77 protein-coding genes, 1 tRNA gene, 2 rRNA genes and 2 pseudogenes are annotated in these 83,694 nt (G+C 72.0%); 35 read left to right on the forward strand and 47 right to left on the reverse strand.

What is annotated here, in order from left to right:
• The 11 genes from LX83_RS35170 to LX83_RS35220 all read right to left on the reverse strand — a co-directional run.
• The coding region (locus LX83_RS35170) for a non-ribosomal peptide synthetase (RefSeq protein ID WP_253779791.1) at nucleotides 1-9,530 on the reverse strand (9,530 nt) is incomplete at its 3' end.
• A gap of 36 nt (nucleotides 9,531-9,566) precedes the next feature.
• A complete protein-coding gene (locus LX83_RS35175) occupies nucleotides 9,567-9,836 on the reverse strand; it encodes an acyl carrier protein (protein ID WP_253779794.1) in 270 nt (89 codons plus the stop codon).
• Entirely contained in the window at nucleotides 9,833-11,539 is a 1,707-nt protein-coding gene (locus tag LX83_RS35180; RefSeq protein WP_253779797.1) for an acyl-CoA dehydrogenase, read from the reverse strand. The genes LX83_RS35175 and LX83_RS35180 overlap by 4 nt, the downstream gene beginning before the upstream one ends.
• Entirely contained in the window at nucleotides 11,536-13,182 is a 1,647-nt protein-coding gene (locus LX83_RS35185; RefSeq protein ID WP_253779800.1) for an acyl-CoA dehydrogenase family protein, read from the reverse strand. The genes LX83_RS35180 and LX83_RS35185 overlap by 4 nt, the downstream gene beginning before the upstream one ends.
• Entirely contained in the window at nucleotides 13,179-14,912 is a 1,734-nt protein-coding gene (locus tag LX83_RS35190; RefSeq protein ID WP_253779802.1) for a fatty acyl-AMP ligase, read from the reverse strand. Before LX83_RS35190 ends, LX83_RS35185 begins: the two co-directional genes overlap by 4 nt.
• Entirely contained in the window at nucleotides 14,909-16,300 is a 1,392-nt protein-coding gene (locus LX83_RS35195) for a methylaspartate mutase (RefSeq protein WP_253779804.1), read from the reverse strand. The genes LX83_RS35190 and LX83_RS35195 overlap by 4 nt, the downstream gene beginning before the upstream one ends.
• Nucleotides 16,293-16,724 carry a cobalamin-dependent protein gene (locus LX83_RS35200; protein ID WP_253779807.1) on the reverse strand — a complete coding sequence of 144 codons (432 nt, stop codon included), beginning with the start codon at nucleotides 16,722-16,724 and terminating at the stop codon, nucleotides 16,293-16,295. The genes LX83_RS35195 and LX83_RS35200 overlap by 8 nt, the downstream gene beginning before the upstream one ends.
• A 48-nt stretch (nucleotides 16,725-16,772) precedes the next feature.
• Nucleotides 16,773-17,717, reverse strand: a complete 945-nt coding sequence (locus tag LX83_RS35205; RefSeq protein ID WP_253779809.1) for a TauD/TfdA family dioxygenase — start codon at nucleotides 17,715-17,717, stop codon at nucleotides 16,773-16,775.
• Nucleotides 17,718-17,744: 27 nt separating this feature from the next.
• On the reverse strand, nucleotides 17,745-18,551 hold the full coding sequence (locus LX83_RS35210) for an alpha/beta fold hydrolase (RefSeq protein WP_253779812.1): 807 nt from the start codon (nucleotides 18,549-18,551) through the stop codon (nucleotides 17,745-17,747).
• A 32-nt stretch (nucleotides 18,552-18,583) separates the two neighbouring features.
• Nucleotides 18,584-18,820 carry an MbtH family protein gene (locus LX83_RS35215; protein WP_253779814.1) on the reverse strand — a complete coding sequence of 79 codons (237 nt, stop codon included), beginning with the start codon at nucleotides 18,818-18,820 and terminating at the stop codon, nucleotides 18,584-18,586.
• A 61-nt stretch (nucleotides 18,821-18,881) separates the two neighbouring features.
• Entirely contained in the window at nucleotides 18,882-19,244 is a 363-nt protein-coding gene (locus LX83_RS35220; RefSeq protein WP_253779819.1) for a nuclear transport factor 2 family protein, read from the reverse strand.
• A gap of 313 nt (nucleotides 19,245-19,557) precedes the next feature.
• Here LX83_RS35220 and LX83_RS35225 point away from each other — a divergent pair, with 313 nt between their 5' ends.
• Both LX83_RS35225 and LX83_RS35230 read left to right on the forward strand, forming a co-directional pair.
• On the forward strand, nucleotides 19,558-20,511 hold the full coding sequence (locus LX83_RS35225; RefSeq protein WP_253779822.1) for an ATP-binding cassette domain-containing protein: 954 nt from the start codon (nucleotides 19,558-19,560) through the stop codon (nucleotides 20,509-20,511).
• Nucleotides 20,508-21,308: an ABC transporter permease gene (locus LX83_RS35230; RefSeq protein WP_253779825.1), complete on the forward strand. Its 801-nt coding sequence runs from the start codon at nucleotides 20,508-20,510 to the stop codon at nucleotides 21,306-21,308. The genes LX83_RS35225 and LX83_RS35230 overlap by 4 nt, the downstream gene beginning before the upstream one ends.
• An 18-nt stretch (nucleotides 21,309-21,326) precedes the next feature.
• Here LX83_RS35230 and LX83_RS35235 read toward each other — a convergent pair whose 3' ends face one another.
• The 3 genes from LX83_RS35235 to LX83_RS35245 all read right to left on the reverse strand — a co-directional run bounded on the left by LX83_RS35235 (nucleotide 21,327) and on the right by LX83_RS35245 (nucleotide 24,325).
• The gene (locus LX83_RS35235) at nucleotides 21,327-22,169 is read right to left on the reverse strand and encodes an ABC transporter permease (protein ID WP_253779828.1); all 843 of its coding nucleotides are present in this window, start codon (nucleotides 22,167-22,169) and stop codon (nucleotides 21,327-21,329) included.
• Nucleotides 22,170-22,197: 28 nt separating this feature from the next.
• Nucleotides 22,198-23,115, reverse strand: coding sequence for an ABC transporter ATP-binding protein (locus LX83_RS35240; protein WP_253779831.1), 918 nt, complete (start codon nucleotides 23,113-23,115; stop codon nucleotides 22,198-22,200).
• Between the two features lie 70 nt (nucleotides 23,116-23,185).
• Nucleotides 23,186-24,325 carry a branched-chain amino acid aminotransferase gene (locus LX83_RS35245; RefSeq protein ID WP_253779832.1) on the reverse strand — a complete coding sequence of 380 codons (1,140 nt, stop codon included), beginning with the start codon at nucleotides 24,323-24,325 and terminating at the stop codon, nucleotides 23,186-23,188.
• A 125-nt stretch (nucleotides 24,326-24,450) separates the two neighbouring features.
• On the opposite strand from LX83_RS35245, the gene LX83_RS35250 reads away from it, so the two are divergent.
• Nucleotides 24,451-25,344 carry an LLM class flavin-dependent oxidoreductase gene (locus LX83_RS35250; protein WP_308204118.1) on the forward strand — a complete coding sequence of 298 codons (894 nt, stop codon included), beginning with the start codon at nucleotides 24,451-24,453 and terminating at the stop codon, nucleotides 25,342-25,344.
• Between the two features lie 181 nt (nucleotides 25,345-25,525).
• Here the strand turns inward: LX83_RS35250 and LX83_RS35255 are convergent, their stop codons facing one another.
• Nucleotides 25,526-25,717, reverse strand: a complete 192-nt coding sequence (locus tag LX83_RS35255; protein WP_253779836.1) for a hypothetical protein — start codon at nucleotides 25,715-25,717, stop codon at nucleotides 25,526-25,528.
• A 723-nt stretch (nucleotides 25,718-26,440) separates the two neighbouring features.
• On the opposite strand from LX83_RS35255, the gene LX83_RS35260 reads away from it, so the two are divergent.
• The 7 genes from LX83_RS35260 to LX83_RS35290 all read left to right on the forward strand — a co-directional run bounded on the left by LX83_RS35260 (nucleotide 26,441) and on the right by LX83_RS35290 (nucleotide 32,126).
• Nucleotides 26,441-27,271 (forward strand): AfsR/SARP family transcriptional regulator, encoded by an 831-nt coding sequence (locus LX83_RS35260; protein WP_253779838.1) that lies wholly within the window; start codon nucleotides 26,441-26,443, stop codon nucleotides 27,269-27,271.
• 234 nt (nucleotides 27,272-27,505) lie between these two features.
• Nucleotides 27,506-27,643, forward strand: a complete 138-nt coding sequence (locus LX83_RS35265) for a lasso RiPP family leader peptide-containing protein (RefSeq protein WP_253779840.1) — start codon at nucleotides 27,506-27,508, stop codon at nucleotides 27,641-27,643.
• Nucleotides 27,644-27,728: 85 nt separating this feature from the next.
• Complete coding sequence (locus LX83_RS35270) at nucleotides 27,729-27,854, forward strand: lasso RiPP family leader peptide-containing protein (RefSeq protein WP_253779842.1); 126 nt, start codon at nucleotides 27,729-27,731, stop codon at nucleotides 27,852-27,854.
• 61 nt (nucleotides 27,855-27,915) lie between these two features.
• Nucleotides 27,916-29,622, forward strand: coding sequence for an asparagine synthase-related protein (locus tag LX83_RS35275; RefSeq protein ID WP_253779845.1), 1,707 nt, complete (start codon nucleotides 27,916-27,918; stop codon nucleotides 29,620-29,622).
• Nucleotides 29,623-29,638: 16 nt separating this feature from the next.
• Nucleotides 29,639-31,471 (forward strand): asparagine synthase-related protein, encoded by a 1,833-nt coding sequence (locus LX83_RS35280; protein ID WP_253779848.1) that lies wholly within the window; start codon nucleotides 29,639-29,641, stop codon nucleotides 31,469-31,471.
• Nucleotides 31,468-31,722 (forward strand): lasso peptide biosynthesis PqqD family chaperone, encoded by a 255-nt coding sequence (locus LX83_RS35285; RefSeq protein ID WP_253779853.1) that lies wholly within the window; start codon nucleotides 31,468-31,470, stop codon nucleotides 31,720-31,722. Before LX83_RS35280 ends, LX83_RS35285 begins: the two co-directional genes overlap by 4 nt.
• Nucleotides 31,719-32,126, forward strand: coding sequence for a lasso peptide biosynthesis B2 protein (locus LX83_RS35290; RefSeq protein ID WP_253779856.1), 408 nt, complete (start codon nucleotides 31,719-31,721; stop codon nucleotides 32,124-32,126). Before LX83_RS35285 ends, LX83_RS35290 begins: the two co-directional genes overlap by 4 nt.
• A 518-nt stretch (nucleotides 32,127-32,644) precedes the next feature.
• Here LX83_RS35290 and LX83_RS35295 read toward each other — a convergent pair.
• The gene (locus tag LX83_RS35295; protein ID WP_253779859.1) at nucleotides 32,645-33,577 is read right to left on the reverse strand and encodes a helix-turn-helix domain-containing protein; all 933 of its coding nucleotides are present in this window, start codon (nucleotides 33,575-33,577) and stop codon (nucleotides 32,645-32,647) included.
• Between the two features lie 132 nt (nucleotides 33,578-33,709).
• Between LX83_RS35295 and LX83_RS35300 the strand changes: the two genes are divergently transcribed.
• The 5 genes from LX83_RS35300 to LX83_RS35320 all read left to right on the forward strand — a co-directional run bounded on the left by LX83_RS35300 (nucleotide 33,710) and on the right by LX83_RS35320 (nucleotide 37,472).
• Nucleotides 33,710-34,087: an MmcQ/YjbR family DNA-binding protein gene (locus tag LX83_RS35300; RefSeq protein WP_253779862.1), complete on the forward strand. Its 378-nt coding sequence runs from the start codon at nucleotides 33,710-33,712 to the stop codon at nucleotides 34,085-34,087.
• Entirely contained in the window at nucleotides 34,084-34,452 is a 369-nt protein-coding gene (locus tag LX83_RS35305; protein ID WP_253779865.1) for an MmcQ/YjbR family DNA-binding protein, read from the forward strand. Before LX83_RS35300 ends, LX83_RS35305 begins: the two co-directional genes overlap by 4 nt.
• Before the next feature lie 176 nt (nucleotides 34,453-34,628).
• Nucleotides 34,629-34,949 carry an RNaseH domain-containing protein gene (locus LX83_RS38215; protein ID WP_308204119.1) on the forward strand — a complete coding sequence of 107 codons (321 nt, stop codon included), beginning with the start codon at nucleotides 34,629-34,631 and terminating at the stop codon, nucleotides 34,947-34,949.
• A 194-nt stretch (nucleotides 34,950-35,143) separates the two neighbouring features.
• The gene (locus tag LX83_RS38605; protein ID WP_253779870.1) at nucleotides 35,144-36,586 is read left to right on the forward strand and encodes an SAVED domain-containing protein; all 1,443 of its coding nucleotides are present in this window, start codon (nucleotides 35,144-35,146) and stop codon (nucleotides 36,584-36,586) included.
• Nucleotides 36,587-36,617: 31 nt separating this feature from the next.
• Nucleotides 36,618-37,472 carry a tyrosine-type recombinase/integrase gene (locus LX83_RS35320; RefSeq protein ID WP_253779872.1) on the forward strand — a complete coding sequence of 285 codons (855 nt, stop codon included), beginning with the start codon at nucleotides 36,618-36,620 and terminating at the stop codon, nucleotides 37,470-37,472.
• Nucleotides 37,473-37,845: 373 nt separating this feature from the next.
• Here LX83_RS35320 and LX83_RS35325 read toward each other — a convergent pair whose 3' ends face one another.
• Entirely contained in the window at nucleotides 37,846-38,829 is a 984-nt protein-coding gene (locus tag LX83_RS35325) for an alpha/beta hydrolase (RefSeq protein ID WP_253779874.1), read from the reverse strand.
• Nucleotides 38,830-38,953: 124 nt separating this feature from the next.
• Nucleotides 38,954-39,877, reverse strand: a complete 924-nt coding sequence (locus LX83_RS35330) for an SDR family oxidoreductase (protein WP_253779876.1) — start codon at nucleotides 39,875-39,877, stop codon at nucleotides 38,954-38,956.
• Between the two features lie 251 nt (nucleotides 39,878-40,128).
• Here LX83_RS35330 and LX83_RS35335 point away from each other — a divergent pair.
• From LX83_RS35335 to LX83_RS35370, 7 genes and pseudogenes are all read left to right on the forward strand, one after another.
• Nucleotides 40,129-40,455, forward strand: a pseudogene (locus LX83_RS35335) (type VI secretion protein); the annotation flags it as partial.
• A gap of 1 nt (nucleotide 40,456) precedes the next feature.
• Nucleotides 40,457-41,092, forward strand: a complete 636-nt coding sequence (locus LX83_RS35340) for a replication-relaxation family protein (RefSeq protein WP_407649744.1) — start codon at nucleotides 40,457-40,459, stop codon at nucleotides 41,090-41,092.
• A complete protein-coding gene (locus LX83_RS38920; protein ID WP_253779878.1) occupies nucleotides 41,089-41,529 on the forward strand; it encodes a lysozyme family protein in 441 nt (146 codons plus the stop codon). The genes LX83_RS35340 and LX83_RS38920 overlap by 4 nt, the downstream gene beginning before the upstream one ends.
• 82 nt (nucleotides 41,530-41,611) lie before the next feature.
• A pseudogene (locus tag LX83_RS38925) lies at nucleotides 41,612-42,049 on the forward strand (C40 family peptidase); the annotation flags it as partial.
• A 168-nt stretch (nucleotides 42,050-42,217) separates the two neighbouring features.
• A complete protein-coding gene (locus LX83_RS35355) occupies nucleotides 42,218-43,339 on the forward strand; it encodes an FAD-dependent oxidoreductase (protein ID WP_253779880.1) in 1,122 nt (373 codons plus the stop codon).
• A 936-nt stretch (nucleotides 43,340-44,275) separates the two neighbouring features.
• The gene (locus LX83_RS35365) at nucleotides 44,276-45,007 is read left to right on the forward strand and encodes a MarR family transcriptional regulator (protein WP_253779882.1); all 732 of its coding nucleotides are present in this window, start codon (nucleotides 44,276-44,278) and stop codon (nucleotides 45,005-45,007) included.
• A 47-nt stretch (nucleotides 45,008-45,054) separates the two neighbouring features.
• On the forward strand, nucleotides 45,055-45,468 hold the full coding sequence (locus tag LX83_RS35370; protein WP_253779884.1) for a hypothetical protein: 414 nt from the start codon (nucleotides 45,055-45,057) through the stop codon (nucleotides 45,466-45,468).
• A 336-nt stretch (nucleotides 45,469-45,804) separates the two neighbouring features.
• Here LX83_RS35370 and LX83_RS35375 read toward each other — a convergent pair whose 3' ends face one another.
• The 3 genes from LX83_RS35375 to LX83_RS35385 all read right to left on the reverse strand — a co-directional run bounded on the left by LX83_RS35375 (nucleotide 45,805) and on the right by LX83_RS35385 (nucleotide 47,003).
• A complete protein-coding gene (locus LX83_RS35375; RefSeq protein WP_253779886.1) occupies nucleotides 45,805-46,344 on the reverse strand; it encodes a hypothetical protein in 540 nt (179 codons plus the stop codon).
• Nucleotides 46,345-46,391: 47 nt separating this feature from the next.
• Nucleotides 46,392-46,562, reverse strand: a complete 171-nt coding sequence (locus LX83_RS35380; protein ID WP_253779889.1) for a hypothetical protein — start codon at nucleotides 46,560-46,562, stop codon at nucleotides 46,392-46,394.
• A 93-nt stretch (nucleotides 46,563-46,655) separates the two neighbouring features.
• Complete coding sequence (locus LX83_RS35385; protein WP_253779891.1) at nucleotides 46,656-47,003, reverse strand: hypothetical protein; 348 nt, start codon at nucleotides 47,001-47,003, stop codon at nucleotides 46,656-46,658.
• Between the two features lie 457 nt (nucleotides 47,004-47,460).
• On the opposite strand from LX83_RS35385, the gene LX83_RS35390 reads away from it, so the two are divergent.
• From LX83_RS35390 to LX83_RS35405, 4 genes are all read left to right on the forward strand, one after another.
• On the forward strand, nucleotides 47,461-47,664 hold the full coding sequence (locus tag LX83_RS35390) for a cold-shock protein (protein WP_253779893.1): 204 nt from the start codon (nucleotides 47,461-47,463) through the stop codon (nucleotides 47,662-47,664).
• A gap of 340 nt (nucleotides 47,665-48,004) precedes the next feature.
• Nucleotides 48,005-48,970, forward strand: a complete 966-nt coding sequence (locus LX83_RS35395) for an acyl-CoA desaturase (RefSeq protein WP_253779970.1) — start codon at nucleotides 48,005-48,007, stop codon at nucleotides 48,968-48,970.
• A gap of 312 nt (nucleotides 48,971-49,282) precedes the next feature.
• Nucleotides 49,283-49,714 carry a hypothetical protein gene (locus LX83_RS35400; protein WP_253779895.1) on the forward strand — a complete coding sequence of 144 codons (432 nt, stop codon included), beginning with the start codon at nucleotides 49,283-49,285 and terminating at the stop codon, nucleotides 49,712-49,714.
• Nucleotides 49,715-50,195: 481 nt separating this feature from the next.
• Complete coding sequence (locus LX83_RS35405; protein WP_253779897.1) at nucleotides 50,196-50,660, forward strand: hypothetical protein; 465 nt, start codon at nucleotides 50,196-50,198, stop codon at nucleotides 50,658-50,660.
• Between the two features lie 183 nt (nucleotides 50,661-50,843).
• Here LX83_RS35405 and LX83_RS35410 read toward each other — a convergent pair whose 3' ends face one another.
• A complete protein-coding gene (locus LX83_RS35410; protein WP_253779899.1) occupies nucleotides 50,844-51,005 on the reverse strand; it encodes a hypothetical protein in 162 nt (53 codons plus the stop codon).
• 3 nt (nucleotides 51,006-51,008) lie between these two features.
• Between LX83_RS35410 and LX83_RS35415 the strand changes: the two genes are divergently transcribed.
• Nucleotides 51,009-51,362, forward strand: a complete 354-nt coding sequence (locus LX83_RS35415) for a site-specific integrase (RefSeq protein WP_253779902.1) — start codon at nucleotides 51,009-51,011, stop codon at nucleotides 51,360-51,362.
• 576 nt (nucleotides 51,363-51,938) lie between these two features.
• Here the strand turns inward: LX83_RS35415 and LX83_RS35420 are convergent.
• From LX83_RS35420 to cmk, 4 genes are all read right to left on the reverse strand, one after another.
• Nucleotides 51,939-52,012: transfer RNA gene (locus LX83_RS35420), tRNA-Pro, on the reverse strand.
• 101 nt (nucleotides 52,013-52,113) lie between these two features.
• Nucleotides 52,114-53,526: a ribosome biogenesis GTPase Der gene (der, locus tag LX83_RS35425; RefSeq protein WP_253779905.1), complete on the reverse strand. Its 1,413-nt coding sequence runs from the start codon at nucleotides 53,524-53,526 to the stop codon at nucleotides 52,114-52,116.
• Nucleotides 53,523-54,245 carry a lysophospholipid acyltransferase family protein gene (locus LX83_RS35430; RefSeq protein WP_253779908.1) on the reverse strand — a complete coding sequence of 241 codons (723 nt, stop codon included), beginning with the start codon at nucleotides 54,243-54,245 and terminating at the stop codon, nucleotides 53,523-53,525. The genes der and LX83_RS35430 overlap by 4 nt, the downstream gene beginning before the upstream one ends.
• A 3-nt stretch (nucleotides 54,246-54,248) precedes the next feature.
• Nucleotides 54,249-54,974: a (d)CMP kinase gene (gene cmk, locus LX83_RS35435; protein WP_253779911.1), complete on the reverse strand. Its 726-nt coding sequence runs from the start codon at nucleotides 54,972-54,974 to the stop codon at nucleotides 54,249-54,251.
• A gap of 225 nt (nucleotides 54,975-55,199) precedes the next feature.
• On the opposite strand from cmk, the gene LX83_RS35440 reads away from it, so the two are divergent.
• Complete coding sequence (locus LX83_RS35440; RefSeq protein ID WP_253779914.1) at nucleotides 55,200-55,682, forward strand: cation:proton antiporter regulatory subunit; 483 nt, start codon at nucleotides 55,200-55,202, stop codon at nucleotides 55,680-55,682.
• 5 nt (nucleotides 55,683-55,687) lie between these two features.
• The gene (locus LX83_RS35445; RefSeq protein ID WP_253779917.1) at nucleotides 55,688-56,869 is read left to right on the forward strand and encodes a cation:proton antiporter; all 1,182 of its coding nucleotides are present in this window, start codon (nucleotides 55,688-55,690) and stop codon (nucleotides 56,867-56,869) included.
• Between the two features lie 79 nt (nucleotides 56,870-56,948).
• Here the strand turns inward: LX83_RS35445 and LX83_RS35450 are convergent, their stop codons facing one another.
• The 7 genes from LX83_RS35450 to xerD all read right to left on the reverse strand — a co-directional run bounded on the left by LX83_RS35450 (nucleotide 56,949) and on the right by xerD (nucleotide 62,402).
• Nucleotides 56,949-57,695: a pseudouridine synthase gene (locus tag LX83_RS35450; RefSeq protein ID WP_253779919.1), complete on the reverse strand. Its 747-nt coding sequence runs from the start codon at nucleotides 57,693-57,695 to the stop codon at nucleotides 56,949-56,951.
• Nucleotides 57,688-58,482, reverse strand: coding sequence for an SMC-Scp complex subunit ScpB (gene scpB / locus LX83_RS35455; protein WP_301329470.1), 795 nt, complete (start codon nucleotides 58,480-58,482; stop codon nucleotides 57,688-57,690). Before scpB ends, LX83_RS35450 begins: the two co-directional genes overlap by 8 nt.
• Nucleotides 58,483-58,484: 2 nt before the next feature.
• On the reverse strand, nucleotides 58,485-59,339 hold the full coding sequence (locus LX83_RS35460) for a segregation and condensation protein A (protein WP_253779975.1): 855 nt from the start codon (nucleotides 59,337-59,339) through the stop codon (nucleotides 58,485-58,487).
• Nucleotides 59,340-59,341: 2 nt separating this feature from the next.
• Complete coding sequence (locus LX83_RS35465) at nucleotides 59,342-59,716, reverse strand: hypothetical protein (RefSeq protein WP_253779921.1); 375 nt, start codon at nucleotides 59,714-59,716, stop codon at nucleotides 59,342-59,344.
• Between the two features lie 58 nt (nucleotides 59,717-59,774).
• On the reverse strand, nucleotides 59,775-60,716 hold the full coding sequence (locus LX83_RS35470) for a ParA family protein (RefSeq protein ID WP_253779923.1): 942 nt from the start codon (nucleotides 60,714-60,716) through the stop codon (nucleotides 59,775-59,777).
• Between the two features lie 103 nt (nucleotides 60,717-60,819).
• Complete coding sequence (locus LX83_RS35475) at nucleotides 60,820-61,134, reverse strand: ArsR/SmtB family transcription factor (protein WP_253779926.1); 315 nt, start codon at nucleotides 61,132-61,134, stop codon at nucleotides 60,820-60,822.
• 260 nt (nucleotides 61,135-61,394) lie between these two features.
• On the reverse strand, nucleotides 61,395-62,402 hold the full coding sequence (xerD, locus tag LX83_RS35480; RefSeq protein ID WP_253779928.1) for a site-specific tyrosine recombinase XerD: 1,008 nt from the start codon (nucleotides 62,400-62,402) through the stop codon (nucleotides 61,395-61,397).
• 186 nt (nucleotides 62,403-62,588) lie between these two features.
• On the opposite strand from xerD, the gene LX83_RS35485 reads away from it, so the two are divergent.
• The gene (locus LX83_RS35485) at nucleotides 62,589-63,116 is read left to right on the forward strand and encodes a DUF1707 domain-containing protein (protein ID WP_253779930.1); all 528 of its coding nucleotides are present in this window, start codon (nucleotides 62,589-62,591) and stop codon (nucleotides 63,114-63,116) included.
• A gap of 19 nt (nucleotides 63,117-63,135) precedes the next feature.
• Here LX83_RS35485 and LX83_RS35490 read toward each other — a convergent pair whose 3' ends face one another.
• The 3 genes from LX83_RS35490 to LX83_RS35500 form a co-directional block, all read right to left on the reverse strand.
• Nucleotides 63,136-64,578, reverse strand: a complete 1,443-nt coding sequence (locus LX83_RS35490; RefSeq protein WP_253779932.1) for an MFS transporter — start codon at nucleotides 64,576-64,578, stop codon at nucleotides 63,136-63,138.
• Between the two features lie 90 nt (nucleotides 64,579-64,668).
• The gene (locus LX83_RS35495; RefSeq protein ID WP_253779978.1) at nucleotides 64,669-65,235 is read right to left on the reverse strand and encodes an NUDIX domain-containing protein; all 567 of its coding nucleotides are present in this window, start codon (nucleotides 65,233-65,235) and stop codon (nucleotides 64,669-64,671) included.
• 92 nt (nucleotides 65,236-65,327) lie between these two features.
• Complete coding sequence (locus tag LX83_RS35500; protein ID WP_301329454.1) at nucleotides 65,328-67,049, reverse strand: CTP synthase; 1,722 nt, start codon at nucleotides 67,047-67,049, stop codon at nucleotides 65,328-65,330.
• Nucleotides 67,050-67,389: 340 nt separating this feature from the next.
• Between LX83_RS35500 and LX83_RS35505 the strand changes: the two genes are divergently transcribed.
• The gene (locus tag LX83_RS35505) at nucleotides 67,390-68,061 is read left to right on the forward strand and encodes a lytic polysaccharide monooxygenase auxiliary activity family 9 protein (RefSeq protein WP_253779939.1); all 672 of its coding nucleotides are present in this window, start codon (nucleotides 67,390-67,392) and stop codon (nucleotides 68,059-68,061) included.
• A gap of 165 nt (nucleotides 68,062-68,226) precedes the next feature.
• Here the strand turns inward: LX83_RS35505 and LX83_RS35510 are convergent, their stop codons facing one another.
• On the reverse strand, nucleotides 68,227-69,177 hold the full coding sequence (locus LX83_RS35510) for a copper transporter (protein WP_253779942.1): 951 nt from the start codon (nucleotides 69,175-69,177) through the stop codon (nucleotides 68,227-68,229).
• Nucleotides 69,174-70,373, reverse strand: a complete 1,200-nt coding sequence (gene steA / locus LX83_RS35515; RefSeq protein WP_253779945.1) for a putative cytokinetic ring protein SteA — start codon at nucleotides 70,371-70,373, stop codon at nucleotides 69,174-69,176. The genes LX83_RS35510 and steA overlap by 4 nt, the downstream gene beginning before the upstream one ends.
• Before the next feature lie 242 nt (nucleotides 70,374-70,615).
• Between steA and LX83_RS35520 the strand changes: the two genes are divergently transcribed.
• The 3 genes from LX83_RS35520 (at nucleotide 70,616) to LX83_RS35530 (ending at nucleotide 73,378) form a co-directional block, all read left to right on the forward strand.
• Entirely contained in the window at nucleotides 70,616-71,230 is a 615-nt protein-coding gene (locus LX83_RS35520) for a DUF1989 domain-containing protein (protein WP_253779948.1), read from the forward strand.
• Between the two features lie 130 nt (nucleotides 71,231-71,360).
• Nucleotides 71,361-72,527, forward strand: coding sequence for an oxidoreductase (locus tag LX83_RS35525; protein ID WP_253779951.1), 1,167 nt, complete (start codon nucleotides 71,361-71,363; stop codon nucleotides 72,525-72,527).
• On the forward strand, nucleotides 72,524-73,378 hold the full coding sequence (locus LX83_RS35530; RefSeq protein WP_253779953.1) for a polysaccharide deacetylase family protein: 855 nt from the start codon (nucleotides 72,524-72,526) through the stop codon (nucleotides 73,376-73,378). Before LX83_RS35525 ends, LX83_RS35530 begins: the two co-directional genes overlap by 4 nt.
• Here LX83_RS35530 and LX83_RS35535 read toward each other — a convergent pair.
• From LX83_RS35535 to LX83_RS35565, 7 genes are all read right to left on the reverse strand, one after another.
• On the reverse strand, nucleotides 73,369-74,910 hold the full coding sequence (locus LX83_RS35535; protein WP_253779954.1) for a PucR family transcriptional regulator: 1,542 nt from the start codon (nucleotides 74,908-74,910) through the stop codon (nucleotides 73,369-73,371). The two genes, LX83_RS35530 and LX83_RS35535, sit on opposite strands and share 10 nt — an antisense overlap.
• Before the next feature lie 85 nt (nucleotides 74,911-74,995).
• Nucleotides 74,996-76,771: a DNA repair protein RecN gene (gene recN, locus LX83_RS35540; RefSeq protein WP_253779956.1), complete on the reverse strand. Its 1,776-nt coding sequence runs from the start codon at nucleotides 76,769-76,771 to the stop codon at nucleotides 74,996-74,998.
• 104 nt (nucleotides 76,772-76,875) lie between these two features.
• Entirely contained in the window at nucleotides 76,876-77,784 is a 909-nt protein-coding gene (locus LX83_RS35545) for an NAD kinase (protein WP_253779958.1), read from the reverse strand.
• Nucleotides 77,781-78,596, reverse strand: a complete 816-nt coding sequence (locus LX83_RS35550) for a TlyA family RNA methyltransferase (protein WP_253779960.1) — start codon at nucleotides 78,594-78,596, stop codon at nucleotides 77,781-77,783. The genes LX83_RS35545 and LX83_RS35550 overlap by 4 nt, the downstream gene beginning before the upstream one ends.
• A gap of 4 nt (nucleotides 78,597-78,600) precedes the next feature.
• Nucleotides 78,601-78,843, reverse strand: coding sequence for a hypothetical protein (locus LX83_RS35555; protein ID WP_407649743.1), 243 nt, complete (start codon nucleotides 78,841-78,843; stop codon nucleotides 78,601-78,603).
• Nucleotides 78,844-79,047: 204 nt separating this feature from the next.
• Nucleotides 79,048-80,142: an HAD-IIA family hydrolase gene (locus tag LX83_RS35560; protein ID WP_253779962.1), complete on the reverse strand. Its 1,095-nt coding sequence runs from the start codon at nucleotides 80,140-80,142 to the stop codon at nucleotides 79,048-79,050.
• Nucleotides 80,139-81,560, reverse strand: coding sequence for a tetratricopeptide repeat protein (locus LX83_RS35565; RefSeq protein ID WP_253779967.1), 1,422 nt, complete (start codon nucleotides 81,558-81,560; stop codon nucleotides 80,139-80,141). Before LX83_RS35565 ends, LX83_RS35560 begins: the two co-directional genes overlap by 4 nt.
• On the opposite strand from LX83_RS35565, the gene LX83_RS35570 reads away from it, so the two are divergent.
• Nucleotides 81,525-83,141: a hypothetical protein gene (locus LX83_RS35570; protein WP_253779984.1), complete on the forward strand. Its 1,617-nt coding sequence runs from the start codon at nucleotides 81,525-81,527 to the stop codon at nucleotides 83,139-83,141. The two genes, LX83_RS35565 and LX83_RS35570, sit on opposite strands and share 36 nt — an antisense overlap.
• A 5-nt stretch (nucleotides 83,142-83,146) precedes the next feature.
• On the opposite strand, the gene rrf is transcribed toward LX83_RS35570, so the two are convergent.
• A 5S ribosomal RNA gene (rrf, locus tag LX83_RS35575) occupies nucleotides 83,147-83,263 on the reverse strand.
• A gap of 134 nt (nucleotides 83,264-83,397) precedes the next feature.
• A 23S ribosomal RNA gene (locus LX83_RS35580) occupies nucleotides 83,398-83,694 on the reverse strand; the annotation flags it as partial.

Here is an 83,694-nt window from a genome sequence, read left to right on the forward strand (position 1 = left end):
CCCTCCAACGGACCAACCAGAACACGCCCACCCGCCACCAACGGCGACCACAACCCCGTCACCGTCAGATCGAACGCGAACGACGTGTGCACCAACGACACACCCGACACCGCCGGATACACCACCCTGGCCCGCTCGACATACGCCCCCAACGACCGATGCTCCACCACCACACCCTTCGGCCTGCCCGTCGAACCCGACGTGTAGACCACATACGCCGTCGACCGCGGATCGATCACCACACCGAGGTCCTCCACCGGCCCGTCGACATCCACCACCGCCACGTCGTCGACCACCAACACCGGCGCGGAATCCGCCAGCAGGAACGCGATCCGCTCAGCCGGATACGCCGGATCCACCGGCACATAACCCGCACCAGCCTTCAACACCCCCAGCATCGCCACGACCAGCTCCACCGAACCCGGCAACACCAACCCGACCAGATCACCCGGACCCACCCCGGACGCCACCAACCACCACGCGAACCGATTCGCCCGCGCGTTCAACTCCCCATACGACAACGACCCCACCGCGAGCGCGTCCGGCTGCCGCACAACCACATCCTCGAACTGCCCCACCACCGACCCACCAACCACCGGCCGAGCAGTGGCGTTCCACGAATCCACCAACCACGAACGCTCCACATCGGACAACAACTCCACCGCAGCCACCCGTACGCCAGGGTCGTCCGCCACCGCCACGAGCACGCGGGTCAGGCGGTCCAGCACCCGCCGCACCTCGTCGGCGGCGAACAGGGCGGGCTGGTAGTCCAGCCGGACGCGCAGCCGCTCGCCGGGAATGGCGGACATGTAGAGCGGGTAGTGCGTCGCGTCGGTGATCTCGACGTCGGTGACCTGGGCGGCACCCAGCGCGTCCAGTCCGTCGGCGGCGTCGAGCGGGTAGTTCTCGAACACCATCTTGGTGTCGAACAACTCCGCGACCCCGACCGCACGGGAGATCTCCGCGAGCCCGAGGTGGTGGTGGTCGACGAGCCGTGCCTGCTCGGCCTGCACCTCCGCCAGCACCTCGGCGAGGGTGGCCGAGGCGGGCACGCGGACGCGCACCGGCACGGTGTTGATGAACAGCCCGACCACGCGCTCGACGCCGGGCAGGTCGGCGGGGCGGCCGGACACCGTGCCGCCGAACACCACGTCCGAGCGGCCGGTCAGCTGGCCGAGCACCATCGCCCACGCCACCTGGAACACGGTGTTGACCGTGACGCCGAGCCTGCGGGCGGACTCCGCGAGCCGGGTGGTGAGGTCGGCGGTCAGTTCGGTGGTGACGCGGCCGGGCAGCTCCGGTACGTGGTCGGTCGCGGACGGCGCCACCAACGTGGGTTCGTCCACCCCGGCGAGCGCGTCACACCACGCGGCGACGCTCGCCGCGCGGTCCTGGCGCGCCAGCCACGCGAGGTGTTCCCGGTATTGCGGGACACGCGGCAGCTCCGCCGCCGGGTCCGCGTAGCAGGTGAACAGTTCACTCGCCAACACCGGCAACGACCAGCCGTCCCACAGGATGTGGTGGTTGGTGAGCACCAGCCGGTGCCGGTCGCCGCCCAACCGGATCAGCACGAACCGCAGCAACGGCGGGCGGTCCATGACGAACCCGGCCGTCCGCTCCGCCTCGATCACCGCGTCCGGTTCCTGCGTGTCCACGACCCGCCACGGCACCTCGACCCGGTCGACCACGACCTGCACTGGTTCGCCGTCGGCCCGCCACCGGAACCCGGTGCGCAGCACGGTGTGCCGATCCACCAGGGTCTGCGCGGCGGCCCGCAGCGCGTCCGCGTCCACCGGCCCGTCCAGGTGCAGCACGAGCTGCGCGGTGTAGACGTCCACGCCCCGGTTGTCCACTGTGGAGTGGAAGAGCAGGCCCTGCTGCAGTGGTGACAGCGGCAGCACGTCCGCCAGACCGTCGACCTCCGCCTCGAAGTGGTCGATCTCGTCCTGGGTCAGCGCCACCAGCGGGAAGTCGGACGGCGTCCGACTTCCGGTGCCCGCGCCCGCGCCCGCGCCCGCCACGATCGCCCGCAGCTCCCCGAACCACAGCTCGGCGAGTTCCCGGACCTCCTCGGCGGAGAGCAGGTCGGCCGCCCACGACCAGGTCGCGGTCAGGTGCGGGCCGTCGTGGCGGTCCTCGGTCACCGCGTTCAGCTCGACCGGGTGGGTGCACAGGTCGGCGGCGCCGCTGACCGCGCGGCTCTCGTCGCTGAGTGCCCACGGCTCGGTGGTGCCGCCGCTGGCGAACCGGCCAAGGTAGTTGAAGGCGAGCTGCGGTGCCGGGCGGGTGGCGAACACCGGTGCGGTGCGCGGGTTGGCGTAGCGCAGCAACCCGTAGCCGACCCCGCCGTCGGGGATGGCGCGCAACTGTTCCTTGACCCGCTTGACCGAGGCGACCACGTCACCGTCGCCCGGGTCGAGCCGCACCGGGTACACGCTGGTGAACCAGCCGACGGTCCGCGACAGCTCGGCGCCGGGCACGAGGTGTTCCACGCGGCCGTGTCCCTCGACGTCCACCAGGACCGAGGACACGCCACGCCACCGGCGGACGGCCCGGCTCAGTGCGGTCAGCAGCACGTCGTCGACACCGGCGTGCAACGCGGCGGGCACCGACGACAGCAGCGGCGCGGTGACCTCGCGCGGCAGGGTCAGTGCGAGCTGGCCGACCGCGGCCGCCACCCCGGTGAACTCACCCGCCACGAGGTCGCGGTCCCCGGCGAGCACGTCCTCCCACAGCGGCAGCTGCGCGGTCGTCCCGGGTGCCGTCGCGGCCGCGGCGAGCCCCTCCGCCCAGGTGCGGTACGAGGTGCCCGTCGGTGCGAGGGCCACGGACCGGCAGGCGTCGCGCAGGTCCGGCAGCAGGATCCGCCACGAGACGCCGTCCACGGCGAGGTGGTGGAGCACCACCAGCAGCCGTCCCGTGCCGCCCGTGTCGAGCCACACCACCCGCAGGAGATCACCGGCGACCGGGTCGAGTTCGTCGGCGGCGATCCGGGCCTGGTCGCGGATCGCGTCGTGCACGGTCCGCTCGTCGGCCACGACCCGGCGCACGCACGCGGCCACGTCGAGCGATCCCGGTGCGGCAACGCGGATCCGCCACCCGTCCCGGCCAGGCACGAGCCGGGCCCGCAGCGCGGCGTGCCGGTCCACCACGGCGGCGAGTCCGGTGACGAGCGCGTCCAGGCCCAGTTCGGGGGGCACGGTCAGCACCACGGCCTGGTGCGCACGGGCGAACTGCTCCGGTGTGCACAGCTCGGCGAACCGGGCCACGACGGGCGGGGCGGGCAGCACACCGACCCCGGTGTCCTCAGTGGACCGCGCGGGCGCGGAAGTGCCGGCGACCGCGGCCAACTCGGCGACCGTCTGCTTCAGCAGGACGTCCCGCGGCGAGATGGCCAAGCCCGCGGCACGGGCCCGGCTGACGAGGCGGATCGCGACGATGCTGTCGCCGCCCAGGTCGAAGAAGCGGTCGTGCACGCCGATCGCGGGCACGCCGAGCACCTCGGCGAACAACCCGCACAGCAGCTCCTCGACCGGTGTCCCCGGTGGGCGCGAGGACACCGTCCACTCCGGTGCGGGCAGCGCCCGGCGGTCGAGTTTTCCGTTGCGGGTCAGGGGAAGCGCGTCGAGCGTCACGAACGCCGACGGCACCATGTACCCGGGCAGGGTGCGCGCCACGTGGTCGCGCACCCGCTCGGCGAGCCCCGCCGCGTCCGTGCCGGCCACCAGGTAGCCGACGAGCCGCTTGCGGCCGTCGTCCTCGTGGACGACCACCGCGCAGTCGGCGACCTCCGGGTGCGCGGCGACCGCGGCCTGCACCTCACCCAGCTCGATGCGGAACCCGCGGATCTTGACCTGCTGGTCCGCGCGCCCGAGGTACTCCAGCGTGCCCTGCGCGTTGCGCCGCGCCACGTCGCCGGACCGGTACATCCGGCTGCCGGGTGGCCCGTACGGGTTGGCGACGAACCTGGTCGCGGTGAGCGCGGGCCGGTTCACGTAGCCTCGGGCCACGCCGCCGCCCGCCACGTACAGCTCGCCCGGCGTGCCCGGTGGGGTCGGCCGCAGCCCGCTGTCCAGCGGGAACGCCTGCTTGTCTGCCACGGGCAGGCCGATCGCCGACGCGGTCAGGCCCGCCGCGGTCGGGCGGTCCAGGGGGAAGAACGTGTCGAAGACGGTGGTCTCGGTGATGCCGTAACCGTTGACCAGCACCGGCGCGTCGTCGGCGTGCCTGGCGTACCAGCCGGCGAGCCTGCCGAAGTCCAGTGCCTCGCCGCCGAACACCACGTACCGCAGCGCGAGCCGGGCGGAGGTCTCGGCGTCCTCCTCGTCGGCACGCATGAGCTGGTAGAACGCCGACGGGGTCTGGCTGAGCACCGTCACGCGCTCGTCAGCCAGCAGCCGCAGGAGGTTCGCGGGCGCCCTGGTGACGTCATCGGGCACCACGACCACGGTGCCTCCGTGCAGCAGCGCACCCCACAGCTCCCAGACGGAGAAGTCGAACGCGTAGGAGTGGAACATCGTCCACACGTCGTCCTCGCCGAAGGAGTACCAGCGCGACACCGACGAGAACAGCCGCACGACCTCGGCGTGCGGCACCAGCACGCCCTTCGGGGTGCCGGTGGACCCGGAGGTGAAGATCGCGTACGCGGCGTTGGCCGGCCGCAGCAGGCGGTCGGGTCTCGTGTCCGGCATGCCGTCGGCGTCCGCGGGTGCGACGCGGGGGTAGGGCAGGCCGGCGTGGTCCTCGTCGGTGACCACCGCGACCGGGTTGACCTCGGCGAGGATGCCCGCGATCCGCTCCTCGGGCAGATCGGGGGCGAGCGGCAGGTAGGCGGCACCGGACTTGAGCACGGCGAGGATCGCGACGACCACGTCGGCCGAGCGCGGCAGCAGCAGCGCGACGAACCGGTCCGGTCCCGCGCCGAGCCCGATCAGCTGGTGCGCGAGGCGGTTCGCCGCGGCGTCGAGGTCGGCGTAGGACAGGCGGGTGCCCTCGCACACCACCGCGTCCGCGTCTGGGCGCCGTGCCGCGGTGGCCTCGAACAGCTCCGGCAGCGTCGCGGCCGAGCGCGGGCGCGCCGTACCGTTCCAGTCGACGAGCAGCCGGTGCCGCTCCTCGTCGTCGAGCAGGTCGACCGCGGTGATCGGGGTGTCCGGTGCGGTGGCGACGGTGGTGAGGAACCTGCGGAACCGCACGGCGATCGACTCGGCGCTCGCGCGGTCGAACACGTCCGTCGCGTACTCGAGCACGGCCGACAGCCCCGCCGGCGTCTCCGTCACCTCCAGCAGGAGGTCGACCTTTGCCGCCTCGGCGCCCACGACCGCCGTGTCGGTGGTCAGGCCGGGCAGGGACAGTTCGGCGCGCTCGTTGTTCTGCAGCGCGAGCAGCACCTGCACCAGCGGTGTGCGGCCGGCGGCGCGGTCCGGGCTGACGGCGTCGACGACCCGGTCGAACGGCACGTCCTGGTGCGCGTACGCCGCGAGGTCGGTTTCCCGCACCCGGGCGAGCAGCTCGGTGAACGCCGGGTTGCCGCCGGTGTCGACGCGCAGCACGAGCGTGTTGACGAAGAACCCGACGAGCTGGTCGAGCGCGTCGTCGGAGCGGCCCGCGATCGCGGTGCCGACGGGGATGTCGGTGCCCGCGCCGAGCCGGGTCAGCAGCGCGGCGAGTGCGGCGTGCAGCACCATGAACACGCTCGTGTCGGTCCGCTCGGCCAGTGCGACCACGGCGGCGTGGGTGTCCGCGTCGACGGTGAACGCGACCCGGTCGCCTCGGCCGACCGGCCCGTCCGGATACGGCCGGTCGGTGGGCAGCTCGATCCGCTCCGGCACGCCGTCGAGCGCGGCCCGCCAGTACGCCAGCTGCCGCGCGCCGGTGCTGTCCGCGTCGTCCTCGGGTCCCAGCAGGTCCCGCTGCCAGAGCGTGTAGTCGCGGTACCGCACGGGAAGCGGCGCGAACCCGGGTGCCCGGCCGGCCGCGCGCGCGGTGTACGCGGCGCCCAGGTCGCGGGCGAGCGGCGCCATCGACCAGCCGTCGGCGGCGATGTGGTGCACGACGAGCAGCAGCACATGCCGGTCGTCGGCCACGCGGAACAGCAGTGCCCGCAGCGGCAGGTCGTGCGCGAGGTCGAACGGGACCGCGGCCGCGTCGGCCAGCACGGTCGGCAGGTCGGTGTCGGTGACGTCCCGCACCGCAACGGTGAACGCGACCTCGTCGGTGGGCAGCACCACCTGGCTGGGCTCGCCGTCGTGCTCGGCGAAGACGGTCCGCAGCGTCTCGTGCCGGTCGACCACGTCCCGCAGCGCGCGCGTCAGCGCGTGCCGGTCGAGGTCGCCGGTCAGGCCGACGGTGACGGAGATGTGGTATGCCGAGCCGTCCTCCCCGTGCAGCCGGTTGAGCAGCCACTGCCGCCGCTGCGCCGAGGACACCGGCATCGGGTCGGGCAGCGCGCCGGTGCCGAGCGCACGCCGTGCCGGTGCGCTCTCGGCGACGGCAGCCGCGATGCCCGCGACGGTCCGCCGGTCGAACACGGTCGCGATCGACAGCTCCACGCCGAGCGCGGCCCGGACGCGGCTGATCAGCCTGGTCGCCGACAGCGAATGTCCGCCAAGGGCGAAGAAGTCGTCGTCCACACCGACCGACGGCAGCCGCAGCACCTCCGCGACCAGTGCGCACAGCACCCGTTCTGGCTCGGTGCGCGGCAGCCGGCCCGTTGCCGTCACGCGCGGCTGCGGCAGTGCCGCTCGGTCGACCTTCCCGTTGGGCGTCAGGGGAATCGCGGTCAGCGGGACCACGACCGAGGGCACCATGACCGCCGGCAGCCGCGCGGCGGCCCACGACCGGACGTCGGCGACTCCGGCGGTGCCGGTGACGTACCCGACGAGCCGGTCACCGCGCACGGCGGCGACCGCGGCACCCACCGCGGGGTGGGCGCGCAGCACCGCCTCCACCTCGCCCAGCTCGACCCGCGTCCCGCGGATCTTCACCTGGTCGTCGGCGCGGCCCGCGTACTCCAGCCGCCCGTCGGCGCGCCAGCGCGCGAGGTCACCGGTGCGGTACATCCTGGTGCCGGCGGCGAAGGGGTGGGCGACGAACCGTTCGGCCGTCAGGGCCGAGCGGCCGAGGTAGCCACGCGCGAGCCCGGCGCCCGCGAGGTACAGCTCCCCCGTCACGCCGACCGGCACCGGGTTCAGCGCGGCGTCGAGGACGAACGCCCTGGTGTTCCACAGTGGACTGCCGATCGGGATGACCGGGTCCTCGGACCACGCGTCCGTGCACAGGCTGTCGCCGCTGGCCTCCGAGGAGCCGTAGAGGTTGGTCAGCCGCGCGGTCGGGAACGTCTCGTGGAACTGCCGGACCAGGCCGACCGGCAGCGCCTCGCCGCTGCTGACCCAGCACCCGCACGAGCGCAGCCGCCCGGTGTCGTCCCGGTCGAGCAGCGCGGACAGCAGGCTCGGCACCACGGTCAGCCGGTTGACGCCGTGCCGTTCCACCAGTGCGACCAGGTGGTCGACGTCGCGGATCGCGTCCGCGACCACCACGGTCGCCCCGTGTGACAGCGGGCCGAGCAGCTCGGTCGTGCCGTCGATGAAGTTGAGCGAACTCTTGGCGAGCACCACCTCGCCGGGCCGGTGCGGCAGCTCCTCCTGGCCCCACAGCAGCCGGTTCACCGCGCCGCCGTGCAGGCCCACCACGCCCTTGGGCACACCGGTGGACCCGGAGGTGTAGACGACGTACGCGGGGTGCGCGGCCTCGATCGGGCCGCCGCGCTCCGCGTCGGTGACGTCGGCGGTGTCCGGGACGAGCGGCTCGTCGACGAACAGCAGCCGCGCGGCGGTCTCGGGCAGCGACGCCGCCGCCGTCGTCAGCACGATGGCGGGCCGGGCGTCCGCGAGCATGAACCGCGTGCGCTCCAGTGGGTAGTCGAGGTCAAGCGGCAGGTACGCCGCACCGGCTTTCAGCACCGCGAGCACGGCGACGACCAGCCGCTCGTCGCGTGGAAGTGCCAGCCCCACGAGGGTTTCGCGCCCGGCGCCCGCCGCGATCAGCTTCCTGGCGAGCGCGTTGGCGGCGAAGTTCACCTCCGCGTAGGTGAGCGTGGTTCCGCCAGCCACGACCGCCCGCGCGCCGGGCGCGGAGCGGACCTGCCGTTCGAACAGCGCGGGCACCGACAGCGCGGGCACGGTCCGGCTGGTGTCGTTCCACGCCACCAGCACGCGGTGCCGCTCGGCGGCAGGCAGCACCGGCAGGCCGCCGACCGGCGCGGCGGGGTCGGCGGTGAGCAACCCCAGGAACGCCACGAACCGCTCCTGGTGCCCGACGAGGTCGGCCGCGGTGTACAGCGCGGAGTTGCCGTGGAGGTTGAGCCGGATGCCGGTGCCCGCGCCCGCGTCGCCGTACACGTTGATCGCGAGGTCGTGCACCGGCCCGGCGGACAGCTGCCGCACGGCCGCCGTCGCCTGGCCGAGCTTCCAGTCCAGCCCGAACGACATCACGTTCACCACCGGACCGGTGGCGGTCTGCCCGGTGTCCCGGTGGACGTCCTCGGCGCGGTGGCGCTGGTGGTTCACCACGTCCCGCAGTCGCGTCGTGGTCTGGGCGACCAGCTCGGCGAAGGTGATGTCCTCGGCGACGGTCAGCCGCAGCGGCAACTGGTTCGCCAGCACGGCCGGCGTGGCGAGTGCCGCCGCGGTCATCCGCGCGGCCATCGGCACCCCGAGGACCAGTTCGCGCTGTCCCGTCATCCGGTGCAGGTAGGCCGCGACCGCTGCGATCACCACCGCCGACCACCGGGTGCCCAGTTCCCGTGCGACCGCGTGCACCCCGGCGCGCTGTGCCGGGGTCAGGTCCACGGCGGTGTGCGCGGTCGTCGCCGACGGCGGAGCGGCACGGCCGGTGAGCCTGGCCGGCGCCACCGGCTCGGCGCACGTCCGTGCCCAGTGCGCGCGGTCCCGCTCCGCACGCGGCGACCGCGGGTAGGCGTCGGCCTCCTCGACGAGCGTCGCCAGCGGTGCGAACCGGGTGGCGGGCGGCGTGGCACCGACGGTGAACGCCGAGTACAGCTCCGCGATCCGCCGCAGGTACAGCAGCTGCCCGAACCCGTCGAGCACGATGTGGTGGTAGCGCAGGTAGAACTCCCACGACTCCGGGCCGGTCCGCAGCAGCGCGTGGGTGAACAGCGGGCCGTCGCCGAGCCGGACCGGGGTGGCCAGGTCGGCCGCCATCCACTCGCCGGCGGCGGCCTCGGGGTCCGGCGCGCACGTGAGGTCCACGCCGTGGAACGGGACGTCCCCGGTCCACGGCACCTGCCACAACCCCTCGTCGTCCTGTGCCAGCACGACACGCAGCGCCTCGGCCTCACCGGCCGCGTGCCGGACCGCACGCTCAAGCAGCCCCGGGTCGAGCGGGCCGTCGATCGTCAGCCGGACCGCGCAGTTGTAGTGCGGGCTGTCCGGCGCGATCGCCTGGCCGTACCAGATCCCGTGCTGGCTCGGCAGCGCACGCAACCGGCCGCTGTTCGCGTCAGGCACTGTCTCTCCTCTTCGGACGGACGAGGGGTGCGGTGGTCAGCGGGCCGTGTTCAGCTCGCCGACCAGGAACGCGCTCAGCGCGTCGATGGTGGGGTGGTCCCACAGCACGGTGGGTTCGAGCACCAGGCCGAGGTGGTCCTCGATATCGGTGCACACGGTGAACGCGGCGACCGAGTCCAGCCCGTACTCGCCGAACGGGACGTCCGACGCGATGCTCTCCTTCGGCGCGTCGACGTACTCGGCGACGCGTTCGGTCAGCCAGGCGCCGATCGACTCGACCGTGGGGGTGGAAATGTCGGCGGTCATGCGCTCTTCTCCTTCGTCGTGCCGGTCGCGAACGGCCTGTTCGCGATGCCGAAACCGCGGTTGTCCGCCAACCGCTGGGAAAGCTCGTCGAACAGCCGCGCCTCGACCGGCTCCGGCAGCAGCGGCACGGGACCGCCCGGCTGCCGCGACAGGCGGGTGAGCGCGGCGGAGAGCCACGCGGGGTCGCCGAGGAACGCGTCCGTCCGGTTGTGCCGCCACAGCTGCAGGCACGCGGTCGCCGTCAGGACCGTCACGTAGGCCTCGACCAGGTCGTAGGACCGGTTCGGCGCGGTCATCGCGAGGTCTCGTGGTGCGAGGCCGGCGCACCGGGCGGCCAGGTCGCGCAGCCGTGCGGCGAACGGCCCGGCGAGCGCACGCACCTGCGGGTCGGCGCCCTCGGCCGCGGCCAGGAGCGACGACGCGAGCGGGTCGCGACCGCCCGCGCTCAGCGCGAGCGCGTCGAACGACAGCGGCGGCAGGTCGGCGCCGAGGTCGAACAACACGGCGGGCGCCCCATCCCCCGAAAGCCACGCGCGGCGAGCGAGCGCGGGCAGCTGCGGCAGGATCGTGGACTGGCAGACCGGCCGTCCGATGTGGCCGAAGCCGACCGGTTTCACGTCGCGCACCAGCTTCTGGAAGATCCCGTGCGCGCCGTCGCGCAGGTAGAACCGCGCGCCCATCACGACGGACAGCTGGTGCACCGCGTCGAGGACGAGCTTGGCGACGCCGTACTTGACGGCTGGCGCGTACACGCTCGTCTGCCCGGGCAGCACGTGCAGCGCGCGGGTGGCGACGGTCGCGAACGCCTCGGCCGTCAGCAGGTCCGCGAACGCACCGGTGAGCACGGATCGCAGGTGCGGGATGTCGACCGCGCGGCGGCCGTAGAGCGTGCGGTTCGCGGTGTGCCGCAGGGTGACGCGCAGGCCGGTGTCGAGCAGCCCGGTCGACATCGCCACCAGCGTGGTGCGGGTGATCTGCAGGGCGCGCATCGCGGTCTCCAGCGCGCCGCCCTCCGCGCCGAGCACCGCGTCCCGGCCGATCCGGGCGCCGTCCACGACGAGCCCGCCGAGTTGCACGCCACGCATGCCCACCGTGCGGAACCGAGGCAGGTAGGAGAGCGCGTCGCCGGGCAGCTCCGCCTTGTCCAGCAGGACGAGTGAGTGGCTGCGGCTGCCCGGCCGGTCGCCGGTGCGCGCGAACACGACGACGGCGTCGGCGCGCTGGACGTTGGTGATCACCTCCTTGCGGCCGCGCAGGACGAGGTGGTCACCGTCGGGGGTGGCCGCGAAGTCGGCACCGGCCATGTCGTTGCCGTGGGCCAGCTCGTGGAACGCGCACGCCACCTTCCTGCCGGACAGCAACAGGTCCGCGACGCGGCCGCGCTGCGCGGAACCGCCCGCGGTCCACACGTTGACCCCGGCGATGAGCGAGCTGGCGCCGTAGCCGAGCCCGAGGCAGGGGTCGCGCCGGTACACCGAGCGCATCAGCTCGACGAGGTGGTCGAGCCGGGTGAGCCTGCCGCCGTCGGCCGACGGCACGAACTCGGCGCCCAGCCCGAACTCGTCCAGTGCCCGCTCCCCCGCCGCGAACATCTCACCGCGTTCGTCCGCGGCCAGGATCTCGGCGAACGACAACGGGTTCGCCGGGTCGAACGGGTCCCCGAGCCGTCGCTCCAGGTCCGCCACCCGCGCCGCGCCGGTCATGCTCGACCTCCGTCCAGCAGCGACACCGCGCCGTGCGCGAGCACGGCGGCCGCCACGTCCTCGTACGCGTCGTCAGCGCCGTCGACCGGCACCCCGAGCCGGGTCAGGGCGAGCGTGAGGCAGGCGCGCAGCCAGCAGCCGCGTTCCCACCGCGACGCGGGGTTGGCCACCCACACGTGCACCGCGGCCGCGGCCGCGAACAGCAGCTCGTACCGCTCGGCGAGCCGGAACGCGGCCGTCGGCACGGCACGGGCGACGGGCCGGTGGCGAGCCAGTTCGGCGTGCACCGCGCCCGACTCCCGCAGCAGCGCGTCGGCGAGGTCCGCGAACTCGGCGGGCAGCTCGGCGAGCGCCGAGGACAGCCCGGAGACGATCGCGTTGCCCGTGCGGGACACCAGCACGAGGCGCGCGGTGTCCAATGTGGGCAGTGGCTCGGCAAGGCACACCGTGGTGGTCACGTCGAGCGCGTTCCGCCGCGCGAGCCGGGGGAACTGCGTGATGAGCGAGGCGCGGTTGACGAGCGTGCTGCCGTCGAACAGCCCCACGATCCGGTGGTCGCGCTCGAGCTTCGCGAACTCGCCGTGGCGGTAGTCGGCGGTGAGGAACCCGCGCGTGCCCATCAGCTCGGCCAGCTGCTCGATCGACTGCTCGACCGCGGTCGGCACGAATGCCTTCACCAGTGCGGACGTCACGCTCAGCTCGTCGGGCAGCGTGTGGGCGGAGCGGGCCGCGACGACGGCGGCCGCCTCCGCGAGGAGCACACCCGTGGCGGCCTCGCCCAGCACGCGCCGCATCCTCGGCACGTCGGACAGCCTGCGGCGTCCCAGCACCCGCTCCCGCAGGAACTCCGCAGCGATCGCCACCGCGTGGTCGCCCGCGCCCAGCGACAGCACCGTGCACGTGGTGCGGGTCAGCTGCAGCGCCTTGAGGGTGATCTCGATCCCGGCGCCCTCGTCGCCGACCAGCACGGCAGCCGCACCGGTGAACTCGACACCGCTGATGTCCGCGCCGCGGATGCCGTGCGTGCGCAGCTTCGGCGTGCGGCGCACGGTGCCGGGGCGCGGATCCCTCAGGTCGGCGAGGAACACGCTGAAGCCGCGTGGTCCGCCGCCGGGTTCGGTGCGGGCGAGGACGCACATGAGGTCCGCCCGGGTGGCGTTGTTGATCAGCCACTTGGCACCGTCGAGCACCCAGCCGTCGCCGTGCCTGGTCGCGGTGACCGCACCGGCCATCAGGTCGCTGCCGTGGTCGCGTTCGGTGAGGCCCCACGACACGATCCCGCCCGAGCGCACGGCCGACGCCAGCGCGGCGGCCTGGTCGGCCGACCCCGCGACCCACACGGACACCGAACCGAGGAACGTCTTGCCGTGCGCGATGGCCACGGTCAGGTCGCGCCGGGCCGTCGCCCGCATCACCGCCATCACGTCCGGCAGTTCCGCGAGCGCACCGCCGAAGCGGGCCGGGACGTACCAGTCCGGCAGGCCTGCCGCGTCCAGTTCGGCGCACGCGGCGGCGGGGAACTCCTCCGCCTCGTCGAGCCGTGCCAGCTCGGCGGGGTCGAACGGGCCACCCGGCCCGGACCGTCCGCTCAGGACGGCGGCAACGGTGTGCGCGGCGAGCCGCGCTGGCGCGCCCGCGGTCATGCCCGGCCCTCGCCGTCGACGTGCACGGCCTCCAGCTCGCCGCCGAGGTAGAGCCTGCGCATGAGCAGCCGCTGGATCTTGCCGCTGGTCGTGCGGCGGACACCGCCGGGGCGCAGCAGCACAACGCCCGCGGCACGCACGCCGAACTCCCGCGCGACGGTCTGCCTCATCGCACCGGCGAGGCCGGCGAGGTACTCGCGTTCGTGGCGGCCGCGGACCTCGTGCGTGACGACCAGCGCCTCACCGTCGTGGCCCGCCGGCACGGTGAACACCGCGCCAACGCCGTGTTCGAGGTCGCGGTGGCGGGCACGCAGCTCGCTCTCCACGTCCTGCGGGTAGAGGTTGCGGCCACGGATCACGAGGACCTCCTTGATGCGGCCGGTGACGTACAACTCCCCGTCGTGCAGCAGCGCGAGGTCGCCGGTGCGCAGGAACGGGCCCTCGCCGTCGGCGGTCACCGCACCGAACCCGGCGGCGCTCGCGGCCTGGTCACCCCAGTAGCCGGCCGCGACGCTGGCGCCGCGCAGCCAGAGTTCACCGATGTGCCCTTCGGGCAGGGCCACCCGGGTGGCCGGGTCCACGATGCGCGCGGTGCAGTCGTGCACGGTGCCGCAGGACACGAGTGTCCGACTTGGACGGTCACCGCGCACCGGTGCGAACCGGTGGTGTTCGAGTTCCTCGGCGTCCACGTCGAGCGTCACCGGCGGGCGGCCGGGTGTGCCGGACACGAACAGCGTGGCCTCGGCCATGCCGAAGCACGGCATCATGGTCTCCGGCCGGAAGCCGTACCGGGCGAACCGTTCGGTGAACGCGGCGAGCACGGACGCCTTCACCGGCTCCGACCCGTTCACCGCGAGCCGCCACCGCGACAGGTCCAGCCCGTCGACCTGCGCGTCGGTGACCCGCCTGCAGCACAGCTCGAACGCGAAATCCGGTGCGGCGGACACGGTGAGGCCGTACCGGTCGATCAACCGCAGCCACAGGTGCGGGCGCTTGAGGAACGCGCCGGGGCTCATCAGCACCGACGTCGCGCCGAAGAACAGCGGCGGCAGCAGGTGCCCCATCAGCCCCATGTCGTGGTAGTTCGGGATCCAGCCGCCGATCCGGCTGTTCTCGTCGAACCCGAACACCCGCGCCACGCCGCTCGCGTTGGACAGCAGGTTGCCGTGGGTGATCACGACGCCCTTCGGGTCAGCGGTCGAGCCGGACGTGTACTGCAGCACGGCAACGCTGTCGCGGTCGCTGTCCGGTGCGCGCCACGCGTCGACGTCGGCGTCGACCGGGGTCACGCCGATCACGGCCGAGGGCGCGTGCTCGGCCGCCCACGCCCGCACGGCTGCCTCGGCGGCGGCTTCGGTCAGCACGACCGCCGTGCTGGCGTTGTCGGCGATGCGGCGCAGCCGCTGCCGCTCGTGGGGGCGCGGACCGGGCACGGGTGCGGGGACCGCGATCATCCCGGCGTGCAGGCAGCCGAGGAGCGCGGTGATGAAGTCGAGTCCCGCCGGGAACAGCAGCAGGACGCGGGAGCCGAGGGGTGCCCTAGCGGACAGCCAGACCGCGATCCGCCGCGCCCGCTCGTCCAGTTCGGCGTGGGTGAGCCAGGCCGCGCCGTCCTCGGTGTCCGGATCGGACACCATGACGACGGCGCGGGAGTCGGCGCGGTGCACGGCCCGGTCGCGCATCAGCGTGCACACGTCCGGCGCTTCGTCGATGGTCATCGGTTCGGTCATCGCTGGCTCACTTCCGGTGTCCTGACGGGGATCGCGTCGGCGAAGTGGTTGATGTCCGCCACCACGCCGGTGACGTCGGTGACATCACCGCGGCCCGCCCGGTCGGCGAGCAGCTCGCGGTTGCGCCGGAGCGTCGATGCGGAGAACGGCAGGCCGCCCGGCGACAGGTAGCGGATGGCGCCGCCAGGGTCGCGGGCCGGCAGCACGGCGGCGCGGGCGTTCCTGCTCGCGCTGAACGGCACGTCGAGCGCGCCGGACGCGAACGCGGCGCACACGGCCGCGACCCGGTCCCGCGCCGCGAGCAGCGGTTCGACCAGCTCGGCGACCTCGGTGAGGATCCAGGCCGTCTCCTCGGCGATCCTGGCCTCGTCGAGGCGGATGAAGTCCAGCAGCGGCGAGGTCGCGACCGCCGAGGTGATCAGGCCGAGCGCGTTGGCCTCGGCCGACGGGATGCCCCACGCCTCGTCCCTGGTCTTGGTGATGACCTTGGTGGCACCGCCGAGCCTGCCGGTGAGCGCGCCGTGGAAGACCAGCGCGTCGGCCGCGGCCCGGTCCCTCGGGAAGACACCCATGAACACGTGCAGCACCGGGAACACCTCGGTGTCCTGCGGCAGGTACCGCTCGCAAAGCAGCGTGATGGCGCGCAACGCGGCGACGTCCTGGTGGATCTCGCCGCCCTGCGGGTAGGCGATCGACACGCTCCGCACGCCCTGCTCGGTGGCGAGCACGGCCTCCAGCAGCGTGCACGCGAGGCTCACCGACGGCGGCACGAGCACCGCGGTGAGCGTGCCGAACAGCTCCCGTTCGAGCACCACGCCCTCGGCGGCGAGCGCGGCGGTGACCGCGTCCACCCGCTGCCACGCCGACAACGACTCGGCGAGCGGGACGTCCTTTGAGTACGGCAGGTTGTAGCCGATCCCGCCGCCCTCGAACGAGCTGATGCCGGCGGCCAGCGCGGACGCGAACAGCTCGCGGGCGTCCGGCGAGCCGTGCCGCACCTCCAGGGGCACCCGCACCGACTCGGTCAGCTCGCGGCCGCGGGCCCAGCCGTGCGCCACGAGCGGGTAACCGTTGAGCCGGCCGGGATCGGTCCTCAGCTCGCGTGCCGCGGTGACGAAGTGGCCGAGCCGCGTGTGCGAGTCGATGGTGACCGACAGCATGCCGGGCGCGGCGGCGGTGTCCAGGTGGCGCAGCAACGCCAGCATCTCCTCGTGCCCGCCGACTCCGCAGCGGGGCTGCAGGACCGGCCTGCCGGTGGCCCGCGCGGATCGCAGTACGTCGATCGCGGTGGGTCTGCCGGAGTCGCGCAGGTAGGCCACGACCTCGCGCCACGACGGCAGGCTCGCGCCCACCCGCGGCGCGAGCCGCAGCAGGGTGTCGTCAGGCACGGACTACCTCGTCCGGCACCTGCGCGCCGTCGGGCGGCGCCAGCAGCAGCGGCGCCAGCTCGGTGAGGTCGTCGAGCACGTGGTCGACCCCCAGTGCGAGCAGCTGCCGCTTGGCTTCCGGCCGGTCGGCCGGGTCGATCGTGAGGTTGCCGCCCACCACGACGGGGCACGGCAGCCGCCCGGCCCCGCGCAGCGCGGGCAGGTCACGCAGGTCCGCCACCGCGTGCCCGTTGACACTGCCGATCACCACCGCGCGGGCCTGCGGGTGTGCGGCCACCGCGTCGGCGAAGTCGGCGAGCGGTGTGCACACCCCGAGGTTCACCACCGCGAAGCCGAGTTCGCGCAGCTGGAACTCGATCAGCCGGTTGGCCACCGCGTGCGCATCGCTCTCCGCGACACCGAGCACGACTACTCGATCGTCCACATGGGACATCCCCGATCCCCCCAACTCGTCCGTGTCCGTGCGGTCGACTCAGTCGGACATCGCCACCAGCACGCGGCGGGGCCCGGTGAACGGGCGCCGTCCGTGCCCGACCAGCACGTTGTCGATCAGCATCAGGTCGCCCTCGTGCCAGTCCACGTCCACCGCGGCCGCAAGACCGCGGTCGCGGACCTGGACGGCGTAGGCGTCCGGGATCGGCGTGCCGTCGGCGAACGCGACCGACTGCGGCAGTTCCTCCGGCGGCAGGATCTCGGCCAACTCCCGGGCGGTCTCGTCGCCGAGCGCCGCCGGGTGCCACTGGTCGGACTGGTTGAACCAGACCTCGTCGCCGGTCACCGGGTGCCGGATCGTGGACGGCCGCACCGCCTCGACACGCAGCCCGTCGTCGTCCTTCCACTCCCACTCGCAGCCCGCGCCGGCGAGGAACGCCTCGACCTCGGCGCGGCTGTCGGTCTCGAAGGTCTCCTGCCAGCTCTTGCCGAGGCCGTAGCCCGCGTGCAGGTTCTGGCGGTACCGCACCCCGCCCGCGAACGCGGCACGCACCTCCTCGTCGAGCGCCGCGAGCCAGCGCACCCCGTCGACCACGGGCGTCGCGCCGCCGGTCGCCGGTGCCACCGCGCAGAAGAACAGCAGCCGCGTCGGCCACTGGGCGGCGTAGGAGAGTTCGTTGTGCATGGAGATCGTGAGTTCCTGCGGGTACTCGGTCGAGGTGTAGACGTTGTCGCCGACCTTGGTGCGCGGCGAGTTGCCGTGCACGTACGCCAGCCGGTTCGGCAGCAGCCGGTCCATCACCGGCTCCAGCGTGTCCGCGGTGACGCCGAACCCGCGGAAGACGATGGCCTTGTTCGCCACGAGCAGCGCGTCGATCTCGGCGGTGGCCGAGCCGAGGTGCTGTGCGAGCGCGGCGGCGCCCGGTGCCACACCGAGGTCGGTCGGTGTGAGTTCCAACGGCTGCCACGTGAGCGTGTCGGTCACGGGATTCCCCCTCGTCGCACCGGTCGGTCAGGCCGCGGTGCGGAAGAATTCAACGATGATCTTGTTGACCGCCACCGGGTCCTCGAGGTAGCCGTAGTGCCCGCACCCGGGCACCACGTCGAACCGCGCGCCCGGGATGGCGTCGGCCACCTCGCGTGCGAGGTGTGGCGGTGCGTTGAGGTCGTGCTCGAAGGCGATCACCTGGCACGGCACCTCGATGCTGCGGTAGGCGGCGAGCCGGTTGTCCGACAGGCTGAGTTCCAGCTGGGCCCGCACACCGGGACCGGTGATCGGGCTCAGCTCGAACAGGTCGAGCCAGTCCGTCATGGCGGCGTCGTCGTTGAGCGTCCTCGACGACAGGTTCTGCACGGCCCGGTAGATCGCGTCGTAGACCGGCGGCACGACGGCCCCGGAGTCGTGCAGCGCGATCTCCGCGCGGGCGACCGCGGTGCGGAAGACGTCCGCGCGTCCCCGCGTCGCCATCAGCACCGCCTGGCGGACCAGGCTGGGCCGCGCCAGTGCCAGCTCCTGCACCACGAACGCGCCGAGCGAGGTGCCGACCAGCCGGCACGGCCCGAGCCCGAGGTGCTCGACGAGCGCGGCGATGTCGGCCGCCATGTCGTCGACGGTGAAGCCCTCGGCGCACTCGTCCGACGGCGGGATGCCCCGGTTGTCGACGGTGATCACGCGGTACCCGGCCGCGATGAACGCGGGCACCTGGTGCAGGTGCCACACGCGTCCACCGCTGCCGGTGCCCATCACCATCACCACCGGGTCGCCGGCGCCGACGTCCTCGTAGTTCAGCCGGATTCCGTTCACCGTGACGATCGGCATGGCTTTCCCGTCCGTGGCAGGGGTTTCTGCGGTCAGTTCGCGGTGGCGCGGGCGGCCGCGTCGGCCTCCATGGCGCGCACCAGGCTCTTCGGCCGCATGTCGGTCCAGTTGGTGTTGATGTAGTCGAGGCACGACTGCCGGTCGGTCTCCGGCAGCGCCACCGTCCAGCCCGCGGGGACCTCGACGAAGGAGGGCCACAGCGAGTACTGGCCCTCCTCGTTGACCAGCGCGAGGTAGCGGCCGTCAGGGTCCTCGAAGGGGTTGGTCATCCTGCACACTCCTCATCGGTTCTTCACGGGTGCCGGGCTCACCGGCGTGGGAAGGCCCCGCTCAGACGAGCGGGCTGAAGAAGAAGGTGTCCCGGCGGACGAAGCGGCCGTCCGCGCCGAGCACGAAGAAGTCGGCGAACCGCAGCGACACGTCCGTGCCGTCCTTGAGCACGCCGACGAAGTCACCGTGCACCGCGATCCGATCGCCCTCGGCGACCAGCGTGCGCACCGTGTGCCTGCCGTCGGCGATCACGCGTTCGCCGGAATAGAAATCCCGCAATGCTGCCCGCCCCACCAGCGGCTGATATCCAGGACGCTCGTACACCGCGTCCTCGGCGAACAGTCCGAGCAATCCGGAATGGTTGCCCTCGTCGACCAGTCGGTAATATCTGTGGACATTTTCCTTGGCGCTCGCCAAGTCCATCACATTTTTCTCCCCCAGTGCGCTCCGCCCACCGGAAGCGAAGCTACTCGCGCCCCGAGTGGAGCGTCAACCCCACCTTCACGGAAGACAAAAGCCCCGCTCAGCCCCTGTGTCGGCACCAACCCCTACCCGGTTTGGGCCGAGTGGAACATCTCCATGTAATGGTTACCAGCACAACCCCCTACAACGGTGTTGACGCCCCGCCCGGCCACTCCTACGGTGGCGACGTGTTCGCCCGCACCCGGGGCGCGTATTGATTCAGGCGAGCGATTTCCTGATTCCACGAAAAAGGTGACACGAATGAGTGTGCCGCGTGACTGATCCGATCATCGAGACACACGATCTGACCCGCGTGTTCGACGGTGTGCGGGCCCTGGACCGGGTCAGCCTGAGCGTGCCGAGGGGCACCGTGCTGGGGCTGCTCGGGCACAACGGGGCGGGCAAGACCACGCTCGTCAACATCCTGGCCACCCTGCTGCCGCCCACCTCGGGCACGGCGCGGGTCGCGGGGCTGGACGTGGTCGCGCGGAGCCGTGACGTCCGCGCCCGCATCGGGCTCACCGGGCAGTTCGCCGCCGTCGAGGAGCAACTGTCCGGAATGGACAATCTGGTGCTGGTCGCGAAGCTGCTCGGCGCGCGGTCGGCGCAGGCCCGCAGGCGCGCGGACGAGCTGCTCGAACGGTTCGAGCTGACCTCGGCCGCGCACCGCAGGGTGCGCACGTACTCCGGTGGCATGCGGCGCAGGCTCGACCTCGCGGTGAGCCTGGTCGGCAGGCCGGACGTGATCTTCCTCGACGAGCCGTCGACCGGCCTCGACCCGGCCAGCCGGATCGAACTGTGGCGGATCGTCGCCGAACTCGTCACCGAGGGCGCGACCGTGTTGCTGACCACGCAGTACCTCGAGGAGGCCGACCGGCTGGCGGACACGATCACCGTGCTGGCCGGTGGTTCGGTGGTGGCCACGGGCACCTCCGCGGAGCTGAAGTCCGTTGTGGGCAAGCGATCGGTGCACCTGACCCTGACGACCGCCGCCGACGTCGACGCGGCCGCGGCCGGGCTGCGCGGGTTGGGCATGCAGGTGCACACCGACGCCGCCCGCGCGACCGTGAGCACACCGGTCGACGCGGCGAGCGACCTGGCCGTGGTCATGCGGTTCCTCGACGAGGCCCGCATCGAGTTCAAGGAGCTGGACCTGACCGAGCCGACGCTGGACGACGTGTACCTGAGCCTGACCGCCGACCGGGCGAAGGCGGAGGTGCGCGGGTGAACGCCGAGACGTGGCGCGGTTGCGGCGCCCCGCGTCAGATCGCGGTGCTGACCGTGTGGTGCCTGCGGACGCTGGTCTCCGACCGGCGGGTCGTCGTGTTCTCGGTGCTCCAGCCGCTGATCATGCTGGTGCTGTTCACGCAGGTGTTCGGCGCGGTCGCGAACCCGGCCAACTTCCCGCCCGGAGTGTCCTATGTGGACTACCTACTGCCCGCGGTACTGGTGACCACCGGCATCGGTCCCGCGGTCGCCGCCGGTGCTTCGCTGGTCAGGGAGATGGACCGGGGCGCGCTGACCAGGTTCCGCGCGATGCCGCTGGGGCTGCACTGGGTGCTGCTGGCGCGGAGCCTGTCGGACATGAGCAGGGTCGGCGTGCAGTCGGTGGTGCTGCTGGCCAGCGGCGCGCTGCTCTTCGGCTTCACCGCGCACGGCGGCGTGCTCGGTTCGGTGGCCGCGTTGCTCGTGGCGCTGCTGGTCATCTGGACGCTGATGTGGATCTTCATCGCGTTCGCGGCCTGGCTGCGCAGCCCGGAGATCATGCAGAGCATCGGGTTCGTGCTGGTGTTCCCGCTGATGTTCGCCTCGAGCGCGTTCGTCCCGGTGGCGAACCTGCCCGGCTGGCTGCAGGTGGTGGCCACCGTGAACCCGATGACCTACGCGGTCAACGCCGCCCGCCACCTGTCGATGGGCGAACCGGTCGGCACCTCGGTCCTGCTGGCCATCACCACGAGCGTCGGCCTGCTGGCCGTGGCCGGTTTCCTCGCCGCACGCGGCTTCCGCCGCCCCCTGACCCGCTAGGCCCCGGCCCCGCGGGTGCTAGGCGTCCCGCCTGCGCAGCACGGTGTTGCCGAGCAGCAACGCCGCCACCGCCCACGCGGCGAGAATGCCCAGGCCGGCGAGCCGCCCGTACGGCGGCAGCGAACGGGTCAGCGGGTTGACGATGTCCGGACCGAGCATCCCGGACAGCCCGGCCACCCCCGGCAGCGCGTCGATCAGACCGGGAACGCCGACCATGCTCGCGATGAGCGGCGAGATCAGCAGCAGCAACACCATCACCGTCAACGTGCCCGCGACGCTGCGCAGCGCAACGCCGACGCCGACGGCCATGCCGCCGAGCAGCGCGAGGTAACAGCCGATCGACAACGCCGTCACGATCGCCGAGCCGAGGGTCAGCGGCGGCCCGTACGGGCTGAGCAGCATCCCGGCGAGCGCGATCGACACGCCGCCGAGCAGGGCGCCGAGCACCAGCAGCATCGGGGCCAGCGCCGTGACCTTGGCCAGCAACATCCTGGTGCGCACCGGGATCCACTGCAGCGTCGCGCGGATGCTGCCATTGGCGTACTCGCCCGCGATGAACATGGTCGCGAGCGCGATCACCGTGAACTGGGCGACGTAGAACACCGCGTCCACGGCGATCTGCGGTGCGCCGCCCGCGCCCGCGCTGTCCGCCTCCGCGATGCCGTTCGCGATCTGCACGTGCGCGCCGTACCCGCTGAACGCGGCCAGCGGCAGGGTGAGCACGATCGTCAGCACGAGGCACCACCAGCTCGACCGGACCGACCACAGCTTGGTCCACTCGGCCAGGACGGCGCCGGGAAAGCCTCCGCCCGTCCTGTTCGGCACTGTGCTCGCGCGGGACGTCGAGGTCTCGCCGGTCATGAAAACCTGCTCCGTTCGATCGCGGCGTTCACCTGGCGGCGACGCCGTACTCCACCGCGTTCTCGGTCAGTTCGAGGTAGGCCTCCTCAAGCGACCGGCTGGTCGCGCTCAGCCCGTGCAGGCGCGCCCCGATCTCGTGGGCGAGGTCGCCGACCCGCTGCACCGCGATCCCGGCGACGACCAGCTCGTCGTGCCCGCCGCGCAGCACGGTGCCGCCAGCGGCGACGACCCTGGCGGCGAGTTCGGCGACGTCGGCCGGTTCGGGGAGCCGGACGTGCACGGTCTCCCCCGTGGTGTCGCGGATGAACTCGGCGACCGGCGCGTCGGCGAGCAGCCTGCCCCTGCCGATGATCACCAGCCGGTGCGCGGTCAGCTGCATCTCGCTCATGAGGTGGCTGGAGACCAGCACCGTGCGGCCCTCGTCGGCCAGTGACCGCATCAGCCCGCGGATCCAGCGCACGCCGTCGAGGTCGAGCCCGTTGACCGGCTCGTCGAACAACAGCACGGGCGGATCGCCGAGCAGGGCGCCCGCGATGCCGAGGCGTTGCGCCATGCCGAGTGAGAACGTGCCGACCCGCTTGCCCGCGACGTCGGTGAGGCCGACCGCCGCCAGCACCTCGTCGACCCGCCGGGCCGGGATGCCGTTGGACCGGGCCATGGCCAGCAAGTGCTTGGCCGCGGTCCGGCCCGGGTGCACGGCCTTGGCGTCGAGCAGGGCACCGACCTCGCGCAGCGGGTGCGGCAGCGCCGGGTACGGGCGGCCGTTGACGTGCGCGGTGCCCGAGGTGGGCCGGTCGAGGCCGACGATCATGCGCAACGTGGTCGACTTGCCCGCGCCGTTGGGGCCGAGGAAACCGGTCACCCGGCCGGCCGGGATGTCCACCGTGAGGTCGTCGACCGCGACCTTGTCACCGAATTTCTTCGTCAGCGCGCGAAGCGCGATCATCGGTTCTCCGTAGCTCCTGGTTCCGGTCCGGCCACCCGCACACCGTAGTGACGGCGTGCCGGGGCGCGCCTCACCCGAACGTCAGGAACCCGCCCTTACTTTCGTCAGGTGCGGCGTTGACGAGCCAGCCGTGCCTGTCGGGGACCAGGCCGCGCTGGACGTCGGTCAGCGCGGTCCGCATCCGCGCGGACACCGGTCCGGCCGTGCCGTCACCGACCGTCCACTCGCGACCTTCGGCGACCACGCGGCCGATCGGGGTGACGGCGGCCGCGGTGCCGCAGGCGAACGCCTCGGCGAACGCCCCGGTCTCGGTCAGCCGCTGCCAGTCGTCGAGCGCCACCGGCCGCTCCTCGACGCGGAACCCCTCGTCCCGCGCCAGCGTCAGCAGGGACCGCCGCGTCACGCCGGGCAGCAGCGTCCCGGTCAGCGGCGGCGTGACGAGCGTGGTCTCCTCGCCCTGGACGTGCACCCAGAAGATGTTCATGCCGCCCATCTCCTCGACCCAGCGGTGCTCAGCGGCGTCGAGCCAGACGACCTGCTGGCAGCCGTGTTCGGCGGCCTCCTGCTGGGCGAGGAACGCGGGGGCGTAGTTGCCCGCGCACTTGGCCCCGCCGGTCCCGCCGGGCGCGGCGCGGCTGTAGCGGGTGCTCGCCCAGACCGACACCGGCGGGCTGTCGGCTCCGAAGAAGTTCTCGGTGACCATGGCGAGCAGCAGGAACCGGTACTCGCGGCCGGGTGCGAGCGCCAGCACCGGATCGGTGGCGAACATGATCGGTCGCAGGTAGAGGCTGCGCGCCGGTTCGAACGGCACCCACCGCTCGTCGGCGCGGACCAGCGCACGGGCCGCGGCGACGAAGGTGTCCACGGGCAGTTCCGGCATCGCGAGCCGCCGCGCCGAGTCGGCGAAGCGGGCGCCGTGGTCGTGCGGCCGGAACAGCACGGCGTGGCCGTCGGCGTGGCGGAACGCCTTCATGCCCTCGAAGACGACCTGGCCGTAGTGGAGCCCGACCATCGCGGGGTCCACGGACAGCGGGCCGTAGGGCACGACCTCGGCGTCGTGCCAGCCGCGGTCAACCGTCCACCGCAACGACACCATGTGCTCGGTCAACACCCGCCCGAAGGCAGGCCGCGCGCAACGGGTGCGCAGTTCGTCGTCGGTGATCCGGTCACCGGCGGGCAGCGTCCGGTCGGCTATCGCAAGCTCGGTCACAATGCCCCCAAGAGGTCGGAAAGTGACGCTATGCGGGCACTTTCTGCAGGTCAACCCCTACGAAACCCCACCATTGACCACTACGGATAGCCTCGATCCGAGGCAGGAGAACACTTGGGGGGAACGTGCGGGTCGGAGTCGTCGTACTGCCGGAGACCGGCTGGGCGGAGGGGGCGCGGCGGTGGCGTGCGGTGGAGGATCTGGGCTTCGACTCGGCGTGGACCTACGACCACGTTTCGTGGCGCGCCCTGCGTGACAAGGCCTGGTACTCGACGTTCCCGACGCTGACCGCGGCGGCCTGCCACACCAGCCGCATCCGGCTCGGCACCCTGGTCACCTCACCGAACTTCCGCCACCCGGTGCTGACCGCGAAGGACGCGATCGCCGTCGACGACATCTCCGACGGCCGCTTCACACTGGGCGTCGGGTCCGGCTCGACCGGCGCCGGCGACGCCACGGTCCTCGGTGGTCCCGACCTGAGCCCTCGGCAGCGCGCTGACCGCTTCGCCGAGTTCACCGGCCTGCTCGACGCCTTGCTCAGCAACGACGTCACCGACCACGAGGGCGTTTACTTCTCCGCGTCGGACGCCAGGATGCTCCCCGGCTGCGTCCAGCGCCCACGCCTGCCACTGGCGATCGCGGCCGCGGGCCGCCGCGGCTTCGACCTCGTGGCCCGGTACGGCAACGCGTGGGTGACGCAGGGCCCGGCGGACTGGTCGCGGGTCAGCTCCAACGCCGAGTGCGCGAAGCTCATCGCCGAGCACGGCGCCCGCCTGGCGAGGGCGTGCGAACGCGTCGGCCGCGACCCGGCGCAGCTGTCCCGGATCTTCATGCCGACTCCAGTGAGCTGCCCGAACCCGGTGACGTCGGTGACCGCGTTCCGGGAACTGGCCGAACGGGTCGCGGAAGCGGGCATCACCGAACTCGTCGTCCACTGGCCCCGCGCGGACGGCGTGTACGCGGCACCCGCGGACATCCTGGAACGCATCAGCGCGCAGGCACTGCCAGCGCTGCGCTGACCCGGGATCGGCTCCCGCCTGGCCCGCCGCCCCGAGCGACTCCCGGCTCAGCAGCCGGCGTCCGTCCACCGCGCCGGCACCGAGGAAGAACCGCAACAGGGTCACCATGTCGCACGCACTGGAAAACGCGTAGTCGGACGGGTAGAACGCCGTGTTGTCGCCGCCGTCGCGGGCTTTGGCGTCACGGCGGGGCCGGCCTGCTCGACCACCCCAGCGTCCCGCACCACCAGCCCACCGCCACCGGCACCTGCTGCAGCGCGGCCAGGCCGTGCCGACGTCGTCCGATCGGCGGCACGGCGGGAACCGCGGGCACCACCGCCCGCCACACCGCCCAGAAGTCCACATGAGACAGTCGGATGGTTGCAGCGGTCACACCGTTGCCGCCGCCGCCACTCCGGAAACCGTGCACGCATCGTCATGCGATGGGCACGGATCGTCAAGGACGGCTGGATCCAGATCTGCGACGATCATGGTGTCAGCGAACTTCGGCGTCAGGTGAGCCTTTCACATAAACGTGGGAACGAGCTGCACAGCTGGACGCAGTCCGACCCACGATGGACCACTGCTCTCGAAGAACCGCCATCGGACCAGAACTGGTTGGCGTGGAACGCGGCCGATGCCCTGCCCGACCAGGTCGTCGCAGGGCGGTTCGGGAGCAAGACGGGGGGCAGGGCGATGACGATTCTCCCCTGTGCGCGACGTCCGACCGCCGATCTCAGATCGACGCGGGCCGGGGACCTCCCGCCAGCCGGACCGCACCACCAGCGGTGGCCCAGCCCGGGCCGGTGTTCCCGGCACCAGCTGAGACCGCACCGAACGAGGCTGTCTCCACTGCCTTCACCACCGCGGCCGGCCCCACTCATCCCTCGGCCGCTCCCGCGCCGTGTGCCGCGACACCGCCTGCCCTTCGCAACCGCTCGCCGCGCCAGACCGACGGAGCCGCACGCGCGGGCGTAGCCGCTCCAGGCCGGTGGCCGCACCGCCCCACGGGCCCGGCGTCCTGCTGCCCACCTGGCTCATCACGCACCTGCTGTCCCGGCCGGGGACAGTTGACCTCGCAGCGCCAACACAAGGGATCGCTCTTATGGAATTTCGCTTGTTGGGACCGCTCGAAGTGCACTGCACCGGAACGGTGTTGGACATCGGCGGCCCGCGCCAACGTGCCGTGCTGGCCGCGTTGCTGTTACGCCCCAACGCCCTGGCGACAACGGATTACCTCTGTGACGCCGTGTGGAGCCGGCTTCCCGCGTCGCCCGCCACCAACCTGCGGACCTACATCGCCGGCCTGCGCAGGCGGTTGCGAGAAGCGGACGGCAGACACAGCAGACTGCGCACTCAGCCTGGCGGATACCTGCTGGAGGTCCGGACTGGCGAACTCGACACCCAGGTCTTCGAGCAACTGCTCGCCGAGGCGGGCACGGCGCTGCGCGCCGGAGCGCCGGCCACCGCGCTGGGCCGCTTGGACCAGGGGCTGCGCCTGTGGCGAACGGAGAACGCCACAAGCGTCACCGGAGGCTCGGTGCTGCAGGCCGAGCTGACCCGGCTCGACGAGCTGAGACTGTGGGCGGTCGAAAGCCGCTGCGACGCGTTGCTGGCACTGGGCCGGCACGACGAAGCCAGCGTGGAACTGCGCAGGCTGGTCAGCCACTACCCGCTGCGCGAGGAACTGTGGGCCAGGCTGATGACCGCGCTGGTCCACTGTGGCCGCCGGGCTGACGCCCTCGATGCCTTCATGCAGGCCAGGAAGAGACTGGTGGAGGAGTTGGGCATCGAGCCGGGCCCGCAGTTGGAACGCCTCCGGCAGAAGGTGTTGGCGGCTGGGCACACCGGCCCGGCCGCGAGCGGGGACCAGCAGGGCGAGCGGGACTGGGCAGGTGCTGGCAGCAGGATGCACCGCCCATCGATTCGTCTGGGACTGACGACCTGACCGCGCACCGAGAGGCTTCGCCCCCACCCGGACTTCCGGTGTTCGACGACAGCGAGCGAGAACCACAGGACCGGGCACGACCGCCGGCCGGTGCCCCGGACAGTTGTTCGGCACGCACGGGCACAACGCTGCGGCGCCGACCCCCTGGGCACGGCCTGGGCACGCTCTGGGCACCGCATTGGGCACAGTGAATCCCGTCAACGATCCCGGAACGGCGAGAAGGAGGTGAGTTGAATGATCGAGCAGACGGAGCAGACCGCGGCGGCTTACGAGGTGCCGGCGCTGGTCGAGATCGGCGACTTCGCCGACCTGACTCGGATCACCGACAAGGGCGGCTACGTCGACCTGCTGGGCGGTTGGTTCGACTTCTGATCGGCTGGGCCGGCGTGGCATGTGCCCACGCCGGCCCAACCGGTGTGGCCAGAGCGATCTGACCGATCGAGGGGAGGCGAACCACATGCAGCCGGAAACCGCGTGCTACGAGCCACCGGCGCTGGTCGAGGTCGGCGACTTCGCCCAGTTGACCCAAGACTCCGACAAGGGCAACTACGTCGACGGCTTGTTCTACTGGTTCGGGTTCTGATCGATCACGTCGGCGGCGGCCGAGTTCTCAGCCGCCGCCGACACTTCCCACGAGGGCTGGCATGAGATTCACCGTTCTTCCCGATCACCCCGCAGCCGCCCGCTCCCTGCCGGACCCGTCCCAGTCGGAGCCGCTGCGCGTGCTGCGCCATCACTCCGGCCGCCCCTGGATCGTCGGCCAGTGGTCCGACAGCGACATCCTCGCCGTGACAGCGGGGAGGAACAGCGCCGTCTTCCTGGGCGTGACCGGGGCCGCGGACGCAGCCGGCACCGGCGACGCGCTGGGGCGCCTGCTCGGCGACGCGCGGACCACGAGTGACCTGGACCGGATCGCCCGATCGCTGCCCGGCTGCTTCCACTTCGCCGCCTCCCTCGACGGTCTGGTGCGTGTCCAGGGCAGCCTGGCCACGGCGTGCCAGGTCTTCTACGGCCAGGTGCACGGGGTGACCGTCGCGGCGGACCGGCCGCAGACCGTGGCCGCGCTGGCCGGCGCCAGCGTCGACGAGGAGGCACTGGCGCTGCGTCTGCTCTCGCCCTACGGGCCGCCGTGGCCGCTGGCGGACGAATGCCTGTGGCGGGGAGTCACCTCGCTGTCCGTGGGCCACTACCTGGAGCTGGCACCGGACGTGCCGGCCCGCACTCGGCGGTGGTGGTCGCCGCCGGAACCGGAGTTGTCCCCGGAGGACGGCGCGATCCGCCTGCGGGAGGCACTGTCCGAGGCCGTCGACACCCGCTTGCAGCACGGGATCACGGTGAGCGCGGACCTTTCCGGCGGCATGGACTCGACCAGCCTGTGCTACCTCGCGGGACGCGACGGCGCGCCGCTGATCACTGTCCACTACGCACCGCTTGGTGGCGCCAACGACGACAGCGCCTGGGCCGAGCGATGCGGCCGGGACCTGCCGAACGGCCGACACCTGGTGGTTCCCCCCGAGTCGGCGGACGAGTGGTACCTGGACTCGCGGGAACTGGCGGAGGCCGACATCGAGGGGCCCTACCCGTTCGACCGCAGCAGGCCAACCGTGGCACACCTCGCCCGCCTCGCCGCCCACGCCGGCTCCTCCCGGCACCTGGTGGGCATCGGGGCCGACGAGCTGTTTGCGCTCACCCGGCGGCCAGCACGCGCTGAGGTGACCTACGCGGGCTGGCTCGCGTCCAGTGCTGACCGGCTCTCGATCCCCTGGGCGTGGACCGACCCGATCAGCTGGGAGGTGGCGCCGAAGCTGCCGCCGTGGGCGAGTTCGGACGCCGTGCGGACCGTACGCCGACTGCTGCGCGCGGCGGCGGCGACCGTCCAGCCGCTGGCGGAGAATCCGTCGCGCCACGAACTCATCCGGCTGAGCCTGATGAACGGGGCCATCGTCCGGCGGATGTCCCGCGTGGGGCAACGCGTCGGCGTGTCGTTCCACGCCCCCTACCTGGACGACCGGGTGCTCGACAGCGTCCTGGCCACCCGAACACCCGAGGCCGTGCCCGCCGGGCCGGCCAAGCCGCTGCTCGCCGCGGCGCTGCGCGGCAGCACACCGGATGACCTGCTCGCTCGGTCGACCAAGGGGCCATCCACACACGAAGGACACGCCGCCCGTCGACGCTGGACCGAGCTGGCCGAGCTGTGCGACGACTCCCGCCTGGCGCGGATGGGCATTGTGGACGCCTCGGTTCTCCGCGCCGCACTGCGCGAAGAGCCCGACCGCGCTCGCCCGCCCATGCCCCGAGACCCGACGCGCGCCTGCGAGCTGTGGCTGCGCGCCCTGCCCATGAACGTCTGACATCGGAGGGATTCCCATGCCTTTTCTGGTGTTGCCGGATCACCCGGCCGGCCCGGCCATCGTCCGGCAGCTGTCGGACGCCGCGAACCTGACCGTGTTGCCACACGCGTCGGGGCGACCCTGGGTCGTCGGGCGGTGGCCGGCAGACACCGCGGTGCGGGCCAGCGTGGGCCGCAACAGCGTGGTGGTCCTCGGTCGCACCACTGTGGACACCACGGCGCTGACCGCCAGGCTCCGGGACGTGCGCGGTGTCGCCGACCTGGACTCGCTGGCGACTGGCCTGGCCGGGACCTTCCACCTGATCGCCTCGATCGACGGCGAGGTGCGGTTCCAGGGCAGTCTGTCCACCGCCCGGCACGTCTACCACACTCTCGTGGACGGCGTGGCGGTCGCCGCGGACGAGCCGCAGAGCCTGGCCGCGCTGAGCGGAGCCGGCGTCGACGAGGAGGTGGTCGTGCTGCGGCTGATGTCGCTCTGGCCGCCCGCGCCGCTGGCCGACCGGTGCGCGTGGCGCGGCGTGCGATCCCCTGCCGCAGGCTTCCACCTGGTCCTCCGTCCAGATGGGACCGTCCACAACAGACGTTGGTGGACGGTCCCAGAACCGGAGGTCCCGCTGTCCGAAGCGGCTTCGGTGGTGCGGGACGCGCTCGTCGCGGGCGTGCTGGCCCGGCAGAGCGGAGACGGCGGGCTGAGCGCCGACCTGTCCGGGGGGATGGACTCGACCAGCCTGTGCTTTGTCGCGGCCCGCCACGGGGTCCCGCACTTCACCTTCCGGTTTCAACCGCTGGACCCCGCCAACGATGACGACCGGTGGGCCGGCGAGTGCGAGGCCCGGCTGCCCGACAACGAGCACATCGTCGTCGCGCACGACGACGGCCCGGACTGGTACGCCGAGTCACCGGCCGCTGCCGCGTGCCGTGAGGGCCCGATGCCCTTCTACCGCAACCGGGCCATGCTCGAGTACGTCGCGAAGCTGGTCGCCGCTCGGGGCTCCACCACGCACATGCAGGGCCTCAACGGCGACGAGCTGTTCCGCGCGAGCGCGATGTGCCTGCACGCGCTCGCCCGTGCCCAGCCGCTGGCCGCCCTCGGCCGTGTCCGCGCCACCAGGGCGATGCGACGTTGGACCATCGCGGGCACCGCGCGCTTCCTGTTGTCGAATCCCAGTTATGGCGAGTGGCTGGCGACCTGTGCCGACCGGTTGACGGTGCCGTGGCCGAAGGGCGTCGCGGAGTTCGAATGGGAGATCGCGCCGAAGATGCCCCCCTGGGCGAGCCGGGATGCCGTCGAACTGGCCCGCGACCTGCTCAGGACGACCGCGGCCGGGCACCCGCGACCGATGTCGCCACTGGCCGTGCAACACGCGATGGTGCGAATCACCCGGGTCAACGGCGAGGCGACTCGGCACATGTCGGTGATCGGGGCAGCGCACGGCGTGTCGTTCGAGTCCCCGTACCTGGACGACCGGGTGTTGACGGCCGCCCTCTCGGTCCGGCTGGCGGACCGCATCACGACCGGCCGGTACAAGCCGGTCCTCGCGGCCGCCATGCGCGGCATCGCACCCGACAACTTCCTCAACAGACAGACCAAGGGCGACTTCAGTGCCGAGCTGTACCGAGGACTGAATCGGCAGCGGCCACGGCTGCTGGAGTTGTGCGAGGACTCGCGCCTGGCCCGGATGGGCCTGATCAACGCTGAGGCGCTGCGCGAACTGCTGTTCGGGCTGCACACCGACAGCAGGCCGCTGATGCCGCTCGAAGCGACCCTCGGCTGCGAGTCCTGGCTCCGCCTGGTTGACGACCAGAGCGGCAAGCCCAGCGGCGCTCACGAAAGGAGCCTGACGCGATGATCTCCCTCGCCGAGCACGTGAAGGTGATCGACACCGGTGATGGGGCGGTACTGCTCGATGAGCGGGCCAGCCGCTACTGGCAGATCAACGGAACCGGCGCGGCCATCCTCGACCGCCTGCTCGCCGGCGACGACCCGGAGTCAGCGGCGGACGCGCTGCGGCAGCGTTTCCCGGACGCCGGCGAACGGATCGGCACCGACATCCGCAACCTGCTCGACGCCCTGCGCGCGGCGAAACTGGTGACGCCGTGAGCGGGCGGGTGACCAACGAGGTCGGCCCCGCCGCCGTGTGGTACCTCCGCCCGGTCGCCTGGTGCGTGGTGGGCGTGGCGCGGCTGCTGGCCAGGCTGCCGGCCAGGCGCCTGAGGCGCGCGATGGAACTGGCCCGGCGAGGCGCCAGGCCGGCGACGGTGCGGGAGGCGGTGCGCGCCAGGGACACCGTGGTGGCCTCCAGTGTCCGGTGCAGTGGGCAGTGGTGCTTGCAGCGATCCATCGCGACCGCGCTGCTCTGCCGGTTGCGGGGCAGTTGGCCGACCTGGCGCACCGGGGTGCGAACCCGGCCCTTCGAGGCGCACGCCTGGGTGGAGGTGGATGGCATCCCGGTCGGTGAGGACCCCGACAACATCAGGTGGTACCGCGTCGTCATGACGGTGTGAGGCGGGTGCTTCGGGGCGCCCCGGGCAACCAGTGCTACTTCGCCCAGCCCTACCTCCGCCGCCAGAGACGTCCGCATCCCGGCCGTGGGCAGCCGCGTCCGCGGCGGCACGTCTGCGGCATCCCCACGGCCTCCTTGGTCGGCCACCAGCGACGCCAACGGGCCCCGTCGTGCCCAGCAACACCCCCCAACCTCGGTGAACCCCGCAGAACGGCCCTGAGCGGCCAGCAACGGCCGTCAGCCGACCACAAACTGAGAAACCCCTGCACATACCACGTTCGTTGCCGATGGTTCAGCGCAGTTCACGCTGGGCCCGGCACATTCCCCGCGCCCATTTCGCTCCTGCTCCTGTGATCACACCGATAGCCTCGGCACACCCCGCTCAGGTTGCTCCCACAGCAAAGCGACCGGAAATTCTGCGCGCATCCACCCTGGCCCGCGCCGAACACCGCGCCGCCGCGCTGACGGCGCCTACGCCCAGTACGTGACCGTCCCCGCGGCGCCGACGACGTCCCACGCTCACGGACCGGTCGTGTCCTCTCCGGCCGCGAACGCGCCCGGGGTGCTGCCGGTGCGGTCGCGGAAGAAGCGGCCGAAGTTCGCGGGATCGGAGAAGCCGAGATGAGCGGCCACACTCCGGGCCTCCCACCGGGCACCCCCCAGCAAGCGCCGGGCTTCGAGCAGGCGCCGCTCGTCAATGAGTTCACGCACCCCCTTGCCGGTGGCGTCCCGAGCGGCGCGGCTGAGAGTGCGGACCGAGCAACCGAGCAACTCTGCGTAGTCCACTGCCCGGTGCAGTTCACGGAAGTGCAACTCCAGGGCGTCCGCGAACCGACCGTAGGTGTCACCACGGCTCCCGCCGGCGGTCGCCGCGCCCGTGCGAGCGATGCCGGGGGCGTTGGCAAGGCGCAGCAGCAGCGATTCGAGCAGGCTGCGCCGCAGGGCGTGGTGGACATCAAGGGGGCGGCGTCCGAGCGCCCGGTGTTCGTCGAGGAGCTGGAGTGCCGTCTGTTCGAGCCAGGCGGCGTCGTCGGCGTGCGGGCTCAGCACGGCGGGGGACTCGTGCGCGGTGAGCGGGGCCAGCAGGCGGGCGGTGCCGGGTGTCAGAACGTGCGGTTCGAACAGGATGAACGGGCCCCGGGCGGTGCCGGGCGGATGCCAGCACTGGGTGTGTCCTGGTCGCACCCACAGCCACTGGCCGGGGACGACGGTCCGCGTGAGGTGGTCGACGTCGTGCCGCAGCTCGCCCTCGGTGACCCCGATGAGGTAGTGGAAGGTGGCGCGGCCCGGGCGGGGCGGGTTCCACGGCCAGTCGTCGTGCTCGGCGAAGAAGTCCTCCACAGTGCTCACCTCCAGCCCGTAGGGCGTGCCGACCGGGGGCTGGAAACCGTACAAGGGGACCTCGGCCGGTCCGGCCTGGCCGCCCTCGGCTGGATGTCGTTTGTCGACCATTATGTGTCCGCAGCCTACCGCCCGTTTTCAGCGGTTCCGGGCGAGGATGAACTGCGCCGCCGCGACCGCGGGCGCACACTCAGGGGTCTTCAGCGCCGCAGCCACCACCACCTCAGGGAGGACAACGCCCCCATGTCCCTGCACAGGACCGCCGCAGACTGCGCGCAGGAGCTTCCCGGAGCCCAGCTGGGGCACCCCTTCGGGGACGACTGGGAGGTCTTCAAGGTGCGAGGAAAGGTGTTCATGCTGATGACCGAGGTCCCCGGGCGTCCCGTCGTGATCCTCAAGGCGGACCCCGGCGAGGCCCTCGCCCTGCGGGCACACAACAGCCACATCACCCCCGGCTACCACATGAACAAGAAGCACTGGATCACGCTGGAGGACGGGGACGGCGTGGACGAGTCACTCGTCCGAGAACTCGTCACCGAGTCCTACCGGCTCGTCGTCGCTCACCTGCCCAAGGCCGAGCAGCCCGTCGACCCGCACACCTACCCGCGGGCATCCCGGTGAGCACGGCCGGCGACCGGCTCCAGGACACCGCCCGCAAGGCGGCCCTCGCCCTGCCCGACGTCAGCCACGGACGCCCCTTCACCCCCCAACTCGACGTGTACAAGGTCGCGGGCAAGGTGTTCCTCGTCGTCACCGACGACCCGGACGAGCAGATCATCACCGTCAAGTGCGAACCCGAACACGCCCGTGCCCACACGCACGCCCACGCCTCGATCACACCGGGCCGCTACTTCGACAAACGCCACTGGATCACGCTCGGGCCGGGACCCGGCATCACCGAGCGGCTGATCACCGACGTGGTCGAGGACTCCTACGACCTGGCCGTCGAACGGTTGCCGCGCCGCGATCGCCCCGGCCGCCGATGAGCACCCCAGGCGCAGGGTCGCCGCGAGGGCGAGTTCGTGTGTGCGGATCCAGGCGTCCCAGTCCTTGGTGAGGAAGAAATAGCCGCGCAGCGCGGGTACGCCAACCGCCAGCGTCGGACGTCCAAGCGCAAGTCCGCGAGCTGGATCAGACCGGTGAAGACATCCCGCGCCAGTTCGTGGGCAGCGGGCAGCACAGCCGGGCAGGTCTCGACTTCGGGCGGTGGTCTGCGGACGCGAAGACGGGCAGGCACACGTGGTATGCCCACACCAGCACCGAGATCGTGGTCGTCGGCGCTGACTCGGACCCGCAGCGCTACGCCGTCGCGGCGGCGCGGCTGTGCGACCACGCGGTGTCCTGGGACGGACGGACCAGCTACCCCGCGCCGGTTCACCTGGCGGCGTTGATGGACCGCAACCACCCCGAGTACCGGCGGACCGTCGACTGGGACGACGAAACGGAGTACGAGGAAACCGCCGAGACAGCACCCGAGCAGTAGCGGCAGGCGACCGCGCCGCCGTCGCGACAGATCCCACGCGAGGAGGCGAAACACCTTGTCACCTCGGTGGCGCATTCCGGTGTTGCGCACCGGATGGCAATGGCGGATGCGCGCCGACAATCTCGTCGGAGCACGTGACCGAGAAGTCGCGACCCCAGTACCATCGCTGCGCGAAAGCACTAGGGTGCTTCTCCGTGTCCAACAACCAGATGCCCAGTGCCAGCGGCGTCAGGATCGCCGGCGACGATTACCAGTGGCTCCACGCGTGGCGTATGTGCATGGAGGTCCTGCACGAAGACATCACCAGGAATACCACCAACCCGGCGATCGCGGTCGGCGTCGAGGAGGCGGGGGTTGGGAATGGCGACGACGTGGTCCTTTACCGGCTACGGCCTCCGAACGCGTACATGCAGGTGAAGTACGCCGTCGACAACCGGACGGCAGTAAACATCGCCTACCTCGACGAGCAGGGCATCCTCCGCAAGATGGTCGCAACACACGGTGAGTTGACCGCCGACGGCACGCCTGTGGAAATGCGGCTTGTCACCAACCGCACCATCGATCCTAACGATGTGCTGCTGCGAGACCGCGACGGACGCGACGGCAGGCTGCTACCGCGTGCGGCACAGGGCGGCGCCCAGTCAGACCGGGGCAAGGCGCGGTCTGACTGGGCGGCGAAAGCCGGAACCAACGAGGACGCCCTGATGGCCTTTCTCGAACAGTTTCACCTGGACGTTTCCTACGATCTTGATCGACTCCGCAAGGACGTCAGCCTGCTCATGACAGCGAACGGTCTCCGCTCCGACGGAGTAGCGGTCAAACTCGGTGCGGACTGGATATCCCAGCAAGTCATCGCAGGTCACCGTCGGCTCAGCAGTAAGGACATCAAGGAGGTGGTCGCTGCCTTGAACCTGCAGGCCGGATCGCCGTGGACGACCGTTTCCGTCGCGACCATCAGGCGCGACCAGGTTGCCCACGAGGCGGCGGTCGCTGTTGACTGGGTTGACCGCATAGGCGGTGAGACGGATTGGACGCGCGTTGCGCCCAATCCGCCTGCCACCTGGGCCGATCTCGCTGCCGATGTCCGAGCCATTCCCAGCCAACTGGGCGGCAACAAGCGCATTCTCGTCAGCGGACACATGAGGCAGGCCACCGGGTTCCTGATCGGATCCGAACTGCGCCGGGTGCTGGGCTACGAGGTTGGGATCCACCAGGGCGACCAACTCTGGACCAGCGAAGAGCGGACGAACCACTACGCGCTCACGGTCACAGAAACCGCGTTGCAAGCCGGTTCTGACACCGCGCTCATCGTCAACGTTGCCGCTGATGCCGCCAAGGACGCCATCGAGTGGATCAGGAAAACTGGCATACCGGTCGACAAGATCGTCACAGCTACACCAGAGACCGGTGCAGAACCGAAATCGGTTCCCACTCCGAGCGCCGCGAACAGCCTCGCCGTCGCCATCCGGCAACTCGCTCGGCGATACCCGCGCACAGGACACCTGCACCTCTTCTTGATCGGCCCACTCGGCCTCGCGGTCCTTCTCGGGCACCACTGGAACCGAGTTACCACTACGCAGGTCTACGAACACCTCGGCGGTGCCGAATACGTTCACGCCTTTACCGTTGACGCGTGAGGACTCATTTCTGAACCAAACTGGTGTCGCCTTGCTCCAACGGTTGATCCAGATCACCAGCCAGCTGGTCGCGGCACCCAACAGCATCGTGCCCCGCCTGCTGTCGCGATGTGGGATCATCGACCGCAACCCCGCCCGGGTGACCGGGTGGCAACGCGAGCACCAGCTCGCCGAGGACGAGAAGGACGACCCGCGCTCGCCGGCCCTGCCGGACTGGGACACCCTCATCCGGCTCGCGGACGCGCTGGTGGACCGCTCGGCCGACAAGTACCGCGGCTGGGGCGACGTCGTCGTCTTCGCCGCCTGCACCGCCGCCCGCATCGGCGAGGTCTCCGGCGTCCGGGTCAAGGACATCGACCGGTCGACCTGGACCTGGGAGATCTGCCGACAGACGACCACCGGGCCGGGCGGGCTGATCGACAAGGGCACCAAGGGCAAACGGCGCCGCACCGTGCCGCTCATCGTCGAGGTGCGCGACCTGGTCGCCGAACGCCTCGACCGGCTGGGCCGCCACCCGGACGCCCGGCTGTTCACCGGGCCCCGCGGCGGGCGCATCGCCACGGCGGTGCTGCGGGACGCCACGCACTGGGACGACGTGGTCGCCGCCCTCGGCCTGGAGTACCTGCGCCGGCACGACCTCCGCCACACCGGGTTGACCTGGATGGCCGTCGCCGGAGTACCCGTGCACGTGCTGCGCGAGATCGCCGGACACGGGTCGCTGACCACCACCCAGCGCTACCTGCACCCCGACCGGCAAGCCATCGAGCAGGCCGGCGACGCGCTCAGCGCACACCTCACCGTCAAGGGATCCACAAGCGGTCCACGGCCGCGTGCGGTGCAGATCATCACGGCGAAGACCGTCCTGACCTGCGAATGGCCCCGCTGACCTGGTCTTTTACCCTAGTCAACGGGGCCACTCTGAGACACTACGACCATGGCGTCGCCAGGGTGACGTCACTGTCTGAATCTGTCGATGTCCCTACGCCAGCTGTCCCCTGTTCTCGGCAGCCCTGGCGCGAACCGCTTCGAAGAACTCGTCACCAACCTGTTCCGTCGAGTCCTCGTCATCGTCTGCATCGAATTCGGCGGTCTCGCGCGGCAGCCGTGGGCTCCACGTCCCGAAAAAGCCGAGGTGAGCCCAACGGTTGCGCACGTAGCAACGCATCAGCCGCCGCCACCTGCACGGGAGAGGCATCAGCACGCCCGTGTGGCGGCCTGCCGGCCGTCACCGCGCGGCCGGACCGCCCGAACCGGACCGCTCAGGGCTGACGGGCAGTGAACTGGCGGCGCAGGTATCCGTACCAGGCGTGGACGTACGCGGCACTGACCGCGGCTTCGGGGGCGAAGAGGTCCCAGGCGTGGTAGGCGCCGGGGTACAGGTGCAGTTCGACGGGCACACCGCTGGCCTGGAGCCGCGTCGCGTAGCTCAGGTCCTCGTCGCGGAAGACGTCGAGTTCGGCGGCCGCGATGAAGGTGGGCGGCAGGCCGGTGAGGTCCGTCGCGCGCGCGGGTGCGCTGTACGGCGGCACCTCGTCGGAGCCGGCGCGGTCCCCGAGGATCAGGTTCCAGGCCAGGATGTTGGTCGCGCGGTCCCAGATGCCGATGTCGGTGACCTCGTGACTGGACGCGGTGGTGTTGCGGTCATCGAGCATCGGGTAGCTCAACGCCTGGAACAGCGGCGCCGGCTCGCCCTGGTCGCGGATCATGAGCGCGGTGGCTGCGGCGATACCACCGCCGCCGCTTTGCCCGGCCAGGGCGACGCGGTCCTCGTCGATGCCGAGCGCGGCTGCTTGGCTGCGAAGCCAGCGGTAGGCGAGCAGGCCGTCCTCGGCGGCGGCCGGGGCGGGAGCCTCCGGCGCGAGCCGGTAGTCGACGGAGGCGACGATGCAGCCGACCTCCAGGACCAGGTGCTTGAGGGTGCGATCGTCCTGGGCCGCGTACCCGAGGACCTGCCCGCCGCCGTGGAACCACACCAGCACCGGCAGCGGACCGGCTGCCTCGGCGGGCCGCAGCAGCCGGATGGCGAGGGTGGATCCGTCCGAGCGGGGCGCCTGGACCTCTTCGACCGACACGGACGGCTCATCCGGTATCTGGGCCGCGATCGCCTCGGCGAAGGCGCGGATGCCGGCGCGCGTGCCCTCCAGGTCGCTGAGGTCGAACACCCCAGCCTCCGTCATCGGCACCGCCTTCAGGGCCTCGGCGAGTTCCGGGTCGAGCCGCTCGTGCGCGTTCTTGGTGTTCATGTCGTTCGTTTCCTCTCGGCTGCGCACCAGCCGGTTGAACAGGGGGATGGCGGGTCGTTTGGACCGGTTCCGCCGGGCCGTCTGGATGGGCGCGGTGACCGGACCGGGATGGAGAAGGGGGGCCTCAGCGCGGGGTGGTCGAGGGGGCGTCGAAGTAGTGGCCCTGGCCGAGGTCGTCGATGAGGCCGGGCTGGACGGGCTTCCAGCCCAGGAGGTCGCGGGTCAGCGTGCTCGAGGACGGGTTGTCGGCCTGGGCGTGGGCGCTCAGGAAGCCGAAGTGGGCCTCGGCCTGGGTCGGCGGGATGCTGACCACCGGCAGGTTCAGCCCGCGGCCGATGCCCTCGGCGATCTGCCGGAAGGCGATTCCCTCGTCGTCGACGGCGTGCAGCCGTGACCCCGCCGGCGCGGATTCCAGCGCCAGCCGGTACAGGCGTGCCGCATCCAGCGTGTGCACGGCGGGCCAGTGGTTGGCCCCATCGCCGACGTAAGCCGAGACGCCCTTGGAGCGGGCGATGGAGATGAAGGTCGGGATGAAGCCGTGGTGGTCGAGCGAGCTGTGCACGGTCGGAGGGAGCCGGACAACGGACGACCGGATGCCGCGCTCGGCGAGGGCGACCACCGCGTTCTCGGCCTCGATCCGCGGTCCTGCGTCGAGCACGTCGGCCTCGGTGAGCAAGCCCTGAAGTCCCGCGAAGGCGAACAGCGCGGTTCCCGACGTGGCCACCAACGGCTTGCCGGTGCCGGCGAGCGCGTTCCCGAGCGTGTTGATGGCGCGCAGATCCGCTGCGACCGCGCCGTCGAAGTCGCCGGCGAACATGGCGTCGTGCTTGAAGGCCAGGTGGATGACCGCGTCAGCCGCAGCGGCGGCCGCGGCGAGGCCGTCGAGATCATCGAGGTCGCCTCGGTGCACCTGGGCGCCGGCAGCCGTCAGCGCGGCGGCGGACTTGTCCGAGCGTGCCAGCCCGACGACCTGGTGTCCCGCTTCGAGGAGTTCGGGGACGACGGCGGAACCGAGATGTCCGGAGGCTCCGGTGACGAATACGCGCATGGTGTTGCCCTTTGCCGCAGGCTCCCCACCAGGGGCGGAGAGCCGTGATGTCAGTTCGTGACATCACAATAGCGCCTATGTCAGCCTCTGTCATCACTCTGATGTCAGATTCTGTCATCGGTGTTCAGGGTCGGAGCATGAGCCGATGGAAACCCGACGCACGAGGCCGCCTGGAGAAGGCGGCGATGGAGCCCTGCAACGACAAGGGCTTCGCCGCCACCACCGTGGCGGAGATCGCCGCCCGGGCCGAGGTCACCGATGGTCGCTCCACGGTGGACATGGCCAGCATCCTCGACGGCGGTATCTGCCTGGTGCGCATCCCCAAAGGTTCGCTGGGTGAGGAGACCACGCGGCTGGTCGGGTCGTTGGTGGTCGCCCGCACCTGGCAAGCCACCACCGGCCGCGCCCGCACCCCCCAGCGGTCGCGCCGCGACGCCAGCCTGCTCATCGACGAGTGCCACAACTTCCTCAACCTGCCCTACCCGATCGAGGACATGCTCGCCGAAGCCCGCGGCTTCCGGGTGGCCATGACCCTGGCCCACCAACACCTCGGCCAACTCCCCCGCGAACTGCGCGATGCTGGCCGCCGAGTACGGCGTGGACGTCAAGGACCTGGGGTATCGACACGACCGGGCGTTCGGCATCGCCCACAGTCTGCGGCTGGCCCACACCGTCGGTGTCAACGAGTGGTTCACCGCCCTGGTCGACCGCGCCCGCCACGACCCCCAGGCCAGGCTCACCGCGTGGTGGTCGGAAGCCCGCTGCGCCCGCCACTTCGGCGACCTGGTCAAGCCCGACGCCTACGGCCGCTGGAGCGTCGAGGGGCGGGAGACGGAGTTCTTCCTGGAATTCGACTTCGGCACCGAACCCCTGGCCAAGCTCGCGGGCAAACTGGCCGGCTATGCGGCGCTGGCCGACGCCACCGGCATCACCACCCCCCTGCTGATCTGGCTGCCCACCACGCGCCGTGAAGCCAACGCCCGTCGACTGCTGCACCGCGTCCGACTCGACCTCGCCAACCCCCGCACGGTGCCGGCGGCCACCGCCGCGACCGACCCGCAGGCCGCGCACCCCAGCCCCGCTGACGCGGTCTGGCTTCCCTGGACACCACCCGCGACCAAGCAGCTCGACGCCCTGGCCCAGGCGGCCCCGCCCCCGGACCCCATGCCGCCTCGCGCCGTACTCCCCGCGCGGGGCACCGCGACGGGCCGGTGAACGTGGGCAAGATCGGCATCGCCGCGCTCATCCTCATCCCCGTCCTCATCGCCGCGGGACTCTCCGGGGCGGTCTCGGCGGTGGTCGGCGGCGGCAGCCAACCCAGCGCGCTCGCCCTGGCCGACATCCCCACCCACTACCTCACCCTCTACCGCCAAGCCGCCACCGTCTGCCCGGGCCTGGACTGGTCGGTCCTCGCCCCGATCGGCAAGATCGAAAGCGACCACGGCCGCAGCACCCTCATCGACGTGGCCGACGGCACCGAGAACCACGCCGGGGCCGGCGGCCCCATGCAGTTCCTCGCCGACAGCTTCACCGCCACCGTCACACGCCACTCAGTCCCGCCAGGTGGTGCCCCCGCCGTCGCGGTACAACCCGCACGACGCCAGCTACGCCGCCGCGTTCTACCTGTGCGACAACGGCCTCACCCGCGGTGACCTACGCGGGGTGATCTTCGCCTACAACCATGCCGACTGGTACGTCAACGATGTCCTCGCCCAAGCCGGCGAGTACGCCGACGCCGCCGCCACGGTGGGAACCGGGGACTGCAACGCCATCCAAGCCACCACCACAGCCGCGCTGACCGCGATCAACTACGCCTTTGGGCAACGAGGACTGCCGTATGTGTGGGGCGGCGATGGAGCCCAGGACGGCGGGTTCGACTGTTCTGGCCTGACCACCGCCGCCTATACCGCAGCCGGCATCACCCTGCCCCGCACCGCCGACACACAGTTCCGAGCCGGTCCCCGCATGCCCGCCGGACAGCCTCTGCTGCCCGGCGATCTGGTCTTCTACGGCACCGAAGCACACATCCACCACGTCGGCCTCTACATCGGCGGCGGACTGGTGATCGACGCACCCGACTTCGGCCAAGTCGTCAAAATTGAGCCCTACCGCTACCCCGGCGACGACTTCGTCGGAGCTACTCGGCCAGCCAAGGTGGATGCCGGGCTATAGTCGCAGGGTCGCGAAAAACGATGTCTCGCGGGTCCACCCGCCGGGCATCGAACATACATCGATGCAGATGGTTCTGATCGGTGAGCGTCTCCTGCCGAGGCCGGACATCCCGTCCGCTCACGGCGCTGACCATCGCCGACGCGTGTCGGCGCTGCAGAGGAGCGCAGCATGCAGAAGACCATCGCCATCGTCGGAGCGGGACTGGGCGGGCTGACGCTCGCCCGGGTGCTTCAGGCTCACGGCGTCGCCGCAACGATCTACGAGGGTGAGGCTTCGGCGACGACTCGTGCGCAGGGCGGCCTGCTTGACATCCACGAAGAGACCGGACAGGTCGCGCTTCGCGCAGCTGGTCTGCACGACGAGTTCCTCACTCTGGTCCGCCCGGGCGAGGACGCCAAGCGTGTGGTCGACCGCCACGGCACGATCCTGTTCGACGTGCCTGCGGATCCCGGTTCGGCCCGTCCTGAGGTGGATCGTGGCGAACTCAGGCGCCTGCTGATCGACTCGCTGGCGCCCGGGACGATCAGGTGGGGTCACAAGGTCGCCTCGGTCCGGCACCGTCCGGAGGGCGGCTACGTCCTCACCTTCGCGGAAGGTTCCGCCACCCGCGCAGACATCGTCATCGGCGCGGACGGCGCCTGGTCGAAGGTGCGTCCCCTGCTCACCCCCGCCGAGCCTGTCTTCAGCGGAACCTGCTTCATCGAGATCGCCCTCACCTCAGGCGGCCAGAACTGTCGGGCGAGCGTGGCTGCGATCGGCAGCGGCACGCTGATGGCGGTCGCGCCGGGCAAAGGCATCATCGTCCATCGCTACGCCGACGGGCACGTGCGTGGATACGTGGCGCTGAACAAGCCCGAGGAGTGGATGAGGTCGATCGACTTCGGCGCCCCGTCCGCGGGCCTCCGCCAACTTGCCGACGAGTTCGACGGCTGGTCGCCGCTGCTCACCGCCTTCGTGACAGAGAGCGACGCGGAACCGTGGCTCCGCCCCATCTACGCCCTTCCCGTCGGACTTGACTGGGACAGGGTGCCCGGAGTGACGCTCGTCGGTGACGCCGCGCATCTGATGTCGCCCTTTGCCGGCGAGGGCGCGAACCTCGCCATGTACGACGGCGCGGACCTGGCCGGCGAGCTGGTTGCGCAACCCGACATCGAGGCCGCGCTCAGCGCCTACGAAGAGCGGCTGTTCCTGCGTAGTAGCGACGCCGCCCGCCGCTCGGCGCAGAACCTGGAAATCTTTTTCGGCCGGGAAGCACCGCGGAGCGTAGTCACTCTGTTCGCTCGCTCCTGAGACCTCAGTCCCGGTTCGGGATCTTGCTGCGGAACCGGCGGGGAACGGGTACGGCCATCGCGTGATCATCGGGGGTTGTGTGAACTCCTGAGGATCCTCCGGTGGCCGCAGGCCATGGCGTAGAGCCTGTCCGTTGGCGGGCGATGTTCGATCAGGTCATGACCTGGATCGCGGGCCGGTTCGGGCGGGCGGAGCCCGGAGCGACCGCCCGCGCCTACCTGTTCGGGCTGCTGTCGAGTGCCGAGCGGAAAAACTGCTGGCAGCTGGCCGGCCATGCCCGGCCCGCGCCGATGCAGCGCCACGCCCGCTGGGAGGCGGATGCTGTCCCGGAACGACGTCCGCACCTATGCCGTCGAACACCTGGGCACCGACGGCGGTGTCGATGTCCACCCCGGACACGAGCATCGCCCACATCCCGTCCGGGCACCGCATCCGTGTCGTGGCGAACTGTGGAACGAGGATCATGGTGTCCGGCGGTAGTCCTTCCCGCACAGCCGTCGTCTCGTCGTGCGGTTGTGCCGCCCGCACGGTCGGTTCGATGTGTTCAGGCGCCGAGCCGGGATTCAGCGCGTTCACGGTCATGTCGGGTGGCGTGGGGATATCGCGGTCGGGCATCGTCTTTACGCCCCTTCGGTTTCCTGCGTGGTCGGCATTGGCGGGTGCGTATTGACGCTTCGTCGGCTTGGGTTTGTCAACGTCCCTGTGGCGAGTCGTGACGAGGCGTTTGACCGGAGATAAACGATCTTAGCCAGATCAACGATCCACAGCAGACTGTCTACACGCGACTTCGTTCTTTGAAGCCACTTGACTTCTTGGGGTGACGGAAGCGTTCATAGTGGTGTAGCCCGTACACACCGGCAGCGCACCGGGGGCCACACTCGCCTCGGCCGGGGCATGACCACCACAGCAACGAGCATGTGATCGAACGAGGTCGTCATGTCCAGCAACACCCCTACCAGCCAGACCACGCCCAGCAACGTCATCCCGCTCGGGCCTGCCGGCACGCTGCGGCCGGTTCCCAATCCCAGCGACGAGCTGCCTGGCGCGCAGACCCGGACCGAAGCGGAGGACAAGCTGTGGATCGCCCTGCGCGACAACCCGAACACCACCGCCGCTGACCTGGCTACCGCCCGGCGCGCAGCCGACCTCTGGGCGATCAGCGACACGCACACCGCCACTGACAGCGGGCTGGAGGCGATGGAACCGACGGCGGAAGCGGAGCCGGCCGACCTGACCGACACCGCCTCAGCCGAAGTCGAAGTCGAACTGGCCGAGGCTGAGGCCACTGGCGGTGCGACACAGGATGTCGAGCCGGCCCAGACAGGCGCGGCCGAAGGGACGCCGGACGAGCGCGACCGCGCGTCCACGCCTGGTGACAGCGACGGCAGCGGCGTCACCACTGGCGTTGCGGACCAGGCGCCCCGGAAGGAGCCTCGGCTGGCTCCTGGGGCACTGCGTGGCCAGGTGGAGGACTTCCTGCGCGAGCGCCCTGGCGAGGAGTTCGGCCCGGCCGCGATCGCCAAGGCGCTGGGCGGGAAAGCGTCGGGAGCGGTCAACAACGCGTTGGAAAGCTGGTTCAGGACGGGTACGCCATCAAGACCCAGCAGGCTCCGAAGCGCTTCACGCTCGCCCCAGCCGAGCAGACCACGGCACGGGACGGCACCATGAACTAACCGCAGCGCGTGTATCTCCCGATGGTGTCCCCACGGTTCGCAGTGGGGACACCGCAACGTCTTGGGGCCAACTGCGGGCGCATAATCGCCCGCTCCGACACCACGCCGGACAAGCGGGTCTCCGCCACGTTCTCGGTCACCATCCGCCCCAGCGAGCTGTCCGACAAGGACACCGTGGAACGGCTCGCCCACACCGTCGCGATGCTGCACCCCACCGCCGAGGTCGGCGCGGTGAAGCTGCCCTGCGGGGTGGCGGTGCTGGTGACCGAGGACCGCGAGGTGCCCGAAGGTGTCACCCTGCTGGCCACGCCGCGCCCAGCCAGCACGGTGCGGCAGTGCCACGCCATCGTCCCCATCCCCGACCGCACCGCGATCGCCGACTTCAGCATCTGCACAGAGGACACCGAGCAGTGGGACGACTACGTCACCCTCCTCGCCACCATCACCTTCACCTGACCCCACCCACAATCGGACCGGCGCACAGCCCGTCGTCCGGCTCGATTGACGTGAGTGGTCCGCGGCGACAGTGGACGATTGGCGGCTGGCGACGCCGGGCGACTTCGAGGGCCAGACGCCTTGCGATCATGTTGAGCCAGCGTGCCGCTCGGCTAGGGAGTCGAAGAACCTGCTGAGCAACTTCCGGGCATGGTCCGGTTCCTGTAGTTCCTGCCCCCGAAGCGGTGCACCTCATAGCCGCGCAGCCGCAGCTCGCGGTCCTCGGCGACCATCTCCGCGTAGCGCCGAGGACTCGCGCTGCCGTTGTCGTTCGCATAGTGCTGAACGCCGTCGCACTCAATCACGACTCGCGCCCGGTTGAGCCGTAGCAGCAGGAAGTCCATCCGCTGGCGGGAAAGGGCCGCCGCACCCCTGCCGCTTGGTGTACGGGTCGTAGTGGAGATAGACCTGGGGAATCAGGGCAGGGATGTCGGGGCCGAGCTGAACATAGCGATCGGCGTAGGTCCGCAGGATCCGGCGCTCGGCGTTGTTGTCGCCCAGTGACCGGTCCAGGCGCTGGTACAGGCTGCGGGAGATGTCCATCGCGGGCGCGTCGGCCATGCCTTCTCGTTCAGCCCACCAGGCTGTGAGTTCTTTCCAGGTGAGTCCGGTCGACCCCAACGGGCGGTCGTAGACCAGGCAGTACTGCTCGTTCTGGACGATGTCGATGTCGTTGTTGATGGCGTCACGAAACACGGTCTTCGGTTTAGGCCCGTCAGCCGCGAAGATCAGGTTTTTGAGGTCGCCCGTCACGCCGGTAGGCCCGAGGCGGACCACCAACGCCACCAGCTCCGGGGCGTCGATCTCTTCGGATACTCGGCGCGCGACGTCCGCCAACTCCGTTGTAGGCGCCCCACAGGTGACCTCGGAGAGCCGAAACGAGGTCAGGGGCACTGGGACGTGAGCGAGAACGCGTTTCCGGATGGCCGGTGTGCGTCGCAACACTGGCGGGCGGCGCGGATCTCGTCGTCGGCGACCGCGTCGGCGAGTAGGGCGTAGAGCTGGGAAGCGTCGGTGGAGGCGTGGTCGAGGCGGCGGACGGCCCAGATGGACACGCCCGCGTTGATCAGCTCAATGGCGTGGGCGAGCTGATGGGTGTCGGTCTCGGCTCCAGCGCCTCGCTAGTAGCTGAGCCGATCAGGGGTGTGTCACAAGCGATGGGGGTCGACGTCCTCGTGGAGTGAGCGGTTGAGGTTGACCGTGCCATAGCGACCGGAAATCCGTTCGTGGGCGCACCAGGCCAGAATGCCGGTTCCGAGAGCGACGGTGTGCACGGCGGAGAGTTCTGTCCGTTGGCCGGTCCAGGTGTCCATGCCGCAGTCGTGCTCCGCGTCGCAGCTGAGTCGGTTGAGTCCGGTTACCCAGCAGCGCGCCACGTCGCAGTCGCGGACGTGGGGTTCGTCGAGCGGTGCGAGGCAGTCCGGGCAGGTGGACGTGGCGAGGAGACGGGTGGACGGCTGAGTTATCCCGTCGTTCAGGCCGAGGTTCGGGTTCACCGGCTCGTTTATGTGGCGGATTAACAAGTGTTCGGTGTTCGCGTCGGTGACCTTACTTCGCCTCGGCCCGGCCGACGCTTCTGGCGCGGATGCTGTCGGTACCGGTGGCTACGGTGCGGGTCGTGGTCCGAGCCGCTGTGCTCGTGTTGGCCAGGCCCGAGCGAGTGGCAGCCGGGCTTCTCGGGACAGTCCGCCACCCCCTGGGGCATCCGCCGCCGACGCGTGGTGAGGGATTGTCTTGGTGCCGCTCGACGAGGTCGGGGCAGTTGACGGTCGGCGTGGCGCATGATAAACTAATTGCGGTTGAAGACTTTGTGTTCGCTGTCTACCCAGACGCTTCGCAGAAGTTTTTGGCGAGCGTCTTTAGGGTGTCCTACGCGGCTCCTTCGTTCACGCTCGCGGCCCGGCCGACTCGCACGAGTCCGCGCCGAATGTTTGATGCGACAAGGAGATCCGCATGTCCCAAGGCACCGTCAAGTGGTTCAACTCCGAAAAGGGCTTCGGTTTCATCAGCCCCGACGAGGGTGGCGCTGACGTGTTCGTCCACTACTCCGAGATCACCGGTGGCGGCTTCCGCAGCCTGGACGAGAACGCCCGAGTCCAGTTCGAGATCGGGCAGAGCAACCGAGGCCCGCAGGCCACAGGGGTCTCGGTCCTCTGACCCACCAGGCAGCACCGTGGGGCGAGCGTCCACGCCACGTGGGCGCTCGCCCCACCACCATGGGGTGTCCGTAGACGCGGCCAGCAGCCCGTAAGCTGCAATCTCCCTCCGCTTTCCCCGCCCTCCCGCTGCCGTGGCCACTGTTCGTCGTCGATGTCATCGTCACATCCCCGTGGACAGTGCAGCCCCGGTGGCCCCCTCCGATCGACCGGGGCATCGCCGGCGACGCGCATGGACGCAGACGCCGCTCAGCACCCGAAATCCAGTCCGGGTGTCTCCCCCCCCCGTTACCTTTCGCTTTCGCAGGACGGTGCCCGTCCTGAGTACCACGAGGTATCGCATGACCACTGCCACGGCCGTACAGCCCGCCACCCCTGAACGCCCCCAACCCAAACCACTGCTCGCCGAGCAGGCCGGACGGTTGGAGTTGGTGACCATCCGCGCGTTCCTGTTGATCCCGTTCCTCGCCCTCGTGGCCGCCGTGCCGTTGATGTGGGGCTGGGGTATCGGGTGGGTGGACCTGATGCTGGCCGCTGTCTTCTTCACCGTGTCCACGCTCGGGATCACCGTCGGCTACCACCGCTACTTCACCCACGGCTCCTTCAAAGCCAACCGCCCTTTGCGGATCGCGCTGGCCATCATGGGCGCCCTGGCGGCACAGGGATCGGTCATCGGATGGGTCGCCGACCACCGTCGCCACCACGCGTTCTCCGACCGCGAGGGCGACCCGCACTCACCGTGGCTGTTCGGCACGTCCCCGCTCGCGCTGGCCCGCGGCTTCTGGCACGCCCACATGGGATGGCTGTTCGGCCGTGACCGCACCAACATCGACCGTTTCGCCCCCGACCTCGCCGCCGACCCCGACATCAGGATGGTGGACCGCCTCTTCCCCCTGTGGGTGTCGCTGTCGGTGCTGCTGCCCGCCGTGCTCGGCGGGATACTGACCTTGTCCTGGTCGGGAGCGCTGACCGGATTCCTTTGGGCCGGGCTCGCTCGCGTAGCCTTCCAGCACCACGTCACCTGGTCGGTCAACTCGATCTGCCACATGATCGGCGACCGCCCCTACCAGAGCCGCGACAGGTCAGCGAACTTCTGGCCGCTGGCGATCCTGTCCATGGGCGAGTCCTGGCACAACTCCCACCACGCCGACCCCACCTCAGCTCGCCACGGCGTCCGCCGCGGGCAGATCGACATCTCCGCCAGGCTGATCTGGGTGTTCGAGAAACTCGGCTGGGCCTGGAACGTGCGCTGGCCCACCCCGCAACGCCTTGCCCGGCTCGCTGTCTCGACCGACACAACGGGATGAACGGCCCCCGAGAACAGCATCAACCAGCGCGTCAACCGCATACGGCGTGCCGCGAGCTGTCCAGGGCGTCGTTCGCTCGACCTCGCTGCATCGGCCGTGCTGAACGACGCAGGGATGCCTACCTCGTGTCTGACGCGTCTTGATCGTCTTACTCCGCTGCGCCATGGTGCCTGAATCCCACCACCGCGCAACCCCCGTCGCGCTGCCGTCCAGTTCGGCCACGCCCTGAGCAGGCAGTCGACCGGGCTCGATCGATACAGATCTGGGTGCACCGCGGTATTCGGGCACACACACAGCGAGAGGGATGGGCGTATGTCCACGCCGCTCCCATGGCAGGTAGTACGTCAGGGGCCGAGTTCCTTCAGCTGCATCGCCCTGGAGATCGTTGAACACACTCGCGCCGACGTGCTGGCGGTCGTCCAGGCGATGGGCATCGCGCACCCGCAGCCGACGTTGCGCACTGACGACGAGATCATGCAGCGGGCCGACGAACTGAACAAGCTCCGCGACGACGGCGACTACGTCGGCGGCCAGATCCACGCCCTGGCCTGGACCCAAGGACTGGCCGAGTTCACCCCCGGCACCCGCACCGAGTGGGGCAAGGCCCGCCGCCCCACGCCCGAGCAGGCCAACGCCGAACACCACATGATCACCGGCCGCGTCTATCTCGGCGGCGACAAGTTCCACGGCCGCGACTTCTTCAGCGGCGCCGACGAAGCACTGTGGTGGGCACTGGGCCGGTGACCAGCTACCGCCCCTCTGCCTCAAGGCCGGGGTCCGGCCGCTTCCCCGCGGTCTCGATCCGCAGGTCGGCGAGTCGCTTGTCGGCTACCTGCTGCGGCTTGCCCACCGGCTCGATCTCTCACATCGGCGCGGTAACACGGGTTGAGATGCCGACGGCAGTAGGATTGCCACCCTTGTGCAGTCTCGTGACCTGTGCATTCGTTCCCGACGGTCCCAGGGGGCCCGGCGGAAGGGAACGGGAACATGAGCACGATGGACCCACCTGCGGCAGTGGCGACCTTGCCCGCGCCCGATCGTGATCTGGATGCCGGCGCGTTCACGGTGCGTGCAGCGGGCGACTTGGCTGATGCCGCGTGCGCCGAGACGCTGATCGCGCCGGTGCTGGACACGCCGGTTGAGCTGGCGGTGGTTGTGGATCTGTCGGCGGTGACCTCCGTGACGATGGAAGCGGTCGTGCCGCTGGCGAAGCTGGCGCGCCGTTGTGCTGCCGAGGGGCGAGGCGGGTGGCGGCGGCGACGTAGGACTCGGCGGTCAGCGCGGTCGGGTCCAGCCAGTCCTCGCTGCGGCCGTCGTCGGGACGTACGCCGATCTCGGTGTTGCCGTCCTGGGACGGCTCGACGAACAGGGTGCCGGTGCCGAGGGGGATCTCCTCGCCGACGGCGGGGTCGCTCGGTGCGGCACCGCGGACGAGGTCGCCGGCGTGAAACGCCGGGCGGACGGCCAGCACAATGGCCACGAGCTGACCGCGTGTGCCGACAGGGGCGTCGTCGAAGCGCACCAAGTCGCGGGTGAAGCCGTCGGCGTCACGGTTGAGGTGAACGGTGCCGTACCGGTCGATGCGCCGTTCGTCGGCGTGCCACGTCAAGGAACCGGTACCGAGGACAATCGGGTCCATTGTGGAGCCTCTTTCTCGCTTGTGATGGTGGTGGCGGAAGGTCGGGCCTGAGCGGGGGTCGCGGTGAACCGCCGCCCTGGTTGGCTCGACCGGTGACATCGTGTGCGCGGGGACGCCGGGGGCTCAGTGCGTTGTGGCGGTGTTCGCCTCGGCGTGGTGCACGGCAGGGGTCAGCGCGTTGATCAATGTGGAGACGCCGTGCGTCCGGTCGCCAGCCGCTGATCGTGTAGTTGCCTAGGAGGCGGTTCGGGTGGTGGTTGAGGTCGCGTTGAGGCTGACGTCGCAGCCGGGTTGGTGGTGGGGGTCGTCGTGGAACTCGTCGGTGGGCCAGATATCGCCGTCGGGGTCGAGGTATTCGCCGAGGTCGGCCAGGCTGGCAACCCGGATGGTGGGCACGCCATGCGCCCAGCAGCCGACGGCAACCTCAACCGCCCACGCCCCCAGATCCGCCTCCAGCCGATCGTGCCCGGCCTGACCTTCCACGGGTTCCGGCACAGCCACAAGACCTGGATGATCGCCGACGGCATCCCCGACGTGGCCCAGGCCCGACGGCTCGGCCACCGCATCCCCGACAAGATCGAGCACATCTACTCCCACGTCGCCCCCGAAGTGGAAGCCCGCCTGCTGGCGGCACTGCAACGCCGGTGGACCACCGCGGTGAGCACTCTCCTCACCACCTCCACCGACACTCCGGTGGCCACTCTCCACGCCCTACCGGGCATCTCCATCCCCACTGAGCAGTCCGCCGCATAACCCAAGCCAGCACCATCGACGCGTGGCCCGCCACCCGGGACAGGTGGCGGGCCACTGTCATTTCCAGCGCCCTCCGTTCCACTGCTGCCTGCGCCAACAAGCCCGGCGGGTTCGGTTGGACAGCGCCGTCCACTCCTCGACATCGCGCCCAGCCGACTGGCTTGTTGGTCAGCACGGCGGTCAGCCCGTATGGCGGGTCTCCCGCATCGCCGCTGCGGCATCAACCATCCCCATCCGCACCCACCACACCAGATCAGTCGGCAACAGCGCCCACGGGCCGTGAAGCGCGTAGAACGTGCCGTCAGCGTCTCCATCCGCCCCACGTGCCTGGCGACGAAGAACTGTTGGCGGTGGTTGACCACCTTTGCCGGACATGTGACCAGGATCACCTATCCTTGGCGACCACATTTGCCGTTTGGGTCAAAGCCGAACATGATCCACTCCCACAATCCTCCCAGTTGGCCCTGTTGATCTCCGTTCAGGCCACTGTGGACTGTGGAAGCAAGATCATCCCCGGAACGCAAAACAGCCCGCTGACCTGGGCTTATCGCCAGTGTCAGCGGGCTGTTTCGACCGTCGGGACGACAGGATTTGAACCTGCGACCCCTTGACCCCCAGTCAAGTGCGCTACCAAGCTGCGCCACGTCCCGGCCACACCCTCTTCGCTGAGTGCCCGATCAGCTTAGCGCATCCCTGGCGGGGCCTGTGCACGGGGGGTGGGTATCGGGGTGGGGCTGGGGAAACGGGCTGGTCAGCCCTTCTTCGGGCGCTTCTCGCGGACGCGCACCGAGATCCGGACCGGGCTGCCGGTGAAGCCGAAGGCCTCGCGGAACTTGCGCTCCACGAAACGCCGGTAGCCGGCCTCCAAGAAGCCGGTGGTGAACAGGACCAGGGTGGGCGGGCGGTTCTGGGCCTGGGTGGCGAACAGGACCTTGGGCTGCTTGCCGCCGCGCACGGGCGGCGGGGTGGCCGCGATCAGGTCGGCCAGCCACGAGTTGAGTTGGCCGGTGGGCACGCGCTGGTCCCAGGAGGCGAGCGCGGTGCGCAGCGCGGGCGCGAGTTTGCGCACGGACCGGCCGGTCAGCGCGGACACGTTGACGCGTTCCGCCCAGGGCACCCGGACCAGGCCCCGGTCCAGTTCGCGCACCAGCTGGTGGCGGCGGTCCTCGTCGACCAGGTCCCACTTGTTGAAGGCGAGCACGCACGCGCGGCCGGCGTCCACCACCATGCTCAGCACGCGCAGGTCCTGCTCGCTGATGGGCTCGCTGGCGTCCAGCAGCACGATGGCGACCTCGGCGGACTCGATCGCCGCCTTGGTGCGCAGTGACGCGTAGTACTCGGCGCCGCTGGCCGTGTTCACCCGCTTGCGCAGGCCGGCGGTGTCCACGAACCGCCACACCTCGCCGTCCAGCTCGACCAGTGAGTCCACCGGGTCCACGGTGGTGCCGGCCACCGCGTCCACCACGGCCCGCTCCTCCCCGGTCAACCGGTTGAGCAGGCTGGACTTGCCCACGTTGGGCTTGCCGACCAGGGCGACCCGGCGCGGGCCGCCGCTGGCGCCGAAGACCTCCCTCGGCGTCTCGGGCAGCACCTCCAGGATGGCGTCCAGCAGGTCGCCAGAGCCCCGGCCGTGCAGGCCGCTCACCGGGTGCGGCTCGCCCAGTCCGAGGGACCACAGCGCCGCGGTGTCGGCGAGCAGGCGCTCGTCGTCGACCTTGTTCGCCACCAGCAGCACCGGCCGGTCCGACCGGCGCAGCACCCTGGCCACGGCCTCGTCCGTGCTGGTCGCGCCCACCACCGCGTCCACAACCAGGAGGATGGCGTCGGCGGTCGCCATGGCCAGTTCGGCCTGGGCCGCCACGGACGCCTGCAGGCCCTTGGCGTCGGGCTCCCACCCGCCGGTGTCGACCACGGTGAACCGGCGCCCGCTCCACAGCGCGTCGTAGGCCACCCGGTCCCTGGTCACCCCCGGCACGTCCTGCACCACGGCCTCACGCCGGCCCAGGATGCGGTTCACCAGGGTTGACTTGCCCACGTTCGGCCGGCCCACCACGGCCAGCACGGGCTGCGGGACACTGCCGCCCGCAGCGTCGGCCGCGTCCGCGGCTCCGTCGAAGTTCGACCACTCGGACTCGTCGGTCCAGGTGCCGTCCAAGTCCGTCACCGTTGCTCTCCGCTCACACCACTGTTGTTGACGCCGAGATCCTGCTCCCCGGCGTCCTTGCTGTCTTCTTGTTTCCCGCGCGTCCGGTCCAGCTCGGCCAGCAGCGCGACCAGACTGGTGCGCACCTGCTCGGTGGCCAGCGCCAGCTCCGCCCTGCCCTTGCCGGCTGGCAGCTCGAACGGGTCCCCGACCAGCACGTCGACCACCGGACGGAACCGCCGCCGCGTGCCGGGCGGCCGGGCGATGCCCCGGCAGGCCACCGGCAGCACCAGCGCGCCGGCCGAACGGGCCAGCCAGGCCGCGCCGTGCTCGGCCGTGGCCACGTCGTCGGCGGACCGGGTGCCCTCGGGGAAGATGCCGATCACACCCCCGGCGCGCAGCACCCGCACGGCGGCCAGCAGCGGGGTGCGGTCGGGTTGTCCCCGGCGCACCGCCAGCTGCCCCAGCCTGCGCAGTGCCCAGCCCAGCGGGCCACGAAACATCTCGTGCTTGATGAGGAACACGATCCTGCGGTCGAGCAGCCCGAACAGCATCTGGCCGTCCGCGAGGGAGCTGTGGTTGGCCACCACGACCACCGGTCCGCTGCGGGGCATCCGGTCCAGTCCGCGCACCCGCATCCGGTAGCCGAACCGGAACAGCGTCCGCCCCAGCCACCTGCCGAAGTCGTGCAGCCAGAGCCAGGCGCCCTCGGGCAGCCGGCCCTCGGCCGGTTCAGTCACGGGTCACCGCCCGGTCCGTTCCGGCACCCCGCGCAGCCCGCGCTGGTCGACCAGGGTGAGCAGTTCACCCAGCACGCCCGCGATGTCCAGCGCGGTGGTGTCCACCTCGACCGCGTCGGCGGCCGGCCGCGCCGGCGACACCGCCCTGGTGGCGTCGAGGGTGTCGCGCCGCTCGACATCCGCCCTGGTCGCGGCGACCGTGGTCGCCCGGCCGGCGGCGGCGTCCTGGCGCGCCCTGCGCTCGGCCCTGGCCTCGGCGGACGCGGTCAGGTAGACCTTCAGGCCGGCGTCGGGAACGACCACGGTGCCAATGTCCCGGCCCTCCACCACGATGCCGGAACCGGCGTCCACCGCCCTGGCCACGATGCGCCGCTGCTGCTCGACCAGCTGGGCGCGCACCTCCGGCACGGCCGACACCGCGGACACCGCGAGGGTGACCGGCTGGTCCCGGATCTCGGCGGCCACGTCCTGCCCGTCCAACTCGACGGTCGGCTGGTGGGGGTCGGTGCCGATCACCAGCTCGGCCGCGGTGCTCACCCGGGTGACCTCGGCGGCGTCCGCCGGGTCGACGCCGGCCCGCAGCACCGCGAGGGTGACCGCCCGGTACATCGCGCCGGTGTCCAGGTAGCTCGCGCCCAACGCGCTGGCCAGGCGACGGGCGACCGTGGACTTGCCCGTTCCGGATGGGCCGTCCAGAGCCACCACTCCCCGCAGCTCGCCGTGTCCCACCGCGATTGCCTCCTCAAGCCCCACGTGCGCGAACCACCCTCGCGATCCGTCTCAGCCTTCCATTCTGCCTGCCGCCGGCATCCGGGTGGGGACCAGGCAGGAGACAGCTCGGGCAACGCCCGCGGACCCCGGCGCATTCCACGGCCGGCGTCCGGACCGGGTGGGGCAGGCCACAGCGCGCACGACCGGGGTGGTTCGCGCTTTATGCGCAGTTAACCTGGACGAGTGAACGTCGAGGTGACGCCGCTTCCGGGGATCGGCACCCGGCAGGACTTCGTGATCCGCGCCGGCAGGAGGATCGGGGTGATCACCTACCGGGACGGCAAGTTCGAGCTGATCGTCTCCCAGGAGGGTGATCCCGACGCCTGCGCGTCGTCCATCCCACTGACCCCAGACGAGGCGTCCGCGCTGGCGGGGCTGCTCGGCGCACCACAGCTGGTTGCCCACCTCGGCAACCAGCACCGGGACGTGACCGGGGTGGACACCCGCCAGATCCCGGTCGTTCCGGGCTCGGTCTTCGATGGCAGGACATTGGGAGAGACAGCGTTGCGGACAAAAACAGGCGCATCCATCGTCGCGGTCGTGCGAGCGGGGAACGTGCACGCATCACCACGGCCCGACTTCGTCTTCGCGGGAGGTGACCTCGTGGTGGTGGTCGGCACCGCCGAAGGGCTGGAAGCCGCCACCGACATCCTGGCGAGCGGCTGACCAGCGTGCACGAGACAACAATTTCCCTCATCGAACTGGGAGCGGTTTTCTTCGGGCTGGGCATTCTGGGGCGCCTGGCGTGGCGGATCGGCATCTCGCCCATCCCCCTGTACCTCATCGGCGGTCTCGCCTTCGGTCACGGCGGTCTGATCCCGCTGACCGGCATCGACGCGTTCACCGATCTCGCCAGCGAGATCGGTGTCGTGTTACTCCTGCTGCTGCTGGGCCTGGAGTACTCGGCGGCCGAGCTGATGACCGGGCTGCGCCGGTCCTGGATGGCCGGCGTCGTCGACATCGTGCTCAACGCCCTGCCCGGCGCGCTCGTCGGGCTGATCCTCGGCTGGGGACCGGTCGGCATGCTGGCCATGGCCGGGGTCACCTACATCTCCTCCTCCGGCATCATCGCCAAGGTCCTGGGCGACCTGGGCCGGCTGGGCAACCGGGAAACCCCGGTGGTGCTGTCCGTGCTGGTCTTCGAGGACCTGGCCATGGCCGTGTACCTACCCATCCTGACCGCGGTGCTGGCCGGGGTGAGCTTCGTCGGCGGCCTGACCGCGGTGGGCATCTCCCTGGCCGCGATCACCGTGGTGTTGGTGGTGGCGCTGAAGTTCGGTCGCTACGTCTCGGCCATAGTGGACAGTCCGGACCCCGAGGTGTTCCTGCTCAGGGTGCTCGGCGCGGCCCTGCTCGTGGCCGGTCTGGCGTCCCAGCTCCAGGTGTCCGCCGCGGTGGGCGCGTTCCTGCTCGGCATCGCCATTTCCGGGTCCACCGCGGAGAACGCCACCCGGATGCTCGAACCGCTGCGCGATCTGTTCGCGGCGGTGTTCTTCGTGGTGTTCGGCCTCAACACCGACCCGAGCGCCATGCCGCCGGTGCTGGGCTGGGCGGTGGCCCTGGCCGTGGTCACCACGCTCACCAAGGTCGCCACCGGCTGGTGGGCGGCCCGCCGGCAGGGCATCGGCCCGATGGGTCAGGCCAGGGCGGGCGCGGCCCTGGTCGCCAGGGGCGAGTTCTCCATCGTGATCGCCGGGCTCACCGTGTCCTCGGGCGCGGTCGACAACCGGATGGCCGCGCTGGCCACCGCCTACGTGCTGCTGATGGCCATTCTCGGGCCGGTGGCCGCCAGGGTGGTCGAGCCGCTGGCGCGCGCCGCGCGCAACCGGCTGTCCCCCGCCGGCAGCGCCTGACCAACCACCCGCCTCGCCCGGCCGGCACCGACTCGCGGTGCCGGCCGGGCCTTTCACCTCCCGGACCGGGGCACCCGCGTCACAGGCCCACGGCCGCGTACAGCGCGCCCACCTCGGCGCGGTTGAGCGGCCGCAGCGAGCCGGGCCGCTGGTTGCCCAGCTGGACGTCGGCGATGGCGGTGCGCACCAGCCGGCTGACCGGGTAGCCGACCTCCTCCAGCAGCCGGCGCACGATCCGGTTGCGCCCCTCGTGCAGCACCACCTCGACCATGGCCCGGCCGGGCAGCGAGTCGACCACCCGGAAGGCGTCCACCCGCACCGGGCCGTCCTCCAGCTCGATCCCGGCGCGCAGCCGTTTGCCCAGGTCCTTGGCGACCGGACCGGGCACCTCGGCCAGGTAGGTCTTGGCGACCTGGTAGGAGGGGTGGGTGAGCCGGTTGGCCAGCTCCCCGTCGTTGGTCAGCAGCAGCAGGCCCTCGGTGTCCGCGTCCAGCCGGCCCACGTGGAACAGCCGGTCGCTGCGGCCCCGCACGTAGTCGCCGACGCACGGCCGGCCCCGGTCGTCGGACATGGTGGTGTGCACGCCCTTGGGCTTGTTCAGCGCCAGGTGCGTCACGTCCGCGTTGACCACCACGCGAACCCCGTCGACGTGCACGACCGCGCGCACCGGGTCCACCCGCCGCCCCATCTCGGTCACCACCCGGCCGTCCACGGTCACCCGGCCTTCGGCGATCAGCTCCTCGGCGGCTCGGCGGGAGGCCACTCCCGCCTGGGCCAGCACCTTCTGGAGCCGGACACCGGATGGGTCCTGCGGCTTGTCAGACATCGTCGATCGCATCCACTTCAGGCAACAGCGGAGCGATCGGCGGCAGGTCCTGCAACGAGGACAGCCCCAACCGCTCCAGGAACAGTTCGGTCGTCCGGTAGAGGATGCCACCGGTCTCGCCGTCGGTACCGGTCTCCTCGATCAGGCCCCTGGTCAGCAGGGTGCGGATGACACCATCCACGTTAACCCCGCGCACGGCCGCCACCCTGGCCCTGGTGACCGGCTGTCGGTAGGCGATGACGGCCAGTGTCTCCAGCGCCGCCCTGGTCAGCTTGGCCCGTTGCCCGTCGAGCAGCAGCTTCTCCACGAACGGCGCGAACCGGTCGCGGGTGTAGAAGCGCCAGCCCTCGCCGACCTGCCGCAGGTCGATGCCGCGTCCGGCGGCGGCGTACTGGGCGGCCAGCCGCCGCAGCGCCGCCCGCACCCGGGCCACCGGCTGGTCGAGCGCGCTGGCCAGCAGGTCGTCGGCGGCCGGGGAGTCCACGACCAGCAGCAGCGCCTCCAGGGCGCTGTCCAGATCAGCGTCCTCGGTCAGGTCGGGCAGGTCGGGGCGGGCCCGGCCAGCCGAGGGCGCGCCCGGGTCCGCCGGTTCACCCGGCTCGTCCACGTCACCCGGCTCGTCCGCCTCACCCGGTTCACCCGTGGCGGCTGGTTCGCCCGTGGCGGCTGAATCCGCCTCACTCCGCCCGCCCTCGGCGACGGGCGGCTGGTCGGCCGCGTCGGCCGGGTGCGGTTCGTCGGTCCGGCCGGTGTCCGGTGCGGTGGTCTCCGGCGCCGGGCCCTGCAGGTTCACCCGTACTCCTCCTCATCGGCGTTCGCCCGGTCGGCCTCGGCAGCGGCGGCGGCCTCGGCCACACTGCCCCCGCTCCACCGCACCCGCAGCTCCCCGAGCGGATCCGCCTGCTCGAACAGGATCACCGTCTCGCGGTACAGCTCCAGCAGGGCCAGGAACCTGGCGACCACTTCGAGGGTGCCCGCGCAGTCGCGCACCAGCTCGGTGAACGTGGCCGTGCCGCACTCGGCCAGCCGCAGCCGCAGCAGGGCGGCGTGTTCCCGCACCGACACCCTGGCCACGTGGATGTGGTCCAGCGACACGGTCGGCGGCGGTTTGGGGCGGAACACGGCGGCGGCCAGCTCGGCGAAGCGCTGCGGGCTCACCCCGAGCATCACCTCGGGCAGCAGGCTGGTGTACCGGTCCTCCAGGGCGACCGACCGCGGGTACCGGCGCAGCGCGCCGGCCTCCAGCTCCGCGAACAACGCGGCCACCTGCTTGTAGGCGCGGTACTGCAGCAGCCGGGCGAACAGCAGGTCCCTGGCCTCCAGCAGGGCGAGGTCGTCCTCGTCCTCCACGTCACCGGCGGGCAGCAGCCGGGCCGCCTTCAGGTCGAGCAGGGTCGCCGCGATGACCAGGAACTCGGTGGTCTCGTCCAGGTCCCAGTCCTCGCCCATGCCGCGGATGTGGGCGATGAAGTCGTCGGTGACCTGGTGCAGCGCCACCTCGGTCACGTCCAGCTGGTGCTGCGAGATCAGTTGCAGCAGCAGGTCGAAGGGGCCCTCGAAGTTGCTCAGCCGGACGGTGAACCGGCCGTTGGCCTGCTCCTGGCCGTCCTCGTCGTGCTGGTCGGGGGGTCGGGTGTCGGCCATGGTCACCGCGGCGGCTCCTGGCGCAGCCTGCGCACCAGCAGCGAGTCGCCGCCGCGTTCGTCGAAGTCGGCCAGCAGCACGGCGACGGCCTCCCGCACCACCCGGCCCCGGTCGACGACCAGCCCGTGGTCGGCCCGCAGGGTGAGCCTGGTCTGTTCCAGCGCCAGCAACTCCTCGTCCGAGACGTACACGGTGATCTTCGCCGAGTGCTTGCAGCGGCCGCTGCCGGTGCGGCGCGCGGCGTCCCCGGCCGGCTCGGCCACCAGGCCGGCCTGGTCCGCCTCGGCCTGCTGACCTGGCTGGCCCGGCTGGCTCTGCGGCACGCTGGTGGGCCGGAACAGTTCGGCGGCTCCGGGCAGGTGGGCGCGTCGGGTCACGAGTCCGCCCCACCGGTGTCGGCCGGGTCGGTGCCGGCCGGGTCGGTTGGCCGCCTGGTCACCGGGCGATCACCTCGCGGGCCAGGGCGCGGTAGGCGTTGGCACCGGCCGAGCGGGGCGCCCACCGGGTGATCGGCTCACCGGCCACGGTGGTCTCGGGGAACCGGACCGTGCGGTTGATCACCGTGTCGAACACCACGTCGCCGAACGCCTCCACCACGCGCGCCATCACCTCCCTGGAGTGCAGGGTGCGCGGGTCGTACATGGTGGCCAGGATGCCGGTGATCTCCAGCTTGGGGTTCAACCGCTCCCTCACCTTCTCGATGGTGTCGATGAGCAGTGCCACCCCGCGCAGGCTGAAGAACTCGCACTCCAGCGGAATGATCACACCGTCGGCGGCGGCCAGCGCGTTGACCGTGAGCAGGCCCAGCGACGGCTGGCAGTCCACCAGCACGTAGTCGTAGCGCTCGATCACGTCGCGCAGCGTGCGGACCAGCGTGTGCTCCCTGCCGACCTCGGCGACCAGCTGCACCTCGGCCGCGGACAGGTCGATGTTGCTCGGCAGCAGGTCCATGTCGTCGACGCAGGTGCGCAGCAGCACGTCGTCGACGCGGACCGAGCGCTCCATGATCACGTTGTAGATGGTCTGTTCGAGCTGGTGCGGCTGCACCCCCAGGCCCACGGACAGCGCGCCCTGCGGATCGAAGTCCACCAGCAGCACGCGCCGGCCGAACTCGGCCAGTGCCGCGCCCAGGTTGATGGTCGAGGTGGTCTTGCCCACGCCGCCCTTCTGGTTGCACATCGCCAGCACCTTGGCCGGGCCGTGGTGCGCCAGCAGCGGCGGATCCGGGACGTAGCGCAGCGGCCGGCCGGTCGGCCCGAGTTCCCCGGCGGACTGCTCGACCACGTCCTCGTCGGGTGGGGCGGCGTGCGGGGCGAGCGTCAGGTCGATCGAAGCGCGGCGCGGGAAACGCTCCGCTGAAGGCTTCGGCATCGACATCTGACCTGACTCCTCGCGACTGCTGCGACGACGACCGTTGGCCGCAGCCTAAGCGGCTGGCCTGCCTGCGGCAACGCGCCTCGCCGTGGCACAGCCGGGCTGATCAGCGGCTTTTTTCCAGAGCAGCTGAGGAAAGCACCACATCGAGCAACCCGGGAAAGCGTTCGTCGAGATCGGCCCTGCGCAGTGAGACCCACCGCTGGTTGCCGTTGCACCGGGTGTGCGTCAACCCGGCTTCCCGCAACACCCGCAGGTGTTGCGACAGCGTGGACTTGGCCACCCCGACCTCGAACGAGCCGCACGGGCACTCACCGCACTGGTCCAACTGCCTGGCCACGGCGAGCCGGGTGGGATCGCTCAGCGCGTGCAGCACCACGGACAGCTCGATCGCGTTCCGGTCCGGCTGGGCAACGGACACGACGCCGACACCTCCCCTTGCGCATCGCTGTTCTCCACCCCGCCAGGTCACGCACCCGACCGGGCCGGGCCGCAGCCCAGAAAACCCAGTCAGGCCAACACAATCACACCATTCTGCCACGGCCGGCCAAGCCCACACCGCGCCTTGGCCCGGCATGCCCGGGGCATCCGCGGCCACCCCGGCGACAGCACCCGGCGACGCGCGCGACGGGCCGAGCCGACAGCAGCGGCGACGCGAGCACGCCGACACCGGCCGAGGGTTCAGCCCCGGGCCCGGGGATGCGCGGTCGCGTACACCTCGCGCAGCGTGGTCACGGTGACCAGGGTGTAGACCTGGGTGGTGGTCACCGAGGCGTGGCCGAGCAGCTCCTGCACCACCCGCACGTCCGCGCCGCCCTCAAGCAGGTGCGTGGCAAAGGAATGGCGCAGGGTGTGCGGGGAGACCTCGGTGCCCAGACCGGCCCGCTCGGCCGCGGTTTTCAAGGTCTGCCAGGCACTCTGCCGGGACAGCCGGCCGCCGCGCGCGTTGAGGAACACCGCCGCGGCCGCGCCCGGGGCGCGGGCGCTGCCCGACCGGGACCGCGCCCGCCCCTCGGCCAGGCTCGGCCTGGCCCGCACCAGGTAGGCCTCCAGCGCCCGCAGCGCGGGGCGGCCGATGGGCACCACCCGCTGCGTGCCGCCCTTGCCGGCCAACAGCACGGTGCGCTCGTGCGCGTCGATGTCGTCCAGGTCCAGTCCGACCGCCTCGGAGATGCGCGCGCCCGTGGAGTACAGCAGTTCCAGCAGCGCCCGGTCGCGCAGGGCCCTCGGGTCCACGGCCTGGCCGGCGCCGTCGTCACCGGTGGGGGTGTCCAGCAGGCGCAGCACATCGGCCACGGGCAGCGCCTTGGGCAGTCGCCGCGGCGGGGTCGGCGGACGCACCTGGCTGGCCGGGTCCTCGGCCGTGATGCCCTCCCGGTGGGCGAAGCGGTGCAGACCGCGCACGGCGACCAGGGTTCGGGCGGCCGAGGCGGCGGCCAGCGGCGGGTGGTCGGCGTCCCCTTCCCGCAGGGCCACCAGGAAGGCGCTGACCTGCTCCTCGCTCACCTCGGCCAGCTCGCCCACCCCGAGCCCGGCCAGGTGGTCCAGGTAGCGCCGCAGGTCCCGGCCGTAGGAGTCCAGGGTGTTGCGCGCGGTCCCGCGTTCGACCGCGAGGTGGTTGAGGTAGTCGGCCAGCACCGCCCGCAGTGCCGCGGGCCAGCGGTCCGGCCGCTCCGGGGTGTCTGCCACGCGTGCCCATGCCTTTCGCGTCAACCGATCACGTGCCCATCGTCGCACTGGGCGCGCACGCACCGGCACCGCCGGTGCCCGTGGTCGGGCCGGTCCGCGCGCTGCGGCCGGTCGTTGCCGAGCAGATCACGAGCTGTTACCCGGTTCGGCTCTGCCAGCCGCTGGTGATCGGCTACCTTTGGTCAGGTGACAGGCCCCGCCGACCCCGACTCGTTACGAATCGGCACCCAGGAGCGCGAGGACGCCATCCGCGCGCTGGGTGATCACTTCAGCGCCGGCCGGCTGGACGTGCACGAGTACGAGCACCGCGTCGGCCAGGCCAGCGGCGCCCAGCACCGGGGTGAGCTGCGGGCGCTGTTCACCGACCTGCCCGCGCCGCACCCGCCGTTCCTGCTGCCACCGCCGTCGGCGATGCCGCCGCCGTCGGCGCCACCGGTGTACCCCCAGCAGTCGTTTCCCGTGGGGCCGCAGCCGGTCCACGTCACGGTCGAACAGCCGCTGTCGGACAAGTACAAGCTCGTGGCCGGGCTGCTGCAGATCTTCCTCCCGATCGGCATCGGCCGCTTCTACACCGGCCACGCCGGCCTGGCCATCGGCCAACTGCTGGTCACCCTGTTCACCTTCGGGTTCGGCGCGCTGTGGTCGATCATCGACGGCATCGTGCTGCTGGCCGGCGGCGGCACTGACAGCCTGGGCCGCCGACTGCGCGACTGAGACTGACCGGCGGCCGCGCTCACCGGGCGCGGGCGTCCTCCGGCCGGCCAAGCAGCAGGTCGGCCAGGCCGAGCAGCAGGGCCAACAGGGCCAGACCGACCGCCAGCCACAGCGCGGTGGTCACCGCGCGGCCGTAGTCCGCCCCGGTGTCGGCCAGGGTGCCGTAGAACGCCAGGCCCATCGCGGCGATGCCCACCGCGGTGCCGATCCGCTGGCCGGTCTGCAGCACGCCGGCCGCGGTGCCGGCCATCCGCACCGGCACGGCCGCCAGGGTGAGGGCCTGGTTCGGGGAGACGGTCAGCCCGCTGCCCACGCCGGCGACCAGCAGCGGCAGCGCCGTGGCCAGGCCGGCGGCGACCCCGGCGGGCCAGTGCCGCAGCACCAGGTCGGTGCTGGCCAACCCGACCACGACCAGCACCAGGCCGAGCACCACGAGCAGCCGCCCCATCCGGCCGACCAGCCGGCCGCCCACCGCCGCGGCCACCGCCGAGCCGAGCGCGAACGAGGTGACGGCCAGGCCGCTGGCCAGCGCGCTGTAGCCCAGCCCGCGCTGGAAGAACACCGCCAGCACGAAGAAGATCCCGGTGAAGCTGGCGAAGTAGACCATGCCCAGCAGCACGCCAAGGGCGTAGCTGCGGGAGCGCAGCAGCTCCGGGTCCACCAGGGGGGTGCCGCCCCGGCCGCGGCACCGGCGCTCCCAGGCGACGAACCCCACCACCACCAGCGCGCCGACCACCACCAGCCACCAGGGCACCCGCGTGCGCCCGCCCTCCGCCTCCAGCATGGGCAGCATCACCAGCAGCACGCCCAGTCCCAGCAGCGCGACCCCGACCAGGTCCAGCCCGCGCACCCGGTGGTCGGTGCGCTCGGCCGGCAGCAGCCGCCGCCCCAGCACGATGGTGGCCAGCCCGATCGGCAGGTTCACCAGGAACACCCAGCGCCAGCCGTGTTGCGGCCCGGCCAGGGCGATGATCAGGCCGCCGGTGATCGGGCCGGCCGCGGTGGCGATCCCGATGCTGGCGCCCAGCCAGCCGAAGGCGTGGTTGCGTTCCCTGCCCCGGAACAACTCCTGGATCAGCCCGGCGACCTGCGGGTTGATCAGGCCGCCGGCCACGCCCTGCACCAGCCGGGACACCGACAGCCACAGCGGGCTCACCGCGAGTCCGGCGGACACGCTGGTCAGGGTGAACAGCCCGACGCCGAGCAGGAACGCCCGGCGCCGCCCGGTGGCATCGCCCAGCCGGCCGGCCGGCACGAGCACCAGCCCGAAGGTCAGCGCGTACCCGGACAGCACCCACTGCAGGTCACTGGCTGACGCGCGCAGGCCCTCCTGGATGGACGGCAGCGCGACGTTGACGATGCTCACGTCCAGCAGCGTCATGAACCCGGCGGCGAGGCACACCGCGAGTGCCCGCCACCGCGCCGGGTGCTCACCGGGCGGGTGCTCAGGACCGTGACTCACCCGACCATGATCCGTTACCCGGCGTCACCCGGCCATTCGACCGGGGACCGGGCCCGGTCGGGCAGTGCGCCGACCGGGCGGGTTCGGGTCTCAGGTCCGGGTGGCGAACCGGGTGGGCCGGTCCGGCCAGGGCGCGTCGGCCGGGCGGGCGGTGGCCGCACCGGAGCGCACGGCGTGCGCGGCCAGGATCCCGGCCACCGCGGCGGCGTTCACCACCTCACCGGACAGCGCCATGGCGACCGCCTCGGCCAGCGGCACCCGGTGCACCACCAGGTCCTCCTCCTCGTCGCCCGACCCGACCAGGCGGTCCACAGCGGACAGACCGGTGGCCAGGAACACCCGCACCACCTCGTCGGTGAAACCGGGCGAGGCGGCCACGTCCACCAACACCGAGAAGTCCCGCGCGGCCAGCCCCACCTCCTCGGCCAGCTCCCGCCGCGCCGCCGCCACCGGTTCCTCGCCCGGCTCGTCCAGCAGGCCGGCGGGCAGCTCCCACAGCCGCCGGCCCAGCGGGTGCCGGTACTGGTGGATCATGGCGATCCGGTCCGCGCCGGTCTCGTCGCGGTCCAGCGCCACCACGGCCACCGCGCCCAGGTGCTCGACGACCTCGCGCCGGGCGGTGTGCCCACCGGGCATCACCACCTCGTCGACGCGCATCGCGACCACCCGGCCCACGTGCACGTCCCGGCTGGCCACCACCTGGAACTCGTGCCGGCCCGACGCCTCCGCCCCGGATCGCGCCAGTTCGCTCACCGGCCCACCCCGGAGTCGACGTGGTTGACCGACAGCACGTCCGGCAGTTCCACCGGCAGCCGCTCGGCGGCCCGGTAGTCCAGCGAGGCCCGCACGAACGCGGCGAACAGCGGGTGCGGCCGGGTCGGCCGGCTCTTCACCTCGGGGTGGGCCTGGGTGCCGACGAAGAACGGGTGCGCCTCGGCCGGCAGCTCCACGAACTCCACCAGGCGCCCGTCCGGCGAGGTGCCGGAGAACACCAGGCCGGCCGCGGACAACCGGTCCCGGTAGGCGTTGTTGACCTCGTAGCGGTGCCGGTGCCGCTCGGACACCTCGGTGCTGCCGTAGGCCCTGGCCACCACCGAGCCGGGCAGCAGCGACGCCGGGTAGGCGCCCAGCCGCATGGTGCCGCCCATGTCCCGCTGGCCGGCGACCACGTCGCGCTGGTCGGCCATGGTGCTGATGACCGGGTTGGCGGTGTGCTCGTTGAACTCGGTGGAGTCGGCGTCGGGGATGTCGGCCAGGTGCCTGGCCGCCTCGATCACCATGCACTGCAACCCCAGGCACAGACCGAGCACGGGCACGCCCCTGGTCCTGGCGTACCGGATCGCGCCGATCTTGCCCTCGATGCCGCGCACGCCGAACCCGCCAGGCACCAGCACACCGTCCACAGTGGCCAGTGCGTGCGCCGCGCCGGTGGCCGTCTCGCACTCGTCGGAGGGCACCCACACCACCTCGACCTTGGCCCGGTGGGCGAACCCGCCCGCGCGCAGCGCCTCGGTCACCGACAGGTAGGCGTCCGGCAGGTCGACGTACTTGCCGACCAGGCCGATGCGCACGGTCTCCGCGGGGTTGTGCACCCGCTCCAGCAGATCGCCCCACACCGTCCAGTCCACGTCCCGGAACGGCAGGCCGAGCCGGCGCACCACGTAGGCGTCCAGGCCCTCGGCGTGCAGCACCTTGGGGATGTCGTAGATCGACGGGGCGTCCGGCGCGGCCACCACCGCGTCGGTGTCCACGTCGCACATCAGCGCGATCTTGCGCTTGAGGCCCTCGGGCACCTCGCGGTCGGCGCGGCAGACGATCGCGTCCGGCTGGATGCCGATGTTGCGCAGCGCGGCGACCGAGTGCTGGGTCGGCTTGGTCTTCAGCTCACCGGACGGCGCGAGGTAGGGCACCAGGGAGACGTGCAGGAAGAAGCAGTTGTCCCGGCCCACGTCGTGGCGGACCTGCCGACAGGCCTCCAGGAACGGCAGCGACTCGATGTCGCCGACCGTGCCACCGACCTCGGTGATCACCACGTCCGGCACCCGGCCGTCGGCGTCCGGCTCGGCCATGGCGCGGATGCGGGCCTTGATCTCGTCGGTGATGTGCGGGATGACCTGCACGGTGTCGCCCAGGTACTCGCCGCGCCGCTCCTTGGCGATCACCGCCGAGTAGACCTGCCCGGTGGTGACGTTGGCCGCCGCGGCCAGGTCCCGGTCCAGGAACCGCTCGTAGTGCCCGATGTCGAGGTCGGTCTCGGCGCCGTCCTCGGTGATGAACACCTCCCCGTGCTGGAACGGGTTCATCGTCCCCGGGTCCACGTTCAGGTAGGGGTCCAGCTTCTGCATGGTCACGCGCAGCCCACGGGCTGTCAGCAGCTGACCAAGGCTGGAGGCGGTGAGCCCCTTGCCCAGGGAGGAGGCGACGCCCCCGGTAACGAAAACATGCTTGGTCATACGTGCCTGAAGCACCAAGGAGGCTCCCCGTGGTCCCATGCCATCACTGGTCCGAACGCCGGCAGGAGGCCACAGCCGTCCTGCCTATCCACGGGGTTTCAGAGTATCACCTCCCGGGCCGCCCGGAACGCGGTGAAGCCCAGCGGCCGAGCGCGCGGACCGAGCACGCGGACCGGGACCGCCACCGGCCGAGCAGGACCGGACCAGCCAGCACCGGCTCGGCCGGCCGGCCCAGTCGGCTGCCCCGCCGGCGCCGGCGAAGATGGTCCGTTGGCGCCTGTGTCCGGCCCGCTCCGGTCTCTACGGTGGATGGTGGGCGCGGTGTTTGGGGAAAACCCTGAACCCGAAGGAGTTCTTTGTGACAACGCGACGCAAGGGAGTGCTCGCCGGCGTCCTGGTTGCCACCAGCGCACTGGTCGCGACCGTGTTCGGCACGGGCGTGGCCCAGGCGCACGGGGGCTTCACCTTCCCGGCCACCCGGACCTACGCCTGCTACAAGGACGGCAAGGCCGGCGGCACCGGTGACCTCAACCCGACCAACCCGGCCTGCAGCGCCGCGATCGCCCAGGGCGGCAAGAACGCGCTGTGGAACTGGTTCGGCAACCTCATCAGCAACGCCGGCGGCCGGCACCGGGAGATCATCCCGGACGGCAAGCTGTGCGGGCCGACCGCCACCTACGACGCCTACAACCTGGCCCGCACCGACTGGCCCACCACCACGGTGACGGCCGGCGCCACGGTGACCTTCCGCTACAACGCGTGGGCGCCGCACCCGGGCACCTGGGAGCAGTACGTCACCAAGGACGGGTGGAACCCCAGTCAGCCGCTGAAGTGGTCCGACCTCGAATCGGTGCCGTTCGACAAGGTCACCAACCCGCCGATCAACGGCAGCGGCCCGGACGGGGCCGAGTACACCTGGCAGGCCAAGCTGCCCTCGGGCAAGAGCGGCCGGCACATCATCTACTCGATCTGGCAGCGCTCGGACAGCCCCGAGGCCTTCTACAACTGCGTCGACGTGAACTTCGGCTGACCAGCCCCCGTCTGCGCCCGGCACCACCACCCCCCGGCCACCCTGGCTGGGGGCGCGGGTCCGGTGGTTCTCCAGCCCGCACCCGGCGGTGAGAACCACCGGACCCAGGCGCGTGCCCCGCCCCCGGCGGCCGCCACCACCGGGCAGCGACCTCAGCCGCCGGCCTCAGCCGGCCCCCACCACCACCGGGTCCGGCGCGGGCGCCTGCGCGGTGCCGGCCAGCCCGTACTGGCCGCTGCCGCCGCCGGCCTGCTCACGCAGGGCCAGCACGGTGGCCACCCGGCCGACCGCGGTGTCCACGTGGTCCACGGTGGACAGCCCGGCCGCGGCCGACGCGTCCGCGCGGACCACCCCGACCGGCCCGGTGGCCTCGGCCGACCCGGTCCGCCCGGCCAGCACCGCACCCGCCCCGGACCGGTCCAGCACACCGGCCACCCTGGCCAGCACACCCGCCCGGTCGGCGGCGGCGTTGCGCCCGTACGCGCTGCCGGTGAGCAGCACGGCCAACTGGGCCGGCCGCAGCCCCTGGCTGGGCCGCACGAACCCGTCGTGGACCAGCCCGGTCAGCACCCTGGTGGTCTCCTCCGGTGTCGCCCTCGGCTCCTGGCCGTCCCGGTTGACCAGCAGCAGGCTGGCGAGCAGGCCGCCGGCCAGCGAACCGGAGTCGGCGGCCACCGGCAGCCGCGCGGCCGCCGGCAGCAGCCGGAACACCAGGGCCCGCAGCTGCTCGGACCTGGCCGGGTCGGTGAACGCGTTGGTGAGCACCACCTCACCGGTGACGCTGGCGCCCGCGCTGGCCAGCAGCCGGGCCAGCTCGTCGCGCTCGGCGGGTTCGGCGTCCTCGGTCGTCACCAGGACCACCGAGCGCCCGTCGAGCTGGCCCCGCACCGCCAGCGGACCGACCGACGCGGCGAACCGGTCGGTGCCGGCCAGCTTGGCGCTGAGCGCGTCCCGGTCGGCGCGCAGGTCGTTCACCTGCTGGTCCAGCGCCCTGGTGTGGCCGGCCAGCCCGGCGGTGATCACCTCGCCGACCGAGGTGGACCCGAGCGCGATGCCGACCGCGAGGGCCAGGAACACCACCGCCACCGAAATCAGGTGGTAACGCAGTGAGATCACGAGATCAACCCTCTCGACAGCTCCGCGAACCAGGTGACAACCGTCGTCCACACGGTGACGGCGTGCTCCGCGTACACCGCGCCCACGCCCGAGCAGGCCACCGCGACCCCGATCACCGCCAGCGCGCCGACCAGCAGCAGCGCGACCATGCCCACGGACATCCGGCCGCGGTGCAGCGCGAGCACCGCCTGGCTGTCCACCAGCCGGTTGCCCACCTTCAGCCGGGTGAGGAAGGTGGACGGGTTGGACTCGGCCCGCTCCCGGTCCAGGAACTCCCGCAGGCCGGCCTGGAATCCCACGGTCACCACCAGGCTCGCGCCGTGCGCGTCGGCCAGCAGCAGGGCCAGGTCCTCGGGATTGGCCGAGGCCGGGAAGGTGACCGCGCCGATCCCCAGCTCCTGGATCCGCGACAGGCCGGGCGCGTGCCCGTCCAGGCCGGCCGGCACCACCACCTCCCGGGCCGCCCGCAGGGTGTCGGCGTGCACGCTCCCGGGATCGCCCACCACGACGTCGGGCCGCAGCCGGGCCTCCAGCAGGGCGTTGGCCCCGGTGTCCACGCCGATCAGCACCGGCCGGAACTCCCGGACGTAGCGCCGCAGCCGGCGCAGCTCCCGCACCCGGCCCCAGCCAGGGGTGACCACCAGCACGTGCCGGTCCCGCATGGACACGTACAGCTCGGGCACGCCGAACCCGTCCAGCAGCAGGGTGCGTTCGGTGCGGAGGAACTCGATGGTGTCCGCGGAGAACGCCTCCAGTTGGGCGGACATGCCGGCCTTGGCCGCGACCAGCTGGTCGGCGATGGTCTCCGCGTTCTGTTCGAACCCGACCGCCACCTCGGTCTCGCCCTGGTAGAGCACGTTCTGGTGCACCCGCAGCTGGCTGCCGTCGCGGATGGTGCGCAGGCAGGCCGTGCCCACCCCGTCGACCAGCGGGATGCCGGCGCCGATCAGCGTTTCCGGCCCCAGGCTGGGAAACCGGCCGGAGATGGACGGCGCGGCGTTGACCACGGCGACCACCCCGGCGGCGACCAGTGCCTCGGCCGTGCGCAGGTCCAGGTCGATCCGGTCGAGCACGGCGATGTCGCCAGGCCGGAGCCGGCGGAGCAGTTCGTCGACACGGCGGCCGACCCTGGCCACGCCGGTCACTCCCGGCCGGGGTGCCTGCTCTGGCCGGCGAAGCAGACCGGTGAGCTTCATGGGACAGATGGTGACAAAGCTCACGACCACCGCACCGATGCCACACCGAGCCGCACCGGACAGAACAACTGCCACCCAATCAGGTGGGCGCCAGCACCGTCCTGCCGTTCGAGCGGTTCGGCCGCCACCACCTGACCCGACGGGATCCACCCGGCCACGCAGTGGAGAAACCTCCACTGAAATCGCCGAACGCCGTGGATTTCTCCATTGGGCAGCCGTGTCGCGGATGGTGTTCTTGGGCCATGCAACAGACACAGCCGAGCGAGGAGACACCGGTCCCGGCCGGTGCGGCGGGCGCGGTCGAGGTGCGCGCCGGGCAGCGGGTACGCGTGGTCGCGGTCGAGGGCTCCCAGGTCGCCGACCTGTTCGCGTTCACCCGGGGCGACCTGGCCGAGCACCTGAGCGCCGCGCACACCCGGGGCCACGTGAACCGGCTGTTCCCCCGGGTCGGGGAGCAGTTCGTGACCACGGCCCGGCGGCCGATCCTGACGCTGGTCGAGGACACCTCGCCCGGCCGGCACGACATGCTCGTCCCCGCCTGCGACCCGGCCCGCTACCGGGCGCTGGGGCACGTGGGCGCGCACCGGTCGTGCGCGGAGAACCTCCGCGAGGCGTTGGCGCCCTGGGGTGACCCCGGCCTGGTGCCGCAGCCGGTGAACCTGTTCATGGACATCTCGGTGGCATCCGACGGCGAGCTGGTGTGGGGTGTCTCCCCCGCCGGCCCGGGAGCGGCGGTGACCCTGCGTGCCGAACTGGACTGCGTGGTGGTGGTCTCCGCCTGCCCCCAGGACCTGAACGTGATCAACGGCGGCGCGCCGGGCCCCCTCCTGGTCGAGGTGGTGCCGGCGGAGCGGTGACCCCGAGGCCCCCGGTCGCGGTGGCGGGCGCACCCGCCGGAAGTCTGAAGTGGACAGTGCGCTGACGATGTTCCCCTGCCCGTGGGCTGGCGCCGCGGGCGAACGACACGATCAACCCCAGGAGACAACCATGAGCACCACCCACACCGCGCTGACCCCGTTCCGGCTCGGCGGCCACGACCTCGCCTCGCGATTCGTCGTGGCCCCGATGTCGCGGGTGTCCGCCACGCCGAGCGGGGTGCCGACCCCGGAGATGGCCGACTACTACGGCGAGTTCGCCGCGGGCGGGTTCCCGCTGGTCATCACCGAGGGCGTGTACGTCGACGCCGCGCACAGCCAGAGCTACCTCAACCAGCCCGGCCTGGTGGACCGGGAGCACGTGGCGGGCTGGCGCGCGGTCACCGACCGGGTGCACGCGACCGGCGGGCTGATCTTCGCCCAGCTCATGCACGCCGGGGCGCTGTCGCAGGGCAACCCGCACCGGCCGGACACCATCGCCCCGTCCGCGGTGCGGCCGCTCGGGCAGATGATGCCCGAGTACGGCGGCAGCGGCCGGTGGCCCGTGCCGCGCGCCATGACGCTCGGCGACATCGAGCAGGTGGTGGCCGGTTTCGCCGCGGCCGCCCGCAACGCCGCGGCGGCCGGGTTCGACGGCGTGGAACTGCACGCCGCCAACGGCTACCTGTTCGACCAGTTCCTCACCACCTACACCAACCAGCGGGACGACGAGTACGGCGGCTCCACGGCGAACCGGATCCGGCTCACCACGGACGTGGTGGCGGAGATCCGGCGGGTGTCGGCGCCCGGTTTCCTGGTCGGCGTCCGGCTGTCGCAGACCAAGGTCAACGACCTGGACTACCGGTGGCCGGGCGGGGCGCGCGACGCCGAGACGGTGTTCACCGCGGTGGCCGACGCCGGCGCGGACTACCTGCACGTGGCCAGCGAGGGCCGCGACTGGCTGCACACCGCGACCCTGCCGGGTGGCGCGACCATCACCGGGCTGGCGCGCGAGGTGACCGGCCTGCCGGTGATCGCCAACGGCGGCATGCACGATGCCGCCCGCGCCCGACAGGTCCTCGACGAGGGGCACGCCGACCTGCTCGCCATCGGCCGAGGCGCGCTGGCCAACCCCGACCTGCCGCACCGGTTGGCCAAGGGCCTCGCCCCGGCACCGTACGACCGCCGCCTGATCGAACCCGCCGCGACCCTCGCCAACGCCGCCCGCCACCGCGCCGACCAGGGCCGCACCGAACAGGGCCGCACCGAACAGGGCCGCACCGAACAGGACTGGGCGTGAGCCGCCCCGCCTGGCTGGGGGACGCCAAGGCCGTCGCCGCCCTCACCTTCGACGTGGACGCCGAGACCCCGGTCCTGGCGGCGGATCCCCGCTACGCCCACCACCCGATGGTCATGTCGCACCAGAGCTACGGGCCGGACGTCGGTGTCCCGAGGATCCTCGACGTGCTCGACGAGTTCGACGTGCCGGCGACGTTCTTCATCCCCGGCTGGGTCGCCGCCCAGCGGCCCGGTCTGGCGGCGTCCATTGTGGAGCGCGGGCACGAGGTGGCCCAGCACACCCACGCCCACCGGGCGCCGACCTCGATGACCCCGGACGAGGAGCGCGCCGACTTCGAGCGGGCCGTGGCGGTCTTCGCCGAACAGGACATCCCCGTCCGCGGCTACCGCGCGGCGATGTGGGGCGCGAGCGCGCTCACCCCCGACCTCGTCGCCGAGCACGGCCTGCGCTACGACTCGTCGCTGATGGGCGACGACCGCCCCTACGCGCTGGCCACCGCGCGCGGTCCGATCGCCGAACTGCCGGTGCACTGGTCGCTGGACGACTGGGAGCAGTACGCGTTCCTCCCGGAACCCGACATCGGCCGGGTGATCGAGTCCCCGCGCAAGGTCGCCGAGATGTGGCGGGCCGAACTGGACGGGATGCGGCACTTCGGATGCCTGTTCACCCTGTGCTGCCACCCGTTCCTGTCCGGCCGCCCTGGCCGGCTGATGGCGTTGCGCGGCCTGATCCAGTACGCCCTGGACTGCGGCGACGTCCGGTTCACCCGCTGCGACGAGCTGGCCGAAGCCGTCCTGGCCGACCCCGGGATCACGCCGAGGCCGCTGCCACCACCGCCGGTCTACCCGTAGTCGGCCGCCTCCAGGGCCAGGAACAGGTCGACGCGGTCCTCGGTGCGGCGCACATCGCGGCCGGTGAGCTGCTCGACCTTGGCCATCCGCTGGCGCAGCGTGTTCTCGTGCACGCCGAGGGCCCTGGCGGCGGCCGCGTACTGGCCGTCGTGCCGCAGCAGCGCCCGCACGGCGGCCAGCAGCGGGCCGTGCTCGCGCAGCGGTGCGAGCACGGCGTCGGCGAAGCCGCGCACGGTGTCCGGGGGCAGCAGGTCGAGCAGCAGCCGGTGCGCGCCCAACTCGTGCACACCGGCCACCCGCGGGCCGGTGGCGCGGCGGCGCAGCACCCGGCACGCCTCGCGGGACCGCAGCAACGGCTGCCGCAGCGCGGTCGCGTCCGCCGCGCGGCCGCCCAGCCCGACCACCGCCCGGCCACCGGGGAACCGGCGGTCCAGCAGGGCGAGCAGCCGGTCCACGCACGCGCGCAGGTCCTGGTCGGTGCGCCGCCACGGGAGCACCGCCACCACGTCCCGCGAGCCGGCCGCCACAGCGGTGGCGGTGCCCTCACCGAGGAAGAAGTCGGACACGACCTCGGCGAGGCCGGCGGGCGGGTCGTCGGCGGTGAACGCGACCGCGCACACCACCAGTTCGCCGTCCGCGCCGACGCCGAAGGCACGCAGCCGGGCCGCCACCTCGCCCGCCCGCGCCGGCCCGGACAGGATCATGTCCAGCAGCTCGTGCGCGTAGCGCAACTGGATCTCCTGCACCGCCCGCCGGGTCGCGCTGTCCACGCTCAGGTACCGGGCGGCCTGCTCCAGCGCGTCCCGCTGCACCTCGTCCAGCTCCCGCACTGGCCGCAGGCACACCAGCGCGGCGTCCACCTCGGCGACCGCGACGACGAGGAACAGGCTCGCGCCGCCCAGCTCCCCCAGGTCCACCTCCAGCGGCGGCGGCCGCCGGGCCAGCGCCCGGGCCACGACCCGCGACTGCCGGTCGTCCAGGCGCAGCCCGTCGGTGGCGGCCAGTTGCCGGCCGGCCCGGTCCACCACCACCAGCGGCAGGTCGTGGGACCGCCGCACCACCTCCAGCACGCCGTCCGCGCCCCGGCCCCGCGAGATCGCCGCGGTCAGCGCGTCGCCGAGCCGCACCCGGCCCAGCAGCGGCGCGGTCCGCGCCTGCGCCAACACCGCGGCCGCGGCCCTGGTCACCGCGGTGAACGGCACGTCAACGGCGATCTCCACGAGCGGCAGCCCGACCCGTCGGCACGCCTCGACCAGGTCCGGCGGGGTCACCGGGGTCTGCTCCCGCAGCCCGAACACCACACCCGCCGCGCCCGCGCCGTGCACGGCCCGCACGAACTCCTCGGCGGACACCGCGTCGCGCCACAGGCCGTTGGTCAGCACCAGCTCGCGTTCCCGCAGGTAGGGCGAGGGATCGGGCAGCTCGGTGTTGTGCACCCACAGCACCTCGGCGTCCAGCGCGCCCGGCTCGCCCGCCACCAGCGGCCGCAACCTGAGCGCGCGGTCCTCCACCAGCGCGCGCACCGTCAGCACGGCGCGACCCGCCTGACGAGCGCGGCCAGCAACGCCGAACCCGCCACCGCCAGAACGCGCCCGCCGGTGTTCCCGCCCCGCGTCATCACTCGACCGGAGCGTCGGCGCGCTTGTCCTGTTCGGCGGCGGCGAGCAGTTCCTCGGCGTGGGCCCGGCCGGTGTCGGTGGAGTCCAGCCCGGCGAGCATCCGGGCCAGCTCGACCACCCGGCTGGTCTCGTCGAGCACCCGCACCCCGCTGCGCGTCAGCCCGCCCTCGGCCGACTTGTCCACCACCAGGTGCTGGTCGGCGTAGGCGGCCACCTGCGGCAGGTGGGTGACCACGATGACCTGGTGGGTCCGGGCCAGCCGGGCCAGCCGCCGGCCGATCTCGACCGCGGCCCGGCCACCCACACCCGCGTCGACCTCGTCGAACACCATGGTCGGCACCGGATCCGCGTGGGCCAGCACCACCTCGATGGCCAGCATCACCCGGGACAGCTCACCGCCGGAGGCACCCTTGTGCACCGGCAGCGCTGGCGCGCCCGAGTGCGCCACCAGCAGCAGCTCGACCTCGTCCACCCCGTCCGGGCCGGCGTGCAGCAGCTGCTCGCCCACCCGCAGCGCGGCCGGGTCGTCCGCCTCGGCCGGCCGGGGTCGCACCACCACGTCCAGGCTGGCCTGCGGCATGGCCAGGCCACCCAGCTCCGCGGTGATCGCCTTGCCCAGCCGCCCGGCCGCGTCGACGCGCTGCTCGGTCAGCCGCTCGGCGATGCCGGCCAGCTCACCGGCGAGTTCGTCGCGGCGCGCGGCCAGCTCGGCGAGTGCCGCCTCCGAGGTGTCCAGCCCGGCCAGCCGCTCACTGGCCTGTTCGGCCCAGGCCAGCACACCGGCCAGGTCGGGCGCGTACTTCTTGGTCAGCTGCTTCAGCTCGGCCTGCCTGGCCAGCACCTGCTGCAACCGGGCCGGATCAGCGTCCAGCTGGTCCAGGTAGGCGCGCAGTTCGGCACCGACGTCGGCGAGCAGCACGGCGGCGTCGGCCAACCGGGACTCCAGGTCCCGCAGCACCGGGTCGTCCGCGGACACCAGCCGTCGCTGGGCCTCGGCGATCAGCCCGAGCGCCCCGGGGGCGTCCGGATCGATCTCCGGTGACCCGCTCACGGCGAGCGCGGCCGCACCGGCTGTCTCCCGTAACTGGTCGACGTCGGCCAGCCGGCGGGCCTCCTCGACCAGTTCCTCGTCCTCACCGGGCAGCGGGTTGACCGCGTTGATCTCGGCCAGTCCGTGGGTGAGCAGATCGGCTTCCCGCGCCAGCTCCCTGGCCCGCTCGGTGCGCTCGGTCAGCTCCGCGATGACCGCCTGCCACTCCCGGCGCACCCGCTGGTAGTCGGCGAGCAGGTCGGTCACGGCCGGACCGGCGAAGCGGTCCAGCACCGCGCGCTGCTCCGCCGAGCGCAACAGCCGCAACTGGTCGTTCTGGCCGTGCACGGCCAGCAACTGCTCGGCCAGCTCGCCGAGCACACCCACGGGCACGGACCGGCCACCGAGGTGGGCGCGGGAACGCCCGTCCGCGTTGACCGTGCGCACCGCGATCACGGTGCCGTCCTCGTCGGGCTCACCGCCCGCCTCCTCGGCGGCCTTGGCCGCCGGACTGCCCGGTGGCGCCGCGAACCGGCCCTCCACCACGGCCCGCTCCGCACCCACCCGCACCCGGGACGCCTCGGCCCGGCCGCCGCTGAGCAGGTGGAGCCCGGTGACCACCATGGTCTTGCCCGCACCCGTCTCACCGGTCACCACGGTCAGTCCAGGGTGCAGTTGCAGGGTGGCCTCGTCGATCACGCCAAGGCCCTTGATGCGCATCTCGGCCAGCACAGGGCGCACCATAGCCGCAGTTCCCGACACGTCCTCAGATGCTGCCACGGCTTCCCCTCGCTCGCGGGACGACCCCGCCGCAAGTCGCAGCAGCGCCGCCCGTCCCAGTGGCGCGGTCAGTCGCCCGACGGACCACGCCATCCCTGCACCGGAAGAGAGAACTTGCGGACCAGCCGGTCGGTGAACGGCCCCTCGCGCAGGCGCACCAGCTTGACCGGAACGCTGCCGCCCACCACCTCGACCCGGGCGCCGGCCGGCAGCGGCACGGTGCGCCGGCCGTCGCAGCACAGCACCGCGGGGTGGCCGTACTGGTCCACCTCGAAGGCGACCACGGACTTCGGCGAGACCACCAGCGGCCGGCTGAACAGCGCGTGCGCGTTGCTGGGCACCACGAGCAGCGCCTGCACGTCCGGCCACACCACCGGTCCGCCGGCGGAGAACGCGTAGGCGGTGGACCCGGTGGGCGTCGCGCACAGCACGCCGTCGCAGCCGAACGACGACACCGGCCGCCCGTCCACCTCGACCACCACGTCCAGGATGCGCTCCCGGCTGATCTTCTCCACGCTGGCCTCGTTGAGCGCCCACGTGGTGGCCAGCACCTCGCCGTCCAGCCGGGCGGTGACGTCGATGGTCATCCGCTCCTGGACGTGGTACTGCCTGGCGACGATCATGTCGACGGCCTCGTGCAGCGCGTCCGAGTCGGCCTCGGCGAGGAAGCCGACCCGGCCCAGGTTCACCCCGACCACCGGCACCCCGGCGGAGCGGGCCAGTTCGGCGCCCCGCAGCAGCGTGCCGTCACCGCCGAGCGCCAGCACCAGCTCGGTGCCCTTGGCCGCGTCCGCGTCCGTGGCCACCACCTTGCGGTAGCAGGACGGGTCCAGGTCGGGCTGTTCCTCGTCGAGCACCCGCAGCACGATCCCGGCCTTAGCGAACCGGTCGGCGACCTGCTCGGCCATGCGCAGGTTGCTGCCCCTGCCGGTGTGCACGACGAGCAGCACCTCCCGGCCGTCTGACGAGCCGGTCATCGCGGCCCCCTTTCCACCGCGTCCCCCACGATTCGCGACACCTGCTCGCTGTCCAGCGGCTCACCGCGCCGCAACCACACGAAGTACTCCACGTTGCCCGACGGCCCTGGCAGCGGGCTGGCCGTGGCGCCGTGCAGCCGCAGCCCCAGCGAGCCGGCCAGGGCGACCACGTCCCGGACGGCCTCGGCCCGCAGCGCGGGGTCGCGCACCACACCACCGGACCCGAGCCGCTCCCGGCCCACCTCGAACTGCGGCTTGACCATCGGCACCAGGTCGCCGTCAGCGCCGAGGCAGTCGGCCAACGCGGGCAGCACCAGACGCAGCGAGATGAACGACAGGTCGGCGACAACCAGGTCGGCCGGGCCGTCGATGTCCTCGGGCCGCAGGGCGCGCACGTTGGTGCGGTCCCGCACGACGACCCGCTCGTCAGTGCGCAGCCGCCAGTCCAGCAGTCCTCGGCCGACGTCGGCGGCCACCACCTGGGCGGCGCCGGCCCGCAGCAGCACGTCGGTGAAGCCACCGGTGGACGCTCCCGCGTCCAGGCAGCGCCGGCCGGCCACGCGCAGCCCGTCCGGCTCGAACGCGGCCAGCGCGCCCAGCAGTTTGTGCGCGCCCCGGGAAGCCCAGTTCGGGTCGTCGGCGTCGTCGCGCACCACGACCGGGGCGTCCAGTTCCACGCCGGTGGCGGGTTTGCTGGCCACCGTTCCCCGGACGGTCACCCGGCCGGCGGCGATGAGTTGGCTGGCGTGCTCGCGGGACCGGGCGAGCCCGCGCCGCACGAGTTCGGCGTCCAGCCGTGACCTGCGTGGCATCCGGTCAGACCTTGTCGATGCTGGTGAGGGCGGCGGTCAGGGCGGTGTGCACCGCGTCGAACCGCGCCACGTGCTCGGCGACCGGCAGCTCGGCCAGGCCGTCCAGCCCGGCCAGGGCCCGGTCAACGGCGGCCGTGGGGTCGGGCGGCGGCCCGGGAACCGGTGGCCGCGCTGGTGACGGCCCCGGCACGGCCGACGCCGGCCGCGCCAGCCCTGGCCCGGGCAGGGGCCGCTGGTCGGATGTCATGCTGCTGCTCCCGTCCGCCGAGGTACTCGTCCGCGCCGAAGTGGCTGTCTTCGCCGGAGCGGCACCAGCCCGGCAACGGACATCCAGACGTTACTCCGCCATTGTCCGCCATGAGCCCCAACAGCCCGGGCGGTGGTGCCCGGAAATCCCGGCGGCACGGGCGGTCCCACCCCCACCGCGCGGGCCGGGCGGCCGCCCGGGCGATCAGGCCGGCGTGGCCAGCAATTCGGCGGGCAGCAGCCGGCCCACCGCGGCGCGGGCCGCGTCATCCGTGGCGCAGACCCGCACCCCGGCGCCGCCGCCCTCGGCCCACCACACCGCGCACAGCTGCCGGAGCAGCTCCAGCGCGTCGGCCGACCACCGCTGACCGGCCGGGCCCGCCGTGGCGTCCGCCGTCACGTCCTCGGTCACCGCCGTCCCGGCGTCGCTCGCGGAGACCAGCAGCAGCCCGTTGTCGACCCGCACGGTCCACGCCGAGTCCGTCACGGCGATCTCCAGCTCGGCCACGCCGTCCAGCACCGCGGACAGGTCAGCGGCCAGATACCGGGGGCGCAGCTCCGGCGCGGCGGTCAGCAGCTGCCCCGGGGTGGCGACCCCGGTGAGGACCAGCAACGCGTCCAGCCCGGCGTGGTGCGCGCCGAGCACGTCCGTGTCCAGCCGGTCCCCCACCACCAGCGGCCGGCTGGCGTTGGCGGTCCGCACCGCCTGGTCCATCAGCGGTCGCTCCGGTTTGCCGGCCACCAGCGGCTCGGCGTCGGTGGCCGCCCGCAGCGCGGCCACCAGCGCGCCGTTGCCGGGCAGCAGGCCCCGCTCGGTGGGCAGCGCGGTGTCGTTGTTGCAGGCCACCCACAGCGCGCCGGCGCGGATCGCCAGGCACGCCTCGGCCAGGTCCCGCCACCCGGTGTCCTTGGACAGCCCCTGCACCACCGCAGTGACCTCGCTGCTGGCCGTGCGCACCGGCCGCAGCCCGACCAGTCGGACCTCCTCGGCCAGTGCGTCACTGCCCACCACGACCACAGGTGATCCCGCTGGCACGCGCTCGGCGAGCACCGCGGCGCCGGCCTGGGCGCTGGTGCTCACCTCGTCGAGCGTGGCGGCGAAACCCAGCTCGGCCAGGTGGTCGGCCACCTCCTGCGGAGCCCGGGAGGCGTTGTTGGTGACGAAGCGGATGGCGACCGCCTGCTCGCGTGCCTTGGCGACCGCCTCCGGTGCGCCCGGCACGGCCTGCTCACCCCGGTAGACGGTGCCGTCGAGATCCAACAGGAGTGCGTCGTACACGTCGAGCAGGCGTTCACTCACCGCTGCCCCGCCTTCCCTTCGGCATCGGAACCGTTCCCCGCGGAATCGGGACTGGTGGACCCGTTCGCCACCGAGTCGCCCCCGGCCGGACCGGGCCGCGCCGCATCCGGCGCTGCCGAGCCACCAGCGGTGTCCGCGCTGTCCGCACCCTGACCGACCGGGGTGGCGTCCGCACGGCCGCTGTCCGCACGATCACCGTGCTGACCGGCGTTCTCCGCCCCAGCCGGGTCCCCGTGCTCGGTGTCCGCGTGCCCGGCGTCCACCGGCTCGGTGTCCACCGGCTCGGTGTCCACCGGCTCGGCGTCCGCGCTCACGGTGCCCGCGTCCGCGTCGGCCGCGGCCTCGGCATCCCGTTCGCTGGCACGCGGCTCAGCCGCGCTGTCACCGGCGGGCGACTCGCCAGCGCCGGGCAGGCCGGCACCGTCCTCAGCGAGATCGAAGGCGCGCTCGGCGGCGTCGGTGTCGCCGTCCTCGTCGGCCTCGGCCGCGTTGAGGAACCAGCGGATCGCCTCTTCCCGCCGGCCAGCAGCGGCGAGGTTGTCCGCGTAGGCGTAGAACAGCCGGGCGCTCCACGGCTCCCGCTGCTTCGGGTCGAGGTCCGGGCCCTGCAACGCCACCACGGCGGCGTCGACCTGTCCCATGTCCCGGCGAGCACCCGCGGCCACGATGCGCAGTTCGATGGCCTCGGCCTTGGGCAGTGCGTCCAGGTTGGCCTCGCGGGCCAGCTCGATCGCCCGCTCCGGCCGGCCCAGCGCACGTTCGCAGTCGGCCAGCACCGCCAGGTGCCCCGGCCCACTGGTCATCCGACGCGCCGCGCGCAGCTCCGACAACGCCTCGGCCCACTCACCAGCGTGGTAGGCGGTGAGGCCGGCGGCCTCGCGCACGATGCCGACCCTGGCCGCCTTGGACCTGGCGTACCTGGCGTGCTCCAGCGCTGCCTCGGGCTCGCTGTCGATCAGCATGCCGGCGGCGACCAGGTGGCGGCCGACGACCTCCGCGAGCACCTTGGGCAGGCTGCGCAGCTCAGCCCGGACGTCCGGATCGAGCGCGGAGAACTGCGCCTCCTCGGGCAGCACCGGCGTCCTCGGCCGGCTCTCCCCGGAGCGGAAGTCCGAGCGGCCGTCACGGTCCCCTCGGTCGGTGTTGTGCCGACCGGAGGCACGACGCGCCACAGCCGCGGTCTCCCGGGCGGCGGCACCGGCATCGCCCCGCTCAGCGTCCACCGGGCCGCGCTCAGCCGCCTGGTCGACGTCCGAATCCCGCTCGACCGGCGCGGCCGCCGCACTGGCGGTCCCGTCACCCACAGCGCCGTCGCGGCCGGTGTCCACCGGGGCGACATCCGCCGCGTCCGCGGTCACGCCGTCCGCGCGCTGGCCGGCCAGGTGCTGCTCGTCGACACCGGACCGGTCACCGGCCACCTCAGCGGCCGGCCCGGCCGTGCCGGCGCGGTCCGCATCCCGGTCCGCACGGCGCTGGTCCCGGTGGTCCCGCTGGTCCCGGTCGGCGAACCGGTCGGCCTGGCGGGCCGGGCGCGGCCGGTCGTCGTCCCGCGAGCGGCCGTCGAACCGCCGCTGGTCGGGCCGGTCACCCCGGTCGAAGCGACGCGGGCGCTCGTCCCGGTCCTGCCGCTCACGCCACGGTCGGTCACCGCTCTGGCCGCCGCCGTACGGCCGGCGGCCGTAACCCTCGCGGGAGCCACCGCGGAAGTCGCTGTCCCCGCCCCGGGGACGGCGATCCGCGTCCCGACGCTCCGAGCGCCGGTCGTCCCAGCGGTTGCGGTCATCGCGCCCCTGGTATCCGCCGCGGTCGCGGCCGTCCCGACCGCGGTCATCACCGCGCCGGTCGTCCCAGCCCCGGTTGTCGCCACGCCGATCGTCACCGCGCCGATTGTCACTGCGCCGGTCGTCACCGCGCCGGTCGTCGCGGTACCCGCCCTGGCGGCCGCGCTCGGTGTCACGGGACCAGCCGCCCTGGCGCTCGTCCCTGGCCGGACGGTCCCGGAACCCGCGGTCGTCAGTCGAGGACCTGCGGTCGTCGAACCGCCCGCCCCGGCCGCCGCGGTCGTCGTAGCGCGGACCCCGGCGCTCGCCCTCGAAACGGCCGCCTCGGTCGCCGGACCAGCCGCCCCGCTCACCAGGCCGACCGTAGCCGGCGTCCCTCGGCCGATCCCGATCGTCATAACGGCCACGACCCCGGTCAGCGCGGTCCTCGCGGTCGCGGTACGGGCGCCCACTGCCGGGCCGGCCACCATCCCGGCCCCGGTCGTCCCGACGGTTGTCACGGTCCCGGAAGTCACGCCGCTCACCGCGCTCACCCCGGTCGCGGTCGAACCTGCTGTCGCCACCGCGGGCGGGCCGATCGCCTCGGTCGCGGTCGAACCGCTCCCCGCGATCCCACCCGCGGTCACCGCGGTCGCGCCGGTCGTGGTGACCCCGGTCACCACCGGTCCGGGAGGCACCGTCACGGGCGTTGTCACGCGGCCAGGTGGACCCGCGCCGCTCGCCACCGTTCTCCCGGCTCCACTCGCGCCGGCCGCCGTCCCGACCGCCGCTGTCCCGACCGCCGCGGCCGCGGTCGGCGCGGCTGTCGCGGTCTCCACCACGTGCGCCATCACCGCCGCGGAACCCGCGGTCGGCACGGCCACCATCACTGTCTCGGCGAGACCAGTCGTCACGTCGCGGACGGTCGTCGGACCGCCCTTCCCAGCGATTACCCCGGTCGTCTTCTCGGCGGCTGCGGAATCGCTCGTCCGAACGCGCGTCGCGTTGCTGGCCACCACCTGGCCGCCAGTCGCGCTGCTGGCCCCCGTCGCGTCTGTATTCGCCCCCGGCACGACCTTGGCTGGAACGCCGAGGTCGATCGCCCTGATCGCTCGGGCCACGCCTACGGTCGTCGGGACGATTCCCGAACCTGGACACAAAACCTCCACTGGACATGCCGAAAGGGGCCTGTGGTTGAAGCACACTCTCTGTGCCCCTACCACAAGCCCCTTCGGATGAAGTATGTCCGGCGGCGTCCTACTCTCCCACACCCCTCCGAGTGCAGTACCATCGGCGCAGGAGGGCTTAGCTTCCGGGTTCGGAATGGGACCGGGCGTTTCCCCTCCGCCATGACCGCCGAAACTCTATGGAACTCTCAACCAACACCCACACCCACCCCCCACCACCCAGAACCCCACACAACGGGGCCCCAGAACGAGGGGATCGGTGGCCTGGTCGAACTTCCAGAACCGCACAGTGGATGCGCAACACCTTCGTACACAAGTCCTCGGCCTATTAGTACCAGTCAACTCCACACATTACTGTGCTTCCATCTCTGGCCTATCAACCCACTGGTCTAAGTGGGGGCCTTAACCCATAACGGGTGGGAGACCTCATCTTGGAACGAGCTTCCCGCTTAGATGCCTTCAGCGGTTATCCCTTCCGAACGTAGCCAACCAGCCATGCCCCTGGCGGGACAACTGGCACACCAGAGGTTCGTCCGTCCCGGTCCTCTCGTACTAGGGACAGCCTTCCTCAAGTCTCCTACGCGCGCGGCGGATAGGGACCGAAC

It is taken from the genome of Goodfellowiella coeruleoviolacea, from assembly GCF_024171785.1.
GTDB lineage: Bacteria > Actinomycetota > Actinomycetes > Mycobacteriales > Pseudonocardiaceae > Goodfellowiella > Goodfellowiella coeruleoviolacea.

What these genes read in the sequence shown, in the direction of transcription:
- LX83_RS35280 (WP_253779848.1), top strand. Translation starts at nt 29,639, where the DNA reads ATGCCTTTTCTGGTGTTGCCGGATCACCCGGCCGGCCCGGCCATCGTC.
- LX83_RS35175 (WP_253779794.1), bottom strand. Translation starts at nt 9,836, where the DNA reads ATGACCGCCGACATTTCCACCCCCACGGTCGAGTCGATCGGCGCCTGG.
- steA (WP_253779945.1), bottom strand. Translation starts at nt 70,373, where the DNA reads ATGAAGCTCACCGGTCTGCTTCGCCGGCCAGAGCAGGCACCCCGGCCG.
- LX83_RS35555 (WP_407649743.1), bottom strand. Translation starts at nt 78,843, where the DNA reads ATGACATCCGACCAGCGGCCCCTGCCCGGGCCAGGGCTGGCGCGGCCG.
- LX83_RS35365 (WP_253779882.1), top strand. Translation starts at nt 44,276, where the DNA reads ATGTCCAGCAACACCCCTACCAGCCAGACCACGCCCAGCAACGTCATC.
- LX83_RS35470 (WP_253779923.1), bottom strand. Translation starts at nt 60,716, where the DNA reads ATGTCGATGCCGAAGCCTTCAGCGGAGCGTTTCCCGCGCCGCGCTTCG.
- LX83_RS35270 (WP_253779842.1), top strand. Translation starts at nt 27,729, where the DNA reads ATGCAGCCGGAAACCGCGTGCTACGAGCCACCGGCGCTGGTCGAGGTC.
- LX83_RS35215 (WP_253779814.1), bottom strand. Translation starts at nt 18,820, where the DNA reads ATGACCAACCCCTTCGAGGACCCTGACGGCCGCTACCTCGCGCTGGTC.
- LX83_RS35355 (WP_253779880.1), top strand. Translation starts at nt 42,218, where the DNA reads ATGCAGAAGACCATCGCCATCGTCGGAGCGGGACTGGGCGGGCTGACG.
- LX83_RS35325 (WP_253779874.1), bottom strand. Translation starts at nt 38,829, where the DNA reads ATGAACACCAAGAACGCGCACGAGCGGCTCGACCCGGAACTCGCCGAG.
- LX83_RS35235 (WP_253779828.1), bottom strand. Translation starts at nt 22,169, where the DNA reads ATGACCGGCGAGACCTCGACGTCCCGCGCGAGCACAGTGCCGAACAGG.
- LX83_RS35400 (WP_253779895.1), top strand. Translation starts at nt 49,283, where the DNA reads ATGTCCACGCCGCTCCCATGGCAGGTAGTACGTCAGGGGCCGAGTTCC.
- LX83_RS35190 (WP_253779802.1), bottom strand. Translation starts at nt 14,912, where the DNA reads ATGACCGAACCGATGACCATCGACGAAGCGCCGGACGTGTGCACGCTG.
- LX83_RS35210 (WP_253779812.1), bottom strand. Translation starts at nt 18,551, where the DNA reads ATGCCGATCGTCACGGTGAACGGAATCCGGCTGAACTACGAGGACGTC.
- LX83_RS35520 (WP_253779948.1), top strand. Translation starts at nt 70,616, where the DNA reads ATGCAACAGACACAGCCGAGCGAGGAGACACCGGTCCCGGCCGGTGCG.
- LX83_RS35185 (WP_253779800.1), bottom strand. Translation starts at nt 13,182, where the DNA reads ATGACCGCGGGCGCGCCAGCGCGGCTCGCCGCGCACACCGTTGCCGCC.
- LX83_RS35495 (WP_253779978.1), bottom strand. Translation starts at nt 65,235, where the DNA reads ATGCGCGTCGACGAGGTGGTGATGCCCGGTGGGCACACCGCCCGGCGC.
- LX83_RS35390 (WP_253779893.1), top strand. Translation starts at nt 47,461, where the DNA reads ATGTCCCAAGGCACCGTCAAGTGGTTCAACTCCGAAAAGGGCTTCGGT.
- LX83_RS35415 (WP_253779902.1), top strand. Translation starts at nt 51,009, where the DNA reads ATGCGCCCAGCAGCCGACGGCAACCTCAACCGCCCACGCCCCCAGATC.
- LX83_RS35240 (WP_253779831.1), bottom strand. Translation starts at nt 23,115, where the DNA reads ATGATCGCGCTTCGCGCGCTGACGAAGAAATTCGGTGACAAGGTCGCG.
- LX83_RS35295 (WP_253779859.1), bottom strand. Translation starts at nt 33,577, where the DNA reads ATGGTCGACAAACGACATCCAGCCGAGGGCGGCCAGGCCGGACCGGCC.
- LX83_RS35275 (WP_253779845.1), top strand. Translation starts at nt 27,916, where the DNA reads ATGAGATTCACCGTTCTTCCCGATCACCCCGCAGCCGCCCGCTCCCTG.
- LX83_RS35525 (WP_253779951.1), top strand. Translation starts at nt 71,361, where the DNA reads ATGAGCACCACCCACACCGCGCTGACCCCGTTCCGGCTCGGCGGCCAC.
- LX83_RS35460 (WP_253779975.1), bottom strand. Translation starts at nt 59,339, where the DNA reads ATGGCCGACACCCGACCCCCCGACCAGCACGACGAGGACGGCCAGGAG.
- LX83_RS35285 (WP_253779853.1), top strand. Translation starts at nt 31,468, where the DNA reads ATGATCTCCCTCGCCGAGCACGTGAAGGTGATCGACACCGGTGATGGG.
- LX83_RS35330 (WP_253779876.1), bottom strand. Translation starts at nt 39,877, where the DNA reads ATGCGCGTATTCGTCACCGGAGCCTCCGGACATCTCGGTTCCGCCGTC.
- LX83_RS35545 (WP_253779958.1), bottom strand. Translation starts at nt 77,784, where the DNA reads ATGACCGGCTCGTCAGACGGCCGGGAGGTGCTGCTCGTCGTGCACACC.
- LX83_RS35220 (WP_253779819.1), bottom strand. Translation starts at nt 19,244, where the DNA reads ATGGACTTGGCGAGCGCCAAGGAAAATGTCCACAGATATTACCGACTG.
- recN (WP_253779956.1), bottom strand. Translation starts at nt 76,771, where the DNA reads ATGGTGCGCCCTGTGCTGGCCGAGATGCGCATCAAGGGCCTTGGCGTG.
- LX83_RS35450 (WP_253779919.1), bottom strand. Translation starts at nt 57,695, where the DNA reads ATGTCTGACAAGCCGCAGGACCCATCCGGTGTCCGGCTCCAGAAGGTG.
- LX83_RS35395 (WP_253779970.1), top strand. Translation starts at nt 48,005, where the DNA reads ATGACCACTGCCACGGCCGTACAGCCCGCCACCCCTGAACGCCCCCAA.
- LX83_RS35550 (WP_253779960.1), bottom strand. Translation starts at nt 78,596, where the DNA reads ATGCCACGCAGGTCACGGCTGGACGCCGAACTCGTGCGGCGCGGGCTC.
- LX83_RS35300 (WP_253779862.1), top strand. Translation starts at nt 33,710, where the DNA reads ATGTCCCTGCACAGGACCGCCGCAGACTGCGCGCAGGAGCTTCCCGGA.
- LX83_RS35180 (WP_253779797.1), bottom strand. Translation starts at nt 11,539, where the DNA reads ATGACCGGCGCGGCGCGGGTGGCGGACCTGGAGCGACGGCTCGGGGAC.
- LX83_RS35265 (WP_253779840.1), top strand. Translation starts at nt 27,506, where the DNA reads ATGATCGAGCAGACGGAGCAGACCGCGGCGGCTTACGAGGTGCCGGCG.